General features: G+C 71.0%; 111 protein-coding genes (1 of these 111 running past the window's edge). 84 read left to right on the top strand and 27 right to left on the bottom strand.

Going from position 1 to position 110646, the window contains the following annotated elements; all coding sequences use genetic code 11:
* Window positions 1-94 precede the first annotated feature (94 nt).
* Both ACF1A1_RS10660 and ACF1A1_RS10655 read right to left on the bottom strand, forming a co-directional pair.
* A complete protein-coding gene (locus tag ACF1A1_RS10660) occupies window positions 95-508 on the bottom strand; it encodes a hypothetical protein (protein ID WP_391998806.1) in 414 nt (137 codons plus the stop codon).
* Between the two features lie 482 nt (window positions 509-990).
* Window positions 991-1485, bottom strand: a complete 495-nt coding sequence (locus ACF1A1_RS10655) for a helix-turn-helix domain-containing protein (RefSeq protein ID WP_391998805.1) — start codon at window positions 1483-1485, stop codon at window positions 991-993.
* 250 nt (window positions 1486-1735) lie between these two features.
* Here ACF1A1_RS10655 and ACF1A1_RS10650 point away from each other — a divergent pair, with 250 nt between their 5' ends.
* From ACF1A1_RS10650 to ACF1A1_RS10635, 4 genes are all read left to right on the top strand, one after another.
* Window positions 1736-2206, top strand: a complete 471-nt coding sequence (locus ACF1A1_RS10650) for a WhiB family transcriptional regulator (RefSeq protein ID WP_391998804.1) — start codon at window positions 1736-1738, stop codon at window positions 2204-2206.
* A 415-nt stretch (window positions 2207-2621) separates the two neighbouring features.
* Window positions 2622-3200 carry a hypothetical protein gene (locus ACF1A1_RS10645; protein WP_391998803.1) on the top strand — a complete coding sequence of 193 codons (579 nt, stop codon included), beginning with the start codon at window positions 2622-2624 and terminating at the stop codon, window positions 3198-3200.
* Window positions 3197-3412, top strand: a complete 216-nt coding sequence (locus tag ACF1A1_RS10640; RefSeq protein ID WP_391998802.1) for a hypothetical protein — start codon at window positions 3197-3199, stop codon at window positions 3410-3412. The genes ACF1A1_RS10645 and ACF1A1_RS10640 overlap by 4 nt, the downstream gene beginning before the upstream one ends.
* 161 nt (window positions 3413-3573) lie before the next feature.
* Entirely contained in the window at window positions 3574-4059 is a 486-nt protein-coding gene (locus ACF1A1_RS10635; protein ID WP_391999053.1) for a DUF4190 domain-containing protein, read from the top strand.
* A 250-nt stretch (window positions 4060-4309) separates the two neighbouring features.
* Here ACF1A1_RS10635 and ACF1A1_RS10630 read toward each other — a convergent pair whose 3' ends face one another.
* A complete protein-coding gene (locus tag ACF1A1_RS10630) occupies window positions 4310-5587 on the bottom strand; it encodes a hypothetical protein (protein ID WP_391998801.1) in 1278 nt (425 codons plus the stop codon).
* Window positions 5588-5727: 140 nt separating this feature from the next.
* On the opposite strand from ACF1A1_RS10630, the gene ACF1A1_RS10625 reads away from it, so the two are divergent.
* From ACF1A1_RS10625 to ACF1A1_RS10580, 10 genes are all read left to right on the top strand, one after another.
* Window positions 5728-6759, top strand: a complete 1032-nt coding sequence (locus ACF1A1_RS10625; RefSeq protein WP_391999051.1) for a glycosyltransferase family 2 protein — start codon at window positions 5728-5730, stop codon at window positions 6757-6759.
* A 388-nt stretch (window positions 6760-7147) separates the two neighbouring features.
* On the top strand, window positions 7148-7519 hold the full coding sequence (rpsL, locus tag ACF1A1_RS10620) for a 30S ribosomal protein S12 (RefSeq protein WP_003948652.1): 372 nt from the start codon (window positions 7148-7150) through the stop codon (window positions 7517-7519).
* Window positions 7520-7521: 2 nt separating this feature from the next.
* Window positions 7522-7992, top strand: a complete 471-nt coding sequence (rpsG, locus tag ACF1A1_RS10615; RefSeq protein WP_168371942.1) for a 30S ribosomal protein S7 — start codon at window positions 7522-7524, stop codon at window positions 7990-7992.
* Window positions 7993-8031: 39 nt separating this feature from the next.
* Window positions 8032-10158 (top strand): elongation factor G, encoded by a 2127-nt coding sequence (gene fusA / locus ACF1A1_RS10610; protein ID WP_391998800.1) that lies wholly within the window; start codon window positions 8032-8034, stop codon window positions 10156-10158.
* A 155-nt stretch (window positions 10159-10313) separates the two neighbouring features.
* Window positions 10314-11507, top strand: a complete 1194-nt coding sequence (gene tuf / locus ACF1A1_RS10605; RefSeq protein ID WP_391998799.1) for an elongation factor Tu — start codon at window positions 10314-10316, stop codon at window positions 11505-11507.
* A gap of 207 nt (window positions 11508-11714) precedes the next feature.
* Window positions 11715-12866, top strand: coding sequence for an acyltransferase family protein (locus tag ACF1A1_RS10600; protein ID WP_391998798.1), 1152 nt, complete (start codon window positions 11715-11717; stop codon window positions 12864-12866).
* A gap of 114 nt (window positions 12867-12980) precedes the next feature.
* Window positions 12981-13424, top strand: a complete 444-nt coding sequence (locus ACF1A1_RS10595; protein WP_391998797.1) for a hypothetical protein — start codon at window positions 12981-12983, stop codon at window positions 13422-13424.
* Window positions 13425-13510: 86 nt separating this feature from the next.
* Entirely contained in the window at window positions 13511-14857 is a 1347-nt protein-coding gene (locus ACF1A1_RS10590; RefSeq protein ID WP_391998796.1) for a hypothetical protein, read from the top strand.
* Window positions 14858-14895: 38 nt separating this feature from the next.
* On the top strand, window positions 14896-15396 hold the full coding sequence (locus ACF1A1_RS10585) for a hypothetical protein (RefSeq protein ID WP_391998795.1): 501 nt from the start codon (window positions 14896-14898) through the stop codon (window positions 15394-15396).
* Complete coding sequence (locus ACF1A1_RS10580) at window positions 15396-15869, top strand: hypothetical protein (RefSeq protein WP_391998794.1); 474 nt, start codon at window positions 15396-15398, stop codon at window positions 15867-15869. The genes ACF1A1_RS10585 and ACF1A1_RS10580 overlap by 1 nt, the downstream gene beginning before the upstream one ends.
* A gap of 34 nt (window positions 15870-15903) precedes the next feature.
* Here the strand turns inward: ACF1A1_RS10580 and ACF1A1_RS10575 are convergent, their stop codons facing one another.
* The 5 genes from ACF1A1_RS10575 to ACF1A1_RS10555 are packed head-to-tail and all read right to left on the bottom strand — an operon-like array spanning window position 15904 to window position 20521.
* Window positions 15904-17199: a YrhB domain-containing protein gene (locus ACF1A1_RS10575; protein WP_391998793.1), complete on the bottom strand. Its 1296-nt coding sequence runs from the start codon at window positions 17197-17199 to the stop codon at window positions 15904-15906.
* A gap of 9 nt (window positions 17200-17208) precedes the next feature.
* A complete protein-coding gene (locus ACF1A1_RS10570) occupies window positions 17209-17505 on the bottom strand; it encodes a YrhB domain-containing protein (RefSeq protein ID WP_391998792.1) in 297 nt (98 codons plus the stop codon).
* The gene (locus tag ACF1A1_RS10565) at window positions 17506-19233 is read right to left on the bottom strand and encodes a putative T7SS-secreted protein (RefSeq protein ID WP_391998791.1); all 1728 of its coding nucleotides are present in this window, start codon (window positions 19231-19233) and stop codon (window positions 17506-17508) included. It lies immediately after the preceding gene.
* The gene (locus ACF1A1_RS10560) at window positions 19233-19964 is read right to left on the bottom strand and encodes a hypothetical protein (protein WP_391998790.1); all 732 of its coding nucleotides are present in this window, start codon (window positions 19962-19964) and stop codon (window positions 19233-19235) included. Before ACF1A1_RS10560 ends, ACF1A1_RS10565 begins: the two co-directional genes overlap by 1 nt.
* Window positions 19961-20521: a hypothetical protein gene (locus ACF1A1_RS10555; RefSeq protein WP_391998789.1), complete on the bottom strand. Its 561-nt coding sequence runs from the start codon at window positions 20519-20521 to the stop codon at window positions 19961-19963. The genes ACF1A1_RS10560 and ACF1A1_RS10555 overlap by 4 nt, the downstream gene beginning before the upstream one ends.
* Window positions 20522-21077: 556 nt before the next feature.
* Here ACF1A1_RS10555 and rpsJ point away from each other — a divergent pair.
* The 31 genes from rpsJ (at window position 21078) to truA (ending at window position 38819) form a co-directional block, all read left to right on the top strand.
* Window positions 21078-21386: a 30S ribosomal protein S10 gene (gene rpsJ, locus ACF1A1_RS10550; RefSeq protein ID WP_003948644.1), complete on the top strand. Its 309-nt coding sequence runs from the start codon at window positions 21078-21080 to the stop codon at window positions 21384-21386.
* An 18-nt stretch (window positions 21387-21404) separates the two neighbouring features.
* Window positions 21405-22049 carry a 50S ribosomal protein L3 gene (gene rplC / locus ACF1A1_RS10545; RefSeq protein WP_129799277.1) on the top strand — a complete coding sequence of 215 codons (645 nt, stop codon included), beginning with the start codon at window positions 21405-21407 and terminating at the stop codon, window positions 22047-22049.
* 8 nt (window positions 22050-22057) lie between these two features.
* On the top strand, window positions 22058-22714 hold the full coding sequence (gene rplD, locus ACF1A1_RS10540; RefSeq protein WP_391998788.1) for a 50S ribosomal protein L4: 657 nt from the start codon (window positions 22058-22060) through the stop codon (window positions 22712-22714).
* Complete coding sequence (rplW, locus tag ACF1A1_RS10535) at window positions 22714-23133, top strand: 50S ribosomal protein L23 (RefSeq protein ID WP_385066698.1); 420 nt, start codon at window positions 22714-22716, stop codon at window positions 23131-23133. Before rplD ends, rplW begins: the two co-directional genes overlap by 1 nt.
* 38 nt (window positions 23134-23171) lie before the next feature.
* Entirely contained in the window at window positions 23172-24008 is an 837-nt protein-coding gene (rplB, locus tag ACF1A1_RS10530; RefSeq protein ID WP_391998787.1) for a 50S ribosomal protein L2, read from the top strand.
* Between the two features lie 12 nt (window positions 24009-24020).
* Window positions 24021-24302, top strand: coding sequence for a 30S ribosomal protein S19 (rpsS, locus tag ACF1A1_RS10525; RefSeq protein WP_033528345.1), 282 nt, complete (start codon window positions 24021-24023; stop codon window positions 24300-24302).
* A 41-nt stretch (window positions 24303-24343) separates the two neighbouring features.
* Complete coding sequence (gene rplV / locus ACF1A1_RS10520) at window positions 24344-24691, top strand: 50S ribosomal protein L22 (RefSeq protein ID WP_030778516.1); 348 nt, start codon at window positions 24344-24346, stop codon at window positions 24689-24691.
* Window positions 24691-25515 (top strand): 30S ribosomal protein S3, encoded by an 825-nt coding sequence (gene rpsC / locus ACF1A1_RS10515; RefSeq protein ID WP_391998786.1) that lies wholly within the window; start codon window positions 24691-24693, stop codon window positions 25513-25515. Before rplV ends, rpsC begins: the two co-directional genes overlap by 1 nt.
* Window positions 25516-25520: 5 nt before the next feature.
* Complete coding sequence (gene rplP, locus ACF1A1_RS10510; RefSeq protein ID WP_009190136.1) at window positions 25521-25940, top strand: 50S ribosomal protein L16; 420 nt, start codon at window positions 25521-25523, stop codon at window positions 25938-25940.
* Window positions 25940-26164: a 50S ribosomal protein L29 gene (gene rpmC / locus ACF1A1_RS10505; RefSeq protein ID WP_003974259.1), complete on the top strand. Its 225-nt coding sequence runs from the start codon at window positions 25940-25942 to the stop codon at window positions 26162-26164. Before rplP ends, rpmC begins: the two co-directional genes overlap by 1 nt.
* The gene (gene rpsQ / locus ACF1A1_RS10500) at window positions 26164-26448 is read left to right on the top strand and encodes a 30S ribosomal protein S17 (protein ID WP_014674375.1); all 285 of its coding nucleotides are present in this window, start codon (window positions 26164-26166) and stop codon (window positions 26446-26448) included. The genes rpmC and rpsQ overlap by 1 nt, the downstream gene beginning before the upstream one ends.
* Before the next feature lie 98 nt (window positions 26449-26546).
* The gene (rplN, locus tag ACF1A1_RS10495; RefSeq protein WP_003998823.1) at window positions 26547-26915 is read left to right on the top strand and encodes a 50S ribosomal protein L14; all 369 of its coding nucleotides are present in this window, start codon (window positions 26547-26549) and stop codon (window positions 26913-26915) included.
* A gap of 2 nt (window positions 26916-26917) precedes the next feature.
* Window positions 26918-27241, top strand: a complete 324-nt coding sequence (gene rplX / locus ACF1A1_RS10490) for a 50S ribosomal protein L24 (RefSeq protein WP_003992365.1) — start codon at window positions 26918-26920, stop codon at window positions 27239-27241.
* Window positions 27241-27798 carry a 50S ribosomal protein L5 gene (rplE, locus tag ACF1A1_RS10485; protein WP_007494758.1) on the top strand — a complete coding sequence of 186 codons (558 nt, stop codon included), beginning with the start codon at window positions 27241-27243 and terminating at the stop codon, window positions 27796-27798. The genes rplX and rplE overlap by 1 nt, the downstream gene beginning before the upstream one ends.
* Before the next feature lie 5 nt (window positions 27799-27803).
* Window positions 27804-27989 carry a type Z 30S ribosomal protein S14 gene (locus ACF1A1_RS10480; protein WP_003956452.1) on the top strand — a complete coding sequence of 62 codons (186 nt, stop codon included), beginning with the start codon at window positions 27804-27806 and terminating at the stop codon, window positions 27987-27989.
* Window positions 27990-28199: 210 nt separating this feature from the next.
* Window positions 28200-28598, top strand: a complete 399-nt coding sequence (rpsH, locus tag ACF1A1_RS10475; RefSeq protein WP_014674378.1) for a 30S ribosomal protein S8 — start codon at window positions 28200-28202, stop codon at window positions 28596-28598.
* Between the two features lie 24 nt (window positions 28599-28622).
* The gene (gene rplF / locus ACF1A1_RS10470) at window positions 28623-29162 is read left to right on the top strand and encodes a 50S ribosomal protein L6 (protein WP_391998785.1); all 540 of its coding nucleotides are present in this window, start codon (window positions 28623-28625) and stop codon (window positions 29160-29162) included.
* A gap of 3 nt (window positions 29163-29165) precedes the next feature.
* Window positions 29166-29549: a 50S ribosomal protein L18 gene (gene rplR / locus ACF1A1_RS10465; RefSeq protein ID WP_391998784.1), complete on the top strand. Its 384-nt coding sequence runs from the start codon at window positions 29166-29168 to the stop codon at window positions 29547-29549.
* A 43-nt stretch (window positions 29550-29592) separates the two neighbouring features.
* Window positions 29593-30198 (top strand): 30S ribosomal protein S5, encoded by a 606-nt coding sequence (gene rpsE / locus ACF1A1_RS10460; protein ID WP_003998815.1) that lies wholly within the window; start codon window positions 29593-29595, stop codon window positions 30196-30198.
* A gap of 2 nt (window positions 30199-30200) precedes the next feature.
* A complete protein-coding gene (rpmD, locus tag ACF1A1_RS10455; protein ID WP_009190145.1) occupies window positions 30201-30383 on the top strand; it encodes a 50S ribosomal protein L30 in 183 nt (60 codons plus the stop codon).
* A 2-nt stretch (window positions 30384-30385) separates the two neighbouring features.
* Window positions 30386-30841 (top strand): 50S ribosomal protein L15, encoded by a 456-nt coding sequence (gene rplO, locus ACF1A1_RS10450; RefSeq protein WP_030601181.1) that lies wholly within the window; start codon window positions 30386-30388, stop codon window positions 30839-30841.
* 242 nt (window positions 30842-31083) lie between these two features.
* Window positions 31084-32397 (top strand): preprotein translocase subunit SecY, encoded by a 1314-nt coding sequence (gene secY / locus ACF1A1_RS10445; RefSeq protein ID WP_391998783.1) that lies wholly within the window; start codon window positions 31084-31086, stop codon window positions 32395-32397.
* A complete protein-coding gene (locus ACF1A1_RS10440) occupies window positions 32397-33059 on the top strand; it encodes an adenylate kinase (RefSeq protein ID WP_391998782.1) in 663 nt (220 codons plus the stop codon). The genes secY and ACF1A1_RS10440 overlap by 1 nt, the downstream gene beginning before the upstream one ends.
* Window positions 33060-33189: 130 nt before the next feature.
* On the top strand, window positions 33190-34026 hold the full coding sequence (gene map, locus ACF1A1_RS10435; protein ID WP_391998781.1) for a type I methionyl aminopeptidase: 837 nt from the start codon (window positions 33190-33192) through the stop codon (window positions 34024-34026).
* A gap of 459 nt (window positions 34027-34485) precedes the next feature.
* Window positions 34486-34707, top strand: coding sequence for a translation initiation factor IF-1 (gene infA, locus ACF1A1_RS10430; protein ID WP_003948620.1), 222 nt, complete (start codon window positions 34486-34488; stop codon window positions 34705-34707).
* 66 nt (window positions 34708-34773) lie between these two features.
* Window positions 34774-34887, top strand: a complete 114-nt coding sequence (gene rpmJ / locus ACF1A1_RS10425; protein WP_004984509.1) for a 50S ribosomal protein L36 — start codon at window positions 34774-34776, stop codon at window positions 34885-34887.
* 194 nt (window positions 34888-35081) lie between these two features.
* Window positions 35082-35462 (top strand): 30S ribosomal protein S13, encoded by a 381-nt coding sequence (rpsM, locus tag ACF1A1_RS10420; RefSeq protein ID WP_030788235.1) that lies wholly within the window; start codon window positions 35082-35084, stop codon window positions 35460-35462.
* A 68-nt stretch (window positions 35463-35530) separates the two neighbouring features.
* Window positions 35531-35935, top strand: a complete 405-nt coding sequence (gene rpsK / locus ACF1A1_RS10415) for a 30S ribosomal protein S11 (RefSeq protein ID WP_010354218.1) — start codon at window positions 35531-35533, stop codon at window positions 35933-35935.
* A gap of 151 nt (window positions 35936-36086) precedes the next feature.
* Window positions 36087-37109 carry a DNA-directed RNA polymerase subunit alpha gene (locus ACF1A1_RS10410; protein ID WP_003966937.1) on the top strand — a complete coding sequence of 341 codons (1023 nt, stop codon included), beginning with the start codon at window positions 36087-36089 and terminating at the stop codon, window positions 37107-37109.
* A 193-nt stretch (window positions 37110-37302) separates the two neighbouring features.
* Complete coding sequence (gene rplQ / locus ACF1A1_RS10405) at window positions 37303-37821, top strand: 50S ribosomal protein L17 (RefSeq protein WP_391998780.1); 519 nt, start codon at window positions 37303-37305, stop codon at window positions 37819-37821.
* A gap of 140 nt (window positions 37822-37961) precedes the next feature.
* Window positions 37962-38819, top strand: a complete 858-nt coding sequence (gene truA, locus ACF1A1_RS10400; protein ID WP_391998779.1) for a tRNA pseudouridine(38-40) synthase TruA — start codon at window positions 37962-37964, stop codon at window positions 38817-38819.
* Between the two features lie 331 nt (window positions 38820-39150).
* On the opposite strand, the gene ACF1A1_RS10395 is transcribed toward truA, so the two are convergent.
* A complete protein-coding gene (locus ACF1A1_RS10395) occupies window positions 39151-40026 on the bottom strand; it encodes a hypothetical protein (protein WP_391998778.1) in 876 nt (291 codons plus the stop codon).
* 74 nt (window positions 40027-40100) lie between these two features.
* Here ACF1A1_RS10395 and ACF1A1_RS10390 point away from each other — a divergent pair, with 74 nt between their 5' ends.
* The 4 genes from ACF1A1_RS10390 (at window position 40101) to glmM (ending at window position 44163) form a co-directional block, all read left to right on the top strand.
* A complete protein-coding gene (locus ACF1A1_RS10390; protein ID WP_391998777.1) occupies window positions 40101-41351 on the top strand; it encodes a glycosyltransferase 87 family protein in 1251 nt (416 codons plus the stop codon).
* Between the two features lie 203 nt (window positions 41352-41554).
* A complete protein-coding gene (gene rplM / locus ACF1A1_RS10385) occupies window positions 41555-41998 on the top strand; it encodes a 50S ribosomal protein L13 (RefSeq protein ID WP_019329618.1) in 444 nt (147 codons plus the stop codon).
* A 43-nt stretch (window positions 41999-42041) separates the two neighbouring features.
* Window positions 42042-42554, top strand: a complete 513-nt coding sequence (gene rpsI, locus ACF1A1_RS10380) for a 30S ribosomal protein S9 (RefSeq protein ID WP_391998776.1) — start codon at window positions 42042-42044, stop codon at window positions 42552-42554.
* Window positions 42555-42804: 250 nt separating this feature from the next.
* Window positions 42805-44163 carry a phosphoglucosamine mutase gene (glmM, locus tag ACF1A1_RS10375; RefSeq protein ID WP_391998775.1) on the top strand — a complete coding sequence of 453 codons (1359 nt, stop codon included), beginning with the start codon at window positions 42805-42807 and terminating at the stop codon, window positions 44161-44163.
* A gap of 125 nt (window positions 44164-44288) precedes the next feature.
* Here glmM and ACF1A1_RS10370 read toward each other — a convergent pair whose 3' ends face one another.
* A complete protein-coding gene (locus ACF1A1_RS10370; protein WP_391998774.1) occupies window positions 44289-45227 on the bottom strand; it encodes a DUF389 domain-containing protein in 939 nt (312 codons plus the stop codon).
* 44 nt (window positions 45228-45271) lie between these two features.
* On the bottom strand, window positions 45272-46240 hold the full coding sequence (coaA, locus tag ACF1A1_RS10365) for a type I pantothenate kinase (RefSeq protein WP_391998773.1): 969 nt from the start codon (window positions 46238-46240) through the stop codon (window positions 45272-45274).
* Window positions 46241-46464: 224 nt separating this feature from the next.
* Between coaA and glmS the strand changes: the two genes are divergently transcribed.
* Window positions 46465-48312: a glutamine--fructose-6-phosphate transaminase (isomerizing) gene (gene glmS / locus ACF1A1_RS10360; RefSeq protein WP_391998772.1), complete on the top strand. Its 1848-nt coding sequence runs from the start codon at window positions 46465-46467 to the stop codon at window positions 48310-48312.
* A 283-nt stretch (window positions 48313-48595) separates the two neighbouring features.
* On the opposite strand, the gene ACF1A1_RS10355 is transcribed toward glmS, so the two are convergent.
* Together ACF1A1_RS10355 and ACF1A1_RS10350 are read right to left on the bottom strand one after the other, a co-directional pair.
* Window positions 48596-50332, bottom strand: a complete 1737-nt coding sequence (locus ACF1A1_RS10355; protein WP_391998771.1) for a M16 family metallopeptidase — start codon at window positions 50330-50332, stop codon at window positions 48596-48598.
* A 13-nt stretch (window positions 50333-50345) separates the two neighbouring features.
* Window positions 50346-51305, bottom strand: coding sequence for a hypothetical protein (locus ACF1A1_RS10350; protein WP_391998770.1), 960 nt, complete (start codon window positions 51303-51305; stop codon window positions 50346-50348).
* A 177-nt stretch (window positions 51306-51482) separates the two neighbouring features.
* Here ACF1A1_RS10350 and ACF1A1_RS10345 point away from each other — a divergent pair, with 177 nt between their 5' ends.
* From ACF1A1_RS10345 to ACF1A1_RS10320, 6 genes are all read left to right on the top strand, one after another.
* Complete coding sequence (locus tag ACF1A1_RS10345; protein ID WP_391998769.1) at window positions 51483-51854, top strand: holo-ACP synthase; 372 nt, start codon at window positions 51483-51485, stop codon at window positions 51852-51854.
* 22 nt (window positions 51855-51876) lie between these two features.
* Entirely contained in the window at window positions 51877-53310 is a 1434-nt protein-coding gene (locus ACF1A1_RS10340) for an NAD(P)H-hydrate dehydratase (protein ID WP_391998768.1), read from the top strand.
* 119 nt (window positions 53311-53429) lie between these two features.
* Window positions 53430-54605, top strand: coding sequence for an alanine racemase (gene alr, locus ACF1A1_RS10335; RefSeq protein ID WP_391998767.1), 1176 nt, complete (start codon window positions 53430-53432; stop codon window positions 54603-54605).
* A gap of 178 nt (window positions 54606-54783) precedes the next feature.
* A complete protein-coding gene (locus ACF1A1_RS10330) occupies window positions 54784-56037 on the top strand; it encodes an alpha/beta fold hydrolase (protein WP_391998766.1) in 1254 nt (417 codons plus the stop codon).
* The gene (gene tsaE / locus ACF1A1_RS10325) at window positions 56003-56515 is read left to right on the top strand and encodes a tRNA (adenosine(37)-N6)-threonylcarbamoyltransferase complex ATPase subunit type 1 TsaE (protein ID WP_391998765.1); all 513 of its coding nucleotides are present in this window, start codon (window positions 56003-56005) and stop codon (window positions 56513-56515) included. The genes ACF1A1_RS10330 and tsaE overlap by 35 nt, the downstream gene beginning before the upstream one ends.
* 180 nt (window positions 56516-56695) lie before the next feature.
* On the top strand, window positions 56696-56887 hold the full coding sequence (locus tag ACF1A1_RS10320; RefSeq protein ID WP_391998764.1) for a hypothetical protein: 192 nt from the start codon (window positions 56696-56698) through the stop codon (window positions 56885-56887).
* Window positions 56888-56900: 13 nt separating this feature from the next.
* On the opposite strand, the gene ACF1A1_RS10315 is transcribed toward ACF1A1_RS10320, so the two are convergent.
* Window positions 56901-57443, bottom strand: a complete 543-nt coding sequence (locus tag ACF1A1_RS10315) for a hypothetical protein (RefSeq protein ID WP_391998763.1) — start codon at window positions 57441-57443, stop codon at window positions 56901-56903.
* Window positions 57444-57667: 224 nt separating this feature from the next.
* Between ACF1A1_RS10315 and tsaB the strand changes: the two genes are divergently transcribed.
* Genes tsaB through ACF1A1_RS10295 form a run of 4 tightly spaced genes read left to right on the top strand, consistent with a single transcriptional unit; the run spans window position 57668 to window position 60239 of the window.
* Window positions 57668-58321, top strand: a complete 654-nt coding sequence (gene tsaB / locus ACF1A1_RS10310) for a tRNA (adenosine(37)-N6)-threonylcarbamoyltransferase complex dimerization subunit type 1 TsaB (RefSeq protein WP_391998762.1) — start codon at window positions 57668-57670, stop codon at window positions 58319-58321.
* Window positions 58322-58365: 44 nt separating this feature from the next.
* On the top strand, window positions 58366-58887 hold the full coding sequence (rimI, locus tag ACF1A1_RS10305) for a ribosomal protein S18-alanine N-acetyltransferase (RefSeq protein ID WP_391999049.1): 522 nt from the start codon (window positions 58366-58368) through the stop codon (window positions 58885-58887).
* Window positions 58880-59977: a tRNA (adenosine(37)-N6)-threonylcarbamoyltransferase complex transferase subunit TsaD gene (tsaD, locus tag ACF1A1_RS10300; RefSeq protein WP_391998761.1), complete on the top strand. Its 1098-nt coding sequence runs from the start codon at window positions 58880-58882 to the stop codon at window positions 59975-59977. Before rimI ends, tsaD begins: the two co-directional genes overlap by 8 nt.
* Window positions 59978-59987: 10 nt before the next feature.
* Window positions 59988-60239 carry a hypothetical protein gene (locus tag ACF1A1_RS10295; protein ID WP_391998760.1) on the top strand — a complete coding sequence of 84 codons (252 nt, stop codon included), beginning with the start codon at window positions 59988-59990 and terminating at the stop codon, window positions 60237-60239.
* Window positions 60240-60391: 152 nt separating this feature from the next.
* Here the strand turns inward: ACF1A1_RS10295 and ACF1A1_RS10290 are convergent, their stop codons facing one another.
* Window positions 60392-62707, bottom strand: a complete 2316-nt coding sequence (locus ACF1A1_RS10290) for a glycoside hydrolase family 3 N-terminal domain-containing protein (protein ID WP_391998759.1) — start codon at window positions 62705-62707, stop codon at window positions 60392-60394.
* Window positions 62708-62846: 139 nt separating this feature from the next.
* Between ACF1A1_RS10290 and ACF1A1_RS10285 the strand changes: the two genes are divergently transcribed.
* The 5 genes from ACF1A1_RS10285 to ACF1A1_RS10265 all read left to right on the top strand — a co-directional run bounded on the left by ACF1A1_RS10285 (window position 62847) and on the right by ACF1A1_RS10265 (window position 68466).
* Window positions 62847-63950: a LacI family DNA-binding transcriptional regulator gene (locus tag ACF1A1_RS10285; RefSeq protein ID WP_391998758.1), complete on the top strand. Its 1104-nt coding sequence runs from the start codon at window positions 62847-62849 to the stop codon at window positions 63948-63950.
* Window positions 63951-64032: 82 nt separating this feature from the next.
* Window positions 64033-65400, top strand: coding sequence for an endo-1,4-beta-xylanase (locus ACF1A1_RS10280; RefSeq protein ID WP_391998757.1), 1368 nt, complete (start codon window positions 64033-64035; stop codon window positions 65398-65400).
* Window positions 65401-65494: 94 nt separating this feature from the next.
* On the top strand, window positions 65495-66568 hold the full coding sequence (locus ACF1A1_RS10275; protein WP_391998756.1) for an LCP family protein: 1074 nt from the start codon (window positions 65495-65497) through the stop codon (window positions 66566-66568).
* A 184-nt stretch (window positions 66569-66752) separates the two neighbouring features.
* Window positions 66753-67109, top strand: coding sequence for a YciI family protein (locus ACF1A1_RS10270; RefSeq protein WP_391998755.1), 357 nt, complete (start codon window positions 66753-66755; stop codon window positions 67107-67109).
* Between the two features lie 43 nt (window positions 67110-67152).
* Complete coding sequence (locus tag ACF1A1_RS10265) at window positions 67153-68466, top strand: RNA polymerase sigma factor (protein ID WP_391998754.1); 1314 nt, start codon at window positions 67153-67155, stop codon at window positions 68464-68466.
* A 330-nt stretch (window positions 68467-68796) separates the two neighbouring features.
* Here ACF1A1_RS10265 and ACF1A1_RS10260 read toward each other — a convergent pair whose 3' ends face one another.
* Window positions 68797-69954, bottom strand: a complete 1158-nt coding sequence (locus ACF1A1_RS10260; RefSeq protein WP_391998753.1) for a methyltransferase domain-containing protein — start codon at window positions 69952-69954, stop codon at window positions 68797-68799.
* A 90-nt stretch (window positions 69955-70044) separates the two neighbouring features.
* On the opposite strand from ACF1A1_RS10260, the gene ACF1A1_RS10255 reads away from it, so the two are divergent.
* The 4 genes from ACF1A1_RS10255 (at window position 70045) to groL (ending at window position 74078) form a co-directional block, all read left to right on the top strand.
* A complete protein-coding gene (locus tag ACF1A1_RS10255; protein WP_391998752.1) occupies window positions 70045-70980 on the top strand; it encodes a polysaccharide deacetylase family protein in 936 nt (311 codons plus the stop codon).
* Entirely contained in the window at window positions 70977-71789 is an 813-nt protein-coding gene (locus ACF1A1_RS10250; RefSeq protein ID WP_391998751.1) for a polysaccharide deacetylase family protein, read from the top strand. The genes ACF1A1_RS10255 and ACF1A1_RS10250 overlap by 4 nt, the downstream gene beginning before the upstream one ends.
* 223 nt (window positions 71790-72012) lie before the next feature.
* On the top strand, window positions 72013-72321 hold the full coding sequence (groES, locus tag ACF1A1_RS10245; RefSeq protein WP_039652762.1) for a co-chaperone GroES: 309 nt from the start codon (window positions 72013-72015) through the stop codon (window positions 72319-72321).
* Between the two features lie 131 nt (window positions 72322-72452).
* Window positions 72453-74078, top strand: a complete 1626-nt coding sequence (gene groL, locus ACF1A1_RS10240; RefSeq protein WP_391647452.1) for a chaperonin GroEL — start codon at window positions 72453-72455, stop codon at window positions 74076-74078.
* 97 nt (window positions 74079-74175) lie between these two features.
* Here the strand turns inward: groL and ACF1A1_RS10235 are convergent, their stop codons facing one another.
* The 4 genes from ACF1A1_RS10235 to ACF1A1_RS10220 form a co-directional block, all read right to left on the bottom strand.
* Complete coding sequence (locus ACF1A1_RS10235) at window positions 74176-74871, bottom strand: hypothetical protein (RefSeq protein ID WP_391647450.1); 696 nt, start codon at window positions 74869-74871, stop codon at window positions 74176-74178.
* Between the two features lie 189 nt (window positions 74872-75060).
* Window positions 75061-75750: an ester cyclase gene (locus ACF1A1_RS10230; protein WP_391647448.1), complete on the bottom strand. Its 690-nt coding sequence runs from the start codon at window positions 75748-75750 to the stop codon at window positions 75061-75063.
* Between the two features lie 77 nt (window positions 75751-75827).
* Complete coding sequence (locus tag ACF1A1_RS10225; protein ID WP_391647446.1) at window positions 75828-76601, bottom strand: SDR family NAD(P)-dependent oxidoreductase; 774 nt, start codon at window positions 76599-76601, stop codon at window positions 75828-75830.
* A 98-nt stretch (window positions 76602-76699) separates the two neighbouring features.
* Window positions 76700-77368, bottom strand: a complete 669-nt coding sequence (locus tag ACF1A1_RS10220; protein WP_391647444.1) for an MOSC domain-containing protein — start codon at window positions 77366-77368, stop codon at window positions 76700-76702.
* Window positions 77369-77449: 81 nt separating this feature from the next.
* Between ACF1A1_RS10220 and ACF1A1_RS10215 the strand changes: the two genes are divergently transcribed.
* A complete protein-coding gene (locus ACF1A1_RS10215) occupies window positions 77450-78346 on the top strand; it encodes a LysR family transcriptional regulator (RefSeq protein ID WP_391647441.1) in 897 nt (298 codons plus the stop codon).
* 215 nt (window positions 78347-78561) lie between these two features.
* Here the strand turns inward: ACF1A1_RS10215 and ACF1A1_RS10210 are convergent, their stop codons facing one another.
* Entirely contained in the window at window positions 78562-78888 is a 327-nt protein-coding gene (locus ACF1A1_RS10210; RefSeq protein WP_391647439.1) for a WhiB family transcriptional regulator, read from the bottom strand.
* Window positions 78889-79267: 379 nt separating this feature from the next.
* Between ACF1A1_RS10210 and ACF1A1_RS10205 the strand changes: the two genes are divergently transcribed.
* The 4 genes from ACF1A1_RS10205 to ACF1A1_RS10190 all read left to right on the top strand — a co-directional run bounded on the left by ACF1A1_RS10205 (window position 79268) and on the right by ACF1A1_RS10190 (window position 83761).
* Window positions 79268-79879, top strand: coding sequence for a response regulator transcription factor (locus ACF1A1_RS10205; RefSeq protein ID WP_003948568.1), 612 nt, complete (start codon window positions 79268-79270; stop codon window positions 79877-79879).
* Between the two features lie 327 nt (window positions 79880-80206).
* The gene (locus tag ACF1A1_RS10200; protein WP_189933450.1) at window positions 80207-80794 is read left to right on the top strand and encodes a sigma-70 family RNA polymerase sigma factor; all 588 of its coding nucleotides are present in this window, start codon (window positions 80207-80209) and stop codon (window positions 80792-80794) included.
* A 162-nt stretch (window positions 80795-80956) separates the two neighbouring features.
* On the top strand, window positions 80957-82465 hold the full coding sequence (gene guaB / locus ACF1A1_RS10195; RefSeq protein ID WP_391647436.1) for an IMP dehydrogenase: 1509 nt from the start codon (window positions 80957-80959) through the stop codon (window positions 82463-82465).
* A gap of 171 nt (window positions 82466-82636) precedes the next feature.
* A complete protein-coding gene (locus tag ACF1A1_RS10190) occupies window positions 82637-83761 on the top strand; it encodes a GuaB3 family IMP dehydrogenase-related protein (RefSeq protein ID WP_391647435.1) in 1125 nt (374 codons plus the stop codon).
* A gap of 170 nt (window positions 83762-83931) precedes the next feature.
* Here ACF1A1_RS10190 and ACF1A1_RS10185 read toward each other — a convergent pair whose 3' ends face one another.
* Entirely contained in the window at window positions 83932-85140 is a 1209-nt protein-coding gene (locus tag ACF1A1_RS10185) for a nucleotide sugar dehydrogenase (protein ID WP_391647433.1), read from the bottom strand.
* Between the two features lie 335 nt (window positions 85141-85475).
* On the opposite strand from ACF1A1_RS10185, the gene ACF1A1_RS10180 reads away from it, so the two are divergent.
* Window positions 85476-87182, top strand: a complete 1707-nt coding sequence (locus ACF1A1_RS10180) for a glycerol-3-phosphate dehydrogenase/oxidase (RefSeq protein WP_391647431.1) — start codon at window positions 85476-85478, stop codon at window positions 87180-87182.
* Window positions 87183-87509: 327 nt separating this feature from the next.
* On the opposite strand, the gene ACF1A1_RS10175 is transcribed toward ACF1A1_RS10180, so the two are convergent.
* On the bottom strand, window positions 87510-88553 hold the full coding sequence (locus ACF1A1_RS10175; RefSeq protein WP_391647429.1) for a serine hydrolase domain-containing protein: 1044 nt from the start codon (window positions 88551-88553) through the stop codon (window positions 87510-87512).
* Window positions 88554-89147: 594 nt separating this feature from the next.
* Between ACF1A1_RS10175 and ACF1A1_RS10170 the strand changes: the two genes are divergently transcribed.
* From ACF1A1_RS10170 to ACF1A1_RS10135, 8 genes are all read left to right on the top strand, one after another.
* Window positions 89148-91259 (top strand): serine/threonine-protein kinase, encoded by a 2112-nt coding sequence (locus tag ACF1A1_RS10170; protein WP_391647427.1) that lies wholly within the window; start codon window positions 89148-89150, stop codon window positions 91257-91259.
* A gap of 230 nt (window positions 91260-91489) precedes the next feature.
* Window positions 91490-94183: a protein kinase gene (locus tag ACF1A1_RS10165; protein ID WP_391647425.1), complete on the top strand. Its 2694-nt coding sequence runs from the start codon at window positions 91490-91492 to the stop codon at window positions 94181-94183.
* A 156-nt stretch (window positions 94184-94339) separates the two neighbouring features.
* Entirely contained in the window at window positions 94340-96118 is a 1779-nt protein-coding gene (locus tag ACF1A1_RS10160; protein WP_391647423.1) for a serine/threonine-protein kinase, read from the top strand.
* Between the two features lie 101 nt (window positions 96119-96219).
* Complete coding sequence (locus ACF1A1_RS10155; RefSeq protein ID WP_391647421.1) at window positions 96220-97821, top strand: serine/threonine-protein kinase; 1602 nt, start codon at window positions 96220-96222, stop codon at window positions 97819-97821.
* Window positions 97822-98048: 227 nt separating this feature from the next.
* The gene (locus ACF1A1_RS10150) at window positions 98049-99758 is read left to right on the top strand and encodes a serine/threonine-protein kinase (protein ID WP_391647419.1); all 1710 of its coding nucleotides are present in this window, start codon (window positions 98049-98051) and stop codon (window positions 99756-99758) included.
* A 63-nt stretch (window positions 99759-99821) separates the two neighbouring features.
* Window positions 99822-101708 (top strand): protein kinase, encoded by a 1887-nt coding sequence (locus ACF1A1_RS10145; RefSeq protein WP_391647417.1) that lies wholly within the window; start codon window positions 99822-99824, stop codon window positions 101706-101708.
* Between the two features lie 321 nt (window positions 101709-102029).
* Window positions 102030-103661: a succinic semialdehyde dehydrogenase gene (locus tag ACF1A1_RS10140; protein ID WP_391647415.1), complete on the top strand. Its 1632-nt coding sequence runs from the start codon at window positions 102030-102032 to the stop codon at window positions 103659-103661.
* A 155-nt stretch (window positions 103662-103816) separates the two neighbouring features.
* Window positions 103817-105562, top strand: a complete 1746-nt coding sequence (locus ACF1A1_RS10135) for a GMC family oxidoreductase N-terminal domain-containing protein (RefSeq protein WP_391999047.1) — start codon at window positions 103817-103819, stop codon at window positions 105560-105562.
* 190 nt (window positions 105563-105752) lie between these two features.
* Here ACF1A1_RS10135 and ACF1A1_RS10130 read toward each other — a convergent pair whose 3' ends face one another.
* Window positions 105753-106790 carry a hypothetical protein gene (locus ACF1A1_RS10130; RefSeq protein WP_391647413.1) on the bottom strand — a complete coding sequence of 346 codons (1038 nt, stop codon included), beginning with the start codon at window positions 106788-106790 and terminating at the stop codon, window positions 105753-105755.
* Window positions 106791-107513: 723 nt separating this feature from the next.
* Window positions 107514-107900, bottom strand: a complete 387-nt coding sequence (locus ACF1A1_RS10125; RefSeq protein WP_391647411.1) for a chorismate mutase — start codon at window positions 107898-107900, stop codon at window positions 107514-107516.
* Window positions 107901-108305: 405 nt separating this feature from the next.
* Here ACF1A1_RS10125 and guaA point away from each other — a divergent pair, with 405 nt between their 5' ends.
* Window positions 108306-109886: a glutamine-hydrolyzing GMP synthase gene (gene guaA, locus ACF1A1_RS10120; RefSeq protein WP_391647409.1), complete on the top strand. Its 1581-nt coding sequence runs from the start codon at window positions 108306-108308 to the stop codon at window positions 109884-109886.
* A 14-nt stretch (window positions 109887-109900) separates the two neighbouring features.
* Here guaA and ACF1A1_RS10115 read toward each other — a convergent pair whose 3' ends face one another.
* Window positions 109901-110404 carry a pyridoxamine 5'-phosphate oxidase family protein gene (locus tag ACF1A1_RS10115; RefSeq protein WP_391647407.1) on the bottom strand — a complete coding sequence of 168 codons (504 nt, stop codon included), beginning with the start codon at window positions 110402-110404 and terminating at the stop codon, window positions 109901-109903.
* A gap of 196 nt (window positions 110405-110600) precedes the next feature.
* A protein-coding gene (locus tag ACF1A1_RS10110; protein ID WP_391647405.1) for a hypothetical protein crosses the window boundary here: on the bottom strand, window positions 110601-110646 show its end. It continues 581 nt past the right edge of the window; 46 of the gene's 627 nt are visible here — the last part of the coding sequence; the start codon falls outside the window, past its right edge; it ends in the stop codon at window positions 110601-110603.

The raw sequence follows: 110646 nt of genomic DNA, 5'->3' as shown, positions 1-110646 counted from the left end.
GTTCCGGGTACGGCGAAGGCCCCGCCGTCGGGACGGTCGGGGCCTTCGGTCTGTGGGGCGCGGCGCACGGGCGGGCCGGGCCGCGCGGGGTGCGTCAGTAGACGTCGATGAACACCTTGAGCACGGTCACGTAGCGGTTGGCCGCGCTGTAGAGGTAGTCGGGCAGCCAGCGCGGGCCGTCCTGCTCCTCCACCTCGGTGATGAGGTTGGTGCCGTAGCGGTTGCCGGCCGCGGCCATCAGCGCGCGGCGGGCGGAGTTGGCCAGGACGTGCGCGGCCTGCTTGGTCGGGCCGTACACCTCCAGCTCGATCAGCGGCTGGTCGACGTGGAGCTCGCCGACCCACGCGCCGCCGCGCCGGTTGACGAGCACGGCGGCGGTCGTGCCGTCGAAGTCCGACGGCGGGTCGACGGTGACGAGCGCGGTGGAGAGGGCCGAGTCGGCCTCCAGGATGTCGACGACCAGGGCCTCGACGTCCGGGAAGGCGCTCGGTGGGGTGGGTGTGGTCATGCCGGGTCACCTCGCCGGGAAGAAGGGAAGGCAGCCGGGCGGGCGCAGCGCGGGGGCGGCAGGGGAGGCGCGCGGCGCCTCGGCCCGGCGTACGGCGACGGGTGCGGCCCGCGGGGGCCGCGGGCACAGCTCCGCCGCTGCACCAACTGTGACAGACGAGCGTGCGCGCACGCAACTAAATCGGCGAGGTAATCGCGACCAGAGGCGCTGGAGGGGCGGAAGTGCGAGGTGGGGGCGCGGAAGCCGGTGGGGCGACAGGGTTCCGGAAGGGAGCTGTGTGCAGGGAACGCGTGCCGCGCTGAGGGCGGACGTGCGCCCGACGTCCAGGAGATGCCCACGTCTACGGGGTGCCCACGTGTACGGGGGTGCCCACGTGTACGGACTGCCCCCGGCCCGCGAGGTGTCCGACGTCTACGAGGGGCACCCGTCGGCCCACGGGTGCTCGTAGTCGGCGTCTCCGTCGTGGGATCGGCCGAAGCGGATCAGTCGGCGCCGGGGGACGCCGCCGTCGCGGCCTCCACCAGTACCCGCCGGTCCTCGCGTTCCTGGTGCGCCGCGATCTCGTCGTCGTTCGGCAGGAACTGCTCCACCACTCTGACGAACATCTCCCGCCGGTCGGCGGGCACGCCGAGCAGGTCTGCGACCTCCTCCAGCGTGGGGCGACGGCCGTACTCCGCGTTGGGCGCGGGGGCGGCCACATAGTCGTGCGGGTCGGCGAGTTCCTCGGCGGTCAGCCGGCCGGAGCGGATGAGCATGTCGCGGACCGGGACGCCGAGCACGCGCGCGAGGCGGCGCGTGGTCTCGAGGTCGGGCATGCTCTGCCGCTGCAGCAGACGGGTGACGGCCGCGCGGTGTACGCCCGCCTCGTCCGCGATCCGCGACTTACCGCCGCCGCGTGGACTGTCGATGTCGTAGCCGCGGTCGCGCATGAGGTCTTCGACCCACGCGGCGAACGCGTCCAGGTCCTGGTTGTTCATGTCAGCTCGCTTCCTTCGGGGGGTGATGGGGAGTTTAGCTTGCTTGCGCGCGCGGAATTACGTGCTCTCGTGCAAGCACTGAGCAAAGTGCACGCTGTTCGTGGAGGTTCGTGGAGATTTCGAGAGGGTGGCGGAGCGCCGGGATCCGGAAGGTCGTTGCGGGCGCGCACGCAATCTGTACTCTGGAGGGCGTTCACTTCGTACGGCCGTCCGTCGACGGACCGTCTTCCGGAACCGACAGGGGGGTCCCATGTCCATGCCCGAAACCAGTTCCTGCCCACCGGATCGCTCACGCCCGTCCCGTGCCGTCGGCTGGCAGTCCGCCGCCGCCTGTGCCGGGCTCTCCCCGCGGGTCGTCTTCTCCAAGAAGGCCAAGGAGGCCGCCGCGGCGCTGCGGGCCTGCGCCGGCTGTACGGTGCGGCGCGCCTGTGAGGAGGCGGTGGCCCCGGCGGACAACTGGTTCGACGGAGTCTGCGGAGGCCGCCTCTGGCGCTCCGGCCGCCCGGTCGCCGTACCCGACCGTCTCGTCCCCGCGCCCCGGCCACCGTCCGCTCCGAACTCCGAGCCGGGCCCGACCACCGCGCCGGTCCTGACCACCCGGCCCGCACCGACCACCCCGCCCGGCCTGACCACTGTGCCGCGCCGGACCGCCGCGCCGGCCTTGACCAGCGCGCCGGTCCCGACCACCGCGTCCGCCCTCCAGGGAGGCCACCTTGGCTGAGAACCGACCGAGCGAGGGCCACCCGGCAGGCCGAGTGTCCGGGGAGCGCCCGGCCGCACACCGAGTGCCCGGTGGCCACCCCGCCGACGCCGACCTCGCCAAGCCGCACCCGACGAACTCCCGCCCCGCGGATTCCGGCCTTACGGTTTCCGGCCTTACGGGTTCCCGTCCAACGGCTTCCGGGCGCACGGGTTCTGGCCCCGCCGATTCCCGCCTCACGGATTCCGGCCGCAGGGACTCCCGCCCAACGCGCTCCCGCCCCGCTGATCCTCGCCCCGCCGATCCTCGCCTCACCGATCCCAGCCTCACCGATCCCAGCCTCACCGATCCCAGCCTCACCGATCCCCGCCCCACCACCCAGGCCGCGCTCTGGATAACCCACCTCCTCCAGCAGCTCCCGGAGCTCGCCGCCGAGTTGGTCCCCGGCCGCGCCGCACCCGCCCACCGTCCGGCGCCGTCCCCGCCCCCCGCCGACCTCGCCGCCCGACTGCGGCAGGAACGGGAAGAGGCACTGCTGCTCCAGCAGCAGCACGGGCTCGTCGCCCCCGGGCACAGCGCCGCGCCACTCCGGCTGCACATCTCGGACGCCATCCGTGACATCTCCGACGGCGTCGTGGAGCTGGAGGAGGCCGTACGGGACCGCCTCGGGCTGCCCCGCCCACGCCGGGCACCCGTGCCGGAGCGGCTGAAACGGATCGCCTCCCTGCTCGACGGCATCGCCGCCGACCCCGTCCTGGCCGCGCATGTGCGGGACGAGACGCGGCGGATGGCGCGCCGGTGCGCCCGCGCGCTGGGGGACACCGAGACCGTCGTACGGATGCCCGGGCGCTGTCCCTGGTGCGACTCGGTGTCGCTGCGGGCCTTCCCCGACCGGGGCGCCGTCCTCTGCATCAACCCGGCCTGCCGCTGTCCGGAGCCGGACTGCGGCTGCCACGACGATCCGGCCTACCGGCACACCTGGGACGAGGGCGAGTGGAAGGCGGCGGCCCGATGAGCGGCTCGAGGAACGACCCCGAACGGCCGACGCTCATCCCCGGCCCCCTCGCCGCCCAGGAGGTCGGGGTCGCCCCCGCGACCATCCGCAAGTGGGTCCAGCTGGGTCATCTGAAACCGGCCGGGAAGGCGGGCCGTGCCCAGCTCTTCCGCCTGGAGGACGTCTTCGCGGCCGAACGCGCGGCCCGCGGGACGAACCGCCGGGTGCGGTGAGCCTTGCCACATCACCCCGGTGGAATCGGTGGTTCGTGCGGGGGAACCATCGCGGGCCCCGGAACGTAGGGGAATGATGGAGGCATTCAAGCCGTCCGGGGGAGGTGTCCGTGTCGTATCCGTCGCCATGGCAGCCGTGGCAGGCGCAGAGCAGTCCGTCGATGCTCGCGTCCCACGCGGATCGCGAGCGCGCCGTGGACGTGCTCAGAGCGGGGTTCGCCGAGGGGCGTCTCCAACAGGCCGAGTTCGAAAGGCGGGTGGGCCGGGCGTACGAGGCCCGTACCGTCGCCGAGCTGTCCCTGCTCATCGCCGACCTGCCGCAGGGCCCTGTGGCCATACAGCCCTCGGCACCGCCTGTGCAGGCGTACTCCGCGCCGGTGCCGCGCACGTTCATGCCCGCCCCGCCGCCGCCCACCAACGGCAAGGCGGTCGGCTCCATGGTCTGTGGTGTCCTCACCACGATGACCATGGGCCTGACCGGCGTCCCCGCGGTGATCCTCGGGCACACGGCCCGTGCCGAGATCCGCCGGACCGGCGAGGGCGGCGACGGCTTCGCCATGGCCGGCCTCGTCCTCGGCTGGCTGTCCGTGGCGGGCTGGGCGGTCATCCTGGCGATCCTGTTCCTGGCAGCGGTCGCGGGGAGCTGACCACCGGCCCCGCACGGCCCGGCGGACCGACCCCCATGGGCCGGCTCCCCACCCATCGGCGGGTCGACCGACCATGAGCCGGTGGCCTCTCACCACGGGCCGGCGGGCCGGCCCCCATCGGCGGGCCCACTCCTCACGCGTCGGCGGAACCGCCCATCCGGCACGGTGGGCCGGTCGGCCCTACCACGGCCCGGCGGGCCCGCTCACTCCAGGATCGGCGGGCCCACTCACCACGTCACCACGGCCCCGCCTACGGAATCCCCAGCTCGAACATCACGTAGTGCGCGTACCACCCCGACGCCAGTGCCGCCGTCGAGAAGAACACCACCAGGCTGGGCAGCTTCAGCCGGCTCATCGCCGCCGCCGGGGCGAGCAGCAGCGGGAAGCACGGCAGCAGGTAGCGAGGGGTGTTGCCGAACATCTGCTGGGTGCCCAGCACGGTGACGATGCTCGCCAGCGTGTACGCGACCAGCACCAGCGGCGGCTTCTTGCGCAGCATCAGCGCGATCAGGAAGGGCAGCGCCAGCACCAGTTGCACGGCGAGGAGGTCGGGGACGGAGAAGGCGAACAGGTAGTTGTGGTGGCCGACGGCCGTGTTGCCCAGGACGTCGAGGGTGTAGGCGCCGAAGTCGAAGTAGTGCGCCCACCCCTCGCGCTGGAGCGTGAAGTACGCCGTCAGGTCGCCCATGCTCAGGCCCACCCAGGCCACGTAGGTGAGCAGCCCGAGCGGCGCGGCGACCATGGCGTACACCGGTCCCGCCACTCCGTGCTCGCGTCTGCTCTCCCGCCGCGCCAGCGTCACCAGCGCGGCGAGACCGACCGCGCCGATGAGCGCGGCGGAGGTCGGCCGGTTCAGGCCCGCCACGAAGGCGAGCAGGCCGGCCGCCACCCAGCGGCGCTTCATCACGCAGTAGCAGCACCAGGCCGCTATCGCCACGAACAGGGACTCCGAGTACACCGCCCACTCGACGCCCGCGCCGGGCGCCACGGCCCACAGCCCGGCGGCGATCGTGCCCGCGCGGGCGCCCGCGAGCAGCGAGATCACGGCGTAGATCCCGGCGGCCGCGACGAAGGAGGCGACGACCGAGACGAGGATCCCGGACCCGAACAGCCCGAGCCCGGTCACCTCCGACACGCCCCGGATCAGGCCCGGGTACAGCGGGAAGAAGGCGACGGAGTTCTGCTTGACCGTGAACAGGCCACCGGGATCGAGCCGCTCCAGCGGACGCGGGTCGTACCCCTTCTCGGCCACCTGGAGGTACCACCAGCCGTCCCAGGTGGAGAGGACGTCCCACCAGTGGGCGCCCCCGCCGAACCGCGGCTCCTTCTTGCGGTAGTCGCCGGCCGCCTCCAGCAGGAACGCGAAGACGGTGAGCCCGACGAGCTTCAGGACGCCGTAAAGGATCAGCGGGGCAAGGTACGGTCGTACACCGGCCGGCAGGGCGAGGCGGCGGACACGCCATGGCCGTGCCTCCTGCTCGCCGGGCACGGCGGAATCCGTCGCCGTGTCACTGGAAGCCGTGCTCATGACTGTGGTCCCCCTCGGCCCCGATCACCGGAACCCGGGGAGGAACGACTGTCCGGATGATCGTGAAGTGTCTGTCATAAGATCACAACAGAGTCGCACATTCGCGCCAGGGGTTGGGGGAGGGGCGGGTGGCTGAGGCAATGGATACAACAACTCCTCCGACCGTCTTGTCGGTCGTCATACCGATGTACAACGAGGAAGAGGTCCTTCCCGCACTGGTCAGCAGGCTGCGCCCGGTCCTCGCGAACCTCGGCGTCGGCTACGAGGTGGTGGCCGTGGACGACGGCAGCGCCGACCGTACCGCCGAACTGCTCGCGGCCTTCCGGCTCGGCTGGCCCCAGCTGCGCGTGATCGGCCTGCGCCGCAACTCCGGCCACCAGGCCGCCCTGACCGCGGGCCTGGACCGGGCGGTCGGCGCGTACGTGGTGAGCCTCGACGCCGACCTCCAGGACCCGCCCGAGAAGATCCCCGACATGCTCGCGCTGGCCCGCGACGAGGGCCTCGACATCGTCTACGGCATCCGGGCCGACCGGGCCAGCGACACGGGGTTCAAACGGTGGACGGCAGGCCTGTACTACCGGCTCGTGCGCCGCCTGGCCGGCCCCTCGGTACCCGCACAGGCCGGTGACTTCCGGCTGCTCAGCCGGGCCGCCGTCGACGCGCTGAAGTCCCTGCCCGACCAGCAGCGCGTCTACCGCCTCCTCGTGCCCTGGCTCGGCTTCCCCAGCGGCCGGGTCACCTACGAGCGCGCCCCGCGCCCGGCGGGCCGCAGCAAGTACCCCCTGGGCCGGATGATCCGCCTCGCGGTCGACAGCGTCACCGGCTTCTCCGCGGCCCCGCTGCGCATCGCCACCTGGCTGGGCGGCTTCGCCTTCCTGGTCTGCCTGGGCCTGATGGTCTACACCCTCGGCGCCCACGCCTTCGACCACACCGTCCCCGGCTGGACCTCACTCTTCACCGGCGTCCTGTTCATCGGCGCGGTCCAGCTGATCTGCGTGGGGCTGCTCGGCGAGTACGTCGGCCGCATCTACACGGCCGTACAGAACCGCCCCACGTACTTCGTGGGCCACGACACGGCGACGTCGCCACCCCCGGAGCGGCCGACGGCGCCGGAGCCCCCGGCGGCGGCGCCGGAGGCCCCGGCGGCGCATGAAAGCACTCTGCGCGGGTAATCGCCCCCCACAACACACGCACGCCCGGGGACACACCAGGCACCCCCCGCGGCGGTGAGCGTTCCGCTTGCGGGTCCACGCGGCCCGTGGTAAAAGCGCGCACCCTCGCGGGAGCGCAGGTCATCCGGCCCGCGAGCCCCCGTGCGTCGGTGGCGTCGCCCCTGTTTTGACCGGAGTGAGTGCGCTGGGTACGCTCAGACCTTGTGCCTGGGGTGTGCCCTGGCCCTCGTGCGTGCCTTCGACCGCACCGGGGCTGAGACCGGCCACCGCAATCTGCGCTTCTTTCTGCCTGGCGGCGGGAGTCCGCGGGATTCGACACACCCGACCGCGTGGGTCGGCGATGTTCCAGGTTAGCTGTACCCATCGGCACACAGAAACCGGAGAAGTAGTGCCTACGATCCAGCAGCTGGTCCGCAAGGGCCGGCAGGACAAGGTCGAGAAGAACAAGACGCCCGCACTCGAGGGTTCCCCTCAGCGTCGCGGCGTCTGCACGCGTGTGTTCACGACCACCCCGAAGAAGCCGAACTCGGCCCTGCGTAAGGTCGCGCGTGTGCGTCTGACCAGCGGGATCGAGGTCACCGCTTACATTCCGGGTGAGGGACACAACCTGCAGGAGCACTCCATCGTGCTCGTGCGCGGCGGCCGTGTGAAGGACCTGCCGGGTGTTCGCTACAAGATCATCCGCGGCTCGCTCGACACCCAGGGTGTCAAGAACCGCAAGCAGGCTCGCAGCCGTTACGGCGCCAAGAAGGAGAAGTAAGAATGCCTCGTAAGGGCCCCGCCCCGAAGCGCCCGGTCATCATCGACCCGGTCTACGGTTCTCCTCTGGTGACCTCCCTGATCAACAAGGTGCTGCTGAACGGCAAGCGCTCGACTGCCGAGCGGATCGTTTACGGCGCCATGGAGGGCCTGCGCGACAAGACCGGCAACGACCCGGTCATCACGCTGAAGCGCGCTCTCGAGAACATCAAGCCGACCATCGAGGTCAAGTCCCGCCGTGTCGGTGGCGCCACCTACCAGGTCCCGGTCGAGGTCAAGCCCGGCCGTGCCAACACCCTGGCGCTGCGCTGGCTGGTCGGTTACTCCCGCGCCCGTCGCGAGAAGACCATGACCGAGCGTCTGCTCAACGAGCTGCTCGACGCCTCCAACGGCCTCGGTGCGGCCGTGAAGAAGCGCGAGGACACGCACAAGATGGCCGAGTCCAACAAGGCCTTCGCGCACTACCGCTGGTAGTCGCAGTCCACATCGAGACCGAGAGAAGACTGAAGCCTTATGGCTACCACTTCGCTTGACCTGGCCAAGGTGCGCAACATCGGCATCATGGCCCACATCGACGCGGGCAAGACGACCACCACCGAGCGGATCCTGTTCTACACCGGCGTCTCGTACAAGATCGGTGAGGTCCACGACGGCGCTGCCACCATGGACTGGATGGAGCAGGAGCAGGAGCGTGGCATCACGATCACCTCTGCTGCCACCACCTGCCACTGGCCGCTGGAAGACGTCGACCACACCATCAACATCATCGACACGCCGGGCCACGTCGACTTCACCGTCGAGGTGGAGCGTTCCCTGCGCGTGCTCGACGGTGCCGTGACGGTGTTCGACGGCGTCGCCGGCGTCGAGCCCCAGTCCGAGACCGTGTGGCGTCAGGCGGACCGCTACGGCGTTCCGCGCATCTGCTTCGTCAACAAGCTCGACCGCACCGGTGCCGAGTTCCACCGCTGCGTCGACATGATCGTCGACCGCCTGGGCGCGCAGCCGATCGTCATGCAGCTCCCGATCGGTGCCGAGGCCGACTTCCAGGGTGTCGTGGACCTGGTCCGCATGAAGGCCCTGGTCTGGTCCGCCGAGGCGACCAAGGGCGAGATGTACGACGTCGTCGACATCCCGGCCACCCACACCGAGGCTGCCGAGGAGTGGCGCGGCAAGCTGCTCGAGGCCGTCGCCGAGAACGACGAGGAGCTCATGGAGCTGTACCTCGAGGGCACCGAGCCCACCGAGGAGCAGCTCTACGCGGCGATCCGTCGGATCACCATCGCGTCCGGCAAGGGCGGCGGCACCACCGTCACCCCCGTGTTCTGCGGTACCGCGTTCAAGAACAAGGGCGTTCAGCCCCTGCTCGACGCGGTCGTGCGCTACCTGCCGTCGCCGGTCGACATCGAGGCCATCGAGGGCCACGACGTCAAGGACCCGGAGACGGTCGTCCGGCGCAAGCCGTCCGACGAGGAGCCGCTGTCGGCGCTGGCGTTCAAGATCATGAGCGACCCGCACCTCGGCAAGCTCACCTTCGTGCGCGTCTACTCCGGCCGCCTCGAGTCCGGCTCCGCCGTGCTCAACTCGGTCAAGGGCCGCAAGGAGCGCATCGGCAAGATCTACCGCATGCACGCCAACAAGCGTGAGGAGATCGAGTCGGTGGGCGCCGGCGACATCGTCGCCGTCATGGGCCTGAAGCAGACCACCACCGGTGAGACGCTCTGCGACGAGAAGAACCCGGTCATCCTGGAGTCCATGGACTTCCCGGCGCCGGTCATCCAGGTCGCCATCGAGCCCAAGTCGAAGGGCGACCAGGAGAAGCTGGGCATCGCGATCCAGCGCCTCGCCGAGGAGGACCCGTCCTTCCAGGTCCACTCCGACGAGGAGACCGGCCAGACCATCATCGGCGGCATGGGCGAGCTGCACCTCGAGGTGCTGGTCGACCGTATGCGCCGTGAGTTCAAGGTCGAGGCCAACGTCGGCAAGCCGCAGGTCGCCTACCGCGAGACGATCCGCAAGGCCGTCGAGAAGGTCGAGTACACCCACAAGAAGCAGACGGGTGGTACCGGCCAGTTCGCGCGCGTCATCATCGGCATCGAGCCGATCGAGGGCGGCGACACGTCGTACGAGTTCGTCAACAAGGTCACCGGTGGCCGCGTGCCGAAGGAGTACATCCCCTCGGTCGACGCCGGTGCGCAGGAGGCCATGCAGTTCGGCATCCTCGCCGGTTACGAGATGACCGGTGTGCGTGTGACGCTGATCGACGGCGCCTACCACGAGGTCGACTCCTCCGAACTCGCGTTCAAGATCGCCGGTTCGCAGGCCTTCAAGGAGGCCGCGCGCAAGGCCAGCCCCGTGCTGCTCGAGCCGATGATGGCCGTCGAGGTTACCACGCCCGAGGACTACATGGGCGACGTCATCGGCGACATCAACTCCCGCCGTGGCCAGATCCAGGCCATGGAGGAGCGGGCGGGTGCCCGCGTCGTGAAGGGTCTCGTGCCCCTCTCGGAGATGTTCGGTTACGTCGGCGACCTGCGCAGCAAGACGTCCGGCCGCGCCAGCTACTCTATGCAGTTCGACTCCTACGCCGAGGTTCCGCGGAACGTCGCCGAGGAGATCATCGCGAAGGCCAAGGGCGAGTAACGCACTCCGTTCACACGCCGTAGGCTTGACTCCGGAGCCTCACGGGGCAAACACCCGCATTCACGGATGTTTGCCCCGGGGCCCGGGCTTTCCAGCAAAGATCACCTGGCGCCGATGAAGTAAGGCGTACCAGAACCACTCCCAGGAGGACCCCAGTGGCGAAGGCGAAGTTCGAGCGGACTAAGCCGCACGTCAACATCGGCACCATCGGTCACATCGACCACGGTAAGACGACCCTCACGGCCGCCATTACCAAGGTGCTGCACGACAAGTACCCGGACCTGAACGAGGCCTCGGCCTTCGACCAGATCGACAAGGCTCCTGAGGAGCGTCAGCGCGGTATCACCATCTCCATCGCGCACGTCGAGTACCAGACGGAGGCGCGTCACTACGCCCACGTCGACTGCCCGGGTCACGCGGACTACATCAAGAACATGATCACCGGTGCCGCGCAGATGGACGGCGCGATCCTCGTGGTCGCCGCCACCGACGGCCCGATGCCGCAGACCAAGGAGCACGTGCTCCTGGCCCGCCAGGTCGGCGTGCCGTACATCGTGGTCGCCCTGAACAAGGCCGACATGGTGGACGACGAGGAGATCCTGGAGCTCGTCGAGCTCGAGGTCCGTGAGCTCCTCTCCGAGTACGAGTTCCCGGGCGACGACCTTCCGGTCGTCAAGGTCTCCGCGCTGAAGGCGCTGGAGGGCGACCCCGAGTGGGCCAAGACCGTCCTGGACCTGATGGACGCCGTCGACAGCGCGATCCCGGAGCCGGAGCGCGACGTCGACAAGCCGTTCCTCATGCCGATCGAGGACGTCTTCACCATCACCGGTCGCGGTACGGTCGTCACCGGCCGTATCGAGCGTGGTGTCCTCAAGGTCAACGAGACCGTCGACATCATCGGCATCAAGACCGAGAAGACCACCACCACGGTCACCGGTATCGAGATGTTCCGCAAGCTGCTCGACGAGGGCCAGGCCGGTGAGAACGTCGGTCTGCTGCTCCGCGGCATCAAGCGCGAGGACGTCGAGCGCGGCCAGGTCATCATCAAGCCGGGCTCGGTCACCCCGCACACCGAGTTCGAGGCGCAGGCCTACATCCTGTCCAAGGACGAGGGTGGCCGCCACACGCCGTTCTTCAACAACTACCGTCCGCAGTTCTACTTCCGTACGACGGACGTGACCGGCGTCGTGACCCTCCCCGAGGGCACCGAGATGGTCATGCCGGGTGACAACACCGAGATGAAGGTGGAGCTCATCCAGCCCGTCGCCATGGAAGAGGGCCTGAAGTTCGCCATCCGCGAGGGTGGTCGCACCGTGGGCGCCGGCCAGGTCACCAAGATCACCAAGTGAGTCCACTCGCTTGAGGGTCGGCCTGACCCGGGTCAGTAGACCTGAAGAGGCCTGAAGGGGCCCGTACGACTCCGGTCGTACGGGCCCCTTCGCGTGCGCGGGTGCCTTGGTGCGTACGGCAGATGAACCGTTGGGGAACGTCGGCCGGCGTCACCGCCGGGGCGGCTGTGGCGCCCGTAGCCTGATCGGCCGGACCCCCCGACGAGGATGACCGGCTTGTCTCTCATACGCGACGTGCAGCCCCTGCCCCCGCTCGCCGCACCGCCCACATCCGTTGCCGCCCCGCGCCGCCCGGAGCGAGGATCCCGCCTCTACGCCGTCGACGGCATCCGCCTGCTCGCCGCGCTGATGGTCGCGCTCCACCACTACGCCGGCACCCGCCGGGTGGACCGGCCGGGGAACCCGATCTGGGACCGCCCGGTCTCCGACATCATGCCGACGGTCTTCCACGTGGCGAGCTACGGCTGGATCGGCGTCGAGATCTTCTTCGTCATCAGCGGCTTCGTGATCTGCATGTCGTGCTGGGGCCGCACGCCCCGCCAGTTCTTCGTCTCCCGCGTGATCCGCCTCTACCCGGCGTACTGGTTCGCGGTGCTGTTCACGACGGGCGTGCTGGTGGCGCTGCCGGGCGTGTGGGAGCGGCTGCGCTGGCGGGACGTCCTGCTCAACCTGACGATGCTCCAGTCCGGTTCGGGCGTGCGGAACGTGGACGGCGTCTACTGGACGCTCTGGTCCGAGCTCCGCTTCTACCTGCTGTTCCTGGCGGTGGTCGCGACCGGCCTCACCTACCGCAAGGTGGTCCTGTTCTGCTGCGTCTGGGGCGCGGCGGCCATGCTGGCGCCGGTGGCGAAGCTGCCGCTGCTGGAGCTGATCGCCAATCCCGAGGGCGCCTGGTACTTCATCGCCGGCCTGGCGCTGTACCTGATGCACCGCTTCGGCCAGGACCTGCTGCTGTGGGGGATCCTGGGCCTGTCCTGGCTCATGGCGCAGCGCGAGCTGGGGCTGAGGATCGACGAGGTCGAGCGGGTGTCGAGCTGGCGGGGAGCGGTGCTGATCTTCACCGTGTTCCTGCTGGTGATGGTCGCCGTGGCCCTGGGCCGGACCGACCGCATGCGGTGGCGGTGGCTGGTGACGGCCGGGAGCCTGACGTATCCGCTGTACCTGATGCACTACGCGGCCGGTACGACGGTGATCAGTCGGTTGCGGGACGAGCTGGACGCGCGGGTGGTGGTGGGGGTCGTGCTCGCCGGGTTCCTGGTGCTCAGCTGGCTGGTGCACCGGTGTGTGGAGCGGCCGGTGGCGAGGGCGGTGAAGAGCGGGCTGGAGACGGCGTTCGCCCGGGTGCGGAATGCGGGGTAGTCCCGTACGACTCGTGCAGCACTCGTGTCACACGCCCGGTTTTCGAACGGAGTGTCAGAAGTGGTTGCTACTCTGCCCGCCGTACGCCAGTAGAGCGCACGGGGGAAGGCAGTCATGACACAGCCGGCAGGGGAACATCACATACCCGCCGGCGGGGCCGAGGGCTCCGTCGGCATGCGGTTGAACCAGATTCCGCTCGATCCGGGGGGCTCTCCCTCCGGAGGCCGGAAGGACCTGGCATCGTCTCCCGCCCAGAAGAGGGCCGCGGCCAAGGCCATCGAGGACGACATCGAGCCCGGCACGCGGAAAGCCGGTGACTGGGCGGACGTCGAGACGAACACGGCCGTCAAGGCGTTCCAGCCGAAGGACGGCGAGGGGTGGCTGACGTCGGGGGCTCTCAAGAAGGCCCACGAGACGTGGGGCGAACAGGTGACGAACCTGTTGAACCGGCTCGCGTCGGAGAAGGCGGCGCTGCGGAGCACCAACACCGTGTTGCAGGGCACGGACCTCGGGGTCGGCAACGGCATCCGTCAGTCGTCGAATCTGGACGCGTACTGAGCCGCGTACCGAGTCCGCGTCCGAGTCCGAGCACCGAGTCCGCGAACTGACTCCGACCGAGTCCGACCACGCATGACGGGGGCCCCATGCCGACGTACCACGAGATCATGACGACCGACCTGTCCGCGCTCACCACGGCCGCCGACCGCTGGGACGGCATGGCGGCGGAGTTCCACAAGCAGGAGAAGGCCTACAAGCGGGATGTGCACGGCATCACGATGGGCGACTCCTGGGTGGGCCTGAGCGCGTACGCGGCCAACAGGCGTTTCGACACCACACTCAAGGAGTTCCAGAACGCCCAGGCCGAGGCCGAGGCGATCGCCTCGCTGCTCCGGGACGCGCACACGCAGTTCGTCGATCTGCGCGGCAAGCTCGAGTCGGCCCGCCAGGACGCCGTCGACGCCGGCATGAAGGTGTCGGACCAGGGCGTGGTCACGTTCGACACGGAGAAACTGAGCCCGGGCGCATACACCGCCTACGTCCACGACCCCGACTACCAGGACAGCGTCCGCAAGGCCGTCGCCTCCTGGCAGCAGCGCATCGACCAGCTCGTGAAGGACGTGGGGGAGGCCGACAAGGGCGTCAAGATCGCCTTCGCGGCGGTCGTGATCGACTCCGACGTCAACGACGGCACGCTCAACGGCTTCAACGGCAAGGCCTACGGCGACATCGAGCGGTACGAGGCCGAGGCGGCGGCGGCCAAGGAGGGCCTGAAGATCTCCGGATGGGTCTCGGAGCGCAAGTTCACGGTGACCGGACCGGGCATCGGCTACACCGTCATCGGGCCCAAGTACGGCAAGGAGGGCACGTTCAAGGCGTACGCGGACCTCTTCCACATGACCGCGGAACGCACCCTGACCAACGGGCAGTGGAAGCTCTCCGGGATCGCCGACGTCTACGGGGGAGCCAGGGCCACCGCGAACTACGGCGTCACGGACAAGGGTCTGGTCGCCAAGGCCGAGGCGTCCGTGGGACTACGGGCCTTGGTCGAAGGCCGGGCCGAATACGGGCCGTACGCCGGTGTCTACGGGCGGGGCGAGGGATTCGCCGGTGCCGAGGCCGGAGCCGGCCTCAAGGTGACCAGGGAGGAGGTCACCGTGGGTGGCAAGGCGTTCGCCGGGGCGAAGGGCGGTGTCGCCGGCGGTGTTGAGGTCGCCGGGATCGGCATCGGCGGGACGGCCGAGGTGTGGAAGGGGCCGGGTGCGGAGGCCTGGGCGGGCTGGAAGAAGGACGAGGAGACCGGGGTGTGGAAGATCGGCGCGGACGCGGGCCTCTCCCCCGCCGTCGGCGGCGGTCTCGGACTGGAGATCACCGTCGACCCCGAGAAGGTGTCCAAGAGCGTCGACGCCGCGGCCGACGCGGTGGGCGAGGGGATCGACGCGGTCGGTGACGCCGCGGGGTCGGTCAAGGACACCGTCACCGGCTGGTTCTGATGTACTCGCCCACGTCCCCCACGGAAGGAGGGCATCACATGCCCGCGACACTGCCCGTGCCGATCGAGTTCCGCCTGCCCGACGGCTGGCTCCCGGCCCGCCCGGAGGCGCTCGAAGCCCCGGGAGTGGCCTTCGCCGCGGTCCATCCGCAGCCGGACGCCGGGTTCAGCGCCAACATCACCATCGACGGCGAGGTGCCGCCGGACACGGCGACGCTGGCGGACCTCGCGGACGCGTCGGTGGAGCAGCTGCGCCAGGTCGCCGAGTCGGTGGAGGTGGCCGGCCGCCGAGAGGTCGGCTCCGCGGACGCCCCCGCGCTGACGCAGCGGCTGGTCTTCTCGGCCGTCACCGGCGACACGCGACGCGACCTCGTCCAGTCGCAGGTGTACCTGTCCCTGTCGGACGTGGCGGATCCGCACAAGCGGGCGGTGATCCGGCTGGCTCTGACCGCCACGGCGGCCCAGCACGACACCGTCCTCGGGGACTTCCAGGACTTCCTGCGCACCGTGCGACCGGACACCGGAACGGAGGGTCGGTGATGGGCTTGTGGAGCAGGTACCGGGACAAGCGCACCGGTACCCGGTACCCCGAGAGCGGGGTCGCACCGCTGCCGGCCATGGAGCTGCGCACCGCGCTGCTCGCGCTCAACGGGACCGGCGTGCCGTTCCGGGTGCGCAACGCCCTCCCCGAGGAGAAGGCCGACCTGGTGGCGGAGTGGCAGGTCCCGCAGCTGAGGACGACCCTCAAGACCCGGATGCGCTTCGTCCCGGAGAAGGGCGAGGTGCTGACCCTCGACGAGCGGTGGGACAAGTCACCCGAGACCGGCGGCAGGCGGTACGGCCGCGGGCCCACCACCACGGTCTCCCGCCAGTGGGCCTACGAGCGGGGGCCCGACGGCCGCCGGCGCAGGGTCGAGACGTTCCGCTTCGACTCACGGGACATGCGCAACCCCCTGCTGAAAGTGGTCCTCAGCTCGGGGTGGACGTGGCGCGGGGTTCTACGCAAGTGGTGACCGGCAGGCCCCTGAGGGCCTGCCTCGCCCTGCCTCAGCGGTAACGGATCACGTGCAGCCGGTGCACGCCCGTCGGATCCGGTGCCGCGGGGGAGCCGGTCGCACCGTCGACCAGCATCACGCCGCCCGCGATCTTGCGAGCGGTCACCAACCAGCCGACGGCTTCTCGCGACCGGCCGTCGGTGCGGCGCACCCAGACCAGCACCCGTGCTTCCTCGGGCAGGACGGACAGGGCTTCGAGCGCGCCGTTCCAGTCCTCGTGCTCGGAGACGGAGAGGACCGAGCCCAGCTCCGAGAGCGTCGGTTCGAACCAGGAGGCACGGCCCGGCTGGGGCGGAACGGGAAGGCCCGCCGATCCGGGGTTCTCGCCCGCGTCCCAGCGGGCCAGCCAGCCCCAGGGGTCCGAGTTGGGCAGGCCGAACGGCGCGGTGTCGTCCTTGGGGACGACGACAGTGGCGTCGAGGAGGGCGTCCTGCCAGTGGCCGTCGCGCAGGAAACGGACGGTGTTGCAGGAGAAGACCCAGCCGCGCGCGGTCTCGTCCTGGGGCGTCGGCGCGTCCAGGACGACCTGGCCCTGGTAGGCGTCGTCGAGCCACAGGCGGGCCTTGGCGGCCGCGGACTCGAAATCGTGCGCCTCCCGCTCCCACGGTTGCCGCGGCGGCACGTGTGCCTCGGGCGAGGACCGCAGGAGGATCAACTCGCGCACCAGGTCCGTATCGAGCCTGGCGAGGGACGACGTCACGCCGTCCAGAAAGACCACCTGACCCTTGTGGTTGTGCGCGTACAGCAGGTTCCCGGTCGCCTCAGCCCCACCCAGCTCGCGGCGCACCCAGACCACGCCCCGGGTGTCCGGACCCGGCTCGGCCATGGCCCTGATCACCGAGTCCCAGTCGCTCACGGCAACGTGCTGGAAGGACGGGAAATAGCGCCGCGTCAGTCTGGCCCACCAGCCGGGTGCCTCGTCGGACGGCTGCCAGGGCAACGGAACGGACGGGGCCTGGTCCATCGCGGAATGCACGGCCACCAGGCAACCGCGTGCATTGATCCTTCGGGCCTGGTTGGCGACCCTGTCGGCCGCCTTCTGCGGGTCGGCCGGCTCCAGGTCCGCGAGGGGATCGCTGGCCGACGGGTGGAAGGGGGAACTCCCGTCCTTCGGTACGACGACCGACGCCGCGAGCATGGGCGTGGCCGGGTAGCCCGGTTGGGTCAGGGTCCGACACGACAACATCCAGGCGGTGGAGGTCTCTTTGACCGGGTCCGGGACGGAGAGTTCGACCAGACCCCGGTACGTGTCGTTCAGCCACGCTGCCGCTTGGTTGTCAGGACTCATCACGGCTGCCTACTCCTTGGGGGGCCAGTCGCCGGAAGCGCGTCGGTGCATGTAGTCGTCCACGGGAAAGACACTCGGGGGGAAGTGGGCCTTCCCCCCGTCATGCGGGACGATGACCACGCTGGTGATCGGTGACAGAAGCCAGTCCCCGGTCTCGATGTGCTCTTTCCAGTCGAAGGCGATCGCCCAGCCGTAGGCATATTCGATGCACTTCTCCGGAACCATGACCAAGGAATCCGTCTTCTCGGGATACACCTTCCTGAGGAGCGCGGCGGCGGATTCCAGCGCCTCGTCTTTGCTCAGCATTTACTTGACCATCTTCTCGTACGGAACGTGTTGGATCTCCACCACGTTCTTCTCCAACTGAGCCAGCTTTCCGCTCTGCCCATCGAGGAAGACCACTCCGTGTTCCGTGTTCACCGCGTTGAAGAAGTGGCCCGAGTTTCCTCGGCCGATGAAGACGGCACTCTTCGCGCCCTCGCCCCGATTCTGTAGATCGCGAATGAGGTCATCGTAGCTGTCGACCTTCTGCCAGGGTCGCGTATCGTCCACGAGCTTGAACGGCTCCAGCGGAAGGTGACCCGGGCCTGGCCTGGGCGCGGCGCTGACCTCGATGCCCTCCATCCGGCGAGCGGTCGAGATCGTGGTGTAGGCGCAGTTCTGCGTGTACCCGTCCTCCCAGCGGTTGTTGATGTCCTTCAACCACGGGAACTGGTCGTCGACGAAGTCCTGCGCCGCCTTCGGGTTCACGGAGTCGGCGTGAATGGCCCTCTCCGACACGTGATCCGTACTGCGTGCGAGGTCGCTCCAGTCCTTCGGCGCATCCCCCGCCTTCGCGGCTTTCTGCGCGTCGGCGAGTTCGTCACCGTATTTGGCGCCGTTCGCCGCGGCGCTCTCCATTCCCTCCTTGAGGCCGGTGCGCAGGGCGGTGCGTCCCAGTCCGGCTCCCTTCGTGCCCAGCAGTTCCGGCAGGAGGCGGCCGACGAACTCGGAGGGGTCCTTCTTGAAGCCGTCGACGACGGCCTGGACGACGCGTTCGGGGTGGGCGGCGGTGGAGACGAGGCCGGCGAGCGTCATGTTGACGTTCTGCACGTACTCGGCCGGGTGTGTGAGGTTGTACGGGTCCAGGGGGTTCAGGCCGCGGACGAAGTTGAGCAGGCCCGCCGTCCCCTTGAGGGCGCCGCCGACGACATGGGTGAGTTCGGTGTAGTAGGCCTGGGCGCCGTCGATCAGGTTGTTGCCGAGCCGGTCGAGCGGCGGTGGTTCGGCGGGGGCGTGGGCGAGGGCGGCCTTGACCTTGGTCTGTGCCTCGGACGCGGCGGAGTTGCGCTGCTTCCTGGCCTGGGCGAGCTTGTCGCGCGCCGCCCTCATGTCGGCGACACCGGGGTCGTGGAACGGCGCGGGCTGGGGTCCGGGGTCTTGGTCCGCCCTGATCTTGGCGTTGTAGGCGTCGACCTTCTTGTTGTACGCCTCCACGGCCTCCACGGAGGCCTTCTTGCCCTGCTTGTAGAGGGTGATCGCCTCCTGGGCCTGGGTCTGTGCCCACTTGACGGTCTCGGCGTAGGCATCCAGCGCTCCCGCCGCCAGCTCACAGGCGTCGGCCGCGTGCAGCCACTTCGTGGGGTGCACGCCGAACTTCTCCCGGAAGGCGTTGCCGCTCTCGCCCTTCCAGTTGGAGGAGTCGACCTTCTTCATCCCCGTGCCGACCTTGTCGAAGGCGGCATGGAAGTCCTTGAGGTGCTTGGCGCTCTCCCGGATCCTGCCGGGGTTGCCGTGGATGAGCTCGTTGGCCTCCTCGGTCTGGCCGAGCTGCTGCTCGCCGGGCATGGCGCCGAGGTCGGCGGCGAGCTCGTCACCGAAGTCCTCCACCGCGTCGGCCGCGTCGTGCAGTCCGACGTAGTCGAGTCCGTCGCCGACCTTGTCGGTGGCGTAGTCGACGCCCTCGCCGAGCTTCTTCTTGCCCTCGTCGATGAGGTTCTCGCCGATTTCCAGGCCGGTGTTGAGGCCGCCCTTGATGTCGTCGACGATGCCCACTACCGCTCACCCCCGGCCTGCTGCTGGGCGGCGGCCTCCGCGCGCGCCTCGGGCGAGGGCCCGAACGTGTTGTCGAGCATCTGGTTGTACTCGGCGTCGGACACCCCGAAGGTCTCGTGCAAATTCTCGGGGTTGAGGCCGAGGGGCCCGACGGTGTGGGAGGTCATCACGTCGCGGCCGGCGTCCTTCCAGCCCTGCCTGATGTTCTCGCCCGCCCGGTCCCAGGACTCCTGGCTGTAGTCGACGTTGCCGCCCCACACACCGGACTTGGCGATGTCACCCCAGCCCCTCTGCGTGACCTCGTCCTCGGTGGCGTACGGATTGCCGATGGCGGCATTGGCCACGACCTTGAACGAGCCCTCGACGTACTGCTCGGTCTCGTAGAGGGTGCCGGCCGCCAGGCCCGTCTTGATCGCGAACCCGTTGCCCTCGTTGATGAGAGCGCGCACCCCCCACTCCCAGCGCTCGCAGAACGACCCGAACGTCTCGGTCAGTCCCTCGTGACCCAGGTCCAGCCCGTTCAGGGCGATGTCACCGAAGCCGCGCCCGGCCCCGGCCATGCCGACCATGCCCAGTTCCTTCAGCTCGCCCAGCGCGTCGGTCAGCCCCTTGGCGACCAGATCCATGCCCTCGGTCTTCAGGTCCGGAGCTCCACCGCCCATCAACAGCGGCACCAGATCGCTGGCCACCGGCACTCCTCCGCCGGTCACCGCCTCCCCGTCCACGCTCATATGGCACCCCCCTCTTCACGGTCGACAGCGACCTCGTCCGGTACGACGCCCCGCACCGGCGGGAACACCACGCCGTCCGGGCCGTCCGCGCAGTCCAGCGCCACCCCGCAGGGCACGCCCGCCGCGGGCACCGCCACATCCAGCAGGCGTGCGCCGAGGATCGTCTGGTAGGCCCACTCGCGGTGGTACTCGCCCCGCGCCTCGGCATAACGGGCCAGAGCCTGCCCGTGGGAGAAGGCCAGGATGAACCGGACGCCGTTCCAGTCGGCGGTGAGCAGACCCCGCTCACCGTCCGGGCCGGGTCCCTCGCCCAGCGGCACCAGCACCGGCGTACGCCGGAACTCCTCCAGGAGCTCGGTGAACCGCTGCCGGCGGGCCTCGGCCTCCGGGTCCTCGTGCGGCGGCTCGGGCGCCGGCTCCGCAACGGGCTCCGGCGGCGGCACCTGCTCGCCGGCCGGCTCCCGGGCAGGGACCGTCAGCTCCGCGTACTCCGCGAGTCGTGACCTGGGAACGCTGTTCTCCGGCGGCTCGCTAGATCCGCCCCCGTGTTCAGACATGCCGATGATTATGACGGCCGCGCACCAGGAGTCCCGCTACTCACCCAGGGCACGCACCGTGCACGCACAGCGTCCCCACGCCGCGTGCAGACGCCCGTCACATCCGGGTGGGTGCGGCCTGTGCCGGGCGCCTTTTCCCCCGCGTTTGACCTACGTCACGTCCGGGGTATTCTCTCCGGCTCGATTGGCGGACTCCCTGCCCCATATGGCAGACTGTCCGAGTTGCTCGGTCGAGTGTTGATGCTGCGCGCCTCCCGCCGGGAGGACTGGAAGCGAGTCCCACAGTACTCGTCGCCCTAACTGCCTCTTGGCAGCGCTGGGGCGGACGTACGGGAATCTTCCGGGAAGCGTGGGCGCGGCACCGGCCAGGCACCCGGTGGGCCTTCCGCCCCCGGTCTGCGGTTCCGGTAGGGCCGTGCGCATTCCCCGCAGGGATGTTCGAACAAGGGACATCCGTGTCAGCGGGAGAGCGACACGCCCGACCGCGTGGGTCGGAGGGGCGGGTAAGGGACCACCAGGTCCAGAGCGTTAGAAGAGACAGGACTACTGAGTAGCCATGGCGGGACAGAAGATCCGCATCCGGCTCAAGGCCTACGACCACGAGGTCATCGACTCCTCGGCGAAGAAGATCGTCGAGACGGTGACGCGCACTGGTGCGTCGGTCGCGGGCCCGGTGCCGCTGCCCACTGAGAAGAACGTGTACTGCGTCATCAAGTCGCCGCACAAGTACAAGGACTCGCGCGAGCACTTCGAGATGCGCACGCACAAGCGCCTGATCGACATCCTCGACCCGACCCCCAAGACCGTTGACTCTCTGATGCGACTCGACCTCCCGGCCGGTGTCGACATCGAGATCAAGCTCTGAGGCCGGTGATCTGAACAGATGGCTAAGCAGATCAAGGGCATCCTGGGCGAGAAGCTCGGCATGACTCAGGTCTGGGACGAGAACAACCGTGTCGTCCCGGTCACCGTCGTCAAGGCCGGCCCCAACGTCGTCACCCAGGTCCGTACGAACGACACCGACGGCTACGAGTCGGTCCAGATCGCCTTCGGCGAGATCGACCCGCGCAAGGTGAACAAGCCCCTCAAGGGCCACTTCGCCAAGGCCGACGTCACCCCCCGTCGCCACCTCGTCGAGATCCGCACCGCGGACGCCTCCGAGTACACGCTGGGCCAGGAGATCACCGCTGAGGTGTTCGAGGCCGGCGTGAAGGTCGACGTGACCGGCAAGAGCAAGGGCAAGGGCTTCGCCGGTGTCATGAAGCGCCACAACTTCCGTGGCCTCGGCGCCGGGCACGGCACCCAGCGCAAGCACCGCTCGCCCGGTTCCATCGGTGGCTGCGCCACCCCGGGCCGCGTGTTCAAGGGCCTCCGCATGGCGGGTCGCATGGGCAACGAGCGGGTCACCACCCAGAACCTGACCGTCCACGCCGTTGACGCGGAGAAGGGTCTGCTGCTCATCAAGGGCGCGGTTCCCGGTCCGAACGGCGGCCTCGTCCTGGTCCGCACCGCGGCCAAGGGGGCCTGAGGTAACCGATGAGCACTGTTGACATCCTTTCGCCTGCCGGCGAGAAGACCGGTAGCGTCGAGCTCCCCGCGGAGATCTTCGGCGTGGAGAAGGTCAGCATCCCGCTGATCCACCAGGTCGTCGTCGCGCAGAACGCCGCGGCCCGCCAGGGCACGCACAAGACCAAGACCCGCGGTGAAGTCCGCGGTGGCGGCAAGAAGCCGTACCGCCAGAAGGGCACCGGCCGCGCCCGTCAGGGTTCGACCCGCGCGCCGCAGTTCGCCGGTGGTGGCGTCGTGCACGGTCCCGTGCCGCGCGACTACTCGCAGCGGACCCCGAAGAAGATGAAGGCTGCCGCGCTGCGTCACGCCCTCACCGACCGGGCCCGCCACAACCGCATCCACGTCGTCACCGGCGTGGTCGAGGGCGAGACCCCCTCCACGAAGGCCGCCAAGTCGCTGTTCGGCAAGATCTCGGAGCGCAAGAACCTGCTCCTGGTCGTCGACCGCGCCGACGAGGCCGCGTGGCTGTCCGCCCGCAACCTGCCCCAGGTGCACATCCTGGAGCCGGGCCAGCTGAACACGTACGACGTGATCGTCTCGGACGACGTGGTCTTCACCCAGGCCGCTCTCGAGTCCTTCGTCGCCGGCCCGAAGGCCAACGACACCGAAGGGAGTGACGCCTGATGGCTACGCGTCACCCGAGCATCGCCTCCAAGGCTGCGAAGGCCGCCAAGGCCGCGCGCGTCGCCAAGGCGCGCCGCCACGAGGCCGAGGGCAAGAACACCGTCGTCACCGCGCCCAGCAAGGCGTACACGGACCCCCGTGACGTGCTGCTGAAGCCGGTCGTGTCGGAGAAGAGCTACGCGCTCCTCGACGAGAACAAGTACACGTTCATCGTCGACCCGAACGCCAACAAGACCCAGATCAAGCAGGCCGTCCAGGCGGTCTTCTCGGTCAAGGTCACCGGGGTCAACACGATCAACCGCCAGGGCAAGCGCAAGCGCACCAAGACCGGTTTCGGTCAGCGTGCCGCCACCAAGCGCGCGATCGTGACCCTTGCCGAGGGCGACCGTATCGACATCTTCGGCGGTCCGACCGCGTAAGCGGGTCGGATCGTCCGATATCGGACGAGGACTGAGAAATGGGAATCCGCAAGTACAAGCCGACTACGCCGGGCCGTCGTGGCTCCAGCGTCGCCGACTTCGTCGAGGTCACGCGGTCCACGCCGGAGAAGTCGCTGGTCCGTCCCCTGCACAGCAAGGGCGGCCGTAACAATTCCGGTCGGGTGACCGTGCGCCACCAGGGTGGTGGCCACAAGCGCGCCTACCGCGTGATCGACTTCCGTCGTCACGACAAGGACGGCGTGCCGGCGAAGGTCGCGCACATCGAGTACGACCCCAACCGCACCGCGCGCATCGCGCTGCTGCACTACGCCGACGGCGAGAAGCGCTACATCATCGCGCCGCGCGGCCTGTCGCAGGGCGACCGCGTCGAGAACGGTCCCGGGGCCGACATCAAGCCGGGCAACAACCTGGCCCTCCGCAACATCCCGGTCGGTACCACGATCCACGCGATCGAGCTCCGCCCGGGTGGCGGTGCCAAGTTCGCCCGCTCCGCCGGTGCCTCCGTGCAGCTGCTCGCGAAGGAGGGCCAGATGGCCCACCTCCGCATGCCCTCCGGTGAGATCCGCCTGGTCGACGTGCGCTGCCGCGCCACCGTCGGCGAGGTCGGCAACGCCGAGCAGAGCAACATCAACTGGGGTAAGGCCGGCCGCAAGCGCTGGCTGGGCGTCCGCCCGACCGTCCGTGGTGTGGCGATGAACCCGGTTGACCACCCGCACGGTGGTGGTGAGGGCAAGACCTCCGGTGGTCGCCACCCGGTCTCCCCGTGGGGTCAGAAGGAAGGTCGTACTCGTTCGCCGAAGAAGGCTTCGAACAAGTACATCGTCCGCCGCCGCAAGACGAACAAGAAGCGCTAGGAGCGGGTTTAGATGCCGCGCAGTCTCAAGAAGGGGCCCTTCGTCGACGACCACCTGATCAAGAAGGTGGACGCCCAGAACGAAGCCGGCACCAAGAACGTCATCAAGACCTGGTCCCGTCGCTCGATGATCATCCCGGCCATGCTCGGCCACACGATCGCGGTGCACAACGGCAAGACCCACATTCCGGTGTTCGTCACCGAGTCGATGGTCGGCCACAAGCTCGGCGAGTTCTCGCCGACGCGCACCTTCCGGGGTCACGTCAAGGACGACCGGAAGTCGAAGCGCCGCTAACGCGGGGTGGAATGACCATGACAGACACTGGAAGGACAACCATGGAAGCCAGGGCCCAGGCGCGGTACATCCGCGTTACGCCCATGAAGGCCCGCCGCGTGGTGGACCTCATCCGTGGCATGGATGCCACGGAGGCTCAGGCGGTCCTGCGTTTCGCCCCGCAGGCCGCGAGCGTGCCGGTCGGCAAGGTGCTGGACAGCGCCATCGCCAACGCCGCGCACAACTACGACCACACCGATGTCGACAGCCTCTTCGTCTCCGAGGCCTACGTCGACGAGGGCCCGACCCTGAAGCGGTTCCGGCCGCGTGCCCAGGGCCGCGCCTACCGGATCCGCAAGCGGACCAGCCACATCACCGTGGTCGTCAGCAGCAAGGAAGGAACCCGGTAATGGGCCAGAAGGTTAACCCGCATGGGTTCCGGCTCGGCATCACCACGGACTTCAAGTCCCGCTGGTACGCCGACAAGCTGTACAAGGACTACGTCAAGGAAGACGTCGCCATCCGTCGGATGATGACGTCCGGCATGGAGCGCGCCGGCATCTCGAAGGTGGAGATCGAGCGCACCCGTGACCGCGTCCGCGTGGACATCCACACCGCGCGTCCGGGCATCGTCATCGGCCGCCGTGGCGCCGAGGCCGACCGCATCCGCGGTGACCTCGAGAAGCTCACGGGCAAGCAGGTCCAGCTGAACATCCTCGAGGTCAAGAACCCCGAGACCGACGCTCAGCTGGTTGCCCAGGCCGTCGCCGAGCAGCTCTCCTCCCGCGTCTCCTTCCGTCGGGCCATGCGCAAGAGCATGCAGTCCGCTATGAAGGCCGGCGCCAAGGGCATCAAGATCCAGTGCGGTGGCCGCCTCGGCGGCGCCGAGATGTCCCGCTCGGAGTTCTACCGCGAGGGCCGCGTGCCCCTGCACACGCTCCGCGCGAACGTGGACTACGGCTTCTTCGAGGCCAAGACGACCTTCGGCCGCATCGGTGTGAAGGTCTGGATCTACAAGGGCGACGTCAAGAACATCGCCGAGGTCCGCGCCGAGAACGCTGCCGCCCGTGCGGGTAACCGCCCGGCCCGCGGTGGCGCCGACCGCCCGGCCCGTGGTGGCCGTGGTGGCGAGCGGCGCGGTCGTAAGCCGCAGCAGCAGGCTCCCGCCGCCGAGGCCCCCCAGGCCGAGGCCGGTGCCGCCGCTCCGGCTGAGAGCACCGGAACGGAGGCCTGACCGACATGCTGATCCCCCGTAGGGTCAAGCACCGCAAGCAGCACCACCCGAAGCGCAACGGTATGTCCAAGGGTGGAACGCAGGTTGCGTTCGGCGAGTACGGCATCCAGGCGCTGACCCCGGCCTACGTGACGAACCGCCAGATCGAGGCGGCTCGTATCGCGATGACCCGTCACATCAAGCGTGGCGGCAAGGTCTGGATCAACATCTACCCGGACCGTCCCCTCACCAAGAAGCCGGCCGAGACCCGCATGGGTTCCGGTAAGGGTTCTCCGGAGTGGTGGATCGCGAACGTCAAGCCCGGACGTGTGATGTTCGAGCTGTCGTACCCCAACGAGAAGATCGCCCGTGAGGCGCTGACCCGTGCGGCCCACAAGCTGCCGATGAAGTGCCGGATCGTCAAGCGCGAGGCAGGTGAAGCGTGATGTCGGCCGGTACCAAGGCGTCCGAGCTGCGCGAGCTGGGCAACGAGGAGCTTCTGGCGAAGCTCCGCGAGGCCAAGGAAGAGCTGTTCAACCTCCGCTTCCAGGCGGCGACCGGTCAGCTCGAGAACCACGGTCGGCTGAAGGCCGTCCGTAAGGACATCGCGCGGATCTACACCCTGATGCGTGAGCGCGAGCTGGGCATCGAGACGGTGGAGAGCGCCTGATGAGCGAGAGCAACGTGACTGAGAACACCGAGGCACGCGGATTCCGTAAGACCCGTGAGGGTCTGGTCGTCAGCGACAAGATGGACAAGACCGTCGTCGTCGCCGTCGAGGACCGCGTCAAGCACGCGCTGTACGGCAAGGTCATCCGCCGTACGAACAAGCTCAAGGCCCACGACGAGCAGAACGCCGCCGGCGTCGGCGACCGCGTCCTCCTGATGGAGACCCGGCCGCTGTCCGCGACGAAGCGCTGGCGCGTCGTCGAGATCCTCGAGAAGGCCAAGTAATTCCTGCGGGGCATTCCTCGCAGGACAGTTCCGCCAGGCTCCGGGAGCCGCTTCGCTGAGCGGCTCCCGGGGAACCGGCAGACAAACAGGAGATAGACGTGATCCAGCAGGAGTCGCGACTGCGTGTCGCCGACAACACTGGTGCGAAGGAAATCCTTTGCATCCGTGTGCTCGGTGGCTCCGGTCGCCGCTACGCGGGCATCGGTGACGTCATCGTCGCCACCGTCAAGGACGCGATCCCCGGTGGCAACGTGAAGAAGGGTGACGTCGTCAAGGCGGTCATCGTTCGCACCGTCAAGGAGCGCCGCCGTCCGGACGGCTCGTACATCCGCTTCGACGAGAACGCCGCCGTCATTCTGAAGAACGACGGCGACCCTCGCGGCACCCGCATCTTCGGCCCGGTCGGCCGTGAGCTGCGCGAGAAGAAGTTCATGAAGATCATCTCGCTCGCGCCGGAGGTGCTGTAAGCATGAAGATCAAGAAGGGCGACCTGGTCCAGGTCATCACCGGTAAGGACAAGGGCAAGCAGGGCAAGGTCATCGCGGCCTTCCCCCGCGAGGACCGCGTCCTGGTCGAGGGTGTCAACCGGGTCAAGAAGCACACGAAGGCCGGCCCGACCGCTCGCGGTTCCCAGGCCGGCGGCATCGTCACGACCGAGGCGCCGATCCACGTCTCCAACGTCCAGCTGGTCGTTGAGAAGGACGGCAACAAGGTCGTCACGCGTGTCGGTTACCGCTTCGACGACGAGGGCAACAAGATCCGCGTTGCCAAGCGGACGGGTGAGGACATCTGATGGCTACCACCACCACTCCGCGTCTGAAGACGAAGTACCGCGAGGAGATCGCGGGCAAGCTGCGTGACGAGTTCAAGTACGAGAACGTCATGCAGATCCCCGGCCTCGTCAAGATCGTGGTCAACATGGGTGTGGGCGACGCCGCCCGCGACTCCAAGCTGATCGAGGGCGCCATCCGCGACCTCACCACGATCACCGGTCAGAAGCCGGCCGTCACCAAGGCCCGCAAGTCCATCGCGCAGTTCAAGCTGCGTGAGGGTCAGCCGATCGGTGCCCACGTCACGCTCCGTGGCGACCGCATGTGGGAGTTCCTGGACCGCACCCTGTCGCTCGCGCTGCCGCGCATCCGCGACTTCCGCGGCCTGTCCCCCAAGCAGTTCGACGGCCGTGGCAACTACACCTTCGGTCTCACGGAGCAGGTCATGTTCCACGAGATCGACCAGGACAAGATCGACCGCGTCCGGGGTATGGACATCACCGTGGTCACCACGGCGACCAACGACGCTGAGGGCCGCGCGCTCCTTCGTCACCTCGGCTTCCCGTTCAAGGAGGCGTGAGCGAGATGGCGAAGAAGGCTCTGATCGCTAAGGCTGCTCGCAAGCCGAAGTTCGGTGTGCGCGCGTACACCCGCTGCCAGCGCTGCGGTCGTCCGCACTCCGTGTACCGCAAGTTCGGCCTGTGCCGCGTGTGCCTTCGTGAGATGGCTCACCGTGGCGAGCTGCCGGGCGTGACCAAGAGCTCCTGGTAATCCCTGCATTCAGGGATTACCCGGGCTCTCGGTAAGCAACTGGGTCGGCAGGGGCCCACCTCCGCATGCCGTAGGCTTGCGGGGTTGGGCGTCTGCCGCCCGTACGACTTACTACGCCGTAGGTCCACCGCGCCGCACCCGTCCCGTCTCGGATCGGGGAGAGGGATGGCGCACCAGGAAACCCCGGCGAGAGAGGCCACAGGCCAATTCATGACCATGACTGATCCGATCGCAGACATGCTGACGCGTCTGCGGAACGCGAACTCGGCGTACCACGACTCGGTGTCGATGCCGCACTCCAAGATCAAGTCTCACATCGCGGAGATCCTCCAGCAGGAGGGCTTCATCACGGGCTGGAAGGTCGAGGACGCCGAGGTCGGCAAGAACCTCGTCCTGGAGCTGAAGTTCGGCCCCAACCGTGAGCGCTCCATCGCGGGCATCAAGCGGATCTCCAAGCCCGGTCTCCGGGTGTACGCGAAGTCCACCAACCTGCCGAAGGTGCTCGGCGGCCTCGGCGTGGCGATCATCTCCACGTCACACGGGCTCCTCACCGACAAGCAGGCCGGCAAGAAGGGCGTGGGTGGGGAAGTCCTCGCCTACGTCTGGTAGCGGAAGGGAACGGAGGAAACAGCTATGTCGCGCATCGGCAAGCTCCCCATCGCGGTTCCCGCCGGCGTGGACGTCACCATCGACGGCCGTACGGTTTCGGTCAAGGGCCCCAAGGGCTCGCTGACCCACACCGTCGTGGCGCCGATCGAGATCGCCAAGGGCGAGGACGGCACCCTGCAGGTGACCCGCCCCAACGACGAGCGTCAGAGCAAGGCCCTGCACGGCCTGTCCCGCACGCTGGTGGCGAACATGATCACCGGCGTGACCCAGGGTTACGTGAAGAAGCTCGAGATCAGTGGTGTCGGTTACCGCGTGACCGCCAAGGGCTCGAACCTCGAGTTCGCGCTCGGTTACAGCCACCCGATCGTCGTCGAGGCCCCCGAGGGCATCTCCTTCAAGGTGGAGACCCCGACCCGATTCTCGGTCGAGGGCATCGACAAGCAGAAGGTCGGCGAGGTTGCGGCCAACATCCGCAAGCTGCGCAAGCCCGACCCGTACAAGGCCAAGGGCGTCAAGTACGAGGGCGAAGTCATCCGCCGCAAGGTCGGAAAGGCGGGTAAGTAAGCCATGGCATACGGGCAGAAGATCCTGAAGGGCGACGCCTACAAGCGCGCCGCGATCAAGCGCCGTCACATCCGGATCCGCAAGCGGATCAACGGTACGGCGGAGCGTCCCCGTCTGGTCGTGACCCGCTCCAACCGCCACATCGTGGCGCAGGTGATCGACGACCTGAAGGGCCACACCCTGGCGTCGGCGTCCACCCTGGACGTTTCGATCCGCGGTGGCGAGGGCGACAAGTCCGCGCAGGCCAAGCAGGTCGGCGCCCTGGTCGCCGAGCGTGCCAAGGCCGCCGGTGTCGAGGCCGTCGTGTTCGACCGTGGTGGTAACCAGTACGCCGGGCGCATCGCCGCCCTGGCGGACGCCGCCCGCGAGGCCGGACTCAAGTTCTGAGTCCTGGTTCCGTAGCTAGCGGAGACAGAGAGAGGTAATTCCAATGGCTGGACCCCAGCGCCGCGGTGGCGGTGCCGGTGGCGGCGAGCGGCGGGACCGGAAGGGCCGTGACGGCGGCGCAGCTGCCGCCGAGAAGACCGCGTACGTTGAGCGCGTCGTCGCGATCAACCGCGTCGCCAAGGTTGTGAAGGGTGGTCGTCGCTTCAGCTTCACCGCGCTGGTCGTGGTGGGCGACGGTGACGGCACCGTGGGTGTCGGTTACGGCAAGGCGAAGGAGGTGCCGGCCGCCATCGCCAAGGGCGTTGAGGAGGCCAAGAAGCACTTCTTCAAGGTCCCCCGTATCCAGGGCACCATCCCGCACCCCATCCAGGGTGAGAAGGCTGCCGGCGTCGTTCTGCTCAAGCCGGCTTCGCCGGGTACCGGTGTGATCGCCGGTGGTCCGGTGCGTGCCGTGCTGGAGTGCGCCGGTATCCACGACGTGCTGTCGAAGTCGCTCGGCTCCGACAACGCGATCAACATCGTGCACGCGACCGTGGAGGCCCTGAAGGGCCTGCAGCGTCCCGAGGAGATCGCGGCCCGCCGTGGTCTGCCGCTCGAGGACGTCGCCCCCGCGGCTCTCCTTCGTGCGCGTGCCGGGGTGGGTGCGTAATCATGGCGCAGCTCAAGATCACGCAGACGAAGTCCTACATCGGCAGCAAGCAGAACCACCGCGACACCCTTCGTTCCCTGGGCCTCAAGCGCCTGGGTGACGTGGTCGTCAAGGAGGACCGCCCCGAGTTCCGCGGCATGGTGCACACCGTCCGCCACCTCGTGACGGTCGAGGAGGTCGACTGATCATGGCGGAGAACAACCCGCTCAAGATCCACAACCTCCGTCCCGCCCCCGGCGCCAAGACCGCCAAGACCCGTGTCGGTCGTGGTGAGGCGTCGAAGGGTAAGACGGCCGGTCGTGGTACCAAGGGCACGAAGGCCCGCTACCAGGTTCCGGAGCGCTTCGAGGGCGGCCAGATGCCGCTGCACATGCGCCTCCCGAAGCTGAAGGGCTTCAAGAACCCGTTCAAGACCGAGTACCAGGTCGTGAACCTCGACAAGCTGGCCGCGCTCTACCCCGAGGGTGGCGAGGTCACGGTCGAGTCCCTCGTGGCCAAGGGTGCCGTGCGCAAGAACAGCCTCGTCAAGGTCCTCGGCCAGGGCGAGATCTCCGTGGCGCTGCAGGTGACGGTCGACGCCGTCTCCGGCTCCGCCAAGGAGAAGATCACCGCCGCCGGCGGTACTGTCACCGAGCTCGTCTGAACACCACAGGCGCCTCGATGACGTGAGCGATCCCGACCGGGGATACCCCTATAAATGGGGTATCCCCGGTTGGTCGTTCCTAGGGCGGTGGTGTCGCCGGTAAGGTGACCTGCACTGCCCACTTTCACAAGGTGCTTCACATCGGGCACCTTGAGCGGCAGTGGACCGTTACACATGTCGTTGTTCTTATTCCTCAAGACCGTCACCCTTGACGCAGACGCGCGGGGGTCGCAGGAGGCACCGTGCTCACCGCGTTCGCCCGGGCGTTCAAGACGCCCGACCTGCGCAAGAAGCTGCTCTTCACGCTCGGCATCATCGTGGTCTACCGGGTCGGCACCCACATCCCGATCCCGGGTGTCGACTACAAGAGCGTCCAGATCTGTGTGGACGAGGCCTCCGGCAACCAGGGCCTCTTCGGTCTGGTCAACATGTTCAGCGGCGGTGCGCTGCTGCAGATCACGGTCTTCGCGCTGGGCATCATGCCGTACATCACGGCCAGCATCATCCTTCAGCTGCTGACCGTGGTCATCCCGCGCCTGGAGGCCCTGAAGAAGGAGGGCCAGTCCGGCACGGCGAAGATCACGCAGTACACCCGTTACCTGACGGTGGCGCTCGCCATCCTTCAGGGCACCGGCCTGGTGGCCACCGCCCGCAGCGGCGCGCTCTTCTCCGGTTGCACCGTCGCGTCGAACATCGTTCCGGACCGCGCGATCTTCACGACCATCACCATGGTCATCTGCATGACCGCCGGTACGGCCGTCGTCATGTGGCTCGGTGAGCTCATCACCGACCGCGGCATCGGCAACGGCATGTCGATCCTGATGTTCATCTCGATCGCCGCCACCTTCCCCTCCGCGCTGTGGGCCATCAAGAAGCAGGGCTCCCTGGCGGACGGCTGGATCGAGTTCGGCACCGTCATTGCGGTCGGTCTGGTCATGGTCGCGCTGGTGGTCTTCGTCGAGCAGGCTCAGCGCCGTATCCCCGTGCAGTACGCCAAGCGCATGATCGGCCGCCGGTCCTACGGCGGTACCTCGACGTACATCCCGCTGAAGGTGAACCAGGCGGGTGTGATCCCCGTCATCTTCGCCTCGTCGCTGCTCTACATCCCGGCCCTGATCGTCCAGTTCTCGAACTCCCAGGCGGGATGGGCGACCTGGATCACGCAGAACCTGGCCGACACGGCGGCGCCCGCGCACATCACTCTGTACTTCTTCCTGATTGTCTTCTTCGCGTTCTTCTACGTGGCCATCTCGTTCAACCCCGAGGAAGTCGCGGACAACATGAAGAAGTATGGTGGCTTCATCCCGGGCATCCGGGCTGGCCGACCGACCGCTGAGTACCTGAGCTACGTACTCAACCGGATCACCTGGCCGGGTTCGCTGTATCTGGGCCTGATCGCTCTCGTCCCGACGATGGCGTTGGCTGGTTTCGGGGCAAACCAGAACTTCCCGTTCGGTGGCACCAGCATCCTGATCATCGTGGGTGTGGGCCTCGAGACGGTGAAGCAGATCGAGAGCCAGCTCCAGCAGCGCAATTACGAAGGGTTCCTCCGCTGATGCGTATCGTCCTCGTCGGGCCGCCGGGTGCCGGTAAGGGAACGCAGGCCACTCGGCTTGCCGAGAAGCTGCGCGTACCCCACATCTCCACGGGCGACCTGTTCCGCGCCAACATCAGCCAGCAGACGGAGCTCGGGAAACTCGCCAAGTCCTACATGGACGCCGGCAACCTCGTCCCCGACGAGGTGACCATCGCCATGGCCAAGGACCGCATGGAGCAGCCGGACGCCGAGCGCGGCTTCCTGCTGGACGGTTTCCCGCGCAACGTCTCGCAGGCCGAGGCGCTGGACGAGCTGCTCACCACCGAGCGCATCAAGCTGGACGCGGTACTGGACCTGGAGGCCCCCGAGGAGGAGGTCGTCAAGCGGATCGCCGGCCGGCGCATCTGCCGCAACGACTCCTCGCACGTCTTCCACGTGACGTACAAGAAGCCGGCGAAGGAAGGCGTCTGCGACGTCTGCGGCGGCGAGCTGTACCAGCGGGACGACGACTCCGAGGAGACGGTCCGTACGCGGCTGGAGGTCTACCACACGCAGACCGAGCCGATCATCGACTACTACAAGGCCCAGGGCCTGGTCGTGACCATCGAGGCCATGGGCCCGGTGGACGAGGTCACGACCCGTGCGCTGGCCGCGCTGAAGCGCGAGGGCGACGACCAGTAGTCGGGTACGTCTCGCGCAGCCGCGGTTCCTCTCGGGGGACCGCGGCTGCTGTGTGGGGGCGGTCGTTTCCCCCGTATCGTTGAAGCGTTCGTTTCGTCGTGTCGCCGGTCCAAGAAAGGCCGTAGTCCCCATGGTGCAGATCAAGAGCCCCGAGCAGATCGCCAAGATGCGTGCGGCGGGGCTGGTCGTCGCCGCCATCCACGCGGCGACGCGGGAAGCGGCGGTGCCAGGGGCGACGACGAAGGACCTGGACGAGGTCGCCCGCAAGGTGATCGCCGAGCACGGGGCGAAGTCGAACTTCCTCGGCTACGGCGGCTTCCCCGCGACGATCTGCACCTCCGTGAACGACGTCGTCGTCCACGGCATCCCCTCCGACGAGGTCGTCCTCAAGGACGGGGACATCATCAGCATCGACGCCGGCGCGATCGTGGACGGCTGGCACGGTGACGCCGCCTACACGGCCTTCGTGGGCTCCGGCCACTCCCCGGAGCTGATCGAGCTCTCCCGGGTCACCGAGGAGTCGATGTGGGCCGGTATCGCGGCCGTGAAGCAGGGCAACCGGCTCGTCGACGTCTCCCGCGCCATCGAGACGTACATCCGCCGCCAGCCGAAGCCCGGCGGCGGCCGCTACGGCATCATCGAGGACTACGGCGGCCACGGCATCGGCACCGAGATGCACATGGACCCCCACCTGCTGAACTACGTCGACCGCCGCCGCGGCAAGGGCCCCAAGCTGGTCCCCGGCTTCTGCCTGGCCATCGAGCCCATGGTGTCCCTCGGCACCCCCAAGACCGAGGTCCTCGAGGACGACTGGACCGTCATCACCACGGACGGCACGTGGTCCTCCCACTGGGAGCACTCGGTGGCGCTGACCGAGCAGGGCCCGCTGGTCCTCACGGCACCGGACTGCGGCAGGGCGAAGCTGGCGGAGCACGGGGTCGAGGCGGCTCCGGATCCGTTGGCGTGACGGCGGCTTCGGCCACGGCCGCCGGTCGGAGGCCGGCGCAGCGCTCGAAGCCCGGGAGGCGCCCCTGGCGCCGAGCCCGCGAGAGTGGCGTCGGGGTGTGGTCGGCACCGGAGGGCGGCCGGGCGAAGCCGGCGGAGCACGGGGTCGAGGCGGCTCCGGATCCGGTGGCGTGACGTCGGCCGGCGTGAACGTGGGCCTCGGGGTGTTCTCGCCCGCCGCCCCTCCCCTCTCGCCCGCCGCCCCTCCCGTCCCCGGGGCTGCGCGGGTCTCGGTACCGGACGCCGGCCGGGCCGGGTTCGTTGCGTAATGATCTCCGCCCTGGGGCAGGCTTTCCCGATTCGTGTTTCCGGGTGCGCTGACGTAGACTGACTCGTCGGCTCTTGTGCACCCGCATGTCTGCATGCGCCCGTAAGGGAAAGCTCAAGAGTCGATCAAGGTAGTCGATTCGAAGGGCGAAGCGTGGCCAAGAAGCAAGGTGCCATCGAGATCGAGGGCACTGTCGTCGAGTCTCTTCCGAACGCCATGTTCAAGGTCGAGCTCCAGAACGGCCACCAGGTCCTGGCACACATCAGCGGCAAGATGCGTATGCACTACATCCGCATCCTCCCTGACGACCGGGTCGTGGTGGAGCTGTCTCCGTACGACCTGACGCGTGGCCGGATCGTCTACCGGTACAAGTAGATCTTGCCCCACGCCCCGTGCTCGTCACGGGGCCGCCGGCAACTGACCCGGAGAACCTCACATCCCATGAAGGTCAAGCCGAGCGTCAAGAAGATCTGCGACAAGTGCAGGGTGATCCGCCGTCACGGTCGGGTCATGATCATCTGCGAGAACCCGCGCCACAAGCAGCGCCAGGGCTGATCGCCAGCAGATCGCACCCTCTGCCTTCCGCAGAACTTCGCGCGACGCGAGCTGAATATGTTCATACGCAGGGCCCAGGCGATTTTTTTTGCCTGACACCCCCGGTTCGGAGGCCGGGGACCCAGTTCGTACCTGGTACGGCGGCTGGGAGCCGGTTCTGTGGAAGACCTCCGAAGATCACCAGGAGCCATTGAATGGCACGCGTTTCCGGTGTTGACATCCCGCGCGACAAGCGCGTGGAGGTCGCCCTCACCTACGTGTTCGGCATCGGCCGGACCCTCTCGCAGGAGACGCTGGCTGCGACCGGCGTCGACCCGAACACCCGCGTTCGCGACCTCTCCGAGGAGCAGCTCGTCGCGATCCGCGAGTACGTGGACAACAACATCAAGACCGAGGGTGACCTCCGTCGCGAGATCCAGGCCGACATCCGCCGCAAGGTCGAGATCGGTTGCTACCAGGGTCTGCGTCACCGTCGCGGTCTGCCCGTCCGCGGTCAGCGCACCAGCACCAACGCCCGCACCCGCAAGGGCCCGCGTCGCGCCATCGCCGGCAAGAAGAAGCCGGGCAAGAAGTAGTCCGCAGCGGACTCGCCGTCCAGCGGTCTTCGCTGTAGGACCGACCACCTCCCGTAGGAGTTTTCGACATGCCCCCCAAGGGACGTCAGGGCGCTGCCAAGAAGGTGCGCCGCAAGGAAAAGAAGAACGTCGCGCACGGCCAGGCGCACATCAAGAGCACGTTCAACAACACGATCGTGTCCATCACGGACCCGGCCGGCAACGTGATCTCGTGGGCCTCCGCCGGCCACGTCGGTTTCAAGGGCTCCCGCAAGTCCACGCCGTTCGCCGCGCAGATGGCCGCCGAGTCGGCTGCCCGCCGCGCGCAGGAGCACGGCATGCGCAAGGTCGACGTCTTCGTCAAGGGCCCGGGCGCCGGTCGTGAGACCGCCATCCGTTCCCTGCAGGCCACGGGCCTCGAGGTCGGCTCCATCCAGGACGTCACCCCGACCCCGCACAACGGCTGCCGTCCGCCGAAGCGTCGTCGCGTCTGACGCGTCGCCTTCACGGCACCACGGTTGTCCGGGCGGTACGGCTCTTTCGGGCCGTGCCGCCCGTACCCTTGCAGTACCCGTACCTCTCAGGGTGCGGTTTCCGTCGGACGTCAAATAGCGGGCGTCCACGAATGAAGGATCTGATCCACACATGCTGATCGCTCAGCGTCCCTCGTTGACCGAAGAGGTCGTCGACGAGTTCCGCTCCCGGTTCGTGATCGAGCCGCTGGAGCCGGGCTTCGGTTACACCCTCGGCAACTCCCTGCGCCGGACCCTGCTGTCCTCGATCCCCGGTGCGGCTGTCACCAGCATCCGCATCGACGGCGTCCTGCACGAGTTCACCACCGTGCCGGGCGTCAAGGAGGACGTCACCGACCTGATCCTCAACATCAAGCAGCTGGTCGTCTCCTCGGAGCACGACGAGCCGGTCGTGATGTACCTGCGCAAGCAGGGCCCGGGTCTGGTCACCGCCGCCGACATCGCGCCCCCGGCCGGTGTCGAGGTGCACAACCCCGACCTCGTCCTCGCCACGCTCAACGGCAAGGGCAAGCTGGAGATGGAGCTGACCGTCGAGCGCGGTCGCGGCTACGTCTCCGCCGTGCAGAACAAGCAGGTCGGTCAGGAGATCGGCCGGATCCCGGTCGACTCGATCTACTCGCCGGTTCTCAAGGTCACGTACAAGGTCGAGGCCACCCGTGTCGAGCAGCGCACCGACTTCGACAAGCTGATCGTCGACGTCGAGACCAAGCAGGCGATGCGTCCGCGTGACGCCATGGCCTCCGCCGGTAAGACGCTGGTCGAGCTGTTCGGTCTCGCCCGTGAGCTCAACATCGACGCCGAGGGCATCGACATGGGTCCGTCCCCGACGGACGCCGCGCTCGCCGCCGATCTGGCGCTGCCGATCGAGGAGCTGGAGCTCACCGTTCGGTCGTACAACTGCCTCAAGCGTGAGGGCATCCACTCCGTGGGTGAGCTCGTGGCGCGTTCCGAGGCCGACCTGCTCGACATCCGCAACTTCGGTGCGAAGTCGATCGACGAGGTCAAGGCGAAGCTGGCCGGCATGGGCCTCGCGCTCAAGGACAGCCCGCCCGGATTCGACCCCACCGCTGCGGCTGACGCCTTCGGTGCCGATGACGATGCCGACGCCGGTTTCGTGGAGACCGAGCAGTACTGATTCGGCTGCCGGTCCGCTGTGGCCGGTCCCGCCCACGCGGCGGAGCCGCACAGGTGGACAGCACCGCGCCCCTTGCGGGGCACGGACCTTCCGGGCGTCCGAGAGGGCGCCCGGATCTCCGACAGGCGACCGCCTGCTCGGATACTGACCCCGGTACCTGATACGGCCGGGGCAGACACACAGGAGAAGAACCATGCCGAAGCCCACCAAGGGTGCCCGTCTGGGCGGCAGTGCCGCGCACGAGAAGCTGATGCTCGCGAACCTCGCGAAGTCGCTGTTCGAGCACGGCCGCATCACCACCACCGAGGCGAAGGCGCGCAAGCTGCGTCCGTACGCCGAGCGTCTGGTCACCAAGGCGAAGAAGGGCGACCTTCACAACCGCCGCCAGGTGCTCCAGGTCATCACGGACAAGAGCATCGTGCACACGCTCTTCACCGAGATCGGCCCGCGCTACGAGAACCGTCCGGGTGGCTACACCCGTATCACCAAGATCGGTAACCGCCGTGGCGACAACGCGCCCATGGCCGTCATCGAGCTGGTCGAGGCGCTGACGGTGGCGCAGGAGGCGACCGGCGAGGCCGAGGCCGCCACCAAGCGCGCGGTCAAGGAAGACGCCCTGAAGAAGGACGAGGCCGCCGAGGCCACGTCCGACGAGGCCGTCGAGGACGCCAAGCCGGCCGACGAGGCCGCCGAGGAGTCCAAGGACGCCTAGGCGTTCTGCCGGGGACTGTTCGCCGGCGGGCGCGGCGGCGTCGGCTGTGCGCGCAGTTCCCGGTTGCCCCTTGAGGGCGTTGGCGGGTCCGTTCCTTTTCTGGAGCGGGCCCGCTTTCGTGTACCTGAGAGGATCTAGTGGTGAGTGACGAAGTACAGCCCGGGTTCGTGCGGGTGCGGCTGGACCTGTCCTACGACGGGAGCGAGTTCTCGGGGTGGGCCAAGCAGGCCGGCGGACGGCGGACCGTACAGGGGGAGATCGAGGACGCCCTGCGGACGGTCACGCGGTCCAGGGAGACGTACGAGCTGACCGTGGCCGGGCGTACCGATGCCGGTGTGCACGCCCGGGGGCAGGTCGCCCATGTCGATCTGCCGCGCGAGGTGTGGGTCGAGCATCACGAGAAGCTGCTGAAGCGGCTCGCCGGGCGGTTGCCCAGGGACGTGCGGGTGTGGGCGCTGCGGGAGGCGCCCAGTGGCTTCAACGCCCGGTTCTCGGCGATCTGGCGGCGGTACGCGTACCGGGTCACCGACAATCCCGGCGGTGTGGATCCCCTGCTGCGCAACCACGTCCTGTGGCACGACTGGCCGCTGGACGTCGACGCCATGAACGAGGCCGCGCGGCGGTTGCTCGGCGAGCACGACTTCGCCGCCTACTGCAAGAAGCGGGAGGGCGCGACGACGATCCGTACGTTGCAGGAGCTGAGTCTGCGCAAGGGCGACGACGGGATCATCACCGCGACCGTGCGGGCCGACGCCTTCTGCCACAACATGGTGCGCTCGCTCATCGGGGCGCTGCTGTTCGTGGGGGACGGGCACCGGGGGCCGGAGTGGCCGGGGAAGGTGCTCGCGGCGGGCCTACGGGACTCGGCCGTGCATGTCGTACGGCCGCACGGGCTGACGTTGGAGGAGGTCGGCTACCCGGCCGACGAGCTGCTCGCCGCCCGCAACAAGGAGGCGCGGAACAGGCGGACGCTGCCCGGGGCGGCCGGGTGCTGCTGACCCCCGCCGACCGGGCCCGGACGACGGGCTCGACGATCGGCCGGGCCACCGTCCAGGTGTCGACGGCCGCGCCCCTGCCGGGGACACCGGCGCGGGCCGGCTGAACGAGAGGGACCCCACCCCGGGCGGCATCCCCTACGTCTCCACCCGCACGCCCGGGCTGTCCCTCCACGTGCGGCGGCCTCGTGCGGTGGCGGGGGCGGCGCCGCCGAGGCCCGCGGCACTCGCGAGCAGGTGGCGTCCGAAGGTGCGGGGCGTGCTTTTCGTGACGGGTCCCCCCAGGGATCAGCGGTGATCCGGTGGGGAGGGTCTCACCCGCCCGTTCGCGCCATCATCCGTTCGCGGCGGCCGACGCCTGGGCCTCGCCGCGGCGGCGGATCTGCTGGAAGGTGAACTCGGCGAGGTCGTCACCGGTGGTGAAGGCCTGCGTGTCCTTCGTCGTCACGTCCTTGCCGTCGGTGAAGCCGGTGATGGTGAAGTACGCGTAGCGGCCGTAGGAGTTGGTCGTCGAGCGGCAGACCGCGCCGTTGCAGAAGGCCTTGGCGCCGTCGCCGGTGAGGGCCTTGACGAAGCTCTTCTTGTCGGCCTGCTCCTTGGCCTTGAGGGCCTGCGCCTCGGTGTCGAAGACGGCCACGCCGACCGTCACCGCGAGGGTGCCCTTGACGTACGTGACCCGCATCAGACGCGTGCAGTCGTTGGCGGTGAGGATCTTGGGCAGGGTGCCCTGGACGCCGGTGGAGCAGTCGGTGGTGTCGGACTTCGCGGCCTTCTGGTAGACGGTCGAGCCCATCGTCAGCTGTCTGCCGGGGAAGAGGAGGTCCGGGCCGTTGGGGACGGTGTCCTTGGCCTTGCTGGAGATGAACTCCTTCGGATCCAGCGGCGGCGGCGCGCTGGTCGGGGCGAAGGACGGGGTGGTGGACGCGCTCGGCAGGTCGGCGGTCGCGGGCAGCGAGGAGGTCGGACGGTTCGCCCCGTCCTCGCCGTTCGCCGACACCACGGCCATGGCCACGGCGGTGCCGACCGCGATCGTCGCGAGCGCGCCCCCGCCTATGAACAGCAGACGGCGGCGCTTGTTGCGCGTCTCGGACGCCTCGGCCAGCGCGGCCCAGTCAGGAGACGCGTCCGTGGCGCCGCTGCTCCACGGCTGCTGGGAGTTCGGTTTCCACGGATCCCACTGGGACTGAGGTCCCCCCTGCCCATAGCTCATGGGCCGCATCTTAGACGCGGCGAGGGGTGTGCTGTTCCGCCCCAACGGACGCCGCAACCCCTAGCGTTCCTGGAATGAGTACGGGCAAAAACGACATCTCCGGGTGGTTGGTACGGCGTTCTCCCTGGCCACTGTGGTGGGGGCTCGCGGCGGTGCTCGGTGCGACGGTGGGTGGTGTGGCGCGGGCCACCCGGCACGGCGGGATGGACAACGCGATCGTCGTCCGGGCGGCGCGGGCCTGGCTGGAGGGCCGGTCCCCCTACGACGATCCGCACTTCCTCTATCTGCCGAGCGCGGTGCTCGCCGCCGCCCCGCAGACGCTGCTGCCGCAGGCCCTGCTGCGTGTGCTGGTGCCGCTCGCAGTGACGGCCTGTCTGACGGCCGGCTGGGCGTGTGCGCTGCGGTTGCACCGGGTGCCGTGGGACAGCCGCTTCGCGGTCCTCGGCCTGGCCGGGCTGGCGGCCGGCTTCGCGCCCTTCGGGCATCTGGTCCGGCTCGGGAACTGGACGGCGACGGCGGTCCTGGCGCTGCCCCTGGCGCTGCTGCTGGTGAGCCGGGGCCGGTGGACGGCGGCGGGCGCGGTGCTCGGCGCGGCCCTGGCGCTGAAACCGCTGCTGGCCCCGATGGTGCTGCTGTTCGTCTTCGCCCGCCGCTGGCGGGCGCTGGCCGTACTGGCCGGGGTGCCCGCGCTGGCGTCCGGCGGGTCCGCCCTGCTGCTGCCCGACCCGACGGGCTTCTTCACCCGCACCCTGCCGTTCCTGCTGCACGGCCGTGACGCCTTCGTGCGGCTCTACGAGGCCTCACCGGGGGCGGTGCTGCCCCGGCTGGGGGTGCCGCCGCTCGCCGCCCAGGTGCTCGCGCTGGCGGCCTGTGCGGCCGGGGTGGCCTGCGCGTACCGGCGCTGGTGCCGCGCCGACCCCGGCCCGCTGCGGATCGCCGAGACCGCCGCGGGGCTGATGCTGTCGGCGTTCCTGGTCTCCCGGCCGTCGTACGACCACTACCTGCTGGTCGTCGTCCCGCTGCTGCTGGCCGGGCTGCCGTACGCGGGGTCGGTGACCCGGGGGCCCTGGTTCTGGCTGGCGCTGGTGCCGCAGATGCCGGGCCTGAGCTGGCCGTATCTGGAGCCGGGGCGGCGGCGGGCCTTCAAGGACTCGTTCACGCTGTGTGCCCTGGCCGTGACGGTGACGTACCGGTCCGTGCGGCGTTCGAGGGCCAGGCCGTCCCGGCCGGAAGCGGGGGTCAGGGAGCGGCGGACCCCGGTGGTGGCCACCACTACACTGGGCGAGAAGAGCAGCGAACCCCGGCACCCGTCGACCTCGTTTTGACCCGGCTCGGGCGCCGCAGGTATCCTGCATCTTCGTTGTGTATTGGCTTGCTCATTCTCACGGGACGGGCCCTTACACCGGTCCACCGGGCCGATGACCAGCGACCAGCACGCGGTTTGCGTCACCGCTGTGCGGTCAGGGCTGTCGTGATCGTCTTCGGTGACCTTGTCAGGACCACTCACTCGAAGCGAAGGCTACGAACCGTGCGTACGTACAGCCCCAAGCCCGGCGATGTGACGCGCCAGTGGCACGTCATCGACGCTCAGGACGTCGTCCTGGGCCGTCTGGCCACCACTGCCGCCACTCTGCTCCGTGGCAAGCACAAGCCGATCTACGCGCCGCACGTCGACGCTGGTGACTTCGTCATCATCATCAACGCCGACAAGGTGCACCTCTCCGGCAACAAGCGGACCCAGAAGATGGCGTACCGCCACTCCGGCTACCCGGGTGGTCTGCGCTCCGTCCGCTACGACGAGCTGCTGGACAAGAACCCCGAGAAGGCCATCGAGAAGGCCGTCAAGGGCATGCTCCCCAAGAACTCGCTGGGCCGTCAGATGCTCTCGAAGCTGAAGGTCTACAAGGGTGACCAGCACCCGCACGGCGCGCAGCAGCCGCAGCCGTTCGAGATCACCCAGGTCGCGCAGTAAGTCCGGCCACCCACCCCAAGCTGAAGAGAATCTGAGGAGAACCGTGGCCGAGACCACTGCCGAGCAGCCGCTCGAAGAGCTTGACATCGACAGCTACACCACCGAGTCCGAGGTGCCCGTCGAGGGCGAGTACACCTCGGAGTCGCTGGCCTCCCGCTTCGGCGAGCCCCAGCCGGCCGCCGGCCTGGGCCGTCGCAAGAACGCCATCGCCCGCGTCCGGATCGTCCCGGGCACCGGCAAGTGGAAGATCAACGGTCGCACCCTCGAGGACTACTTCCCGAACAAGGTGCACCAGCAGGAAGTCAACGAGCCGTTCAAGGTTCTCGAGCTCGAGGGCCGTTACGACGTCGTCGCCCGCATCGCCGGTGGCGGTGTCTCCGGTCAGGCCGGTGCGCTCCGTCTCGGTGTCGCCCGCGCGCTGAACGAGGCCGACGTCGACAACAACCGCGGCCCGCTGAAGAAGGCCGGCTTCCTCAAGCGCGACGACCGTTCGGTCGAGCGCAAGAAGGCCGGTCTCAAGAAGGCCCGCAAGGCTCCGCAGTACAGCAAGCGCTAAGCTTCGCTGCCTGCTCGTACGTATCGCGGGCCGGTCGGCTCGCCCCTACGTACTCCGAACGCCCCGGCGGCACGCCACAGTGCCGTCGGGGCGTTCGTTTTATCGCAGCCGCGGGCGTATAACGGCACAAGGTGCTCAAAGGCTTGTGTGATCGGATGTTCAGGGCATCAAATGCCTGGATGCGGGAGCCGCGCCGACCATCTGGGACGCCCGCACGGCTACCGAAACTGACGCTTCCTCAGGAGGACAAGTGGGACGACTCTTCGGCACGGACGGCGTGCGCGGTGTCGCCAACGCGGATCTCACGGCCGAGATGGCGCTCGGCCTCTCGGTCGCCGCGGCGCATGTGCTGGCCGAGGCGGGCACCTTCGAGGGCCACCGGCCGGTGGCTGTGGTCGGACGGGACCCGCGCGCGTCCGGGGAGTTTCTCGAGGCGGCCGTGGTGGCCGGCCTGGCGAGTGCCGGCGTGGACGTGCTGCGGGTCGGTGTGCTGCCCACCCCGGCCGTCGCCTACCTGACCGGCGCGCTCGGCGCGGACCTCGGCGTGATGCTCTCCGCCAGCCACAACGCCATGCCCGACAACGGCGTCAAGTTCTTCGCCCGGGGCGGCCACAAGCTCGCCGACGAACTCGAGGACAGGATCGAGTCCGTCTACGACGAGCACCGGCGCGGTGAGCCGTGGGAGCGGCCGACCGGCGCGGGCGTCGGGCGCGTGCGGTCGTACGACGAAGGGTTCGACCGGTACGTCGCCCACCTCATCGCCGTCCTGCCCAACCGGCTCGACGGGCTGAAGATCGTCCTCGACGAGGCGCACGGCGCGGCCGCCCGGGTCTCGCCGGAGGCGTTCACGCGGGCCGGCGCGGAGATCATCACGATCGGTGCCTCGCCGGACGGGCTCAACATCAACGACGGCTGCGGCTCCACGCACCTGGACAAGCTGAAGGCCGCGGTCGTGGAGAACGGGGCCGACTTCGGCATCGCGCACGACGGGGACGCCGACCGGTGCCTCGCCGTGGACCACACCGGCGACGAGGTGGACGGCGACCAGATCCTGGCCGTGCTCGCGCTGGCCATGCGGGAGCGGGGGACGCTGCGCTCGGACACCGTCGTCGCGACCGTCATGTCCAACCTCGGCTTCAAGCTGGCCATGGAACGCGAGGGCATTCACCTCGTCCAGGCCGCCGTCGGTGACCGCTACGTGCTGGAGGAGATGAAGCAGCACGGGTACGCGCTCGGGGGCGAGCAGTCCGGGCACGTGATCATCCTCGATCACGCGACGACCGGTGACGGCACGCTGACGGGGCTGATGCTCGCGGCTCGGGTCGCTCAGAGCGGGAGGACGCTTCGGGAGCTGGCCTCCGTCATGGAGCGGTTGCCGCAGGTGCTGATCAACGTGCCGGACGTGGACAGGTCCCGGGTGTCCTCGTCCGCCGAGCTGGCCACCGCTGTCGCGGAGGCGGAGCACGAGTTGGGGTCCACCGGGCGGGTGCTGCTGCGGCCCTCCGGGACCGAGCCGCTGGTGCGGGTCATGGTCGAGGCGGCGGACATCGAACAGGCCCGGTCCGTTGCCGGGCGGTTGGCCGATGTGGTGAAGTCCGCGCTGGGCTGAGCGCAGCCGGTGGGGGGCGGGGGGTTCCGCTGTGTTCGGGCCGCGGGTTCGTCGTGACGGCCGCGCCCACGCGGCGGAGCCGCGCATCGACAGGGCCCCGCACCCCGGGAGACGGGCAGGGGGCCCTAACCGGCGCGGGAGCGCCGGCCCTGCAGTGACCAGAGCCACTTCTGGGTCAGCAGGGTCAGGGTGCCGGCCAGGATGATGCCCGCGAGGTTCAGCAGGAGCTGTTCCGAGGAGCGCAGGGTCTGGTTGGTGTCGCCGTAGATCAGGGCCACGGCCGCGTTCGCGGCGGCCGGGACGGTGGTCACCGAGATGGCCACGCCGACCAGGGCGCCCGACTTCGCGGACGTGAGGGAGAGGGTGCCGGCGGCTCCGGCCAGGACCGCCACGACGAAGGAGAACCAGTCCGGGGCGTAGATGAAGCCCGTGTTCGGACGGTCGGCCTCCAACTGCTCCTCGGTGAACAGGCCCACGGCGTCCATGAAGAGGCTGAAGCCCGCCGTCACCGCCATCGCCGCCGCGAAGCCCACCAGCAGGGCGATCAGGGAACGCAGGGCCAGGCGCGGGGCGCGCTGCACCGCCGCCGTGCAGATGCCCGCCAGCGGGCCGAACTCCGGGCCGACCGCCATCGCGCCCACGATCAGGATCGCGTTGTCGAGCACCACACCGCAGGCCGCGATCATCGTCGCCAGCGTGATGAACGCGATGTAGGTGACCGAGAGCGCCGACTCCTCGTGCGTCGCCTCGGTCATGTGCTCCCACAGGACCGCGTCCGCGCTCTCCCCCGGAGCCTCCTCCTCGGCCTCGTCGGCCCGCAGGGACAGCGACAGGTCGATGTTCTCGACCGCGATGGAGCCGCTCTTGTCCAGGCCCAACTCCTGCAGAGCGGTGAGGAGTCCGTCGCCCGCCTCGCGCGCCACGTCGCACAGGACGACGTCGCCGGCCGGGTTGCGGGCGGCGCCCGGCACCACCACCAGGTGAGTGGTGCCCACGGTGTTCTCGACCAGGCGGACCACGTCGTCGGTCTTCTCGGCCGGCGTGATCAGGCGCAGATGCAGCATGACGCCCTTTCTAACAGGCCGTCGTCACCGTCGTCGGTACGGCCTCACAGCTTGCGCAGGCTCAGGCGCTGCACCTTGTGGTCCGGGCCCTTGCGGACGACGAGGGCGGCGCGGCCGCGGGTGGGGGCGATGTTCTCCACCAGGTTGGGCTTGTTGATGGTGCGCCACATCGTGCGGGCGTAGTCGAGCGCCTCGTCCTCGGAGACCTGGGTGTACTTCCGGAAGTAGGAGGACGGGTTCTGGAAGGCCGTCTCGCGCAGCCTGCGGAAGCGGTTGAGGTACCAGCGCTCGATGTCCTCGGTGCGCGCGTCGACGTACACGCTGAAGTCGAAGTAGTCGGCGAGGCCGACGCGGGTGCGGCCGTCCTTGCCGGGGAGGGCGGGCTGGAGGACGTTCAGGCCCTCGACGATCAGGATGTCCGGACGGCGGACCGTGAGCCGCTGGTCGGGGACGATGTCGTAGATGAGGTGGGAGTAGACGGGGGCCGTGACCTCGTCCTTGCCGGCCTTGATGTCGGCCACGAAGCGGGTGAGGGCGCGGCGGTCGTAGGACTCGGGGAAACCCTTCCGCGACATCAGGCCGCGGGCCTCCAGCTCCCTGGTGGGGAGCAGGAAGCCGTCGGTGGTGACGAGTTCGACGCGGGGGTGTTCCGGCCAGCGGGAGAGCAGGGCCTGGAGGAGGCGGGCGACCGTCGACTTGCCCACCGCGACCGAGCCGGCGACTCCTATGACGAAGGGCGTGCCGGCCTGGGAGCCCTGTTCGCCCAGGAAGGTGTTGAGGGCGCCGCGCAGTCCGTCGGTGGCGCCCACGTAGAGGTTGAGGAGGCGGGACAGGGGGAGGTAGATGTCCCGCACCTCGTCCAGGTCGATGACGTCGCCGAGGCCGCGCAGCCTCTCGACCTCGTCGGCGGTGAGCGGCAGCGGTGTCTTGTCGCGCAGCGCGCTCCACTCGCGGCGGGTGAGGTCGACGTAGGGAGTCGCCTCCGGCCTGTGCCGGTGGGCGCTCCGGGGCATCGGGGAGACCGGAGAGATCACAGTCCATTGTTAACGGAGTTCGAACGGGATGGCGGGTGGGGTCCGTCACGCCGGGCCGGGGTGGACAGGGGTGCGCGCGGCGGGAGTACCGACCCGTTCAGGGGTGTTGGGGGCCGTGAGAGGGGGCGTACGGGCGCGGGAATTTCCGAATTCGGGCACGCGAAGGCCCTTTCGGGGCGCGGTTCGGTCGTAGGCTGCCGCGCATGTGCGGAATCGTGGGATACGTAGGGTCGCAGTCGGCGCTCGAGGTCGTGATGGCCGGGCTGAAGCGGCTGGAGTACCGGGGGTACGACTCGGCGGGTGTGGCCGTGCCGGCGGACGGAGGGCTCGCCGCCGCGAAGAAGGCGGGCAAGCTCGTCAACCTGGAGAAGGAGCTCGTCGAGCGGCCGCTGCCGAGCGGCACGACCGGCATCGGGCACACGCGGTGGGCCACGCACGGTGGTCCTACGGATGCGAACGCGCATCCGCATCTCGACAACGCCGGGCGGGTCGCCGTCGTGCACAACGGGATCATCGAGAACTTCGCGGTGCTACGGGCCGAGCTGGCCGAACGCGGGCACGAGCTGGCCTCCGAGACCGACACCGAGGTGGTGGCCCATCTGCTCGCCGAGGAGTTCTCCGCCACGGCCGACCTAGCGGAGGCCATGCGGCTGGTGTGCCGGCGACTGGAAGGCGCGTTCACGCTGGTCGCGGTGCACGCGGACGAGCCGGACGTGGTCGTGGGGGCGCGGCGGAACTCGCCGCTCGTGGTGGGCGTTGGAGAGGGCGAGGCCTTTCTCGCCTCGGACGTCGCCGCGTTCATCGCCCACACGCGGTCGGCGATCGAGCTGGGTCAGGACCAGGTGGTGGAGCTGCGCCGGGACGGTGTGACGGTGACCGGCTTCGACGGCCGGCCGGCGGACGTGCGGTCCTATCACATCGACTGGGACGCGTCGGCCGCGGAGAAGGGGGGCTATGACTACTTCATGCTCAAGGAGATCGCCGAGCAGCCCAAGGCGGTCGCCGACACGTTGCTGGGGCGTATCGACGCCTCCGGCTCGCTGACGCTCGACGAGGTCCGGATGTCCGCCGGTGAACTGCGGGAGGTGGACAAGGTCGTCATCGTCGCGTGCGGTACGGCCTTCCACGCGGGGCTGATCGCCAAGTACGCCATCGAGCACTGGACGCGGATTCCGTGCGAGGTGGAGCTGGCGAGCGAGTTCCGGTACCGGGATCCCATTCTGGGCGCGCGGTCGCTGGTCATCGCCATCTCGCAGTCCGGCGAGACCATGGACACGCTCATGGCGCTGCGGCACGCCCGCGAGCAGGGCTCCAAGGTGCTGGCGATCTGCAACACCAACGGTTCGACGATCCCCCGCGAGTCGGACGCGGTGCTGTACACGCACGCCGGGCCGGAGGTCGCGGTCGCCTCGACGAAGGCGTTCCTCACGCAGTTGGTGGCCTGTTACCTGGTGGCGCTGTACCTGGGACAGGTCCGGGGCACCAAGTGGGGCGACGAGATCCGGGCCGTCATCCGGGACCTCGCGCAGATTTCCGGCGAGGTCGAGCGGGTCCTGGAGACCATGGAGCCGGTGCGGGAGCTGGCGCGGTCGCTCGCCACGAAGAACACCGTGCTGTTCCTCGGGCGGCATGTCGGTTACCCGGTGGCGCTGGAGGGTGCGCTCAAGCTGAAGGAGCTGGCGTACATGCACGCCGAGGGGTTCGCGGCGGGCGAGCTGAAGCACGGGCCGATCGCGCTCATCGAGGAGGATCTGCCGGTGGTCGTGGTCGTGCCGTCCCCGCGGGGCCGGTCCGTCCTGCACGACAAGGTCGTGTCCAACATCCAGGAGATCCGGGCCAGGGGTGCCCGCACGATCGTGATCGCCGAGGAGGGCGACGAGGCGGTCGTCCCGTACGCCGACCATCTCGTGCGGATTCCTGTGACGCCGACGTTGCTTCAGCCGCTGGTGGCGACGGTGCCCTTGCAGGTGTTCGCGTGCGAGTTGGCCACGGCGCGGGGCAACGAGGTGGACCAGCCGCGGAACCTGGCGAAGTCGGTGACGGTGGAATGAGGGGGCGCTTGAGTGACGGGGCGTCTGAGTGACGGGGCGCCTGACCAACAGGGTGTCTGACCAACAGGGCGTTTGAGTGACGGGATGCCTGAGTCGGGGCGCCTGAGGGGGTGGGGTGCGGGGGTGGTGCGCGGGTGCGGGTGCGGGTGCGTGGGGGTGGTCGCGCAGTTCCCCGCGCCCCTGATCGCCTGCCGGCGAGCGGTGCGTGCTTGCGCCTCTGGTCGCCTGCGGCGGTCCGGTGCGCGGGGTGACCCGTTGGCCCGTCCCTCGTTCCTCCGTCCCCTCAGCCCCGTCTGCGCTTGCGGGCCGTGTGGAGTTTCCAGGTCACCAGGAGGAGGGGGATTTCCAGGATCCAGACGCCGATGACGGCGTCCCACTCCGGTGCGGTGGCGCTCGCCTCGTCGGCTGTGAGGACCGCGCACAGCAGGCCCCAGACCGCCGCCAGCAGGCCGACGAGCCACAGGGCCATGGTCCAGGGCCAGGTGGTGCGGGCGGAGCCGGAGGAGGCGGGCGTGCGCGGGCGGGGCTGGGGGACGTGGTCGGGTTCGCGGGCCGGCATGCGGACCACCGCCGCGGGCGGGACGGCCGCGTCCAGGGCCGCGATCCGTTCCGGGGTGACGCCTCGGTAGAGGGTCGGCTCCACGGTGATGGCGAAGCCGTCGTGGCCGGTGAGGGCGCGGGCGCCGTCCGGGCGGGTGGTCATCGCGGCGCAGGCGTCGTAGCGGACGGTGACCGGGCCCTTGGGGGTGGTCAGGGTGACGCCCTCGGTGCCGATGACCAGCGTGACCCGCTCGTCCTCCAGGGACTGGTGGCGGGTGCCGGTGACGGAGGCCGAGGAGTACTGCGGGGCCAGGGTGAAGCCCGCCCAGTCGGCTCCGCGGCCCGGCACCTGGAGGAGGGCGGTGTCCCACGCCTCGCGGGCCACCTCGCGCAGGTCGGCCACGGTCACCGCGTTCAGCTCGGCCCTGTGCTGCTCGGGGGAGAGGATCCGGTGTCCGAGCAGCAGGTTCAGGGCGTACGACGGGAGCGAGGCGGCCCCGAGGTCGGGCGTGTCGTACATCTTCAGGAGCTTGCTGCGCACGGAGTCCAGCTCGGACTGTTCGATACGGCCCGCGCGCAGCCGCGCCAGGGTGTCGACGAAGCCGCCGATCACCGCGTCCTGCTTCTGCGGGAGGGAGTCGGCGTACGCGGTGAGGGTGGCGAAGCCGGCGTCGCGCGGGGAGTAGTCGGCCTCCGCCGAGTACGAGTAGCCGCCCTCCTGGCGCAGGTCCTGGAAGAGCGCCCGGCCGAGGACGTCCGCGAAGACGGAGGCCGCCGTCGAGCGGCGCAGCACCGACGTGAGGACGACGTGGCCGTCGTCGCCGTGGATGTAGGCGGGGGTGACGGGCAGGGCGCTGGTCGCGGCCGGTGCCGCGAAGCGGGTGCCGGCCGGCAGGGCGAGGTCCAGGCCGTCGGGCACCCGGGCGCTGGTGATCCACAGGACCGCGTTGTCCCGGGTGAAGCGGGACTGGGCCCACTGCCGTACCTGGTCGGGCGTCAGGCTCCAGGTGCCGAGTTCGTTGTAGCTGGACAGGCCGTAGCCCTGGGCGCCGTACCGCCACAGCGGGAGCTGGGAGTTGGGGCCGTTGCCGCGGCCCGCCGCCTCCGTGCGCAGGATCTCCTTCTCGGTCTCCAGCCGGTCCATCGGCAGGTCCCGCAGGCCCGCGCACACGCTGTTGAGGTAGGAGACGACCTCCTCCTCGCTGCCGGTGACGTGGAAGAGGGTGTACGCGTTCGCCGTCGCCCCGTTGTAGTGCAGGTCGGACAGGCCGAGGCGGTGCAGGGCGAGGTGCTCGACGAGGTGGGTGATCCCGGCGGTGGCCAGGGTCTCGTCGGCGCGGCCCACCCGGAAGAAGAGACCGGCGGTGATCTCGTTGCCGGAGCCGGGGGCGTAGAGGGTCGGGATCCCCTGGGTGGTGGTGTGGGAGAGCAGGCCGTCGAGGGCGGCGAGGTCGTTCTGGTCGTGCAGTTCGGTGGTCATGTGCCCTGCCCCCTCAGGCTTCCATCGCGGACTTGCGGAACTTCAGGAACGAGGCCCTCGGGTCGTTCGTGTACTGCCACGGGAACTCCGAGGCGCGGTCGCCGAGGAAGGCGAAGTGCGGCGCGGCGTCCGCGAAGTGCCCGCCGATCGAGAAGGCGAACGCGAACGCGCTGTGCGCCCCGATCGAGTTCCAGTCGGGCCGGTGGGACGGGTGCAGCACCGAGACCTGGGCGGCGAACCGCAGGTCGTCGCGGACCGGCACGCCCCGCATGTAGGCCCCGCGCTCGCCGCCCTCCAGGTCCAGCCAGTGCTCGACGTGGGCGAGCGCGACCAGGGCGCCGGCGTTGGCGCCGTCGGGGGCGGAGGCCGCGCACTCCCGGGCGAAGCCGTGCGCCGCCTCCCAGGAGCCGCCCCACTTGGGGCAGACCTGTTGCAGCAGCTGGGTCTGCGCGTGGTAGTGGTGCGGGTGGTGGGCGGACAGCCGGTCGTAGCGGCGGCGCGCCTCGGCCTGTCCCAGCTCCAGGCCGCGCGCGGTGATCAGCCGGACGGTCCAGGCGGGCACGTACGCCGGCTGCTCGGCGCAGACCTCGATCAGCAGTTGTTCGGCCCGGCGCAGCCAGGCGTGGAACTGGTCGAACTGGTCCCGCGAGACGTGCTGCGCCCGGGCGGCGCTGCGGATGTCCCAGCCGATGTAGACGTACCGGTGGGCGAGCAGCGTGCGCGGCAGCGGGTCGCCGGGGAGTTCGGCGGCCGCCCGCTCGAGGAAGTTCTCCACGCCGGCGATGTCGGCCAGGAGGGACGAGACCGAGCAGACCTTCTCGACGGAGTCGAGGCCCGCGACGAAGGCCCGGACGGCGGGCCAGTCGCCGGTCTGCGCGGCGGTGCGCAGCGGGATCAGCTCGGGCGTGTTGTCGTACGGATCGAACGTCGGTCCTGCGGAGCCCGTGGTTCTGCCGCTGCTGGTGCTGCTCATTCCTCCGCCCCCTGGCGTGGCCGTCCGACCGCGGCGCGCGGGCTGGCCCCCCAGGGCGCGCGGCGGTTGTTTGTGTGACTGGTGTGATCATGTGTCGAGTCGCCGCAGGCTAGCAGTCGCCTCCGACAATGGTGTGGGCGGCCGGGGCTGCCGGGGGTCGGCCGTAGGGTGCTCGGCATGAGCATCATCGGGGTCGGCATCGACGTGGCCGAGATCGAGCGGTTCGCGGCGTCGCTGGAGCGGACGCCCGGGCTGGCGCGACGGCTGTTTCTCGAGAGCGAGTTGCTGCTGCCGAGCGGCGAGCGGCGGGGGGTCGCCTCGCTGGCGGCGCGGTTCGCGGCGAAGGAGGCGGTGGCCAAGGCGTTGGGGGCGCCGGCGGGGCTGCACTGGACGGATGCGGAGGTGTTCGTGGAGGACAGCGGGCAGCCCCGGTTGCGGGTGCGGGGGAGTGTGGCCGCGCGGGCCGCGGAGTTGGGGGTGCGGTCCTGGCACGTGTCGCTGAGTCATGACGCGGGGGTGGCTTCGGCGGTGGTGGTGGCGGAGGGGTAGGTGCGGGGGTAGGGGTAGAGCCATGCGTACTGCCTACTGTGTGGACACCGTCAGGGCCGCCGAGCGGGAATTGATGGCGCGGCTTCCGGAAGGGGCGCTCATGCAGCGGGCCGCTGCCGGGCTCGCCGCCGCGTGTGCGGAGTTGCTGGGACGGGTGTACGGGCGCCGTGTCGTGCTGCTGGTCGGCAGCGGGGACAACGGCGGCGACGCCCTCTACGCGGGTGCCCGGCTGGCCCGGCGCGGGGCCGGGGTGACCGCCGTGCTGCTGGCTCCCGGTCGGACCCACGCCGGAGGGCTGGCGGCCCTGCGGCGGGCGGGTGGGCGCACGGTCCCGCCGGGGGCCGCCGGTGAGGTGGTGCGGCGGGCCGACCTCGTTCTCGACGGCATCGTCGGGATCGGGGGGCGCGGTGGCCTGCGTGAGGACGCCGCCGCGCTGGCGGCGCTCGTCGCCGGGTCGGGGGCGGCGGTCGTCGCCGTCGATCTGCCGAGCGGGGTGGAGGCGGACACGGGGGAGGTGCGGGGAGCGGCCGTCCGGGCCGACCTCACCGTCACCTTCGGCACGCACAAACCGGGTCTGCTGATCGATCCGGCGCGGGAGTACGCCGGGTCGGTGCGGCTGGTCGACATCGGGCTGGAACTGCCCGAGCGGGCCGAGCTGGAGGCGTTGCAGCACGCGGAGGTGGCGGCGTTGCTGCCGGTGCCGGGTGCGGAGAGCGACAAGTACCGGCGGGGGGTGGTCGGGATCGCCGCCGGGTCCGCGCGTTATCCGGGGGCCGCCGTGCTGGCCGTGGCGGGTGCGTTGCGCGGTGGGGCGGGGGCCGTGCGGTACGTCGGCCCCGCCGGGGAGGCCGTCATCGCGCGGTTTCCCGAGACGCTCGTGTCCGACCAGGGGCCCGGGCACGCCGGGCGGGTGCAGGCCTGGGTCGTCGGGCCGGGTGTCGGGGACGACTCCGGCACGGTGGCGGAGGTGCTGGCCGCGGAGGTTCCGGTGCTGATCGACGCGGACGCGTTGCGGCTGGCGGAGGCCGGGGCGGTGCGCGCCCGGACGGCGCCGACGTTGATGACTCCGCACGCGGGGGAGGCCGCCGCGCTGCTGGGGGTGGCGCGGGAGGAGGTCGAGGCGGGGCGGCTGGCCGCGGTGCGGGAGCTGGCCGGGCGGTACCGGGCGACGGTGTTGTTGAAGGGATCGACGACGTTGGTCGCGGAGGCGGGCGGTGGGACGGTCCGGGTGAACGCGACGGGGACGTCGTGGCTGGCCACGGCCGGGAGCGGGGACGTGCTGTCGGGGCTGGTCGGATCGCTGCTGGCGGCGGGGCTGCCGGCGGTGGACGCGGGGAGTGCGGGAGCGTATCTGCACGGCCTGGCGGGGCGGTTCGCGGCGGACGGGGCGCCGGTGGGCGCGCACGACGTGGCCGCGGCCGTCGCGGGGGCCTGGCGGGACGTGGTGCGGGGCTGAGGCGGGGCCGGCGGGTGCTCCCGCAGTGAGCTGTCCCGGGGCCGGGTGACCGGGTGTGAGTGCGGGGGCGCTGGCCCGGCTCTCAGGGGGTGTCCGAGGCCTCTGAGACACTGGGCACGATGAGTGAGACTGCACAGCCGACCGCCCACCCGTCGCGCGCCCGCGCCGAGATCGACCTGGCCGCGCTGCGGGCCAATGTGCGGACCCTGCGGGCCAAGGCCCCGGGTGCGGCGTTCATGGCGGTGGTGAAGGCCGACGCGTACGGCCACGGCGCGGTGCCGTGCGCCCGTGCCGCCGTCGAGGCGGGCGCCACCTGGATCGGCACCGCCACACCCGAGGAGGCGCTCGCACTGCGCGCCGGGGCCGGGCTGCCGGCGGACGTGCGGATCATGTGCTGGCTGTGGACGCCGGGCGGGCCCTGGCGGGAGGCGGTCGAGGCCGGTCTCGACGTGTCCGTGAGCGGGATGTGGGCGCTGCGCGAGGCCGTCGAGGGGGCCCGGCTCGCCGGGCGGACCGCCCGTATGCAGCTCAAGGCCGACACCGGCCTCGGGCGGGGCGGCTGCCAGCCCGCCGACTGGCCCGAACTGGTAGCCGAGGCGCTGCGCGCCGAGAGCGAGGGACTCGTCCGGATCACCGGGCTGTGGTCGCACTTCGCCTGCGCCGACGAGCCCGGGCATCCGTCCATCGCCGCCCAGCTCTCCCGCTTCCGGGAGATGGTGGCGTACGCCGAGCGGCAGGGCGTACGGCCCGAGGTGCGGCACATCGCCAACTCGCCGGCCACGCTGACGCTTCCGGAGACCCACTTCGACCTCGTCCGCCCGGGCATCGCGATGTACGGCGTCTCGCCCAGCCCCGAGCTGGGCTCCTCCGCCGACTTCGGCCTGCGTCCGGTGATGACCCTGGCGGCGTCCCTGGCCCTCGTGAAGCGGGTCCCGGGCGGGCACGGCGTGAGCTACGGCCACCACTACACGACCCCCGGCGCGACCACCCTCGGCCTGGTGCCCCTCGGGTACGCGGACGGCGTCCCCCGGCACGCCTCCGGCACCGGCCCGGTGCTCGTCGACGGCAAGTGGCGTACGGTCGCGGGCCGGATCGCGATGGACCAGTTCGTCGTCGACCTCGGCGGCGACGAGCCCGGGCCGGGCGCGGAAGCGGTGCTCTTCGGACCGGGCGACGGCGGCGAGCCCACCGCGGAGGACTGGGCGCAGGCCGCGGGCACCATCGGCTACGAGATCGTCACGCGCATCGGAGCACGGGTTCCCCGCGTCTATGTGAATGAGCAACAGGACGGGTAACCCGCAAGCGGGGGAGCGTCCGTAGGGGCACCTGTCGAAGGGCTGCGCTCATGGCCCTCGCGCGCACCACACCGGCACCACCGGCACCACCGGCATCACCTGCACCACTGGCACCACCTGCACCACAGCCACACGAGTCATCACGGGATCACAGGCGTCGGCCGAAGAGGAGCGGTACGTGAGCGAGAGCAGTGCGGAGGCAGTGGCGAGTGCCGCCTCGGCGGCCGTCGCCGCCTCCGCCACGGGGGCGGCCGGGAGCTGGCGCCGGGCGACCGGTATCGCCGGCGCCGCGATAGGCGTGATCGCCGCGGGCGCGGCGGCCGGCGTCGCGCTGGAGCGGATGACCGTGGGCCGCGGCATGCGCGCCAAGGCCCGGCTGGCCCTCGACGCGGCGGGTCCGTACGGCGCCCTGCGGGGCACCCCCGGCAAGGCGTACGCCGACGACGGCACCGAGCTGTACTACGAGCTCGACGACGTCGAGCCCGAGGGCGGCCCGGCATCCCGCCGCAAACGGCTCTTCGGCCGCAAGGCACCCCTCCCCGTCACCGTCGTCTTCAGCCACGGCTACTGCCTCACCCAGGACTCCTGGCACTTCCAGCGCGCGGCCCTGCGCGGTGTCGTACGGACCGTGTACTGGGACCAGCGCAGCCACGGCCGCTCCGCTCGCGGGGCCGACCAGGTGCGGGACGGCGCGCCGGTCACCATCGACCAGCTGGGGAGCGATCTGAAGGCCGTCATCGACGCGGCCGCGCCCGAGGGGCCGATCGTGCTCGTCGGGCACTCCATGGGCGGGATGACGGTGATGGCGCTGGCCGCGCAGTACCCCGAGCTGATCCGTGATCGGGTCGTGGCCACCGCCTTCGTCGGTACGTCCTCCGGACGGCTCGGCGAGGTCAACTTCGGACTTCCGGTCGCGGGCGTCAACGCCGTACGGCGGGTGCTTCCCGGGGTGCTCAAGGCGCTGGGGCAGCGGGCGGAGCTGGTGGAGAAGGGGCGGCGGGCGACCGCCGATCTCTTCGCCGGGATCATCAAGCGGTACTCGTTCGCCTCCCGGGACGTCGACCCGGCCGTCGCCCGGTTCGCCGAGCGGATGATCGAGGGCACGCCGATCGACGTGGTCGCCGAGTTCTACCCGGCCTTCACCGACCACGACAAGACCGAGGCGCTCGCCTGCTTCCAGGACATGCCGGTGCTGGTGCTGGCCGGCATCGGGGACCTGGTGACGCCCAGCGAGCACAGCGAGGCCATCGCCGACCTGCTGCCGGACGCCGAACTGGTCCTCGTCCCGGACGCCGGGCACCTGGTGATGCTGGAACACCCGGAAGTCGTCACCGACCGCCTCGCCGACCTGCTCACCCGCGCGGGTGCCGTGCCCGCAGGGGCTACCGTGGGTGGCTATGGAAGCACCAGCAGCACCGCACAACCCGGCTGAGACCGAGCTGATCGTCAACTCTCCCGACCAGATGCGGGAGTTGGGCCGTCGCCTGGCCAAGCTGCTGCGCGCGGGCGACCTCGTGATGCTCAGCGGGGAGCTCGGCGCGGGCAAGACGACACTGACGCGCGGGCTCGGCGAGGGGCTCGGGGTGCGGGGCGCGGTCACCTCCCCGACGTTCGTGATCGCCCGCGTCCACCCGTCCCTCGGGGACGGCCCGCCGCTCGTCCACGTCGACGCGTACCGCCTGTCCGGCGGGCTCGACGAGATGGAGGACCTCGACCTCGACGTGTCGCTGCCCGAGTCGGTGGTGGTCGTGGAGTGGGGCGAGGGCAAGGTCGAGGAGCTGGCGGACGAGCGGCTTCAGGTGCGGATCCACCGGGCCGTCGGCGACACGACGGACGAGGTGCGGCAGGTGACGGTCACCGGGCTCGGGGAGCGGTGGGCGTCGGCCGACCTGAGTGTGCTGGCGGCCTGAGGGCAGCGGACGTCGGGTCTTCGGGTCGTGGCGCGGGTCGGTCGTGTCCGACGTTCGCATGAACGTTCCGACAAGACGTCGGCAAGATGTTGCGTTCGGTGTCCTGGGCGTGGTCACATGGTATCCAGTCCGTAGTTAGGTGTACCTAACCAGGGCCGCCCCGGCCCCCAGGAGGCGTCCATGTCGGCCACCGAGCCCAAGGTCCAGCCGCGGCCGTTCGCCCTCGCCGGGGTGTCCATGCGCGATCTGCTGGCCTCCTGCGCGGCCGCGGAGGCGGTGTCCCGCCCGCCGCGCGCTCCCGAGCCCGCGGCGCCCGCGCCCGTGCGGCCCGCGGCTCCCGGCGAGCCGGCCGGTCACCGGGAAGCCGCGTGAGCCGTACGGCCGGCTAGCGGATCACGACGATCCGCTCCCCGATCGTCGCGAACCGCCACATCGCGTCGCCGTCCGCGCGTGACTGCCGGATGCCGCCCGTGCGCACCGCCGGGTCGGGTGGCCGGGTCGAGCCGCTCACGGCCGCGCTGAAGCCGATGACCACCTCGCCCACGCTCGCGAAACGCACCACGTGCTCGATGGGCGTGCCGTCGGTGCCGGTGGCGGTGTTCGAGCGGGAGGTGACCGCGTAGGTACCCGGCGGAGGGTCGACGCTGCCCGGGGTCACCGTGAACGTCCGCTGGACCTTGCCGTCCTCGCCGACCAGCCACACCCGGTCGTCGTCCACCGAGTACACGACCCGCTCGCCGTTGCCGGAGCCGGCCGGCAGCGCGGTGGGGTGCTTCTTGTCGCGGGGTGCCTTCGACACGGGCGCGCTCACCTGCGGCTTGCCGATCGTGTCCGGGACGTTCGCGGACGCCTGGTAGGCGAGGAGCCCGACCGTGCCGACGGCCGCCGCGGTGAGTCCGGCGACGAGGGTCGAGCTGCTGCTTGCCACCGGCGACCACTCCTTTGTCGTACTTATTTGTCGTATTTATTAGCTGTACGTCGTACTTCGTACGACGTTCTCGCGGCGACGTTAGCAGTCGGCAGGGCCCTGACCGGGGCGGCCGGGGCCCGGGCGGGGAACCGTGTCGGCCGGGCGGGGGCGGCCGGCGGCCGGGACCGCGTGCGGGACGGCTGGACGTCCGGCACGGGCCCGAGGAGCCGTAGGCTGTTTGCGTGCTCTTGCTCGCTCTGGATACCGCCACTCCCGCCGTCACCGTCGCCCTGCACGACGGCACGGACGTCATCGCCTCGTCGAGCCAGGTGGACGCCCGCCGGCACGGCGAGCTGCTGCTGCCGGCCGTGGACCGCCTCCTCGCCGAGGCGGGACACGCGCTCGACGCCGTCACCGGGATCGTCGTGGGCGTCGGCCCCGGCCCGTACACCGGGCTGCGCGTCGGCCTGATGACCGCCGACACCTTCGGGCTCGCGCTCGGCGTGCCGGTGCACGGCCTGTGCACCCTCGACGGCCTCGCCTACGCCACCGACCTCGACAGCCCCTTCGTCGTGGCGACCGACGCCCGACGCAAGGAGGTCTACTGGGCGCGCTACGCCGACTCCCGCACCCGGCTCACCGATCCCGCCGTCGACCGCCCGGCGGACATCGCCGAGCAGGTCGCGGGGCTGCCGGCCGTCGGTGCCGGCGCGCTGCTCTACCCCGACACCTTCCCGAAGGCGCACGAGCCGGAGCACGTGTCCGCGGCGGCCCTCGCCTCGCTGGCCGCCGAGAAGCTCGCGGCCGGCGAGGACCTCCCGGCGCCGCGCCCGCTGTACCTGCGCCGGCCCGATGCCCAGGTCCCCAAGAACTACAAGGTGGTCACCCCCAAGTGACCGAGTCCGACACTCCCGCGCCCGTCGTTCCCGTGCTGCGCGAGATGCGCTGGTGGGACATCGACCCCGTCCTGGAACTCGAGAAGGACCTCTTTCCCGAGGACGCCTGGTCGCGGGGCATGTTCTGGTCCGAGCTGGCGCACGCGCGCGGTCCCGAGGCGACGCGCCGCTATGTCGTGGCCCAGGCCGGCGACCGGATCGTCGGCTACGCGGGCCTGGCCTCCTCCGGCACCGAGTCCGACAGCGGCTCCGCCGCGGGCGCCGACATCCAGACCATCGCCGTGGCCCGCGATTACCAGGGCACGGGCCTCGGCTCCCGTCTGCTCACCGAACTCCTGCGCGCGGCGACCGCCTTCGAGTGCGCCGAGGTCATGCTGGAGTGCCGGGTCGACAACATCCGCGCCCAGAAGCTGTACGAGCGCTTCGGCTTCGAACCCATCGGCTTCAGGCGGGGCTACTACCAGCCGGGCAACGTGGACGCCCTGGTGATGCGCCTGACCACAGCACCCAAGAGCGGCCCCGCCGCGGAATCGACATCAGTGCAAGGAACCGAGATCAATGGCTGACGAACCGCTCGTCCTCGGCATCGAGACCTCCTGCGACGAGACCGGCGTCGGCATCGTCCGCGGCACCACCCTGCTGGCCGACGCCGTCGCCTCCAGCGTCGACGAGCACGCCCGTTTCGGCGGGGTGGTGCCGGAGGTCGCCTCCCGGGCGCACCTGGAGGCGATGGTGCCGACCATCCACCGCGCGCTGAAGGAGGCGGGCGTCTCGGCGAAGGACCTGGACGGCGTCGCGGTGACGGCGGGCCCCGGTCTGGCGGGCGCGCTGCTGGTCGGCGTGTCGGCGGCGAAGGCGTACGCGTACGCGCTCGGCAAGCCGCTGTACGGCGTGAACCACCTCGCCTCCCACATCTGTGTGGACCAGCTGGAGCACGGCCCGCTGCCGGAGCCGACGATGGCGTTGCTGGTGTCCGGCGGCCACTCCTCCCTGCTGCTCTCCTCGGACATCACCTCCGACGTCCGCCCGATGGGCGCGACCATCGACGACGCGGCGGGCGAGGCCTTCGACAAGATCGCCCGGGTGCTGAACCTCGGCTTCCCGGGCGGCCCGGTCATCGACCGCTACGCCCGCGAGGGCGACCCGGAGGCGATCACCTTCCCGCGCGGCCTGACCGGCCCGCGCGACCCGGCGTACGACTTCTCCTTCTCCGGTCTGAAGACGGCGGTCGCCCGCTGGATCGAGGCGAAGCGGGCGGCGGGGGAGGAGGTGCCGGTGCGCGACGTGGCGGCCTCCTTCCAGGAGGCGGTCGTCGACGTCCTGACCCGCAAGGCCGTACGGGCCTGCCGCGACGAGGGCGTCGACCACCTGATGATCGGCGGTGGCGTGGCCGCCAACTCCCGGCTGCGCGCGCTGGCCCAGGAGCGCTGCGAGGCGGCCGGCATCCGCCTGCGCGTCCCGCGTCCCAAGCTGTGCACGGACAACGGCGCGATGGTCGCCGCCCTGGGCGCGGAGATGGTCGCCCGCGGCCGGGCCGCGTCCGACTGGGACCTCTCGGCGGACTCGTCGCTGCCGGTGACGGACCCGCACGTCCCCGGCCGCGACCACGGCCACGACCACGTCCACGAGGTCGGCGAGGAGAACCTGTACGCGTGAGGAGCACGGCATGACGGTCGCCCTGATGTGGGAGGCCCGGGCGGCGGCGGGACGGGGGGAGGACCTGCTGGGGTGGGCGCGCGGGCAGCGGCTCCCCCGTGAACCCCTGCGCCGGGAGGTCTTCCGGGCACCGCAGGACCGGGTCCTGGTCATCACGTGGTGGGACGCGGAGTACGACGCGGAGCTTCCCGAACTGCCGGAGCCCGCGGGGGAGCTGGTGGGCCGGGCGGTGCACCGGTGGCGGTTCGAGGTGGTGGAGTAGGGGCGGGGCGGCCTCGGCGACCCTGGTACGCGAAGGCCCACCAAGGAGTGGGCCTTTCCCCTCTTCCCCGCTGAGTGCCCGACCCGTTCCCCGCTGAGTGTCCGACCCGCTGCGGGGCCGGCGCGCGTCCACCTCGTCTCCCCGGGCGTGGCTCAGGTGGGCGACACCCCGACCTCGCAGCGCAGCGTCCGCGCCGCGCCCACCTCCCGTACGGCTCCCGTGAGCCTCAGCCGTGCCGTGTGCCGTACCTCCGCGCTGGACGTGCCCAACCGCAGTTCCAGCGCGCCGGGTTCGACCACCCGTCGGCCCTCGCGGTCGGTGAAGGCCGACAGGTCGGTGTGGAAGTGGAAGGTGAGGCGGGCCGACTCTCCGGGGGCCAGTTCCAGCCGCTGGTAGCCGATCAGGCGGACGTCCGGGCGGGTCACCGAGGCCACCGGGTCGTGGAGGTAGAGCTGGACGACCTCCGCTCCCGGGCGGTCGCCGGTGTTGCGGACGGTCAGCGACACGTCGTACGAGCCGTCCGTCGGGAGGTCCGTCTCCTCCGCCCCGGCGGAGAAGTCCTCCCAGGCGAAGCTGGTGTACGAGCGCCCGTGTCCGAAGGGGTACAGAGGCGTCGGGTCGAGGTTGCTGACCTCTCCGGCCAGGCCCAGCGGCGGCTGGAGGTACGTCCACGGCTGGCCGCCCGCCACGTGCGGCACGCTCACGGGCAGCCGGCCGGAGGGGTTGACGCGGCCCGACAGCACCCCCGCGACCGCCGGACCCCCCTCCTCGCCGGGGAAGAAGGCCTGGACGACGGCGCCCAGGCGTCCGTGCCAGCGGCCGAGGGCGTAGGGGCGGCCGGTGAGGAGGACGAGCACCACCGGGACGCCCGTCGCCACCAGGGCGTCCAGCAGGTCGCCCTGGACGCCCGGGAGGCGCAGGTCCGCCACGTCGCAGCCCTCGCCCGAGGTGCCCCTGCCGAACAGGCCCGCCCGGTCGCCCAGGACCGCCACGCACACGTCCGCCTCCGACGCCCTCGCCACCGCCTCCTCGAGGCCCGTCGGATCCGGGTCGGAGACCGGGCAGCCCTCGGCGAACGTCACCTTCGCGTCGGGCAGTTCGGTCCGCAGGGACTCCAGGAGCGTCGGGATGTCGATGCCCAGCTCCACCTCGGGGTGGTGGGTGAGGACGTGCGAGGGGAAGGAGTAGCAGCCGAGCATCGCGAGCGCGTCCGCCGCCCTGGGGCCCACGACGGCGATACGGCTGTCCGGGGACAGGGGGAGCAGGCCGTCGGGGTTGTCGAGCAGGACCACCGACTCCTCCGCCAGACGGCGGGCCAGGACGCGGTTGGCCGCCGAGTCGAGGTCGGTCGACGCCGCCCCCGGGGGCTCGGGCCGCCAGTCCTCGTCCAGGAGACCCAGTTCGCACTTCTGGAGCAGGACGCGGCGGGCCGCCCGGTCGACCAGGTCCTCGGCGACCAGCCCCTCCCGTACGGCCGTCACCAGCGCCTCGCCGTAGTACTTCACCGTCGGCAGTTCCACGTCGACGCCGGCCTCGAGGGCCAGGTGGGCCGCCTCCGCGGGGGTGCCCGCCACCCGGTGCAGGGTCTGGAGGAAGCCGATGCCGAAGTAGTCGGCGACCACCGTGCCGGTGAATCCCCAGTCCTCCCGGAGGAGTCCGGTCAGCAGCTCCGGGTCGGCGGAGGCCGGGACGCCGTCCCGCTCCGTGTACGCGGCCATCACCGAGCGCGCCCCGCCCTCGCGCAGCGCCATCTCGAACGGCGGCAGCGTCACGTCCGCGAACTCACGGGTGCCCGCCCGAACGGGGGCCAGGTTGCGGGCGCCCGCCGAGGAGGCGTACCCGGCGAAGTGCTTGAGGGTGGCGACGATCCCGGCCGACTCCAGACCGCGCACATAGGCCGCGCCGACCGTGCCGACCAGGTACGGGTCCTCGCCGATCGTCTCCTCGACCCGCCCCCAGCGCGGATCGCGTACGACGTCCAGGACGGGCGCGAGGCCCTGGTGGACGCCGACCGCGCGCAGGTCGCGGCCGATGTGCCGGGCCATCTCCTCCACCAGCGGCGGGTCGAAGGCGGCGCCCCAGGCGAGCGGGACCGGGTAGGCGGTGGCCCGCCAGGCGGTGAAGCCGGCCAGGCACTCCTCGTGGGCTACGGCGGGGATGCCGAAGCGGCCCGCCTCGGCGATCCGGCGCTGGGCGCGGGCCAGCGCGCGGGCACCGAGCGCCGGGTCCACGGGGGCGGTGCCGAAGGAACGGGTCAGCTGGCCGAGCCCCCGGGTGATCAGCTCGTCCCAGTCGTGGTCGGCGGTCATGTCGTGCTGGTGCGGGGCGACTCCGTCGCCGTCCGTGTCGGCGCCGACCCACACGCCGTACAGCTGGGCGGTCTTCTCCTCCAGGGTCATCCGGGAGAGGAGGTCGTCGACACGGGCGGCGGCGGGCAGGGCGGGATCACGCCAGGGGGCGGTGGTCATGAAACTCCTGTCAGGGGTCGGTGAGCCACCAGTCGGGAATCGAACGAACGAATGTTTCGAGCTGTGCTTCGAATGTTCCGGGAACCTATGACCCGGCGAGGGGTTCGTCAAGAGGTCGTGCGGGGATACGATCGCCGCCATGACACCCTCGGAGCCCGCAGAAACGCGGACGGAAGACCGGCCGACGACCCCGAGCGGCGGGCCGAAGGCGCGGACCGAAGCCAGGTCGGCGCAGACCGCCACACTCGCGGAGATCGCCCGTGAGGCCGGCGTCTCGGCGCCGACTGTTTCGAAGGTCCTCAACGGCCGCGCCGACGTCGCCCCCGCGACCCGCACCCGCGTCGAGGAGCTGCTGCGCGCCCACGGCTACCGTCGCCGGCGCGCCGAGGCGACCCGTTCGCCCCTGATCGACCTGGTCTTCCACGAGTTGGAGAGCGCGTGGGCGATGGAGGTCATCCGGGGTGTGGAGAACGTCGCGCGGGACGCCGGACTGAGCGTCGTGCTGAGCGAGAGCGCCGGGCGGCTCACCCCCGGGCGGACCTGGGCCGACCAGGTCGCCGCCCGCCGCCCGCACGGCGTGGTGCTGGTCCTGTCCGGGCTCGACGAGTCCCAGCGCGCGCTGCTGACCAGTCGCTCCATCCCGTTCGTGGTGATGGACCCGGCGGGCGACCCGGGCGCCGACGTGCCCTCGATCGGCGCCACCAACTGGCAGGGCGGGCTCGCCGCCACCCGGCACCTGGTCGAGCTGGGGCACCGGCGGATCGGGGTGATCAGCGGGCCCCCGCAGATGATGTGCAGCCGGGCCCGCCTCGACGGCTACCGCGCGGCCCTGGAGACGGCCGGGCTGCCGGTCGACCCGGAGATGGTCAAGACCGGCGACTTCCACCACGAGACCGGCTACCGGCTCGGCCGCGAGCTGCTCGCCCGCCCCGACCGGCCCACCGCCGTCTTCGCCGGCAACGACCTCCAGGCCCTCGGCTGCTACGAGGCCGCCCGTGAACTGGGTCTGCGCATCCCCGAGGACGTCAGCGTGGTCGGCTTCGACGACCTCCCGGTGGCCCGCTGGGTCGGCCCGCCGCTGACCACCGTGCGGCAGCCGCTGACGGAGATGGCGGAGGCGGCGGCCCGGCTGGTGCTGGAGCTGGGGCGGTCGGACGAGGCGCCCACGGCGACCCGGGTGGAACTGGCGACCAGTCTGGTGGTGCGGACGAGCACGGGAGCGCCGCCCGTGGCCGGAAGTTGACGTATTGACGGGTGTGGAGGACGCCTCCACACTCCTCCGAAGTCAATCGGTTGTACAACCGAAACTTTCGGAGGCACCCGCCATGAGAACCTCCAGAACATCCGGATCGTCCAGGGCCGTGCGTGCGCTGCTCGCCGGAGCGGCCACCGTCGGCGCCCTGCTCACCGCCGGCACCACGACCGCCCACGCCGCCGACACACCGCTGCGCGACCTCGCCGCCGCCAAGGGCAAGGTCATGGGCACGGCGGTCACCGGCTCCAAACTCACCGGGACCTACGGCGACATCGCGGGACGCGAGTTCAACTGGCTCACCCCCGGCAACGCCATGAAGTGGGGCTCGGTCGAGCCGACCCGGGGGACCTACGACTGGGCCGAGGCCGACCAGATCGTGGACTTCGCCGAGGCCCACGGCCAGGAGGTGCGCGGCCACACCCTGGTCTGGCACAGCCAGAACCCGAGCTGGCTGACCAACGGCAGCTGGACGTCCGCCCAGCTGAGCACCCTGCTCCAGAACCACATCAACACCGAGGTCGGCCGCTACAAGGGCCGCGTCGCCGCCTGGGACGTCGTCAACGAGCCCTTCAACGAGGACGGCACCTACCGCTCCACCCTCTGGTACAACGGCCTCGGCGCGGACTACATCGCGAACGCCCTGACCTGGGCGCGGGCCGCCGACCCGGCCGCCCAGCTGTACATCAACGACTACAACGTCGAGGGCGTCAACGCGAAGTCCACCGCCCTGTACAACCTGGTCAAGTCCCTGAAGGAGCGGGGCGTCCCGATCGACGGCGTCGGCCTCCAGGCCCACCTGATCCTCGGTCAGGTGCCGTCCACCCTCCAGCAGAACATCCAGCGCTTCGCCGACCTCGGCGTCGATGTGGCGATCACCGAGCTGGACATCCGGATGCAGCTGCCCTCGGACAGCGCGAAGCTCACCCAGCAGGCCGCCGACTACCGGGCGGTCATGAACGCCTGCCTGGCCGTGAGCCGCTGCACCGGCGTCACCGTCTGGGGCTTCACCGACTCCGACTCGTGGATCCCGAGCACCTTCCCGGGGGAGGGCGCGGCGACGCCGTACGACGAGAACTACGCGCCGAAACCGGCGTACCACGCGATCGCCGAGGCGCTCGGGGGGACCACGACCCCGCCGCCCACGGGGGCGTGCACGGCGGCCTACAGCGTCGGCAGCCAGTGGAACACCGGCTTCACCGGGCAGGTGCGGATCGCCTGCTCGGGGGCGGCGCTGTCGTCGTGGAAGGTGAGCTGGACGTACGGGGCGGGGCAGCGGGTCACGCAGGCCTGGAACGCGAACTGCGCCCAGTCGGGGGCGACGGTCACCTGTTCCAACGCCTCGTACAACGGGACGGTTCCCGACGGCGGTGCGGTGACCTTCGGGTTCAACGGGTCGTGGAGCGGGAGCAATCCGGTGCCGACGGTGACACTGGGCTGAGGCCGCGAAGTCCCGCCCGCCGCGCGGGATGAGAAATTCCGAAGAAATGCGGCTCGGGTCCTCGTTCCTCACAACCCCCTCATGGTTCGGACTTATGTTCTCCCCCGTGACGGGACACGAGGCGAACGGGCACGGGGACGGACGACAGGGCCGGCGGTCGAGAGCGCTCAAGGCCGCCGGCCTCACCCTCGCGGGCGCCCTGGTGCTGGGCGCCGCCGCGGCGGGCTGGGCCTACTGGCATCTGAACGACAACATCACGGGCGTCGACCTCGACAACGCGCTCGGCGACGACCGTCCGGCGCGCGCGGTGACCACCCCGACCCCGTCCGGCACCGCCTCCGCGACCCCGCTGCCCACCGGGGCCGTCACCATCCTGGTCCTCGGCTCGGACTCGCGCGGCGGCGCGGAGAACCAGGAGCTCGGCGGCGGTGACAGCACCGGCGCCCGCTCCGACACCGCGATGGTCGTGCACATCGACGCCGGCCGCACCAGCGCCACCGTCGTCAGCATCCCGCGCGACACCCTCGTCACCCGCCCGTCCTGCCCGCTGCCCTCCGGCGGTTCGACGGCGGTGGCGTACGGCGTCATGTTCAACACCGCCTACGCGGTGGGCGGTCCGGTCTGCGCGGTCAAGACCGTCGAGTCGATGACGAACGTCCGCATGGACCACTTCGTCGAGGTCGACTTCTCGGGGTTCGCGAAGCTCGTGGACGCGCTCGGCGGGGTCACCGTCACCACCGAGGAGGACATCGACGACGAGGACAGCCGTCTGCGTCTCGCGGCCGGCACCCACCACCTCGACGGCACCCGGGCCCTCGCCCTGGCCCGCACCCGGCACGGCGTCGGCGACGGCAGCGACCTCGGCCGCATAGGCCTCCAGCAGATCCTGGTGAAGGCCCTGCTGGAGCAGATCTCCTCGACCGACCTGCTGACCAGCCCCACCCGGCTCTACCGGGTCGCCGACGCGGTCACCGGCGGCCTCACCACCGACACCGGCCTGGACTCCCTCGCCGAGCTGACGGAACTCGGCCGGAGCCTGAAGGACCTGTCCGCCGAGAACGTCACGACCGTGACCCTGCCGGTGGTGACGGCCCCGTCGGACCCCAACCGGGTGGTGGCGCAGGAGCCCGCGGCGAGCGACCTGTGGGAGTCCCTCAAGCAGGGCTGACCCGGCGGGCGAGCAGCCCGTCCACCACCGCCGGCTGCGCGGCCACGTCGCGGCCGTCACCCGGACGGGACCGCCGGAAAAAATCTTCGAGGAATTCCGGTGAGGATGTCGATCCCGCCGGGTCCCGCTCGACGCAAGGGTGAGAGGCCGGGAACAGCCCGGCCACGGCACACGAGGAGTCACCATGCCCCGTTACCTGTCGCTCATCCGGATCGACGAGTCCGACGTCCCCGCCGGCGGCCCCAGCCCCGAGCTGATGCAGCGGATGGGCGAGCTGATCGAGGAGATCACCAAGGCCGGCGTCATGCTCGACACCGCGGGGCTGCTCCCGACGGCGCAGGGCACCCGGCTGCACCTGAAGGGCGGCGAGATCTCCTCCACCGACGGGCCCTTCACCGAGACCAAGGAGGTCATCGGCGGCTACGCGATCACGCAGTGCAAGGACAAGGCCGAGGCGCTCGAATGGGGCAAGCGTTTCCTCCAGGTGCACGGCGAGGAGTGGACCCTGACCCTCGAGGTGCGGGAGATCGAGGAGGGCTGAGGTTCCTTCTCCCGAGGCCGCCGGGGGTGTTCGATGGTGGGCTGTGGAACAACAGCCCGCCACCGACCCCCGCGACGACGACCCGCGCGCCTGCGCCGCGGCGGACCCGCGCGCCGCCATCGAAACCGTCTTCCGCCTCGAGTCCCCCCGCGTCATCGCCGCCGTCGCCCGTGTCGTCCGGGACGTCGGCCTCGCCGAGGAGCTGGCGCAGGACGCCCTGGTCAGCGCCCTGGAGCAGTGGCCGCGCGACGGCGTGCCGGCCAACCCCGGCGCCTGGCTCACCGCCACCGCCAAGCACCGCGCCGTCGACCTGGTCCGGCGCCGGGAGACGTACGCCCGCAAGCTCGCGGAGATCGGCCGCGACCTGGAGACGGCCGTCCCGTTCGAGGAGCCGGCCGCTCCCGACGACATCGACGACGACCTCCTGCGCCTCGTCTTCACCGCCTGCCACCCGGTGCTGTCGGCGGACGCCCGGATCGCCCTCACCCTGCGTCTGCTCGGCGGCCTGACCACGGCCGAGATCGCCCGTGCCTTCCTGGTGCCGGAATCCACGGTCGCGCAACGCATCGTCCGCGCCAAGCGCACCCTGGCGACGAGGAACATCGCCTTCGAGGTGCCGTACGGCCCCGACCGCGAGGCCCGGCTCGGCTCGGTCCTGGACGTCATCTACCTGATCTTCAACGAGGGGTACGCGGCCACCGCCGGCGACGACCTGCTGCGTCCCGCCCTGTGCGAGGACGCCCTGCGGCTGGCCCGGCAACTGGCGGCGCTGATGCCGAAGGAGCCCGAAGTGCACGCCCTCGCGGCGCTGCTGGAGTTGCAGGCGTCCCGCACGGCCGCCCGCGTCGACCCCGACGGCACGCCCGTCCTCCTCAAGGACCAGAACCGCCGCCGCTGGAACCGCATGCTCATCGCCCGCGGCGTCACCGCCCTGGCCCGCGCCGAGGCCACCGCCACCGGAGCCCCGGGCCCGTACGCCCTCCAGGCCGCCATCGCCGCCTGCCACGCGCACGCGTACACCTACGAGGAGACCGACTGGCCGACCATCGCCACCCTCTACGGCCTCCTGGCGGCCCGCACCCGTTCCGCGGTCGTCGAGCTCAACCGCGCGGTGGCCGTGTCCATGGCGCAGGGCCCCGCCCCGGCCCTGGAGATCGTCGACGCGCTCGCCGCCGAACCCGCCCTGCGCGACTACCACCTCCTGCCCAGCGTCCGCGGCGACCTGCTGCTGCGCCTGGGCCGCCCGGCGGAGGCGCGGGCGCAGTTCGCCCGTGCGGCCGAACTGACCGCCAACGAACGCGAACGGCACCTGCTGCTGCGCCGGGCGGAAGAGGCGGGGGATGAAGCGGGCGGGTGACGGGTCCGGCGGGTGAGGTCCGGCCGGTGACGCGGGCCGATCGGTCCACGCGCCTGATCGGCTCCGGTGCCCGATCAGTCCACGTGCCCCTCAGCTCCCGTGCCCGATCAGCTCCCTTACCGATCGCCCCCGTGCCCGATCGCCCCCCGTGCCCGATCGCCCCCGTGCCCGATCGGCCCCCGTGCCCGATCGGCCCCCGTGCCCGCTGGCCGGTGCTGCTGGCCGCCGCCACGGCCGAGCCGACGCCCGCGACCTGCCCGCCGCCCGGCAGGGCAGCGCGGACGTCCCGAGCCCCGATCGGCCAACCTGCCCGATCACCCCCGCAGCCGATCAGGCAGGGTGCCCGATGAGCATCGTCGGCGCCCCCGCCATCCGCGTCAGGAAGACGGTCGCCGAGTTCGGCCCCTGGGGCTTGACCTTCTTCCGCAGCTCCTCCGGCTCCACCGCGGACCCCCGCTTCTTCACGGTCAGGATGCCCACGCCCCGCTCCCGCAGCAGCGCCTTCAGCTTCTTGACGTTGAAGTGGAGCTGGTCGGTGATCTCGTAGGCGGTGGCGTACGGCGTGGGCCGGTGCTCGTCGGCGGTGACGTAGGCGATGGTCGCGTCGATCAGCCCGCCCTCCACCTCCCGCGCGACCTCGGCGACCAGATGGGCCCGGATGACGGCGCCGTCGGGCTCGTAGAGAAAGCGGCCGAGGGGACGGACGCCGGGGTCGGGCAGGCCGGTGCCGAGCAGCGTGCGCGGCCCGGGCAGCAGGGTCGCGCGCACCGCCCCCGGCGCCGTCCCGAACCACAGCACCGCCTCCTTCACGTCCCCGCCGTCCGAGATCCACTCGGCCTCCGCCTCGGCGGGAACGGCGTCGTGCGGAATGCCGGGGGCGATCTTCAGGGCGGCGTGGGGCGCTTTCAGGGCCGCCCCGACCGCCCACGACAGGGGCGGCGAGTAGGCCTCCGGATCGAAGATCCTCCCCCGCCCGCCACGCCTCGCCGGATCCACGAACACGGCGTCCCAGCCGTCCGTGTCGACGTCCGTGACGTCGGCCTCCCGCACCTCGATCAGCCCGTCGAGCCCCAGCGCCTCCGCGTTCGCCCGCGCCGCCGCCACCGTCAGCGGGTCGCGGTCCACGGCGAGGACCCGGATCCCGGCGCGGGCGAGGGCGATGGCGTCGCCGCCGATCCCGCAGCACAGGTCGGCGACGGAGGCCACGCCCAGCCCCTTGAGCCGCTCGGCGCGATGGGTGGCGACCGAGGCGCGCGTCGACTGCTCGACCCCGTGGGGCGTGAAGAACATCCGTTCGGCGTCCGGCCCGAACTTCGCCGCCGCCCGCTGCCGCAGCCGGGCCTGCCCGAGGGCGGCCGAGACGAGCTCGGCGGGGTGCTCGCGGCGCAGCCGGGTGGCGACGGCCAGTTCGTCGGCGGGGGCGGTGCCGCGCACGGCGTCGAGGAGGGCGCGGCCCTCGGGGGTGAGGAGGGGGGCGAGGTCGTTCACCGGCTCATTGTCGGCCAGTCGGTGGATGGTGCGCCTCCGGCCGCGGTGTCGGGCGGGGTTCCAGGGCGGGGACTGCGAGGATCCGGCGCCATGGGATCAGTCGTACAAAACGATAAAAAGGTCGTACGGCGGGTGAGGCTCAGGGGTGGCATCGCCGTCCTCGCGCTGACCGCCATCGCCTCGGGCTGTGCGCAGGGCGGCGGCCCGGGCCCCGCCGGCAGTCGTCCCGCCCCCGGTCAGCAGCCCGGCCAGGCCCCGCCGGAGGGCGCCCTGAACTCGTACGCGGACAAGCTGCGCGCCGACTACGCGGACCGGGTCGCGGCGGCGAAACGCTGGGGCCTGAGGAAGGTCCCGCTGAGGGCCCCCGAACCCCCCGTAAGGAAGCCGCACATCACCACCCGCGACGGCTTCGAGGTCGACGACCACGAGGACCTCGACCTCCCCCCGGTCTTCACCACCGTCCCCACCAAGCACAAGGTCGTCTTCCTCACCATCGACGACGGCGCCGAGAAGGACCCGGCGTTCCTGCGCATGATGACCGAGCTGAAGATCCCGTACACCGCCTTCCTCAGCGACTACCTCATCAAGGAGGACTACGGCTACTTCAAGAAGATGCAGCGCGGGGGAGTGGGCCTGAACAACCACACCCTCCACCACCCCTACCTGCCGGGCCTGTCCTACAAGCGCCAGAAGCGCGAGATCTGCGGCATGCAGGACGTGATCGAGAAGCGCTACGGCAAGCGGCCCACCCTCTTCCGTCCGCCGTTCGGCAACTACAACCGCGACACCCTGCGCGCCGCGAAGGCCTGCGGCGTGAAGTACGCCCCACTCTGGAACGAGGAGGTCTTCGCCGACCACTGGGACTACCGCGAGTGGGACCGGGACCTCCACCCCGGCGACATCGTCCTGAGCCACTTCCGCGGCCCCGACCACTGGAAGGGCACGATGCCCGACATGATCCGCCGGTTCCTGAACAAGGTCACGGAGAAGGGATACGCGGTGGCACGCCTGGAGGACTACCTGTGAGAACCCGGGGGCTGGCGGCCGCACTGCTGATCCTGGCGACGCTGACCGGCTGCGCCCGGTCCGTCGAGCCGACCGACCACCTGGGCGGGAGGACGCCGGACCGGGTACGGCCGCACCACGGCCCCGCGCCGCACCAGCCGCCGTACCGCCGCTGGGGCCTGACGACCCCGCTGGCCCCCGCCCCCACCCCCGCGTCGAAACCACCGCCCCCCGGCCGCCACCCCCACCTCCCCCCGGTCGTCGACCACATCCCCACCCGCGACAGGGTCGTCTTCCTCACCTACGACGACGGTGCCGAACGTGACCCCCGCTTCGTCGACATGGTCCGCGAACTCCGCCTCCCGGTGAGCATGTTCCTGACGGACAGCGTGGTCGGTCCGGCCTACGCCCACTTCTCCCGCCTCCAGTCCGTCGGTGCGAACCTCCAGAACCACACCCTCGACCACCCGGCCCTGCGCGGCCTGCCCTACGCCGGCCAGCGCGCCGAGATCTGCGGCCAGCAGGACAAGCTCAAGTCCCGCTTCGGCCTGCGCCCCCGCCTCTTCCGCCCGCCCTACGGCACTTACGACGCCACCACCCTGCGGGCCGCCGCCGACTGCGGCATCACGGCGATCGTCCTCTGGCGCGCCTCCATGGGCCCCACCGACCTCACGTACACCCATGGCTCCCCCCGCCTCCGCCCCGGCGACATCGTCGCCGTCGACCCCGACGAGACGACGGGCCCGAGCCTCCGGGAACGGACGACGAGACTGCTGCGGCGGGTCCAGGAACAGGGGCTGACCGTGGGAAGGCTGGAGGACTACCTCTGACCCGAGGGGCACCCCACGGCCACGGAAAACCCCGCGACGCGCCGCGGGCATTGGCACTCCGCTTGACCGAGTGCTAACCCCGGTCATAGTCTCAGCTCTGGCACTCCCCACTGGAGAGTGCCAACAACGCGACGGGCAGGTCCGGCACCCGCGACGACGGATCGACCTGGTCGCCACCTCAGACAGTTAACCCCGTGAGATCTCCGAAGGGGGAGGTCGGATCGTGACGACCGCCAGCTCCAAGGTTGCCATCAAGCCGCTCGAGGACCGCATCGTGGTCCAGCCGCTCGACGCCGAGCAGACCACGGCCTCTGGCCTGGTCATCCCGGACACCGCGAAGGAGAAGCCCCAGGAGGGCGCCGTCCTCGCCGTGGGCCCGGGCCGCTTCGAGAACGGCGAGCGCCTGCCGCTCGACGTCAAGGTCGGCGACGTCGTGCTGTACAGCAAGTACGGCGGCACCGAGGTGAAGTACAACGGCGAGGAGTACCTCGTCCTCTCGGCTCGCGACGTTCTCGCGATCATCGAGAAGTAACTCACCCGGACATACCGGAAGCACAATTTCGTTGCTCGAAGCTGCGCCCCTGGCCCCCGCGACCACTTAAGAAACCGGGCGCCCGGGGCGCAGTGTCTTTTTCACCCACATTCGAGAGGGCTCCCGCTGTCATGGCGAAGATCCTGAAGTTCGACGAGGACGCCCGTCGCGCCCTCGAGCGCGGCGTCAACAAGCTGGCCGACACGGTCAAGGTGACGATCGGCCCCAAGGGCCGCAACGTCGTCATCGACAAGAAGTTCGGTGCCCCCACCATCACCAACGACGGTGTCACGATCGCCCGCGAGGTCGAGATCGACGACCCGTACGAGAACCTCGGCGCGCAGCTGGTGAAGGAGGTGGCGACCAAGACCAACGACATCGCGGGTGACGGCACCACCACCGCCACGGTCCTGGCCCAGGCGCTCGTCCGCGAGGGCCTGAAGAACGTCGCCGCCGGTGCCTCCCCGGCCGCTCTGAAGAAGGGCATCGACGCCGCGGTCAAGGCCGTCTCCGACGAGCTGCTCGCCACGGCCCGCCCGATCGACGAGAAGTCCGACATCGCCGCCGTCGCCGCGCTGTCCGCCCAGGACCAGCAGGTCGGCGAGCTCATCGCCGAGGCGATGGACAAGGTCGGCAAGGACGGTGTCATCACCGTCGAGGAGTCCAACACCTTCGGCCTGGAGCTGGACTTCACCGAGGGCATGGCCTTCGACAAGGGCTACCTGTCGCCGTACTTCGTGACGGACCAGGAGCGCATGGAGGCCGTCCTGGAGGACCCGTACATCCTCATCCACCAGGGCAAGATCTCCTCCATCGCGGACATGCTGCCGCTGCTGGAGAAGATCATCCAGACGAACTCCTCCAAGCCGCTGCTGATCATCGCCGAGGACGTCGAGGGCGAGGCCCTGTCCACCCTCGTCGTCAACAAGATCCGCGGCACGTTCAACGCCGTCGCCGTCAAGGCGCCCGGCTTCGGTGACCGCCGCAAGGCGATGCTCCAGGACATGGCCGTCCTCACCGGCGCCACGGTCATCTCCGAGGAGGTCGGCCTCAAGCTCGACCAGGTCGGCCTCGACGTGCTCGGCTCCGCCCGCCGCGTCACCGTCACCAAGGACGACACCACGCTCGTCGACGGCGCCGGCAAGTCCGAGGACGTCCAGGGCCGCGTCGCGCAGATCAAGGCCGAGATCGAGAACACCGACTCCGACTGGGACCGCGAGAAGCTCCAGGAGCGCCTCGCGAAGCTGGCCGGCGGCGTGTGCGTGATCAAGGTCGGCGCCGCCACCGAGGTGGAGCTGAAGGAGAAGAAGCACCGTCTGGAGGACGCCATCTCCGCGACCCGCGCCGCGGTCGAGGAGGGCATCGTCTCCGGTGGTGGCTCCGCGCTCGTCCACGCCGTCAAGGTCCTCGAGGGCAACCTTGGCAAGACCGGCGACGAGGCCACCGGTGTCTCCGTCGTCCGCCGCGCCGCCGTCGAGCCGCTGCGCTGGATCGCCGAGAACGCCGGCCTCGAGGGCTACGTCATCACCTCCAAGGTCGCCGAGCTCGACAAGGGCCAGGGCTTCAACGCCGCCACCGGCGAGTACGGCGACCTGGTCAAGGCCGGCGTCATCGACCCGGTGAAGGTCACCCGTTCCGCCCTGGAGAACGCCGCCTCCATCGCCTCCCTCCTCCTCACGACCGAGACCCTGGTCGTCGAGAAGAAGGAAGAGGAGGAGCCGGCCGCCGCGGGCCACGGCCACGGCCACTCCCACTGACGTACGTCGGCACTGAGGCCCGGCGCCCCGAGAGGGGGCGCCGGGCCTTCGCGTTGGCCGCCTTGTCCGCGCTCGACCCGCTGCGGCCCGGTGCCGGTCAGCTCCAGTGGACGTTGGTCATCGGGTATCCACCCGTGTCGAAGGTTTCCTGGCACACGGATATGCCGAACGCTATTTCCAGCCCCTTCAGGAACCGCTGCTGCCAGTCGGTTATCGAGCCTTCGTTCTCGAAGACCGGGCGCCCGTCGGCATAACGGACCTCGGGGCGGCACCGTGCTTCGTGCATGGCCCAGTTGAGAAAGGACATCTCCGGCGCGTAGTCGAAGTAGTGTCCGCCGCTCAGCTTCGTCTCAACGTCGAAGTGGCCGTGGATCTCGCCGCTCCACACCTGCCGGCCGTCCTCGAAATACACCATGCAGTACATGCCCTTTGCGGCGATGTTGTAGAGCAGGACGACTCGGCCGGTTCCCCGCGGCAGCGCGAAGCCTTCGCGGAAGTGGATCAGATGGTCGAAGTTCCCCGCGAGGAAGGACCAATCGCCCTCCTTGCCGTAGACGGTCACGCAGGGCTCGTCGGGGACCCGGGTATGGGGGTGGGTCCGGTCGTAGACGGCCTTGGCCTCGGCACTCACCGGCTCGGGGATCTCCCAGGGGACGGCGCCGAAGACCACCGCCAGGTCCTGCGGCGCGATGCCCTGCGCGAACACCAGACCCGCCTGTCCTCCGAGGACGGGATCGGCGGCGCCGTTCGGCCACCGCTCGCCGAGCCATGCGATTCCCTCGTTCTCTGCCATGACCGGGGACCGTAACAGCCGGGTCCGACAAGAGCGTTGCTCCCGGCGAGGCGGCGACCGTGCCCGAGCGGCTCCGCCCGGGGCCGGCGCCTTCGCGGCAGCCGGCTCTGCTGCCCTCCTCCGAGGCACCGCGGAAAGGCCCCGTCCCCGCGTGGGCAGGAGACGGGGCCCTTGATGGAACCTCGCGGGCTACTGACCGAGTACCCCCAGTTGCTCCATCAGTCCCGCCCGGTCGTACTGCCACCACGCCTCGCAGATCTGCCCGTCCCGGAACCGGTGCCAGGTCATGCCGGTCATGGTGACGTCCTGCCCGGTGGCGGGGATTCCCAGGAAGTCGCCCTTGTGCCGGCCCTGCCACGTCCAGCGCGTGCACACCCGGTCCTCCTGGGCGATCTGGTCGTCGACCCGGAAGGAGAAGTCGAAGGCCCGCCGCCAGCCCGCGACCTCGTCGCGCGCCGCCCGCAGCCCCGTGTCCTGCGGGTTGGCGGGGTCGTGGTCGACGTAGTCGTCGGTGATCCGCTCGAACAGGCGGTCGAGGTCGGCCCGCCCGGCGTCCTCGAAGAACTCCCGCGCCGTCACCCGGTTGAGCTGCTCGTCCCGCACCACGTCCAGATCGGTGAAGGTCGGCATCTCGTCACACAGGGCCACCATCTCCCGGAAGATCCGGTCGGTCTCCGGAAGGTTCGAGTTCCGCATCGCCTCCTCGTACGACGGGAACTCCACGATCTCGATCAGGTGCGAGTCGTCCGACCGGTCCTTGCCGACCAGCGCGTGCGTCGCGGTCCGCTTCCCCTTGGTCTGTTCGACCCATGAGTCCAGCAGCCGGTTCATCTCGTCGAACCGGCTCGTCTTGCAGTCGATGAGCTGTACGAATGTCATGGCGCCGCCTCCGGCCCCCCTGGGTCCGGTGTGTGTCACGCCCATTTTCCCACCGGAGCGCCGACGTCACCCGCCCGCTACTGGGGCCCGTACTTCCGCCCCGTCCTGGAGCTGATCCCGCCGAGCAGCCCCCTCGGCACCACCTTCGCCACACCCATCAGCGCCTTGTACCGCGGATCCGGGATCGACACCGACCTCCCGCGCGCCAGGTCGTGCAGCGCCTCCGCCACCAGCTTGTCCGCGTCCAGCCACATCCACTTCGGGATGTTGTCCGTCCCCATCCCGGCCCGCTCGTGGAACTCCGTCCGCACGAACCCCGGGCACAGCGCCATCAACCGCACCCCGCTGCCCGCCAGATCCTTCGCGGCGCCCTGCGTGAACTGCACGACCCACGCCTTGGACGCCCCGTACGTCCCGCGCGGCAGGAAGGCGGCCACCGAGGCGACGTTGACGACACCCCCGCGCTCCCGCTCCCGCATGGCCGCGGTCGCCGCCGACGTCAGCCGCAGCACCGCCTCGCAGTGCACCTTGAGCATCTTCAGCTCGTCGGCCATCGGTACGTCGAGGTAGCGGCCCTTGTTGCCGAAGCCCGCGTTGTTCACGAGCAGGTCGACGGGGTTCCTGCGGTCGCCCAGCCGGGTGGCCACCGCCTCGATGCCCTCGTCCTCGGACAGATCGGCCGTCAGCACCTCCGCCTCGATGCCGTGCCGGTCGTGCAACTCGGTCGCCTGCTCGCGCAGACGCTTGGTGTCCCGGGCGACCAGGACGAGATCATGCCCGTCCGCCGCCAGCCGCCGCGCGAACGCGGCACCGATGCCCGCGGTCGAACCCGTAATCAGAGCCGTTGTCATGGCAGAAGGGTAGTGACCCGGACTGACGGCGTCCGTTCTCTGCACGGCGCCTCCAGAAGGTGAAGACCCCGTGTGCGCGCCTGCCCCGTGACGGCGGTTCAGCCGCCGTGCTCCGCCACGTACTTCCGGGCCTGCGCCAGCGCCTCCGGGTGCAGGGCCTCACCCGCCGCCAGCAGCCTCGGCAGCAGCTCCCGGTGCGTGGTGCCGGCCTGGAACTCCATCCGGGCCGTCACGTCGTGCTCCGGCACGTGGACGATCTCCACCGGATCCCCCGCGCGGATCTCGCCCGGGACGATCACCCGCAGGTACGCCCCCGTCGAGGCCTTCTGTGTGAACCGCCTGACCCAGCCCTTCTCACCCACATGGCCCTGGAAGGTGAGACAGGGGATCCGCCCGGCGGTCACCTCCAGCACCACCTCGGAGCCGATCCGCCAGCGTTCCCCGATCCGCGCGTCGGAGACCTCCAGACCGGTGGTGGTGAGGTTCTCGCCGAACGCGCCGTTGGGCAGCGTGCGCCCCAGCTCGCGCTCCCAGTCGTCGAGGTCTTCACGAGCGAAGGCGTACACCGCCTGGTCGTTCCCGCCGTGGTGGCGCAGGTCGCACACCGCGTCCCCGGCGAGGCCGCTCCCCGCCGTGCCCCTCGGCCCGGGCGCCGAGACCCGCACCGGGCCGTCGACCGGCCGCTTGTCGATACCGGTGACACCCTCGGGGTGGTTCGTGTACGGCGCGCTCTTGCGGCGGCCCACGTTCACGGACAGAAGCCTCATGCCCCGCACGCTAAGGGGATCGGGATGAAAGCGTCCACGCATTATTCGCGGCCGTATCCAAGACTCACTTATGCTTGAGGGGTGATCGAGGCCCGTCATCTCCGCGTGCTGCGCGCCGTGGCCACCACCGGCTCCTTCTCGGCGGCGGGCCGCGAGCTGGGCTGCACCCAGCCGGCGGTCAGCCAGCAGATGAAGGCCCTGGAGGCGTCCGTCGGTACGCCCCTGCTGGTGCGCAGCGGCCGCGAGATGCGTCTGACCCAGGCGGGCGACGCGCTCGTGCGGCACGCGGCCGGGATCCTCGCGGGGCTCACCGCCGCCGAGGAGGAGGTCGCCGCCATCGCCGGACTGCGCGCCGGCCGGGTCCGCCTCGTCTCCTTCCCCAGCGGCAGCTCCACGCTCGTGCCGACCGCGCTGGCCGCCCTGCGCGCGGCGCACCCCGGTACCCGGGTCTCGCTGGAGGAGGCCGAGCCGCCCGAGTCCGTCGACAAGCTGCGCGCCGGCGACTGCGATGTGGCCCTCGCCTTCCGCTACGAGGGCGCGGGGGGTGCCGAGGAGTGGGCCGACCTGGTCGTACGCCCGCTGCTGACCGACCGACTGGTCGCCCTCGTACCGGAACGCCACCGCCTCGCGCGCGCGCAGTCCCTCGCCATCGGCGAACTCGCCCGGGAGTCGTGGATCGCGGGGTGCCCGCGCTGCCGGGGCCAGTTGGTGGAGGTGTGCGAGGGGGCCGGCTTCACGCCCCGCATCGACTTCGCGACCGACGACTACCCGGCGGTCGCCGGCCTGGTGGGCGCCGGCCTCGGCGTCGCCGTCCTGCCCCAGCTCGCGATCGAGTCCGTACGGCCCCGTGGGGCGCGCGCGGTGACGCTGGAGCCGGCGGTGCGGCGGGAGATCGTCGCGCTCACGCTGCCCGACCTGGCCCAGGTACCGGCGGTGGCGGCGACGCTGGAGCAGCTGGGGCGGGCGGCCGCGCGGTAGGGGCGGCAGGGGAGCGGTTCGCAGGAGCGGCGGGAGGTGCCGCAGGGGAAGCGCTGTGCCGGGGCGGCGCGAGGTGCCGCAGGGAACCGCTGTGCACGGGAGCGGCGGGAGGTGCCGCAGCGTCAGCGGAGGCAGCCGCTGGGGAAGCCGCGGCAGAGCCGTAGAACCAGCGAGGGCACGCGCGTGCGTGCCCCAACATGTGCAAAAACGTTCCTTCAGGCGTTCGGGGTGTTGTCTCCACTGGTCGACGCCGACACCAGGCGGTGACGCGCCCGGCCCATGAGCTCCTCGCGCTCGTCCTCGGTCAGCCCGCCCCACACGCCGTACGGCTCTCTCACCGCCAGGGCGTGCGCCGCGCACTGCGCGCGGACCGGGCATCTCATGCAGACCTCCTTGGCCGAGTTCTCGCGAGCGCTCCGCGCCGCCCCGCGCTCACCCTCCGGATGGAAGAAGAGTGAACTGTCCACCCCGCGGCAGGCGGCCAGGAGCTGCCAGTCCCACAGGTCCGCGTTCGGTCCGGGAAGGCGGGAGAAATCTGCCATTGCGTGACCCCTTGTAGCCGTGTTGAGCGGATACGGTGTCCACGACCGTACAACTACGATCTAAGGAGATGAAAATATGACTCATTGCGAATCTAGCCTCAGACACCAGTAAATGGGAAGAAATAGGGCTAAACGGGGCATGGGTTGTGATGAAAGGTTGAGGGTCCGTGTGGCTGCCTCCGCCGTGTCCGCGCCCTCACGTAGAGTGCCGAAGAGTGCACGCAGCCCCGTAACTCTTTCGAGTGACCGTCGTTGAGAGTGCGGAGGCGGTTGAAAACACAAACGCTCGGGCAGGCGTCCGAGACGGTCGACCGCACAGGTGACGATTCGTACCAGCCTGGAGGCACAAGGTGACGCGCATCAGCTGCGGAGGACGGCCATGACTTCCGTCCTCGTCTGCGACGACTCCCCGCTTGCCCGAGAGGCGCTCCGCCGCGCGGTCGCGACCGTGCCCGGCGTCGAGCGCGTGACGACAGCGGCCAACGGCGAGGAAGTCCTCCGCCGCTGGGGCGCCGACCGCTCGGACCTGATTCTGATGGACGTGCGCATGCCCGGACTGGGGGGCGTCGAGACCGTCCGGCGGCTGCTGTCCGCCGACCCCGGCGCGCGCATCATCATGCTGACCGTCGCCGAGGACCTCGACGGCGTCGCACTCGCGGTCGCCGCCGGCGCCCGCGGCTACCTGCACAAGGACGCCTCGCGCGCCGAACTGCGCGCGACCGTCACCCAGGCCCTCGCCGACCCGACCTGGCGGCTCGCCCCGCGCAGGCTGCGTTCCGCCGAGATGGGCGCCGCGCCCACGCTCACCGCGCGCGAGATCCAGGTCCTGGAGGGCATGAGCCACGGCCGCTCCAACGCCGAGATCGGCCGCGAGCTGTTCCTCTCCGAGGACACCGTGAAGACCCACGCCCGCCGGCTGTTCAAGAAGCTGGGTGCCTCGGACCGCGCGCACGCCGTGGCGCTCGGTTTCCGCTGGGGGCTGGTCCGCTAGCGCGGACCCTTTCGGAGCAAGCCGACGTCGGCGAGGAGGGCGGGCCCGTCAGGGGCGAACCTCCCTGTTCGCACGGGGTCCGGAGCTTGCCGGAAACCCCCGTCCACCGGCCGGTGGACGGGGGTGGCACAGGGCCTCGCCGGGTGCCCGCTGCTCGTTTCGCCGCGGATGCCGCATCCTTGAGGTGTGGAGTTCCTCGGGGACGAGTCGGTCGAGCGGAAGGGGAGGGCGCAGGGGATGAGTTCCGGCGCACCTGCTCATAACGCTTCGGTGCACAACGACGAGCACGGTGGCGCGGCCGGTACGGCCGCAGTGCACCATGGACCGATGCGCGAAGACGAGGCGGTCCGTGCCCAGGGGGCGATCGGCGGACTCGTGCATCGCGCCGTCGACGGGGACGAGCAGGCCACCCATGACCTGCTGGCCCACGTCCACCCCCTGGCGCTGCGCTACTGCCGCACCCGGCTGTCGCGCCTTCCCGGCGACGCACGCCACTTCGTGGAGGACCTCGCCCAGGAGGTCTGCGTCGCCGTCCTGCTGGCCCTCCCGCGCTACAAGGACACCGGCCGTCCCTTCGAGGCCTTCGTCTTCGCCATCGCCGCCCACAAGGTCGCCGACCTCCAGCGCGCGGCGATGCGCCACCCCGGCTCGACGGCGGTTCCGTCCGACGAGATGCCCGAGCGGCCGGACGACTCGCTGGGCCCGGAGGAGCGCGCCCTGCTGAGCAGCGACGCCGAGTGGGCGAAGAAACTGCTGGCCAACCTGCCGGAGAACCAGCGCGAGCTGCTCCTGCTGCGTATCGCGGTGGGCCTCACCGCCGAGGAGACCGGGCAGATGTTGGGAATGTCACCCGGGGCCGTCCGCGTGGCCCAGCACCGCGCCCTGAGCAGACTGCGGGCGCTCGCCGAGCAGTAACCCCCTGGCCTGGGGCGCCCTTTTTGAACAGGCGGCCCGACTGTTCCGTACGAACATACGAAGCCGCGGGTCACCGGGGACCGTGGAATCGTGGAATGAGGGAGGCGCGCTTCCCGTTAGCATGGACATCCGCACCGATCAAGGCCATTTGGGGAAGGTGTCATGACTGCCAACGTCGACGGAGTGCCCGACAAATTCGCGACCCTCGGGCTGACCTACGACGACGTGCTGCTGCTGCCGGGCCCGTCGGACATGGCTCCTGACGAGATCGACACCGCCTCGTACGTCTCCAAGAACGTGCGGGTCAACATCCCGCTGCTGTCCGCCGCCATGGACAAGGTCACCGAGTCGCGCATGGCGATCGCGATGGCCCGCCAGGGCGGCGTCGGCGTACTGCACCGCAATCTCTCCATCGAGGACCAGGCCAACCAGGTCGATCTGGTCAAGCGCTCCGAGTCCGGCATGGTGACCGACCCGATCACCATCCACCCGGACGCCACGCTCGCCGAGGCCGACGCGATCTGCGCCAAGTTCCGCATCAGCGGCGTCCCGGTGACCGACGGCAGCAAGAAGCTGCTGGGCATCGTCACCAACCGCGACATGGCCTTCGAGACCGACCGCACGCGTCGGGTGCGCGAGGTCATGACCCCGATGCCGCTGGTCACCGGCAAGGTCGGCATCTCCGGCACCGACGCCATGGAGCTGCTGCGCAAGCACAAGATCGAGAAGCTTCCGCTGGTCGACGACGAGGGTGTCCTCAAGGGTCTGATCACGGTCAAGGACTTCGTCAAGGCGGAGAAGTACCCGCGCGCCGCGAAGGACGCCGAGGGCCGCCTCCTGGTCGGTGCCGCGGTCGGTGTGGCCGGTGACGCCTTCGAGCGCGCCCAGGCCCTGATCGAGGCGGGCGTCGACTTCATCGTCGTCGACACCGCGCACGGCCACTCCCGCCTGGTGGGCGACATGATCGCCAAGATCAAGTCGAACCACACGCGCGTGGACGTCATCGGCGGCAACGTCGCGACCCGTGACGGCGCCCAGGCGCTCGTCGACGCGGGCGCCGACGCCATCAAGGTCGGTGTCGGCCCGGGCTCCATCTGCACGACCCGCGTGGTCGCCGGCATCGGCGTCCCGCAGGTCACCGCCATCTACGAGGCTTCGCTCGCCGCCAAGGAGGCCGGTGTCCCGGTCATCGGCGACGGCGGCCTGCAGTACTCCGGCGACATCGCCAAGGCCCTCGTCGCGGGCGCCGACACGGTGATGCTGGGCTCGCTGCTCGCGGGCTGCGAGGAGTCGCCGGGCGAGCTGATGTTCATCAACGGCAAGCAGTTCAAGTCGTACCGCGGCATGGGCTCCCTGGGTGCCATGCAGACCCGCGGCGAGCGCAAGTCGTTCTCCAAGGACCGCTACTTCCAGGAGGGCGTCGCCTCCGACGAGCAGCTGATCCCCGAGGGCATCGAGGGCCAGGTGCCCTACCGCGGCCCGCTGTCCTCCGTGGTCCACCAGCTGGTCGGCGGTCTGCGCCAGTCGATGTTCTACGTCGGTGGCCGCACCGTGCCGGATCTCCAGGCCAACGGCAAGTTCGTCCGGATCACCTCGGCGGGCCTGAAGGAGAGCCACCCGCACGACATCCAGATGACGGTCGAGGCACCGAACTACAGCACCAAGAGGTAGCTCCGAGCAGCTTCGGGAAGCAGCGCCGGCAAGGAGCGCGGACGTGAGGCACGCGCGCGTGGAGCGTGCCCAGGGTGTGTGAGGGCGGCCCCGGATCATCCGGGGCCGCCCCTGTCGTACCCGTCGGCGATACTGGAAGACGCTGAAACGCATCAGGGAAAGGCCACAGACGTGACTGAGATCGAGATCGGGCGCGGCAAGCGCGGCCGCCGGGCGTATGCCTTCGACGACATCGCCGTCGTCCCCAGCCGCCGTACGCGGGACCCGAAGGAGGTCTCGATCGCCTGGCAGATCGACGCCTACCGTTTCGAGCTGCCGTTCCTGGCCGCTCCCATGGACTCGGTGGTCTCCCCGGCCACCGCGATCCGCATCGGTGAGCTGGGCGGCCTGGGCGTGCTGAACCTCGAGGGACTGTGGACGCGGTACGAGGACCCGCAGCCGCTGCTCGACGAGGTTGCCGAGCTGGACGTGGAGACCGCGACCCGCCGTCTCCAGGAGATCTACGCCGCTCCCATCAAGGAGGAGCTGATCGGGCAGCGCATCAAGGAGGTGCGCGACTCGGGCGTGGTCACGGCGGCCGCGCTCTCCCCGCAGCGCACCGCCCAGTTCTCCAAGGCCGTCGTGGACGCGGGCGTGGACATCTTCGTCATCCGCGGCACGACCGTGTCGGCGGAGCACGTGTCGGGCTCGCACGAGCCGCTGAACCTGAAGCAGTTCATCTACGAGCTCGACGTCCCGGTGATCGTCGGCGGCTGCGCCACCTACACGGCGGCCCTGCACCTGATGCGCACCGGCGCGGCCGGCGTCCTGGTCGGCTTCGGCGGCGGCGCCGCCCACACCACGCGCAGCGTGCTCGGCATCCAGGTCCCGATGGCCACGGCCGTCGCCGACGTCGCGGCGGCCCGCCGTGACTACATGGACGAGTCCGGCGGCCGGTACGTGCACGTGATCGCGGACGGCGGTGTCGGCTGGTCCGGCGACCTGCCCAAGGCGATCGCCTGCGGCGCCGACGCGGTGATGATGGGCTCCCCGCTCGCCCGCGCGACCGACGCGCCCGGCCGCGGCCACCACTGGGGCATGGAGGCCGTCAACGAGGAGCTGCCGCGCGGCAAGAAGGTGGACCTCGGCACGGTCGGCACCATCGAGGAGGTCCTCACCGGCCCGTCCCACACCCCGGACGGCTCGATGAACTTCTTCGGCGCCCTGCGCCGCGCCATGGCCACCACCGGTTACAGCGAGCTGAAGGAGTTCCAGCGTGTCGAGGTGACGGTGGCGGACTCGGTGCACCGGCGGTAGTCCCAGAAGACCCCGGAGGGGCCGGTCGTCTCACTTGGGTGAGGTGACCGGCCCTTTTGTGTGTGCGGGTGGCCGTGGACGTCGTTCCGGGCCCCAGTTCCTCGGGGCCCCCGGCCCGCGGCTCGTGGCCGCCTCGTGGAAGGGGGGCCCAGGGGACGCCACCGGAAGTCTCACAAGCGGTGCGCCGCCCCCGTGGGTGTGGCGCCTCGCGTGTCCAGCAGCACCTGAGCCTTCACCGACAGGCCCTGGAGGTCGTACGTGCGGTGCTGCTGGAGGAGGATCGTCAGGTCGGCGTCGGCGGCGGCCTCGTAGAGGGAGTCGGCGCGGGGAACCGGGCGGTCCAGGACGCTCCAGGACGGGACGTGCGGGTCGTGGTAGCTGACGGCCGCGCCGAGTTCCATCAGGCGGATCGCGATCTCGTGCGCGGGGGTGCCCTGCTGGTCGGCGAGGTCGGGCTTGTAGGTGACGCCGAGGAGCAGCACGCGGGCGCCTCGGGCGGACTTGCCGTGCTCGTTGAGGAGGGCGGCGGCGCGCTGGACGACGTAGCGGGGCATGCGGTTGTTGACCTGCTGGGCCAGTTCCACCATGCGCAGGGGGCTGCCGGGGTGGCCGGTGCGGTCGACGGGGACGGAGTGGCCGCCGACGCCGGGGCCGGGGCGGAAGGCCTGGAAGCCGAAGGGCTTGGTCTCGGCGCAGCGGATGACGTCCCAGAGGTCGACGCCCAAGTCGTGGCAGAGGACGGCCATTTCATTGACCAGGGCCATGTTGACGTGCCGGAAGTTGGTCTCCAGGAGCTGCACGGTCTCCGCTTCCCTGAGGCCACGCGCGCGTACCACCTTGTCGGTGAGGCGGCCGTAGAAGGCGGCGGCGGACTCGGTGCAGGCCGGGGTGAGGCCGCCGATGACCTTCGGGGTGTTGACGGGGGTGAAGTCGCGGCGGCCGGGGTCGACGCGGCTGGGGGAGTACGCGAGGTGGAAGTCGCGGCCCGCGCGCAGGCCGGACGTCTCCTCCAGGAGGGGGCGCAGGAATTCCTCGGTCGTCCCGGGGTACACGGGCGACTCCAGGATCACGGTGGTGTGCGGGCGCAGATGTCCGGCCAGGGTGCGGGCGGCCGCCTCCACCTGACGCAGGTCGAGTCCGCCGTCCGCGTCGCGCGGGGTGGGCGCGCAGATGACGGCGGTGCGCACCCGGCCCAGCTCGGCGGGGTTGGTGGCGGGCCGGAAGCCCCCCGAGAGCATCCGGCGCAGCTCGGCGGGGCTGAGGGAGCCCGCCTCGGGACCCGTGCGGTAGCCGAGCGTCGGGATGCCGGCGGCCACGGCGGTCTGGGCCAGGGGCAGGCCGAGCGGGCCGAGTCCGATGACGGCGAGATCTGCGGGCATGGCGTGGGCCGTCCTTCCCAATAACCGAAGTGGGACAGGCGCGCAAGCCCAGTGGACAGGACGGGCGAGCGCAATGTCAGACTAGGAGTAAATATGACCGTTATGTGGGATTGATCGGCTGTGTTGATCGTCCGTGTTGGTCGGCTGTGCTGATCGCTCGTGTTGGTCGGCCGTGTTCTCCGGCGGGCCCGCTCCGGTTCCGTGGGAGTTGTCCACAGGCTGGGGGCGCGTGGTGGCCGGAGTCGGGCAACACGGTCAGAATTTGGGCATGGGGGATAGGGACCGGGCCTCGCCCTGAGCGGTGCGGCCGACGCGACCGACAGCGGGAGGCAGCGGTGAGGACAGCGACACTGGGGCCGGAGCAGCGAGCCGAGTCACTGGCGGCCATGGCAGAGCGCGAACTGGACGTGCTGGTCGTGGGAGGCGGCGTGGTCGGCGCGGGCACCGCCCTCGATGCCGTCACGCGCGGTCTGTCCACGGGCATCGTCGAGGCACGCGACTGGGCGTCGGGCACGTCGAGCCGGTCCAGCAAGCTGATACACGGTGGCCTGCGTTATCTGGAGATGCTCGACTTCGCCCTCGTCCGCGAGGCGCTGAAGGAGCGCGGACTGCTGCTGGAGCGGCTGGCCCCGCACCTGGTCAAACCGGTTCCTTTCCTCTATCCGCTCCAGCACAAGGGCTGGGAGCGGATATACGCGGGCTCGGGCGTCGCGCTCTACGACGCGATGTCCATGGCCCGCGGGCACGGCAGGGGCCTGCCGATGCACCGTCACCTGAGCCGCGGTCACGCGCTGCGGGTGGCACCCGCCTTGAAGAAGGACGCGCTGGTCGGCGCGTTGCAGTACTACGACGCCCAGATGGACGACGCCCGCTTCGTGGCCACGCTGGTGCGCACGGCGGTGGCGTACGGGGCGAAGGCCGCCAACCGCGCGCGGGTGACGGGTTTCCTGCGCGAGGGCGAACGGGTCGTGGGTGCCCGGGTGCAGGACGTCGAGGGGGGCGGGGAGTACGAGGTCCGCGCCCGGCAGGTCGTCAACGCCACGGGCGTGTGGACCGACGACACCCAGGCCATGGTGGGCGAGCGGGGACAGTTCCACGTCCGCGCCTCCAAGGGCATCCACCTCGTCGTGCCGAAGGACCGGATCCACTCCACGACCGGGCTGATCCTGCGCACCGAGAAGTCGGTGCTGTTCGTCATCCCCTGGGGCCGGCACTGGATCGTCGGCACCACCGACACCGACTGGGACCTCGACAAGGCCCACCCGGCCGCCTCCAGCGCGGACATCGACTACCTGCTGGAGCACGTGAACTCCGTCCTCGCCGTGCCGCTCACCCGCGACGACGTCGAGGGCGTGTACGCCGGTCTGCGGCCGCTGCTCGCGGGTGAGTCGGACGCCACCAGCAAGCTGTCCCGCGAGCACACCGTCGCCCACCCGGTGCCCGGGCTCGTCGTCGTGGCGGGCGGCAAGTACACGACGTACCGCGTGATGGCCAAGGACGCCGTCGACGAGGCCGTGCACGGGCTGGACCTGCGGGTCGCCGAGTGCGTCACGGAGGACGTGCCGCTGTTGGGCGCCGAGGGCTACCGGGCGCTGTGGAACGCGCGAGCGCGCACCGCCGCGCGGACGGGCCTGCACGTGGTGCGGGTCGAGCATCTGCTGAACCGGTACGGCTCGATGGCGGAGGAAATCCTCGAGCTCATCACCCGGGACCCGTCGCTGGGCGAGCCGCTCCCCGCGGCCGACGACTACCTGCGCGCCGAGATCGTCTACGCCGCCTCGCACGAGGGGGCGCGGCACCTGGACGACGTGCTGACCCGGCGCACCCGCATCTCCATCGAGACCTTCGACCGGGGGACGCGCAGCGCCCGGGACGCGGCCGAGCTGATGGCGCCGGTCCTCGGCTGGGACAAGGACCAGATCGAGCGCGAGGTCCAGCACTACGAGAAGCGGGTGGAGGCCGAACGGGAGTCGCAGCGGCAGCCCGACGACCTGACGGCGGACGCGGCGCGGCTGGGGGCGCCGGACATCGTGCCGCTGTGAGGTCAGGGGGGACCGGGGCGGCGTTTGTCGCCGGCCGGCCGGTGCTTCTCCAGTAGCCGGCCGGTGCTTCTCCTGTGGCCGGGCGCTTCGCCTGCGGCCGGGCGCTTCGCCTGCGGCCGGGCGACGTTTGTCGTGGCGCCGGGCGGTGTTCTGTGGCCGGACGGCGCGCTACTCGTGGGCCGGGTGGTGCTTCGTATGCGGGGGCCCGTGTTCGGGCGGTGTGTCGTGTTCGGTCGGCGTCGTGTTCGGTTGGCGGCGGGCGACAGGGAGGCGGTTTCACTCGAACGGGTGTCGTGAGGTGGGATCTTCGTTCGGAACCGGCTCGTTCTAGGAGGTGCGAGGGCAGAACTCGGCGGCGAGCAGGGCCGGTTCGAGGCCGGGGTCAGCCAGCGCCGTCGTGTTCACGCGGAAGGTGAGGACACGCCGGCCGTCGACGGAAGCCGCGGTGCGCACGTAGCTGCCGGAGATCCGGCCGTTGTGTCCCCACACGGTCACACCGCAGGGAAGCGTCGCAGGGAACAGGCCCATGCCGTACGAGCCGTGTGCGGTGCGGGTGTCGAGCATCTCGCGCAGCCAGTGCGAGGTGAGCAGGTCACCGCCCAGGAGGGCCGCGTAGAAGCGGTCCAGGTCGGTGAGCGTGGTCACCAGCTCGCCCGCGGCTCCGGCCACCCGCGGGTCGAGTTCGGTGACGTCGGTCCCGTCCGTGTCGTAGGCGAGGCCGTGGGGTGAGGGCAGCGAGGTACGGGAGCCGGGGAAGGAGGTGCCGGTCAGAGCCAGCGGAGCGATGATGCGCCGCTCGGCCTCCGTGGCGTAGGAGCGGCCGGTGACGTGTTCGACGACCAGGCCGAGCAGGACGTAGTTGGTGTTGGAGTAGACGAAGCGGCCTCGGTCGGCCGGAGGGTGGGTGAGTGCGATACGGACGGCTTGCACAGCGGTGACGGGGGCGGTTCTCCCGGTGTCCCGGGTGTAGTCGTACAGGCCGCTGGTGTGGGTGAGCAGGGAACGCAGGGTCAGCGCGCGCCCGTCGTTTCCGGCTCCGCGCACCAGGCCGGGCAGGTACCGCTCCACCGGATCGGACAGCGACAGCCGGTGCTCGGCGGCCAGTTGGAGTACGACGGTGGCGAGGAAGGTCTTGGTGATGCTGCCGGCCCGGAAGTGGTCGGAGCGGGCGATGCCCGGGCCCGCCTCGGCGTAGCGGGTGCCGGTCTCCTCATGGGCCAGCAGGGCCGCGGCGGGGGCCTTGCCCCGGGTGAGCAACAGGGGAAGGAGGGTGTCCGTGGCCGGAGTCGGGGTCGCCCGGGAGCCGGCCGTGGCCAGGACGACGAGAAGCAGGGCCGCGGGAACGGCCAGCAGACTCCGCATCGGCGGCATCTACCCTCCTCCCCGTGCTGTGGCCCTGACGCGCGTGCCCATCATGCAGGGTGAGGGGACGAGGGCCGCACCGGGCCCTCGGCGGCCGGACCCTGACGAGCCGTGGACACGCCGTGGACGCGCCGGGGAGGGCCGGGATGTGCCGGATGCGCCGGATGTGCCGTGGACGTGCCGTCGGCTTGGCGGGAGTTCCTGGCGGGCCTTGGCACAGGAGGCTGTTGCGGGCCGGCGGCAGGTTGTTCCGTTGTTCCCCTGCCGTGAGCATGGGTCGTTCTGTCGTCCGGCTGGAGCTTCCGGCGGCCCTGCGCGGCTGTTGGGTGCCTTGGTTGGGGGCCGTTGCGCTGCTCGGTCGGACGTCGTGGCGTTTTCTGTCTGAGGGGTGTTGCGGGTCCTGCCGGAGTTCGCCGCCTGCCTCGGCGGGAGGGCGAATCGGTCCCACATTGGGACCGGTTTCGGGGACTGGCTGGAGTGAGCTGTACCTTCTGGCCGAAATGCGCCGGTGCCATGGTGCGATGAGGGGCACCCTGGGCGTTGGGCACTTGTCGGGTGAGGGACAATGGAGGCTCTGTCAGGGCGGGTTGCATGAGGGGACGCATGTCGGAGGCGGAGCGGGCGGGGACATCCCGTCAGGACAAGAGCGCACGTCTCCTCGCCGGGCGGTACCGGCTGGGAGACGTACTCGGCCGCGGGGGCATGGGTACGGTGTGGCGCGCCGAGGACGAGACCCTCGGACGGACGGTCGCCGTCAAGGAGCTGCGGTTTCCGTCGAACATCGACGACGAGGAGAAGCGCCGCCTGATCACGCGGACGCTGCGCGAGGCCAAGGCCATCGCACGGATCCGCAACAACAGCGCGGTGACGGTCTTCGACGTGGTCGACGAGGACGACCGGCCGTGGATCGTGATGGAACTCGTCGAGGGCAAGTCGCTCGCCGAGGTCATCCGCGAGGACGGCGTACTCGAACCGAAGCGGGCCGCGGAGGTCGGGCTCGCGATCCTCGACGTGCTGCGGTCGGCCCACCGCGAGGGCATCCTGCACCGTGACGTGAAGCCGTCGAACGTGCTGATCGCCGAGGACGGCCGGGTGGTGCTCACCGACTTCGGCATCGCCCAGGTCGAGGGCGACCCGTCCATCACCTCCACCGGCATGCTCGTCGGCGCACCCTCCTACATCTCGCCGGAGCGGGCCCGGGGACACAAGCCCGGACCGGCGGCCGACCTGTGGTCGCTCGGCGGCCTGCTGTACGCGTCGGTCGAGGGCACGCCCCCGTACGACAAGGGTTCCGCGATCGCGACGCTCACCGCGGTGATGACCGAGCCGCTGGAGGAGCCCAAGAACGCGGGTCCGCTGAAGGACGTCATCTACGGCCTGCTCACCAAGGATCCCGCGCGGCGGCTCGACGACGCCGGTGCGCGGGAGAAGCTCAACGCGGTGATCCACGCGCCCGACCCCAAGGAGGCCGAGCCGGCGGACGCGACGAAGCTCGTGCCGCTGCCGATGCAGCCGGACGGCTCCGGCGGCAAGGGGAGCTCGGCGGGCGGGGAGGCGGCCGAGAAGCTGCGCGGGGCCCTGCGGTCCGTGCGGAAGGCCGCCGTCGCGGCGGGGGCTTCGGCCGCCACCCGCGCCAAGCCGGCGGACGGTACGGCCGCTTCGGGGAATGCGCGGACCGAGAAAGCCGCGAAGGGCGGCGTCAGCGCCGGTTCCGGTGCTGGGGTCGCTGCCTCCGCGGCCGCCTCGCCTGCCGTCTCGGCCAAGACCAGGGCCGCCACCGGCACGGCGGCATCCGGGTCCGTTCCGGTCTCCGGCTCCCCCTCGGCCGGAGTGAACGGCTCGGCGGGTGCACAGGGCGTTCAGGGTGCTCGTGCGGGGAGTGCCGGGGCCGGTGGGCGCAGTTCGGGGTGGCCCGTGATGACGCCGCCGGATCTGCCGCCGCGTCCCGTACCCAGGGCGCCGCTCACCGACGTGGTGCCGAAGCGGACGCTCGTGATCATCGCCGTGGTGGTGGTGCTCGCGGTGCTCGGTACGGTGCTGGCCCTCGCGTTCGGTGGCGACGACAGCGACAACGCGGGCGGTTCGCAGGGCGGCGGTGCGAAGGTCACCGCCGGCGAGAGCACCGGCGCGGACACCAAGGACGACGAGACCGGCGGGACCCGTACGGACGGGGCGACGTCGCCGTCCGCGCCGGCCGGTTCCGCGTCCGGCAGCAGCACGCCCGGCGCCGGCACCACCACGGCCGGCGGTGCCGGGTCCGACGTCTCCGCCACCGAGAGCAGCACGGCGGCGACGACGTACACCGGCAAGCAGGGGTACTCGCTCGGGCTGCCCACCGGGTGGAAGTACCAGTCCACGGGGGCGGCGGGGGACCGTTTTACCGGCCCCGACGGGCAGAAGCTCCTCGTTGCGTGGACGACCACGCCCAAGGACGACCCCGTCGCGGACTGGGAGAACCAGGAGCGCTACATGAAGCGTTCCCAGTACAAGAAGATCCGCATAGCGCAGGTGGCCTACCGCGGCTGGAACACGGCCGACTGGGAGTTCACCTATGTGGAGAGCGGGACCGCCTACCGCACGATCGACCGCGGATTCGTCGTGAACGACAGTCTGGGGTACGCCCTGATGTACACGGCGAAGTCCGCCGCGTGGGGCAGCGATCTGCGGGTGAGCACCTGGAAGACGCTGACGGAGACGTTCGCGCCGAAGAAGTAGGGCGGGCCGGTTCTCCCCGGTGGGCGGGTGTGCGGCGGCCGGGCGCCGCGTGTTCGGTGCGTGAGATCTGGCATCCCCTCTCTGCGGGTTGCCTCCGGCACGTATCGTGAGTGCTTGCGGACCGTACGCATCCAGCTGTGCGCTGGATACGGCCGGATAAGGCCGGACGCGGCAGGAACGGGCCGCTGGGCGAACGGACTTGACCGATCGGGTGGGCCGGGGGAGGCAACGTGGACGACTATGCGGGACGGGTGCTCGCCGACCGCTACCGCCTGCCGCTGCCGCCCTCCGACGAGTACGAACTCACCGAGACCCGGGCCTTCGACACCTACAGCGGACAGGAAGTCCTGGTCCGGCAGGTGCCGTTGCCGGAGGTCGTCGAGGCGGAGGTGCTCGACGCGGACGGGCTGCCCGAGGGGTTCACGGCCCGGGAGCGCGGTTCCCGGCGTCCGGCGGGGCGCGCGGGCGCGAGTACGCGGCGGCCCGCCGATCCGGTCGTACGGCGGGCGGTGGAGGCGGCGCAGGCCGCGGCGAGCATCCCCGACCATCCGCGGCTGGACCAGGTCTTCGACGTGTTCGCCGAGGGCGGTTCGCTGTGGATAGTGAGCGAGTTCGTGGCCGCGCGGCCGCTGGCGGCGCTGCTCGCCGAGAAGCCGCTGACCCCGTACCGGGCGGCCGAGGTCGCCTCCGACGTGCTCATGGCGCTGCGCGTGCTGCACGCGCACGGCTGGGTGCACCGGAACATCACCGCGCGCACGGTCCTCGTCTGCGACGACGGCCGGGTCATGCTGACCGGGCTCGCGGCCGGGGCGGCGGAAGAGGCGTTGTGCGGGTACGACCCGGTGCCGGCCGAGGAGAACGAGGAGCCGCACGGGGGCCAGGCCCACTCCGTTCAGGAGGGCGCCGGGCTCGGAGGGCCGGCGGGGCCGGGCTCCGCCCGCGGTGGCTTCGGTGGTGGTGCCCCGGGTCCGGCGGGCGGTGGTGCCGCGGGGCGGCCGGGGCCCGGTGGGCCCGGGGCCGTCGGCGGGGCCGCGGTGGATCCCGAGGCCGCGCGGCGGGCGGCGATCGAGGCGCGGGCGGCCGGAGGGCTGCCGGGGGCCGGGACCGAGCCGGCGAGCGGGGCGTCGGGGGCGTCCGGGTCGTCCGGTGCGGTGGCCCGCAGGACCGTGGAGACCGGTGGGGACGTTCGTGCCGCGCGGGCCGGGGCGATCGCCGCGTACCGGGCGGGGGCGCGGGCGGCGGCCCGGGTGCAGGAGGCCCAGCAGAGCGGGCGGGCGGCACTGCCGGGCGCCCGTACCGCGGCCGAGGGCGACACCGGTGCCGGAGGCGCGTCGCCGTCGCCGTACGCCATCGGGATGGGGCGGGAGCAGGGGTCGACGGGTGCGCACGGTACCCCTCCGGGGCAGATCGCCGACCCCTACGGCGTGGAAGGGCCGCCCGGTCGGAGCGGGGCAGTGGGGCCCGCGGGGCATGTCTCCGTGCCGCCGCAGGGCGTGCAGGCGGGCGGTCCCGTGCCCGCCCGGGGTCTGGGGGCCGGTGGTCCCGTGCCCGCGCAGGGTCACGGGGCAGGCGGTCCCGTTGCCGCGCAGGGTGCCGGATCGGACGGTGAGGCGCGGGCGGGGGCGGCCCGTTGGGACGAGCTGGTGGCCGGGGGCGGGGCGCGCCGCGGGCCCGCCACCGCGTTGGCCGCCGAGCGGGCGCGGCAGGCGCGGATGGCCGTCGTCGGGCCCGTCACCGAGCGGTGGGCGCCGGAGCAGGCCGGACCCGTGCACGAGAACTGGCAGCTGGCCGCGCCCATCGGACCCGCCACCGACCTGTGGGCACTCGGCGCGCTGCTCTTCCGGGCCGTCCAGGGGCACGCGCCGTATCCGGAGGAGTCGACGGCCGAGCTGGTGCAGATGGTGTGCGCCGAGCCGCCGGCCTTCGCCGAGGAGTGCGGGCCGCTGCGGCCGGTCGTGGAGTCGCTGCTGCGTCAGGACCCCACCGACCGCCTCGACTTCGAGGAACTGCGCGGCTGGCTCCGCTCCCTGGTGCGCTCCGCGCCCGAGCCGGAGGCGGGCACGTACGTCGTCGCCGCGCCGCCGACCGATCCGCGCCGGCTGCCGATCGTGCGCCGCAGGGGCGAGCTGGTGCGCCGTCGGCGCGCCGGGCTGCCCGCGACCAGCGGGCGGCACAAGCGTGCCCGGCGGGAGACGACCCGTTCGCCCCGCAGCCTGGGCCGCACCCTCCTCCTGCTGGTCCTGCTCGCGCTCGCCGCGGCGATCGCGTACGCGGTGATGTTCATGCCCAAGGCCGGCGAGGAAGGGGCCGACGGCGCGACAGGGGTCGAGCGGACCGGGGCCGCCGGCCAGGTCGAACCGGCACCCGAGGCGAGCAGTGAGCCCCGGCCCGACGACCAGAGTTCCCCCGCTCCCGGCGCCTCCGCGTCCTCCGACTCGGGCGCCACCGAGACGCAGTCCGGCGCCGACCTCCCCGACGGGTTCACCCTGCGCGACGACGCCGAGGGCTTCCGGATCGCCGTGGCCAACGGCTGGGACCGCACCCCGAAGAACGGGCGCGGACAGGTGGTCTACTCGCACAGCGGCTTCGAGCTGATCATCGTGCCCGGGCGGGATGCCGCGTCCCGGTACGGCAGCGACCCGATGGCGTACCAGCGGGAGAAGGAGAGCGAGTTGCAGCCCTACCGCGACTCCAGCTGGGCCACCGCCTCCGGGCTGCGGACGATCCGGGTGGGCGGGCGGACCATGGCCGAGGGGCAGTTCACCTGGACCGGTGACGACGGACGCGAGCTGTTCGTACGCAACCTCGCCCTCCTCCTCGACGGGCGCTACCACGTCGTCCAACTGCGCGGCCCGGAGGCCGAGCGGGACGAGGTGACGCGGCTGTTCGAGCAGGCGTCGGCCAGCTACCAGTACACGGGCTGACTGACCGGCGGGTTCACCGGCTCCTCCGGTTCCCCGTTTGCCCCGGAAGCGACAACCGTCACAGTGCGGTTTCCTTGGGCCCCCGCCGGTTCCCCGGACGGACACCGGTCTTTACTCTGGCCCTTGTCAAGAGCATTGCGGGGCAACGTGAATCAGATGCAGGGCCTGCTCATCGCGGGCCGCTACCGGCTCGCCGACACCATCGGCAGCGGCGGCATGGGCCGTGTGTGGCGCGCGCACGACGAGCTGCTGCACCGGGCCGTCGCCGTCAAGGAGCTGACCGCTGCCCTCTACGTCTCCGAGAGCGACCGGGAACGACTGCTCGCGCGCACCCGGGCGGAGGCCCGCGCGGCCGCGCGTATCAACCACTCCGCCGTGGTCACCGTGCACGACGTGCTCGAACACGACGGCCGCCCCTGGATCGTGATGGAGCTGGTCGAGGGCCGCTCCCTGGCCGACGCGGTCCGGGAGGACGGGCGCGTCGAGCCCACCGAGGCCGCCCGGATCGGCCTGTGGGTGCTGCGTGCCCTGCGCGCCGCGCACTCCGCCGGTGTCCTGCACCGCGACGTCAAGCCAGGCAACGTACTCCTCTCCCACGACGGCCGCGTCCTGCTCACCGACTTCGGCATCGCCCAGATCGAGGGCGACACCACCATCACCCGCACCGGTGAGGTTGTCGGCTCGGTCGACTACCTGGCCCCGGAGCGCGTCCGTGGCCAGGACCCCGGTCCGTCCTGCGACCTGTGGGCGCTCGGCGCGACGCTGTACACGGCGGTGGAGGGCCGCTCGCCGTTCCGCCGCACCTCGCCGCTGAGCACCATGCAGGCGGTTGTCGAGGAGGAGGCCGCCGAGCCGCGGTACGCCGGCCCGCTCGAGCCCGTGATCACCGCCCTGCTCCGCAAGGACCCGGCGGCCCGGCCCGACACGGCCGCGGCGGAGCACCTGCTCACCGAGGCGGCGGAGGGCCGCCGGCCGAGCGGGGCCCAGGCGTACGTGCCGACGCAGTACGCGGGCCCCGGCCCCGGAGGCCAGGGCACCCAGGGCAGCGGGACGCACTACTCGTCCGGGCGCACGCAGGGCAGCGGGACGCACTACTCGTCCGGGCCCACGCAGGGCAGCGGGACGTACGTCACCTCCGGAGCGACGCGGGGCACGTCGGCCACGCAGGGCAGCGGGACGCACCACGCGTCCGGCGGCCAGTACGCCCCCGTGCCGGAGGCGTCGACGTCCGTCCCGGGTACCGCGGGCGCCCCCGCGGCCCACCCGGCCTCGCCCCGGCCGTCGTCCCGGCACCGCCGGCTGCGCACGCTCGCGCTCGTGGTCGCCGTCGCCGCGCTGGTCGGAGGCGGTACGGCGGTGACGTTGCAGAAGTGGGACGAGGACCGGCCGAGCGCGGAGTCCGCCTCCTCACCGAGCCCGTCGCCCACCGGCACCGGCGAGGCGGCGGATGGCACCGCCCCCGACGCCTGGAAGCCGGTCACCGACCCGCTGGGCTTCGGGCTCTCCCTGCCCGACGGCTGGGAACGGCAGGTGTACCAGGACGACGGCGACCTGAAGCAGATCGACTACACGCCCGACAACGGCGAGCACCTGCTCCGCATCGCCGTCGACGCCTCCCCCGACTTCGACGACCCCTACGCCCACCAGGTGGACCTCGAGCAGCAGCTCCAGCGGCTGGTCGACTACGACCGGATCACCCTGGAGCGGAACGTCTACCGCGACCGCGAAGGCGCCGAGTGGGAGTACACCTGGACCGCGCTGGCCAAGGACACGGCCCACCCCGGGCCGAGGCGCGCGATCGAGGAGACGTACATCGCCCGCGACGGCACCGAGTACGCGATCTACATGTCGGCGCCCACCGAGGACTGGGCCGTGACCGCCCGGCAGTTCAGGTCCGTGCTGCAGAGCTGGCGGGAGCCGCAGAGCACCTCGTGACACGCGGTCGCCGTGCGGCGGCCGCACGGCCCGTCCGCCGTCCCCGACTTGGCCGGTCGGTGCCCCGGAGGCGGGGGGTCCGGTGCGGCATGATGGGGCGCATGGGGACCGAGGGGGAGGACGGCGTCCGGGTCATCGCGGGCCGTTACCGGCTCGAGGCGAGGCTCGGGCGCGGTGGCATGGGCGTCGTGTGGCGGGCCACCGACCGGCTGCTGGAGCGGCAGGTGGCCGTCAAGGAACTGGTGCCGGACGACTCCCTCTCCGCCGAGGAGGCCCGCGCCCGCCACGACCGGACACTGCGGGAGGCCCGTGCGGTCGCCCAGCTGAGCCACCCGCACATCATCGTCGTGCACGACGTCGTCGAGGAGGACGAGCGTCCGTACATCGTCATGGAGTTGATCGACGGTGGCTCGCTCGCCGACCGGATCGCCGCACACGGTCCCGTCGAGGCGCGCGAGGCCGCCCGGATCGGCGCCGACCTGCTGGGCGCCCTGCGCGCCGCGCACGCGGCGGGGGTCCTGCACCGGGACATCAAGCCGGCGAACGTCCTCGTCGAGTCCGTCTCCGGGCGCGCCGTCCTCACCGACTTCGGCATCGCCCAGGTCGCGGGCGCGACCACGCTCACCGAGACCGGTTCGTTCGTCGGCTCGCCCGAGTACACGGCGCCGGAGCGCATGTCGGGGGAGCTGACCGGCCCCGCCTCCGACCTGTGGTCGCTGGGCGCGCTGCTGTGCACCGTCCTGAGCGGCGAGTCGCCGTTCCGCCGCGACTCGCTGGGCGGCATCCTGCACGCCGTCGTCTTCGCCGACATCCGTACGCCCCCGCAGGCGGCGCCGCTCCTGCCCGTCGTACGGGGGCTGCTGGAGCGGGACCCGCGACGGCGGCTGGACGCGGCGGAGGCGGAGCGGATGCTGCGCGTCTTCCTGGAGACCGGGCGCACGCCGCCGGCGCCGGTGCGGACCGGATACACCCCGACCCGCGCCGACCTGCCCCGTCAGCGTGCCGAGGACCCGTCCGACCCGCCCGGCAGGGAGCGGCCCACCCGGGGCGTGCTGGTGGCCGCCCTGCTGGTCGCCGCGATGGCCGGGGCGGGGGTGTCGGCGGCGGCGCTGCTGGTGGACCGGGGCGGCAGCGGGGACGGCACGCCGACGGGGCCCGGCCGCACGGTGAGCGGCTCCGCGTCGGCCCCGACGGTGAGTGGGTCGGCGTCCGCCCCCACGGGGAGTGGGTCCGCGTCCGCTCCTGACCGGGACCGTCCCAGCGCGCCGTCCGGTTACCGCGTCGTCGACGACCCGGCCGGGTACGCGCTCGCGGTGCCGGAGGACTTCACCCGGGTCCCGCAGGGCGAGCGGGTCTTCTACATGTCCCCGGGCCAGACCTTCCGCCTCGGCATCAGGGTCACCGCAGCCCGGCCCGGCGGCCCCCTCACGGTGTTGAAGGAAGCGGCCGCCGAGGGCGCGGACACCAACCCCGGTTACCGGGACGGCCGGGTCACCGAGACCACGCGCGACGGTCGCCCCGCCGCGCTCTGGGAGTTCACCTGGGACGGCTTCAGCGCGGCGGAGGGCCCCCGGCACACCTACGACCTGTGCTGGGAAGAGGGCGGGCGGCTGTACGACGTGTGGGTGTCGGCTCCGGTCGGCAAGGTGCGGGAGGCACGGGAGTACTTCGACGTGGCGGTCGACACGTTCGTACCGGCGTGAGGCCACCGGTCTGCGCGAACGGCCTTCGGGAAGCCTCCGGTCTGCGCGAACGGCCTTCGGGAAGCCTCCGGTCTGTGCAAACGGCCTTCGTGAAACCACCGGCCCTCGTGAAACCCCCGGCCTCGTACCTGGCTAAAGGGAGATAAGGGGCGACCCGGGTCACGGGTCTGTGACCGGTGCGCGCTGCCGGTGGAAACCGGTCCGCGTGGCGCGATATGGATGGACCCATGAGCCACAACGGGGGAGCCGGCCACGGGGCCGACGAGACGACGAGTTTTGTTCTGCAACCGCCGCAGTCGCCACCGCCGCCGCAGTCGCCGCAGTCGCAGCCAATGCAGTCGCCACCGCCGCCGCGTTCGCCGAATGCGCCGCACGCGCCGCAGCCTGTGCAGCCACCCCTGCCCCCGCAGTCGTCGCGGCCCGCGCCGTCACCCTCGCCTCCCCGGGAACCGGGTGCCGGACGGCTCATCGCCGGCCGCTACCGGTTGATCTCCAAGCTCGGGCACGGCGGCATGGGCACGGTGTGGCGGGCCAAGGACGAGACGGTGGACCGTGAAGTCGCTGTCAAGGAACCCCGCGTACCGGACCACCTTCCCGAACGCGAACGGGCCAACGCCTTCGAGCGCATGCGCCGCGAGGCACGGGCCGCGGCCCGGCTGGACCACCCGGCCGTGGTGAACGTCCACGACGTCGCCGTGGTCGACGGACAGCCGTGGATCGTGATGGAGCTGGTCCACGGGCGCTCGCTGGGCAGCGCCCTGGAGGAGGGCACGCTCAGCGCGCGCGACGCGGCCCGGCTCGGCCTGGAGGTGCTCGGCGCGCTGGAGGCCGCGCACGGGGCCGGCATCCTGCACCGGGACGTGAAGCCGGACAACGTGCTGCTCGGCCGGCACGACCGGGTCGTCCTCACCGACTTCGGCATCGCGCAGATCGAGGGCGAGACCAACCTGACCGACACCGGCGGGTTCGTCGGCTCGCCCGAGTACGTCGCGCCCGAGCGGGTGTTGGGCCAGCGCCCGGGCCCGGCGTCCGACCTGTGGTCCCTGGGGGTCGTGCTGTACGCGGCGACGGAGGGCGTCTCGCCGTTCCGCCGCAGCAACACCCCGGCCACGCTCCAGTCCGTGCTCAACGCCGCGCCCGCGCCGCCCGCCGCCGCGCAGGGCCCGCTCGCCGAGGCCATCAACGGCCTGCTGGAGAAGGACCCGGCGCGCCGCCCGCAGGCCGCGCAGGTCCGCGCCCTGCTGGAGCGCGCCGCGAACCCGCCGGCGCCGGTGCCCACCCAGGTCGTGCGGCCCACCGAGGTGTCCCGCGGAGGGTTCCGGTTCGGCCGATCGGCGTGGATCGGGCTCGGGGCCGCGGTCGTCGCGGCGGCGGTGGCGGCGTATCTGGTGGTCGCGGACCCGTTCGCGGGCCCGCTGCCGGACGGCTGGAAGACGGTCCACGCGAAGGACGTCACGGCGACGCTGGCGGTGCCCGACGGGTACCGGAAGGGGGTTCCCGACCGGACCTCCGACGACGGCCACTGGGTCAGCTACACCGACCCGAGCGGCGTCCTCTCGATCGTGCTGTCGGTGGAGCGCAAGGCGGAGGACACGGGCGACGAGATCAAGGACTCCGCGGCCGCCGAGATGTACGAGGACAACGACGAGTTCCGGACCAACGGCAGCTACCGGCTCGACATGCCGAAGGGGCCGCGGACCCGGCCCGACGACAACGCGACCTTCCACGGGGAGAAGGCCGCCGAGAACACCCTCACGTACACCACCGACGACACCCAGGACCCCCGCCCCCGCGAGCTGAGGATCTTCTACTACAAGTCCTCCGCCGGCGACATGTACCGGCTCACCGTCGCCTACCCGGGCAAGGGCGACTTCACGGAGCGCGGCCGCGAGGTCGCCCGGACGGCGATCGCGAACCTGGATCTCGACACGCTCTGACAGCGGCGGAACGGTTCGCCGGGAGCGATGGGTGGGACAGCCCGCACGTGGTAGTCATGGGGCATGAGCGATGGCGGGGAGCCCGGAGGCGACAAGGGCCGTACGGTGGGCGGCCGTTACCGGCTGCTGGAGCGCATCGGTTCCGGCGGCATGGGCACGGTGTGGCGGGCCAAGGACGAGACGGTGGACCGCGAAGTCGCCGTCAAGCAGCCCCACTTGCCCGGCGACCCCGAGGACGAGTCCCACCGGCGGGCCGCCCACCGCCTCTACCGGGAGGCCCGGGCCGCCGCCCGCGTCGACCATCCCGCCGCGGTCTCCATCCACGACGTCGTCGTGGAGGAGGACGGGGCCGCCGGACCGGACGGACTTCCCTGGATCGTCATGGAGTTGGTCCGCGGCGAGTCCCTGCACGAGGTGCTGCGGCGCGGGCCCCTGGAACCCGCCGAGGCCGCCCGCATCGGCCTCGCCGTCCTCGGCGCCCTGCGCGCCGCCCACGCCGTCGGCATCGTCCACCGCGACGTCAAGCCCGCCAACGTCCTGCTCGGCCCCCGGGGTCGCGTGGTCCTCACCGACTTCGGCATCGCGCACCTCCACGGCGAGGAGTCCCTCACCGACCGTGACGAGCGCGTGGGCGACCTGGAGTTCGTCGCACCCGAGCGGATGTCCGGCCGCGGCGCCGCCGGCCCCGCCTCCGACCTGTGGTCCCTCGGTGCGCTGCTGTACACCGCCGTGGAGGGCCGGTCCCCGTTCCGGCGTACGACCCCGGCGTCCACGCTCGCCGCGATCCTCGCCGCCGACCCGCCCGAGCCGCGACAGGCCGGCCCCCTCGGCCCGCTCCTCATACGGCTCCTGGTGCGGGACCCCGACGAGCGGCCGGGCCCGGCGGAGGTCGCGGAGACGCTCGGGGCGATGAGCCGGCCCGCGACGCCGGAGACGGTGCCGGAGGCGGTGACGGAGGGCCGGCCCGCGACGCCGTTCCCCGTGGCGGGGGAGGGGACGGCGGGGGACGAGCCCCCGGACGTGGGGCGGGGCCGGGAGTCCGGGGCGGATGCGGCCGGGGGTGTGGCTGCGGGCCCGCATGTGGAGGCACGTGCCGGTGAGGACGTCGATGCCGGGCGTGCGGGGACGGTGCGGCCGGGGGCGCCGGGCGACGCCGGTGGGGCTCCCCGGCCGGGGGCGCCGGGTGACGCCGGTGAGGCTCCCCGGCCGAAGCCCGCCCCCGGGACCGGTCCCCGCCGCAGCCCCGCGCCCCTCGCCACCCCCGGGACAGAGCCGCAAGACCCGCGTTCCCTCCTCCGTCGCCGCGCTTCCCTCACTCTCCTCGCCGCTGCCCTCGCCGGTGGCGCCTGGCTCGGTACGTCGCTCCTGTGGGGACCCGACAGCGGGGCGGTCACCGACGGGACCGCGACGCCCAGCCCGGTCCCGTCGGCACCGTCGGCCCGGTCGGCACCCACGGCCCCGTCCGCCCCCGCCCCCTCCCCGAGCCCCACCCGCACGTCCTGGACAGCCCACCGGGAGCCCGGCATGGACGCCGTCCTCTCCCTCCCGTCCCAGTACCGGGAGTCCGCCCGCCGGGGCGGCGCGGGGGAGCAGCCCCGGCAGGTGGCCTACTCGGCCGGCTCCGTCGCCGTACGCCTCACCCAGTGGGACAGGGCGCCCGCCTCCCCGACGGGCCGTGCCGCCCAGGCGCACGAGACCTGGGACGGGTACGCCGGCGACGCGCGCACCCGGACCACGCCCACCAGCTTCCGCGGCTACGAGGCCGTCCTCGTCGACACCACCTACGGCGCGGACGCTTCCCCGACCCGCGTGATGGAGCTGTTCGTGGTCACCGACGACCGCCGGATGTACGAGCTGCGGGTGGACATGCCGCAGGGGACACCCGACGAGGAACAGGGCACGGCGGTCTTCCAGGCGGCCCGCGACCGCCTGCGCATCGGAACGCCGTAGGAAACGCGGACCACGTGGAACACCACCCGGACCACGTCCACACGCCACCCGGACCACGTCCACACACCACCCGGCCCACGTCTAACGCCACCTGGCCCACGTCTAACGCCACCCGGCCCACGTCTAACGCCACCTGGCCCACGTCTAACGCCACCTGGACCACGCGGAACACGACTTGGACCACGCAAGACACGAACCTCACCGCACAACGCCCTGATCAGCAGGTTCGCTGCCAGTGACCACTGGCAGCGTGTGTGCGGTCGGTGAATGCCTATTACCGACGGGTACCAAAAGCCTTCATCACGTCATACCCTGCGCGTCATGACGGACTCGCAGGCCCCGGAGAAGACCGGTACCACGACCATGGTCGGTACCAACCCCCTCGCACCCGCCCCCGTCGGCGTCCGCACCGCCGCCGACGTGGTCACCCCCCAGCTCGTCGCCCACCTGACCAAGGGCGTCGTGGGGTCCGGGCGCACCGCCAACCACACGCCGTTCACCGGCGAGAAGCTCGCCGACCTGCCCGAGTCCACCCCCGAGGACGTGGAGAAGGCGTTCGCGGCGGCCCGTGCCGCGCAGCGGGTGTGGGAGCAGGTGCCCGTGCGGGAGCGGGCCGCGGTCCTCCTCCGCTTCCACGACCTGGTGCTGGAGCGCCAGGGCGAGGTCCTCGACCTGATCCAGCTGGAGACCGGCAAGGCACGCCTCCACGCCCACGAGGAGGTGCAGGCGGTCGCGGTCGCCGCCCGCCACTACGGCCGCAAGGCCCCCGCCTACCTGAGGCCGAAGCGCCACGCGGGCGCCATGCCGACCCTGACGAAGGTCACCGAACTGCGCCACCCGCGCGGTGTCGTCGGCCAGATCGCCCCCTGGAACTACCCGCTGGAACTGTCGGTCGGCGACGCGCTCCCCGCCTTCGTCGCGGGCAACGCGGTCGTCATGAAGCCCGACACGGAGACCTGCCTCACCGCCCTGTGGGCCCGCGACCTGCTCATCGAGGCCGGCCTGCCCGCCGAGGTCTTCCAGGTCGTCATCGGCGACGGCCCGGTCGTCGGCCCGGAGGTCGTCCGCCACGCCGACTACGTCTCCTTCACCGGATCGACCCGCACCGGCCGTGAGGTCGCGCAGGGTGCCGCCGCCCGCCTGGTCGGCGTCTCCCTGGAACTCGGCGGGAAGAACGCCATGCTGGTCCTCGAGGACGCCGACGTGGAAAAGGCGGCCGCCGGCGCGGTCCGCGCCTGCTTCTCCTCCGCCGGCCAGCTCTGCATCTCCATCGAGCGGCTGTACGTCCACGAGTCCATAGCGGACGCCTTCCTCGAGCGCTTCGCCGCCCGCACCAGGGCCATGCGCCTGGGCACCTCCCTCGCCTACGGCGCCGACATGGGCTCCCTCGTCGGCGAACGCCAACTGGAAACGGTGCAGCGGCACGTGGAGGAGGCCGTGGCCAAGGGCGCGAAGGTGGTGGCCGGCGGGGTCGCCCGCCCCGACATCGGCCCGTACTTCTTCGAGCCGACGATCCTCGACGGCGTGACGGAGCCCATGTCCGTCTGCGCGGAGGAGACCTTCGGCCCGGTCGTCTCGGTCTACCGCTTCAAGACCGACGACGAGGCGATCGAACGCGCCAACTCCACGCCGTACGGCCTGAACTCCTCGGTCTGGACGAAGGACGGCCGCCGCGGCCGCGAGGTCGCCGCCCGCCTGCGCACCGGCACCGTGAACGTCAACGAGGGCTACGCCCCCGCCTACGGCAGCGTCCAGTCCCCCATGGGCGGCATGAAGGACTCCGGCCTGGGCCGCCGCCACGGCTCCGAGGGCATCCTCAAGTACACGGAGGCCCAGACGGTGGCCCAGCAGCGGCTGCTGCCGATGGCGCCCTCGCTGGGGATGGACGACGAGAAGTACGCGCAGTTCATGAGCAGGAGCCTGCGGCTGATGAAGGCGTTCCGCTTCCGCTAGACAGCACCCGTTCTCAACGAGGAGAGCACGTGTCACAGGAGAACTCTGCCCAGACCCGGGACGGGTACCAGGACGAGGACGGGCCCCGGAGCAAGGGCGGGCCCAGGGACGAGAGCGGATACCAGGACGACGACGGGTACGACTACGACGTCATCGTGGTGGGCTCCGGCTTCGGCGGCTCCGTCACTGCGCTCCGCCTCACGGAGAAGGGCTACCGCGTCGGCGTCCTGGAAGCCGGCCGCCGTTTCACCCGCGCCACCCTCCCCAAGAACTCCTGGGACCTGAAGAACTACCTGTGGGCGCCCAAGCTCGGCCTGTACGGCATCCAGCGCATCCACCTGCTGGGCAACGTCATGGTCCTGGCCGGCGCGGGCGTCGGCGGCGGCTCCCTCAACTACGCCAACACCCTGTACGTCCCGCCGAAGCCCTTCTTCGACGACCCGCAGTGGCGGGACATCACCGACTGGCAGGAGGAACTGAAGCCGTACTACGACCAGGCGCGCCGCATGCTCGGCGTACGGCTCAACCCGACGACGACCCCCTCCGACGTGCACCTGAAGGCGGCGGCCGAGCGGATGGGCGTTGGGGACACCTTCCACATGGCGCCGGTCGGCGTGTTCTTCGGGGACGGGCAGGACGCCGACGGGTCGGTGACGGCGCGGCCGGGTGACGAGGTGCCGGACCCCTACTTCGGCGGCGCGGGCCCGTCCCGCCGGGCCTGCACCGAGTGCGGCGAGTGCATGACCGGCTGCCGCCACGGCGCGAAGAACACCCTGAACGAGAACTACCTGCACCTCGCCGAGAAGGCGGGCGCGGCCGTCCACCCCCTGACGACGGTCGTGTCGGTCACGGACGACTCACGGGGCGGCTACGCCGTGGCCACCCTCCCCACCGACCGGAGGAAGAAGGGGGAGGGCAGGACCTTCAAGGCCCGCAAGGTCGTCCTCGCCGCCGGCACCTACGGCACCCAGACCCTGCTGCACCGCATGAAGGCGAACCGCCAACTGCCGTACATCTCCGACCGGCTGGGCGAGCTGACCCGCACCAACTCCGAGGCGCTGGTCGGCGCCCAGACCGACGACCGCCGCTACCGCAAGGTGACCGGGCAGCCGAAGGTCGACTTCACCCGCGGGGTCGCCATCACCTCCTCGATCCACCCGGACGCCAACACCCACATCGAGCCGGTCCGCTACGGCAAGGGCTCCAACTCGATGGGCGGCCTGTCGATCCTCCAGGTGCCGTACGCGGAGGGCTCGTCAAGGGTGGGCGGCTGGCTGGTGAACGCCGTCCGCCACCCTCTCCTCGTGCTGCGTTCCCTGTCCAACCGCCGCTGGTCGGAGCGCACCATCATCGGCCTGGTGATGCAGTCGCTGGACAACTCGCTGACGACGTACCTGAAGGAGACGGGTGTGGGCAAGGGCCTGCTGACGGCACGCCAGGGCCACGGCAGCCCCAACCCCAAGCAGATCAAGGCGGCCTCGGAGGCCGCGTCCGCCATCGCCGCCGACATCAACGGCTTCGCCGGCTCCAACGTCGGCGAGCTGATGGGCACCCCCCTCACCGCCCACTTCCTCGGCGGCTGCCCGATCGGCGCCTCCCGCGAGACCGGCGTCATCGACCCGTACCACCGGCTGTACGGCCACCCCGGCATCTCGGTCGTGGACGGCGCCGCCGTCTCGGCGAACCTGGGCGTGAACCCGTCCCTGACGATCACCGCCCAGGCCGAGCGCGCGATGTCCTACTGGCCGAACAAGGGCGAGGAGGACCCGCGCCCGGCCCAGAGCGCGGCGTACGAGCGGCTGAAGCCGGTGGAGCCGAAGGCGCCGGCGGTCCCGGCGGAGGCGTTCGCCGCGCTGCGGCTGCCGTTCCTGGGAATGCCGACGGTCCCACCCGGGCGATAGACGAGCGGTCCGGCCCAGGCAATGGGTGAGCGGTCCGGCCCGGGCAAGGGTGAGCGGGTGCGTCGGGCAAGGGCGAGCGGGTGTGCCCGGGCATTGGACGGGCGGGGCCGCCCAGGGAATGGGCGAGGGGACCTGCGCCCCCCTCCGAGCGCAGGTCCCCTCGCTGGTCCAGCCGGATTCCTCCGGTGTGTTACGCGTGCGCGCCGGTGTTGCGGCGGCGGACGGCGAACACCGCACCCGCGCCGACGACGACGGCGACACCGCCGACCAGGCCGATCATCGGGAGCGCGGAGTTGGAGCCGGTCGTGGCGAGGCTGCCGCTGATCGGCTTGGCGCTGCCCTGCGGCTTGGCGCCGTCGCTGGGCTTGTCGCCGTTCGGCTCGGCGTCGCCGACGCCGTCGGCGTCACTGCCCGCGGCGAGGATCTGGACGTCGTAGAAGTCGCCGTTGAAGTGGCAGTCGGCCTCGTCGCCGACGTAGATGGCCTGGCTCATCGCGAACGAGGAGCCCGCCGGGGCCGACGCCTTGACCTTCACGCGCAGGTCGAGGGTGGCGGAGTCGCCCTTCGCCAGCTCGTCGAGCAGGCCCACGAAGGAACCCGTGACGTTGACGGTCTTGCCGTCCTCGTCCTCGTAGGCGTCCTGGTAGGCGCTGGTCCACTTGCCGTCTTCCTTGACCTGGATGACGGCGAGACCCTCGGACAGCCAGGCGTCCGTCTCGTCGGCGTACTCGAGGTACGTCGCCATGTACAGGTTCTTGAGATCGGCGTCGGTGTTGTTCTTGATGACGTACTCGAAGTCGTGCCAGCCGGAACCGGCGACGATCTTGTTGGGCAGACCCTTGAACGTGGCCGAGAGGTCCTCGTCCAGGTCGATCGTCTCGCAGTCCGTGTACGGGTCGAACGAGTCGTCGCCCGCGCTGGCCGACGCGCTGGCGGAGGACGACGCCGAGGAGGACGAGGACTGCGACGCCGAACCGGACGGCGAGCTGGAGGCGGTCTGGCTCTCCGACTCGGACGCCGAGGGGGACGTGGTGTCGGAAGCGGACGCGGAGTCGGACGCCCCCGTGGTGTCCGACTCGGACGGGGAGGCGGAGCTGCTCTCGGACTCGGAGGCGCTCGCGGACGGCGACCCGCTCTCCTCCGCGAACGCGGTGGGCGCGGACAGCAGTGCGAGCGGCACCATCGCGGCCGTCGCGGCAGCGGTGACCAGAGTGCGGCGAAGCTTCATGAAGACCTCGGAAGTCGGGTTGGGGGAGGCCTTCCGCAAAATGTGGGGGCGCGGGAGTGGCCCATGTTTCGCTAGGTGTGACTGCCGAATCCTGTGAAGAGTTGTACTCGATTCACGCGATCTTTATGTGGCCTGCATCACATGACGAAGGGCCCCGCGGGACGGATCCACGGGGCCCTTCTTTATCGTCAGCACCGGCGTCAGGGCAGCGCCGGTGCCTGGGAGCGGCGCCGGGGGGTTGCGCCGCTGGTCTGTCGTGCGCTCTCGTCCGCCCGGTCGCCGCCGGGGCGCGCGCGGGGCGCGTGACTGGTCTGGGCCTTTGGCGGTCGGTCGGGACAGAGCGCCCACCACGGTTCAATGGGTGACAGTGGGGTGCAATGCGGTTGTCCCTGGCGGGACTTGGGGCCTTCTACGCATCGTGCTGGATGAACGCGGCGCCCGCAACCGTTTGACCCGGCCCTCGTGCGTTTTTGCCATTCCGCCGGTCGGCCCCGGGCGTCCCCGAGGCCGACCGTTCTCTCGGGTGACCGGGCTGCTGTCCCCTGCCGTCCGGTCACTTCTCTGGAGCGAGGTCCCACGACGCACGACACGAGCCGAACGTCTCATCGCTCCAGTGAGCCACGCGTGGTTCTTCCGGGCCCGCCCCTGGCTGGAACGGACACCGGGACCAACGAAGCCGTCCGGGGCCGGTCACGCGCCGTACGGGTGAGACGGAGCGCGAACTCAGATGCGACCCCGGCACAGTTCGAGCAGCGTCATCGCGAGGGCCGTACCCGGCTTGCCGAGGGCGTCGCTGTAGTGGCCGAGGATCTCCATCTCGCGGGAGAGGTTCACCCGGCGGCCTCCGGAGGTGATCCGGGCCTCCTGGATCACGGCGGAGACGGCCATCCGTTCCTGGATCAGACCGATGATCCGGTCGTCGAGCGCGTCGATGCGTTCCCGGGCACCGGTGATCAGCCCGGCGGCCTCGTCGGTACGGGCGCCGGTCCTTTCGGCCGCGGTGACGGGCTTGTCGGCGACGGTGGCGGGGGCGGTGGCGGGGACGCTTTTCTCGGGGCCGCCGGCGGTGGCGGGGACGGTCCTGGCGGTGGAGACGGCGGTGGCGGTCATGTCGGGGCTCCTCGGAAGGGGTGCGGTGCCCCGGAACGGCAGGACCCGGAAAACGACAGGCGCCCCGGGCCTTGTCGGCCCGGGGCGCCTGGGAAGTCGCTTGGCGGTTCGCTCAAGCAGCACGACCATGGCAGCCGGCGGGCCGGGTGCCATAGGTAAAGACGAAGGTCGCGTGCGAAAGCATGCGGCCCAGTATGCACGGGGGAGGCGACCTGTCCAACTCCGGACGGTCGCACCCGGGCGCCGTCCGGGCAAGTGGGCCCGTCCGGCGCTCGAGGACGAGGCACGTTCGGGGCCGACGGCGCAGGCCCGGGGGCGACCGCCCCCGGCGACGCGACGTGACCCGCGCCCACCTCGGTAGAATCGGCTAGCACAGAGACCAGCCCAACCGCCGGAAGGCACCCCGTGTCATCAGCGACTCCCGCTGCCGCCGCCCCCGACACCGTCCTGGTCGTCGACTTCGGCGCGCAGTACGCCCAGCTCATCGCCCGCCGAGTCCGCGAGGCCCGGGTCTACAGCGAGATCGTCCCGAGCACCATGCCGGTCCCGGAGATGCTCGCCAAGAACCCGGCGGCGATCATCCTCTCCGGCGGCCCCTCGTCCGTGTACGAGGAGGGCGCCCCCCGCCTCGACCGCGAGATCTTCGAATCCGGCGTCCCCGTCTTCGGCATGTGCTACGGCTTCCAGCTGATGGCGCAGTCCCTCGGCGGCACCGTCGACAACACCGGCGCCCGTGAGTACGGCCGCACCGACCTGCACGTCTCCCGCGCCTCCTCCACCCTCTTCGAGGGCACCCCGGCCGAGCAGGCGGTGTGGATGTCGCACGGCGACGCCTGCTCCGCCGCCCCCGAGGGCTTCACCGTCACGGCGTCCACGGAGGTCGTCCCGGTCGCCGCCTTCGAGAACGACGAGAAGAAGCTGTACGGCGTCCAGTACCACCCGGAGGTGATGCACTCCACGCACGGCCAGCAGGTGCTGGAGCACTTCCTGTACCGGGGCGCGGGCCTCCAGCCGAACTGGACCACCGGCAACGTCATCGAGGAGCAGGTCGCCGCCATCCGCGAGCTGGTCGGCGACAAGCGCGCCATCTGCGGCCTGTCCGGCGGCGTCGACTCCGCCGTGGCGGCGGCGCTCGTCCAGAAGGCCATCGGCTCCCAGCTGACCTGCGTGTACGTCGATCACGGTCTGATGCGCAAGGGCGAGACCGAGCAGGTCGAGAAGGACTTCGTGGCCGCGACCGGCGTGCAGCTGAAGGTCGTGGACGCGGAGGAGCGCTTCCTCAAGGCGCTCGCCGGGGTCTCCGACCCCGAGGAGAAGCGGAAGATCATCGGCCGCGAGTTCATCCGCGTCTTCGAGCAGGCGCAGGCCGAGATCATCGCGGACGAGGGTCCGGCGGTGGAGTTCCTCGTCCAGGGCACGCTCTACCCGGACGTCGTCGAGTCCGGTGGCGGCACCGGCACCGCCAACATCAAGTCCCACCACAACGTGGGCGGCCTCCCCGAGGACCTCGAGTTCAAGCTCATCGAGCCGCTCCGCAAGCTCTTCAAGGACGAGGTCCGCATGGTCGGCCAGGAGCTCGGCCTGCCGGAGGAGATCGTCCAGCGCCAGCCGTTCCCGGGGCCGGGCCTGGGCATCCGGATCGTCGGCGAAGTGACGAAGGAGCGCCTGGACCTCCTCCGCGACGCCGACGCCATCGCCCGCGAGGAGCTGACGGCGGCCGGCCTCGACCGTGACATCTGGCAGTGCCCGGTGGTCCTGCTCGCGGACGTGCGCAGCGTCGGCGTCCAGGGCGACGGCCGCACCTACGGCCACCCGATCGTCCTGCGCCCGGTCTCCTCCGAGGACGCGATGACGGCCGACTGGTCGCGCCTGCCGTACGAGGTGCTCGGGAAGATCTCGACGCGGATCACCAACGAGGTGCGGGACGTCAACCGGGTCGTGCTGGACGTCACCTCCAAGCCGCCGGGCACCATCGAATGGGAGTAGGCCTCGGGTAGGGGTCAGGTCCGCTTGAGAGTCCGCACCGGCTCTCCGGGCTTCCAGACCTGGACGACGAGATACGTGTCGTCCTCGACGTAGGTCCGTACGACCTCCGTCAGCTCGGTGCGGAAGAGGTGGAACGGCTGCGGCGGTTCCACCTCTTTCACGTATCCGGTCCTGCTCTCCCCGTCCTCGACCTCGACGGCCCGCCCGCTGATCCGGACGTCGCCGCCGCCCATGCCGGTGCCCTCGCCGGGGTTGGCCTGGAGGCAGAAACGGGGGTCGCGGCGCAGGTCGAGGGCCTTGAGCGAGCCGGGCATCATGCCGAACCACAGCTCGCCGTCCAGGAAACGGACCTCCAGGCCGCTGGTGCGGGGGGAGCCGTCCTTGCGCAGGGTCGCGAGGACGTGGTGGGTGTAGGCGCCGAAACGGTCCTCGACGGTCTTCGCGAGTTCGGGCTCCGCTTCCGCGAACGCTGCCCAGTTCGCCGGCGTACGGAGCTCGGCCACGGGCTGATCGGCCATGGGGCCATCGCTTGCGGGGCGATCGGCCACGGGGCCAGCGGTTGCAGGGCCATCGGCCACGGGGTGCGGGCGCACAGGGTGAGGGGTCACACGGCGAGCGGTCATACGACCGAGTGTGGCGCCGATACCCGACATCTGCTGTCCGGTATTCCTCCAGGCGCTCGAGGCCCGGCTCGGACTCGTGCCGGGTGGAGCGTCAGACCGCGTGCGGCAGCGGCCGCACGTACCGCTCCCGGCCCTGT

This window comes from Streptomyces sp. NPDC014995 (assembly GCF_043080745.1).
Classification (GTDB): Bacteria; Actinomycetota; Actinomycetes; order Streptomycetales; family Streptomycetaceae; genus Streptomyces.
The sequence above is the reverse complement of the archived record's forward strand: the minus strand, read 5'-3'. Positions and strand labels throughout refer to the sequence as shown.

Excerpts from the sequence above, each read along its gene's own strand:
- rpmC (WP_003974259.1), top strand. The coding sequence starts at position 25,940 with ATGTCGGCCGGTACCAAGGCGTCCGAGCTGCGCGAGCTGGGCAACGAG.
- ACF1A1_RS10660 (WP_391998806.1), bottom strand. The coding sequence starts at position 508 with ATGACCACACCCACCCCACCGAGCGCCTTCCCGGACGTCGAGGCCCTG.
- rpsM (WP_030788235.1), top strand. The coding sequence starts at position 35,082 with ATGGCACGCGTTTCCGGTGTTGACATCCCGCGCGACAAGCGCGTGGAG.
- ACF1A1_RS10125 (WP_391647411.1), bottom strand. The coding sequence starts at position 107,900 with ATGACCGCCACCGCCGTCTCCACCGCCAGGACCGTCCCCGCCACCGCC.
- ACF1A1_RS10275 (WP_391998756.1), top strand. The coding sequence starts at position 65,495 with ATGTTCTCCCCCGTGACGGGACACGAGGCGAACGGGCACGGGGACGGA.
- ACF1A1_RS10585 (WP_391998795.1), top strand. The coding sequence starts at position 14,896 with ATGCCCGCGACACTGCCCGTGCCGATCGAGTTCCGCCTGCCCGACGGC.
- rplD (WP_391998788.1), top strand. The coding sequence starts at position 22,058 with ATGAGCACTGTTGACATCCTTTCGCCTGCCGGCGAGAAGACCGGTAGC.
- rpmD (WP_009190145.1), top strand. The coding sequence starts at position 30,201 with ATGGCGCAGCTCAAGATCACGCAGACGAAGTCCTACATCGGCAGCAAG.
- rplC (WP_129799277.1), top strand. The coding sequence starts at position 21,405 with ATGGCTAAGCAGATCAAGGGCATCCTGGGCGAGAAGCTCGGCATGACT.
- alr (WP_391998767.1), top strand. The coding sequence starts at position 53,430 with ATGAGTGAGACTGCACAGCCGACCGCCCACCCGTCGCGCGCCCGCGCC.
- rplQ (WP_391998780.1), top strand. The coding sequence starts at position 37,303 with ATGCCGAAGCCCACCAAGGGTGCCCGTCTGGGCGGCAGTGCCGCGCAC.
- glmS (WP_391998772.1), top strand. The coding sequence starts at position 46,465 with ATGTGCGGAATCGTGGGATACGTAGGGTCGCAGTCGGCGCTCGAGGTC.
- ACF1A1_RS10160 (WP_391647423.1), top strand. The coding sequence starts at position 94,340 with ATGCAGGGCCTGCTCATCGCGGGCCGCTACCGGCTCGCCGACACCATC.
- ACF1A1_RS10555 (WP_391998789.1), bottom strand. The coding sequence starts at position 20,521 with ATGTCTGAACACGGGGGCGGATCTAGCGAGCCGCCGGAGAACAGCGTT.
- ACF1A1_RS10395 (WP_391998778.1), bottom strand. The coding sequence starts at position 40,026 with ATGAGCTATGGGCAGGGGGGACCTCAGTCCCAGTGGGATCCGTGGAAA.
- rplF (WP_391998785.1), top strand. The coding sequence starts at position 28,623 with ATGTCGCGCATCGGCAAGCTCCCCATCGCGGTTCCCGCCGGCGTGGAC.
- rpsK (WP_010354218.1), top strand. The coding sequence starts at position 35,531 with ATGCCCCCCAAGGGACGTCAGGGCGCTGCCAAGAAGGTGCGCCGCAAG.
- ACF1A1_RS10290 (WP_391998759.1), bottom strand. The coding sequence starts at position 62,707 with ATGACCACCGCCCCCTGGCGTGATCCCGCCCTGCCCGCCGCCGCCCGT.
- rplV (WP_030778516.1), top strand. The coding sequence starts at position 24,344 with ATGGAAGCCAGGGCCCAGGCGCGGTACATCCGCGTTACGCCCATGAAG.
- ACF1A1_RS10185 (WP_391647433.1), bottom strand. The coding sequence starts at position 85,140 with ATGCCCGCAGATCTCGCCGTCATCGGACTCGGCCCGCTCGGCCTGCCC.
- ACF1A1_RS10210 (WP_391647439.1), bottom strand. The coding sequence starts at position 78,888 with ATGGCAGATTTCTCCCGCCTTCCCGGACCGAACGCGGACCTGTGGGAC.
- ACF1A1_RS10370 (WP_391998774.1), bottom strand. The coding sequence starts at position 45,227 with ATGCTGCATCTGCGCCTGATCACGCCGGCCGAGAAGACCGACGACGTG.
- rplO (WP_030601181.1), top strand. The coding sequence starts at position 30,386 with ATGGCGGAGAACAACCCGCTCAAGATCCACAACCTCCGTCCCGCCCCC.
- ACF1A1_RS10580 (WP_391998794.1), top strand. The coding sequence starts at position 15,396 with ATGGGCTTGTGGAGCAGGTACCGGGACAAGCGCACCGGTACCCGGTAC.
- coaA (WP_391998773.1), bottom strand. The coding sequence starts at position 46,240 with ATGCCCCGGAGCGCCCACCGGCACAGGCCGGAGGCGACTCCCTACGTC.
- rpsG (WP_168371942.1), top strand. The coding sequence starts at position 7,522 with ATGCCTCGTAAGGGCCCCGCCCCGAAGCGCCCGGTCATCATCGACCCG.
- ACF1A1_RS10650 (WP_391998804.1), top strand. The coding sequence starts at position 1,736 with ATGTCCATGCCCGAAACCAGTTCCTGCCCACCGGATCGCTCACGCCCG.
- rplR (WP_391998784.1), top strand. The coding sequence starts at position 29,166 with ATGGCATACGGGCAGAAGATCCTGAAGGGCGACGCCTACAAGCGCGCC.
- tsaD (WP_391998761.1), top strand. The coding sequence starts at position 58,880 with ATGGCTGACGAACCGCTCGTCCTCGGCATCGAGACCTCCTGCGACGAG.
- groL (WP_391647452.1), top strand. The coding sequence starts at position 72,453 with ATGGCGAAGATCCTGAAGTTCGACGAGGACGCCCGTCGCGCCCTCGAG.
- ACF1A1_RS10115 (WP_391647407.1), bottom strand. The coding sequence starts at position 110,404 with ATGGCCGATCAGCCCGTGGCCGAGCTCCGTACGCCGGCGAACTGGGCA.
- rpsQ (WP_014674375.1), top strand. The coding sequence starts at position 26,164 with ATGAGCGAGAGCAACGTGACTGAGAACACCGAGGCACGCGGATTCCGT.
- ACF1A1_RS10320 (WP_391998764.1), top strand. The coding sequence starts at position 56,696 with ATGTCGGCCACCGAGCCCAAGGTCCAGCCGCGGCCGTTCGCCCTCGCC.
- rplB (WP_391998787.1), top strand. The coding sequence starts at position 23,172 with ATGGGAATCCGCAAGTACAAGCCGACTACGCCGGGCCGTCGTGGCTCC.
- map (WP_391998781.1), top strand. The coding sequence starts at position 33,190 with ATGGTGCAGATCAAGAGCCCCGAGCAGATCGCCAAGATGCGTGCGGCG.
- ACF1A1_RS10410 (WP_003966937.1), top strand. The coding sequence starts at position 36,087 with ATGCTGATCGCTCAGCGTCCCTCGTTGACCGAAGAGGTCGTCGACGAG.
- rpsH (WP_014674378.1), top strand. The coding sequence starts at position 28,200 with ATGACCATGACTGATCCGATCGCAGACATGCTGACGCGTCTGCGGAAC.
- ACF1A1_RS10205 (WP_003948568.1), top strand. The coding sequence starts at position 79,268 with ATGACTTCCGTCCTCGTCTGCGACGACTCCCCGCTTGCCCGAGAGGCG.
- ACF1A1_RS10630 (WP_391998801.1), bottom strand. The coding sequence starts at position 5,587 with ATGAGCACGGCTTCCAGTGACACGGCGACGGATTCCGCCGTGCCCGGC.
- rpsC (WP_391998786.1), top strand. The coding sequence starts at position 24,691 with ATGGGCCAGAAGGTTAACCCGCATGGGTTCCGGCTCGGCATCACCACG.
- ACF1A1_RS10480 (WP_003956452.1), top strand. The coding sequence starts at position 27,804 with ATGGCGAAGAAGGCTCTGATCGCTAAGGCTGCTCGCAAGCCGAAGTTC.
- tsaE (WP_391998765.1), top strand. The coding sequence starts at position 56,003 with ATGGAAGCACCAGCAGCACCGCACAACCCGGCTGAGACCGAGCTGATC.
- ACF1A1_RS10170 (WP_391647427.1), top strand. The coding sequence starts at position 89,148 with ATGTCGGAGGCGGAGCGGGCGGGGACATCCCGTCAGGACAAGAGCGCA.
- ACF1A1_RS10440 (WP_391998782.1), top strand. The coding sequence starts at position 32,397 with ATGCGTATCGTCCTCGTCGGGCCGCCGGGTGCCGGTAAGGGAACGCAG.
- ACF1A1_RS10590 (WP_391998796.1), top strand. The coding sequence starts at position 13,511 with ATGCCGACGTACCACGAGATCATGACGACCGACCTGTCCGCGCTCACC.
- ACF1A1_RS10230 (WP_391647448.1), bottom strand. The coding sequence starts at position 75,750 with ATGACATTCGTACAGCTCATCGACTGCAAGACGAGCCGGTTCGACGAG.
- ACF1A1_RS10255 (WP_391998752.1), top strand. The coding sequence starts at position 70,045 with ATGGGATCAGTCGTACAAAACGATAAAAAGGTCGTACGGCGGGTGAGG.
- ACF1A1_RS10225 (WP_391647446.1), bottom strand. The coding sequence starts at position 76,601 with ATGACAACGGCTCTGATTACGGGTTCGACCGCGGGCATCGGTGCCGCG.
- rpmJ (WP_004984509.1), top strand. The coding sequence starts at position 34,774 with ATGAAGGTCAAGCCGAGCGTCAAGAAGATCTGCGACAAGTGCAGGGTG.
- ACF1A1_RS10600 (WP_391998798.1), top strand. The coding sequence starts at position 11,715 with ATGACCGGCTTGTCTCTCATACGCGACGTGCAGCCCCTGCCCCCGCTC.
- ACF1A1_RS10200 (WP_189933450.1), top strand. The coding sequence starts at position 80,207 with ATGCGCGAAGACGAGGCGGTCCGTGCCCAGGGGGCGATCGGCGGACTC.
- ACF1A1_RS10345 (WP_391998769.1), top strand. The coding sequence starts at position 51,483 with ATGAGCATCATCGGGGTCGGCATCGACGTGGCCGAGATCGAGCGGTTC.
- ACF1A1_RS10575 (WP_391998793.1), bottom strand. The coding sequence starts at position 17,199 with ATGAGTCCTGACAACCAAGCGGCAGCGTGGCTGAACGACACGTACCGG.
- rplE (WP_007494758.1), top strand. The coding sequence starts at position 27,241 with ATGGCTACCACCACCACTCCGCGTCTGAAGACGAAGTACCGCGAGGAG.
- ACF1A1_RS10340 (WP_391998768.1), top strand. The coding sequence starts at position 51,877 with ATGCGTACTGCCTACTGTGTGGACACCGTCAGGGCCGCCGAGCGGGAA.
- rpsS (WP_033528345.1), top strand. The coding sequence starts at position 24,021 with ATGCCGCGCAGTCTCAAGAAGGGGCCCTTCGTCGACGACCACCTGATC.
- ACF1A1_RS10285 (WP_391998758.1), top strand. The coding sequence starts at position 62,847 with ATGACACCCTCGGAGCCCGCAGAAACGCGGACGGAAGACCGGCCGACG.
- fusA (WP_391998800.1), top strand. The coding sequence starts at position 8,032 with ATGGCTACCACTTCGCTTGACCTGGCCAAGGTGCGCAACATCGGCATC.
- ACF1A1_RS10220 (WP_391647444.1), bottom strand. The coding sequence starts at position 77,368 with ATGAGGCTTCTGTCCGTGAACGTGGGCCGCCGCAAGAGCGCGCCGTAC.
- rplX (WP_003992365.1), top strand. The coding sequence starts at position 26,918 with ATGAAGATCAAGAAGGGCGACCTGGTCCAGGTCATCACCGGTAAGGAC.
- ACF1A1_RS10570 (WP_391998792.1), bottom strand. The coding sequence starts at position 17,505 with ATGCTGAGCAAAGACGAGGCGCTGGAATCCGCCGCCGCGCTCCTCAGG.
- ACF1A1_RS10295 (WP_391998760.1), top strand. The coding sequence starts at position 59,988 with ATGACGGTCGCCCTGATGTGGGAGGCCCGGGCGGCGGCGGGACGGGGG.
- ACF1A1_RS10145 (WP_391647417.1), top strand. The coding sequence starts at position 99,822 with ATGAGCGATGGCGGGGAGCCCGGAGGCGACAAGGGCCGTACGGTGGGC.
- ACF1A1_RS10355 (WP_391998771.1), bottom strand. The coding sequence starts at position 50,332 with ATGACCACCGAACTGCACGACCAGAACGACCTCGCCGCCCTCGACGGC.
- ACF1A1_RS10350 (WP_391998770.1), bottom strand. The coding sequence starts at position 51,305 with ATGAGCAGCACCAGCAGCGGCAGAACCACGGGCTCCGCAGGACCGACG.
- ACF1A1_RS10640 (WP_391998802.1), top strand. The coding sequence starts at position 3,197 with ATGAGCGGCTCGAGGAACGACCCCGAACGGCCGACGCTCATCCCCGGC.
- rplW (WP_385066698.1), top strand. The coding sequence starts at position 22,714 with ATGGCTACGCGTCACCCGAGCATCGCCTCCAAGGCTGCGAAGGCCGCC.
- ACF1A1_RS10235 (WP_391647450.1), bottom strand. The coding sequence starts at position 74,871 with ATGGCAGAGAACGAGGGAATCGCATGGCTCGGCGAGCGGTGGCCGAAC.
- ACF1A1_RS10280 (WP_391998757.1), top strand. The coding sequence starts at position 64,033 with ATGAGAACCTCCAGAACATCCGGATCGTCCAGGGCCGTGCGTGCGCTG.
- rpsJ (WP_003948644.1), top strand. The coding sequence starts at position 21,078 with ATGGCGGGACAGAAGATCCGCATCCGGCTCAAGGCCTACGACCACGAG.
- rpsE (WP_003998815.1), top strand. The coding sequence starts at position 29,593 with ATGGCTGGACCCCAGCGCCGCGGTGGCGGTGCCGGTGGCGGCGAGCGG.
- ACF1A1_RS10635 (WP_391999053.1), top strand. The coding sequence starts at position 3,574 with ATGCTCGCGTCCCACGCGGATCGCGAGCGCGCCGTGGACGTGCTCAGA.
- guaB (WP_391647436.1), top strand. The coding sequence starts at position 80,957 with ATGACTGCCAACGTCGACGGAGTGCCCGACAAATTCGCGACCCTCGGG.
- ACF1A1_RS10595 (WP_391998797.1), top strand. The coding sequence starts at position 12,981 with ATGACACAGCCGGCAGGGGAACATCACATACCCGCCGGCGGGGCCGAG.
- ACF1A1_RS10390 (WP_391998777.1), top strand. The coding sequence starts at position 40,101 with ATGAGTACGGGCAAAAACGACATCTCCGGGTGGTTGGTACGGCGTTCT.
- ACF1A1_RS10140 (WP_391647415.1), top strand. The coding sequence starts at position 102,030 with ATGACGGACTCGCAGGCCCCGGAGAAGACCGGTACCACGACCATGGTC.
- rimI (WP_391999049.1), top strand. The coding sequence starts at position 58,366 with ATGCGCTGGTGGGACATCGACCCCGTCCTGGAACTCGAGAAGGACCTC.
- ACF1A1_RS10155 (WP_391647421.1), top strand. The coding sequence starts at position 96,220 with ATGGGGACCGAGGGGGAGGACGGCGTCCGGGTCATCGCGGGCCGTTAC.
- ACF1A1_RS10175 (WP_391647429.1), bottom strand. The coding sequence starts at position 88,553 with ATGCCGCCGATGCGGAGTCTGCTGGCCGTTCCCGCGGCCCTGCTTCTC.
- ACF1A1_RS10270 (WP_391998755.1), top strand. The coding sequence starts at position 66,753 with ATGCCCCGTTACCTGTCGCTCATCCGGATCGACGAGTCCGACGTCCCC.
- ACF1A1_RS10560 (WP_391998790.1), bottom strand. The coding sequence starts at position 19,964 with ATGAGCGTGGACGGGGAGGCGGTGACCGGCGGAGGAGTGCCGGTGGCC.
- rplP (WP_009190136.1), top strand. The coding sequence starts at position 25,521 with ATGCTGATCCCCCGTAGGGTCAAGCACCGCAAGCAGCACCACCCGAAG.
- ACF1A1_RS10655 (WP_391998805.1), bottom strand. The coding sequence starts at position 1,485 with ATGAACAACCAGGACCTGGACGCGTTCGCCGCGTGGGTCGAAGACCTC.
- ACF1A1_RS10130 (WP_391647413.1), bottom strand. The coding sequence starts at position 106,790 with ATGAAGCTTCGCCGCACTCTGGTCACCGCTGCCGCGACGGCCGCGATG.
- ACF1A1_RS10625 (WP_391999051.1), top strand. The coding sequence starts at position 5,728 with ATGGATACAACAACTCCTCCGACCGTCTTGTCGGTCGTCATACCGATG.
- ACF1A1_RS10150 (WP_391647419.1), top strand. The coding sequence starts at position 98,049 with ATGAGCCACAACGGGGGAGCCGGCCACGGGGCCGACGAGACGACGAGT.